This is a genomic window from Streptomyces sp. NPDC018026, assembly GCF_044327745.1.
Classification (GTDB): domain Bacteria; phylum Actinomycetota; class Actinomycetes; order Streptomycetales; family Streptomycetaceae; genus Streptomyces; species Streptomyces rubrogriseus.
The window spans coordinates 338,380-450,946 of the sequence record NZ_JBIRFY010000004.1 but is presented as its reverse complement, the minus strand read 5'-3'; the positions used below and the strand labels follow the sequence as shown (position 1 = coordinate 450,946).

At 71.1% G+C, this 112,567-nt stretch carries 104 protein-coding genes, 4 tRNA genes and 1 riboswitch (2 of these 109 running past the window's edge); of the genes, 52 read left to right on the top strand and 56 right to left on the bottom strand.

Going from position 1 to position 112,567, the window contains the following annotated elements; translation table 11 throughout:
• The 4 genes from ACH4D3_RS16125 to ACH4D3_RS16110 form a co-directional block, all read left to right on the top strand.
• Positions 1-134, top strand: the 3' portion of a protein-coding gene (locus ACH4D3_RS16125) for an ATP-binding protein (RefSeq protein ID WP_398322223.1). 301 nt of this gene lie to the left of the window's left edge; 134 of the gene's 435 nt are visible here — the last part of the coding sequence; its start codon lies off the left edge, out of view; the stop codon is at positions 132-134.
• A gap of 249 nt (positions 135-383) precedes the next feature.
• The gene (locus tag ACH4D3_RS16120; protein ID WP_398322220.1) at positions 384-1,286 is read left to right on the top strand and encodes a helix-turn-helix domain-containing protein; all 903 of its coding nucleotides are present in this window, start codon (positions 384-386) and stop codon (positions 1,284-1,286) included.
• Between the two features lie 86 nt (positions 1,287-1,372).
• Positions 1,373-1,720: a hypothetical protein gene (locus ACH4D3_RS16115; RefSeq protein WP_398322217.1), complete on the top strand. Its 348-nt coding sequence runs from the start codon at positions 1,373-1,375 to the stop codon at positions 1,718-1,720.
• Positions 1,717-1,974 carry a hypothetical protein gene (locus tag ACH4D3_RS16110; RefSeq protein ID WP_398322214.1) on the top strand — a complete coding sequence of 86 codons (258 nt, stop codon included), beginning with the start codon at positions 1,717-1,719 and terminating at the stop codon, positions 1,972-1,974. Before ACH4D3_RS16115 ends, ACH4D3_RS16110 begins: the two co-directional genes overlap by 4 nt.
• Before the next feature lie 22 nt (positions 1,975-1,996).
• On the opposite strand, the gene ACH4D3_RS16105 is transcribed toward ACH4D3_RS16110, so the two are convergent.
• Entirely contained in the window at positions 1,997-2,389 is a 393-nt protein-coding gene (locus ACH4D3_RS16105; protein ID WP_398322211.1) for a VOC family protein, read from the bottom strand.
• Positions 2,390-2,463: 74 nt separating this feature from the next.
• On the opposite strand from ACH4D3_RS16105, the gene ACH4D3_RS16100 reads away from it, so the two are divergent.
• The 3 genes from ACH4D3_RS16100 (at position 2,464) to ACH4D3_RS16090 (ending at position 5,904) form a co-directional block, all read left to right on the top strand.
• Complete coding sequence (locus tag ACH4D3_RS16100; protein ID WP_398322208.1) at positions 2,464-3,429, top strand: helix-turn-helix transcriptional regulator; 966 nt, start codon at positions 2,464-2,466, stop codon at positions 3,427-3,429.
• A gap of 64 nt (positions 3,430-3,493) precedes the next feature.
• Positions 3,494-4,441 carry a LysR substrate-binding domain-containing protein gene (locus tag ACH4D3_RS16095; RefSeq protein WP_398322205.1) on the top strand — a complete coding sequence of 316 codons (948 nt, stop codon included), beginning with the start codon at positions 3,494-3,496 and terminating at the stop codon, positions 4,439-4,441.
• Positions 4,442-4,533: 92 nt separating this feature from the next.
• Positions 4,534-5,904, top strand: coding sequence for an alpha-lytic protease prodomain-containing protein (locus ACH4D3_RS16090; protein WP_398322202.1), 1,371 nt, complete (start codon positions 4,534-4,536; stop codon positions 5,902-5,904).
• 96 nt (positions 5,905-6,000) lie between these two features.
• Here the strand turns inward: ACH4D3_RS16090 and ACH4D3_RS16085 are convergent, their stop codons facing one another.
• The 3 genes from ACH4D3_RS16085 to ACH4D3_RS16075 all read right to left on the bottom strand — a co-directional run bounded on the left by ACH4D3_RS16085 (position 6,001) and on the right by ACH4D3_RS16075 (position 9,232).
• On the bottom strand, positions 6,001-7,137 hold the full coding sequence (locus ACH4D3_RS16085; protein WP_398322199.1) for a hypothetical protein: 1,137 nt from the start codon (positions 7,135-7,137) through the stop codon (positions 6,001-6,003).
• 167 nt (positions 7,138-7,304) lie between these two features.
• Entirely contained in the window at positions 7,305-7,964 is a 660-nt protein-coding gene (locus ACH4D3_RS16080) for a response regulator transcription factor (RefSeq protein WP_308434112.1), read from the bottom strand.
• Entirely contained in the window at positions 7,937-9,232 is a 1,296-nt protein-coding gene (locus ACH4D3_RS16075; RefSeq protein ID WP_398322196.1) for a sensor histidine kinase, read from the bottom strand. Before ACH4D3_RS16075 ends, ACH4D3_RS16080 begins: the two co-directional genes overlap by 28 nt.
• Before the next feature lie 189 nt (positions 9,233-9,421).
• Here ACH4D3_RS16075 and ACH4D3_RS16070 point away from each other — a divergent pair, with 189 nt between their 5' ends.
• From ACH4D3_RS16070 to ACH4D3_RS16060, 3 genes are read left to right on the top strand one after another with little or no spacing between them, the layout of a single operon-like run.
• Positions 9,422-10,162, top strand: coding sequence for an ABC transporter ATP-binding protein (locus ACH4D3_RS16070; protein ID WP_398322193.1), 741 nt, complete (start codon positions 9,422-9,424; stop codon positions 10,160-10,162).
• Complete coding sequence (locus ACH4D3_RS16065) at positions 10,156-12,765, top strand: FtsX-like permease family protein (RefSeq protein WP_398322190.1); 2,610 nt, start codon at positions 10,156-10,158, stop codon at positions 12,763-12,765. The genes ACH4D3_RS16070 and ACH4D3_RS16065 overlap by 7 nt, the downstream gene beginning before the upstream one ends.
• 49 nt (positions 12,766-12,814) lie before the next feature.
• A complete protein-coding gene (locus ACH4D3_RS16060) occupies positions 12,815-15,712 on the top strand; it encodes an AfsR/SARP family transcriptional regulator (protein ID WP_398322187.1) in 2,898 nt (965 codons plus the stop codon).
• A gap of 39 nt (positions 15,713-15,751) precedes the next feature.
• On the opposite strand, the gene ACH4D3_RS16055 is transcribed toward ACH4D3_RS16060, so the two are convergent.
• From ACH4D3_RS16055 to ACH4D3_RS16030, 6 genes are all read right to left on the bottom strand, one after another.
• On the bottom strand, positions 15,752-17,017 hold the full coding sequence (locus ACH4D3_RS16055; protein WP_398322184.1) for a trypsin-like serine protease: 1,266 nt from the start codon (positions 17,015-17,017) through the stop codon (positions 15,752-15,754).
• A 333-nt stretch (positions 17,018-17,350) separates the two neighbouring features.
• The gene (gene tuf / locus ACH4D3_RS16050; protein WP_159329772.1) at positions 17,351-18,544 is read right to left on the bottom strand and encodes an elongation factor Tu; all 1,194 of its coding nucleotides are present in this window, start codon (positions 18,542-18,544) and stop codon (positions 17,351-17,353) included.
• Positions 18,545-18,717: 173 nt separating this feature from the next.
• Positions 18,718-20,844: an elongation factor G gene (gene fusA / locus ACH4D3_RS16045; protein ID WP_398322180.1), complete on the bottom strand. Its 2,127-nt coding sequence runs from the start codon at positions 20,842-20,844 to the stop codon at positions 18,718-18,720.
• A 39-nt stretch (positions 20,845-20,883) separates the two neighbouring features.
• A complete protein-coding gene (gene rpsG / locus ACH4D3_RS16040) occupies positions 20,884-21,354 on the bottom strand; it encodes a 30S ribosomal protein S7 (RefSeq protein ID WP_003974303.1) in 471 nt (156 codons plus the stop codon).
• A gap of 2 nt (positions 21,355-21,356) precedes the next feature.
• Positions 21,357-21,728, bottom strand: a complete 372-nt coding sequence (gene rpsL, locus ACH4D3_RS16035; RefSeq protein WP_003948652.1) for a 30S ribosomal protein S12 — start codon at positions 21,726-21,728, stop codon at positions 21,357-21,359.
• Between the two features lie 288 nt (positions 21,729-22,016).
• Complete coding sequence (locus ACH4D3_RS16030; protein ID WP_398322177.1) at positions 22,017-23,054, bottom strand: glycosyltransferase family 2 protein; 1,038 nt, start codon at positions 23,052-23,054, stop codon at positions 22,017-22,019.
• Between the two features lie 100 nt (positions 23,055-23,154).
• On the opposite strand from ACH4D3_RS16030, the gene ACH4D3_RS16025 reads away from it, so the two are divergent.
• Positions 23,155-24,450 carry a hypothetical protein gene (locus ACH4D3_RS16025; RefSeq protein WP_398322175.1) on the top strand — a complete coding sequence of 432 codons (1,296 nt, stop codon included), beginning with the start codon at positions 23,155-23,157 and terminating at the stop codon, positions 24,448-24,450.
• 16 nt (positions 24,451-24,466) lie between these two features.
• Here the strand turns inward: ACH4D3_RS16025 and ACH4D3_RS16020 are convergent, their stop codons facing one another.
• From ACH4D3_RS16020 to ACH4D3_RS15965, 12 genes are all read right to left on the bottom strand, one after another.
• Positions 24,467-25,036, bottom strand: a complete 570-nt coding sequence (locus tag ACH4D3_RS16020; RefSeq protein WP_398322173.1) for a hypothetical protein — start codon at positions 25,034-25,036, stop codon at positions 24,467-24,469.
• Positions 25,037-25,156: 120 nt separating this feature from the next.
• Positions 25,157-29,056, bottom strand: a complete 3,900-nt coding sequence (locus tag ACH4D3_RS16015) for a DNA-directed RNA polymerase subunit beta' (protein ID WP_271154286.1) — start codon at positions 29,054-29,056, stop codon at positions 25,157-25,159.
• Positions 29,057-29,153: 97 nt separating this feature from the next.
• Positions 29,154-32,639: a DNA-directed RNA polymerase subunit beta gene (rpoB, locus tag ACH4D3_RS16010; RefSeq protein ID WP_398322171.1), complete on the bottom strand. Its 3,486-nt coding sequence runs from the start codon at positions 32,637-32,639 to the stop codon at positions 29,154-29,156.
• A 589-nt stretch (positions 32,640-33,228) separates the two neighbouring features.
• On the bottom strand, positions 33,229-33,612 hold the full coding sequence (gene rplL / locus ACH4D3_RS16005; protein ID WP_003974310.1) for a 50S ribosomal protein L7/L12: 384 nt from the start codon (positions 33,610-33,612) through the stop codon (positions 33,229-33,231).
• Positions 33,613-33,729: 117 nt separating this feature from the next.
• Positions 33,730-34,260, bottom strand: a complete 531-nt coding sequence (rplJ, locus tag ACH4D3_RS16000; protein WP_003974311.1) for a 50S ribosomal protein L10 — start codon at positions 34,258-34,260, stop codon at positions 33,730-33,732.
• Positions 34,261-34,553: 293 nt separating this feature from the next.
• Positions 34,554-35,411 (bottom strand): DUF1396 domain-containing protein, encoded by an 858-nt coding sequence (locus ACH4D3_RS15995; protein ID WP_398322168.1) that lies wholly within the window; start codon positions 35,409-35,411, stop codon positions 34,554-34,556.
• Positions 35,412-35,559: 148 nt separating this feature from the next.
• Entirely contained in the window at positions 35,560-36,453 is an 894-nt protein-coding gene (locus ACH4D3_RS15990; RefSeq protein ID WP_398322165.1) for a hypothetical protein, read from the bottom strand.
• Positions 36,454-36,625: 172 nt separating this feature from the next.
• Positions 36,626-37,351, bottom strand: a complete 726-nt coding sequence (gene rplA / locus ACH4D3_RS15985) for a 50S ribosomal protein L1 (RefSeq protein ID WP_003974314.1) — start codon at positions 37,349-37,351, stop codon at positions 36,626-36,628.
• Between the two features lie 82 nt (positions 37,352-37,433).
• Positions 37,434-37,868 carry a 50S ribosomal protein L11 gene (gene rplK, locus ACH4D3_RS15980; RefSeq protein ID WP_003974315.1) on the bottom strand — a complete coding sequence of 145 codons (435 nt, stop codon included), beginning with the start codon at positions 37,866-37,868 and terminating at the stop codon, positions 37,434-37,436.
• A 207-nt stretch (positions 37,869-38,075) separates the two neighbouring features.
• Positions 38,076-38,981: a transcription termination/antitermination protein NusG gene (gene nusG, locus ACH4D3_RS15975; RefSeq protein WP_398322161.1), complete on the bottom strand. Its 906-nt coding sequence runs from the start codon at positions 38,979-38,981 to the stop codon at positions 38,076-38,078.
• Positions 38,982-39,061: 80 nt separating this feature from the next.
• Complete coding sequence (gene secE, locus ACH4D3_RS15970) at positions 39,062-39,349, bottom strand: preprotein translocase subunit SecE (protein ID WP_007443916.1); 288 nt, start codon at positions 39,347-39,349, stop codon at positions 39,062-39,064.
• A gap of 109 nt (positions 39,350-39,458) precedes the next feature.
• A tRNA-Trp gene (locus ACH4D3_RS15965) sits at positions 39,459-39,531 on the bottom strand.
• Between the two features lie 239 nt (positions 39,532-39,770).
• Here ACH4D3_RS15965 and ACH4D3_RS15960 point away from each other — a divergent pair.
• A complete protein-coding gene (locus ACH4D3_RS15960; RefSeq protein ID WP_398322157.1) occupies positions 39,771-40,997 on the top strand; it encodes a pyridoxal phosphate-dependent aminotransferase in 1,227 nt (408 codons plus the stop codon).
• A gap of 123 nt (positions 40,998-41,120) precedes the next feature.
• The gene (locus ACH4D3_RS15955; RefSeq protein ID WP_398322154.1) at positions 41,121-42,152 is read left to right on the top strand and encodes an adenosine deaminase; all 1,032 of its coding nucleotides are present in this window, start codon (positions 41,121-41,123) and stop codon (positions 42,150-42,152) included.
• Between the two features lie 415 nt (positions 42,153-42,567).
• Here the strand turns inward: ACH4D3_RS15955 and ACH4D3_RS15950 are convergent, their stop codons facing one another.
• From ACH4D3_RS15950 to ACH4D3_RS15930, 5 genes are all read right to left on the bottom strand, one after another.
• On the bottom strand, positions 42,568-43,623 hold the full coding sequence (locus ACH4D3_RS15950; RefSeq protein WP_398322151.1) for a UDP-N-acetylmuramate dehydrogenase: 1,056 nt from the start codon (positions 43,621-43,623) through the stop codon (positions 42,568-42,570).
• Positions 43,624-43,718: 95 nt separating this feature from the next.
• Positions 43,719-44,099, bottom strand: coding sequence for a DUF3291 domain-containing protein (locus ACH4D3_RS15945; protein ID WP_398322149.1), 381 nt, complete (start codon positions 44,097-44,099; stop codon positions 43,719-43,721).
• 33 nt (positions 44,100-44,132) lie between these two features.
• Positions 44,133-45,620, bottom strand: coding sequence for an MFS transporter (locus ACH4D3_RS15940; RefSeq protein WP_398322146.1), 1,488 nt, complete (start codon positions 45,618-45,620; stop codon positions 44,133-44,135).
• Positions 45,621-45,740: 120 nt separating this feature from the next.
• Complete coding sequence (locus ACH4D3_RS15935) at positions 45,741-46,319, bottom strand: TetR/AcrR family transcriptional regulator (protein ID WP_398322143.1); 579 nt, start codon at positions 46,317-46,319, stop codon at positions 45,741-45,743.
• A 65-nt stretch (positions 46,320-46,384) separates the two neighbouring features.
• On the bottom strand, positions 46,385-46,978 hold the full coding sequence (locus ACH4D3_RS15930; RefSeq protein ID WP_398322140.1) for a TetR family transcriptional regulator: 594 nt from the start codon (positions 46,976-46,978) through the stop codon (positions 46,385-46,387).
• 64 nt (positions 46,979-47,042) lie between these two features.
• Between ACH4D3_RS15930 and ACH4D3_RS15925 the strand changes: the two genes are divergently transcribed.
• On the top strand, positions 47,043-47,885 hold the full coding sequence (locus ACH4D3_RS15925) for a class I SAM-dependent methyltransferase (RefSeq protein WP_398322137.1): 843 nt from the start codon (positions 47,043-47,045) through the stop codon (positions 47,883-47,885).
• Positions 47,886-47,969: 84 nt separating this feature from the next.
• On the opposite strand, the gene ACH4D3_RS15920 is transcribed toward ACH4D3_RS15925, so the two are convergent.
• The 5 genes from ACH4D3_RS15920 to ACH4D3_RS15900 all read right to left on the bottom strand — a co-directional run bounded on the left by ACH4D3_RS15920 (position 47,970) and on the right by ACH4D3_RS15900 (position 49,399).
• Positions 47,970-48,398 carry a MaoC family dehydratase gene (locus ACH4D3_RS15920; protein ID WP_011029785.1) on the bottom strand — a complete coding sequence of 143 codons (429 nt, stop codon included), beginning with the start codon at positions 48,396-48,398 and terminating at the stop codon, positions 47,970-47,972.
• Positions 48,399-48,403: 5 nt separating this feature from the next.
• Complete coding sequence (locus tag ACH4D3_RS15915) at positions 48,404-48,856, bottom strand: MaoC family dehydratase N-terminal domain-containing protein (RefSeq protein ID WP_385348119.1); 453 nt, start codon at positions 48,854-48,856, stop codon at positions 48,404-48,406.
• 95 nt (positions 48,857-48,951) lie between these two features.
• Positions 48,952-49,116: a 50S ribosomal protein L33 gene (gene rpmG, locus ACH4D3_RS15910; protein ID WP_003948671.1), complete on the bottom strand. Its 165-nt coding sequence runs from the start codon at positions 49,114-49,116 to the stop codon at positions 48,952-48,954.
• Between the two features lie 91 nt (positions 49,117-49,207).
• Positions 49,208-49,280: transfer RNA gene (locus tag ACH4D3_RS15905), tRNA-Met, on the bottom strand.
• A 46-nt stretch (positions 49,281-49,326) separates the two neighbouring features.
• Positions 49,327-49,399, bottom strand: a tRNA-Thr gene (locus ACH4D3_RS15900).
• Between the two features lie 224 nt (positions 49,400-49,623).
• Between ACH4D3_RS15900 and ACH4D3_RS15895 the strand changes: the two genes are divergently transcribed.
• Entirely contained in the window at positions 49,624-50,928 is a 1,305-nt protein-coding gene (locus ACH4D3_RS15895; protein ID WP_398322134.1) for a hydrolase, read from the top strand.
• 150 nt (positions 50,929-51,078) lie between these two features.
• Positions 51,079-51,735, top strand: coding sequence for an SDR family oxidoreductase (locus ACH4D3_RS15890; RefSeq protein WP_398322131.1), 657 nt, complete (start codon positions 51,079-51,081; stop codon positions 51,733-51,735).
• Positions 51,736-51,741: 6 nt separating this feature from the next.
• Here the strand turns inward: ACH4D3_RS15890 and ACH4D3_RS15885 are convergent, their stop codons facing one another.
• Positions 51,742-51,960, bottom strand: coding sequence for a hypothetical protein (locus ACH4D3_RS15885; protein ID WP_398322128.1), 219 nt, complete (start codon positions 51,958-51,960; stop codon positions 51,742-51,744).
• A gap of 517 nt (positions 51,961-52,477) precedes the next feature.
• Between ACH4D3_RS15885 and ACH4D3_RS15880 the strand changes: the two genes are divergently transcribed.
• On the top strand, positions 52,478-53,347 hold the full coding sequence (locus tag ACH4D3_RS15880) for a hypothetical protein (protein WP_398322126.1): 870 nt from the start codon (positions 52,478-52,480) through the stop codon (positions 53,345-53,347).
• A gap of 706 nt (positions 53,348-54,053) precedes the next feature.
• Positions 54,054-54,842, top strand: coding sequence for a GntR family transcriptional regulator (locus ACH4D3_RS15875; protein ID WP_398322123.1), 789 nt, complete (start codon positions 54,054-54,056; stop codon positions 54,840-54,842).
• On the opposite strand, the gene ACH4D3_RS15870 is transcribed toward ACH4D3_RS15875, so the two are convergent.
• Positions 54,826-55,833, bottom strand: coding sequence for an XRE family transcriptional regulator (locus ACH4D3_RS15870; protein WP_398322746.1), 1,008 nt, complete (start codon positions 55,831-55,833; stop codon positions 54,826-54,828). The genes ACH4D3_RS15875 and ACH4D3_RS15870 overlap by 17 nt on opposite strands.
• Before the next feature lie 812 nt (positions 55,834-56,645).
• On the opposite strand from ACH4D3_RS15870, the gene ACH4D3_RS15865 reads away from it, so the two are divergent.
• The 13 genes from ACH4D3_RS15865 (at position 56,646) to ACH4D3_RS15805 (ending at position 66,787) form a co-directional block, all read left to right on the top strand.
• Positions 56,646-56,915, top strand: coding sequence for a DUF6284 family protein (locus ACH4D3_RS15865; protein ID WP_398322120.1), 270 nt, complete (start codon positions 56,646-56,648; stop codon positions 56,913-56,915).
• A complete protein-coding gene (locus tag ACH4D3_RS15860; protein ID WP_398322117.1) occupies positions 56,912-57,358 on the top strand; it encodes a Pycsar system effector family protein in 447 nt (148 codons plus the stop codon). Before ACH4D3_RS15865 ends, ACH4D3_RS15860 begins: the two co-directional genes overlap by 4 nt.
• Positions 57,355-58,215 (top strand): protein spdB, encoded by an 861-nt coding sequence (locus ACH4D3_RS15855; RefSeq protein WP_398322115.1) that lies wholly within the window; start codon positions 57,355-57,357, stop codon positions 58,213-58,215. The genes ACH4D3_RS15860 and ACH4D3_RS15855 overlap by 4 nt, the downstream gene beginning before the upstream one ends.
• Positions 58,215-58,553, top strand: a complete 339-nt coding sequence (locus tag ACH4D3_RS15850; protein WP_398322112.1) for an RRQRL motif-containing zinc-binding protein — start codon at positions 58,215-58,217, stop codon at positions 58,551-58,553. Before ACH4D3_RS15855 ends, ACH4D3_RS15850 begins: the two co-directional genes overlap by 1 nt.
• A 215-nt stretch (positions 58,554-58,768) precedes the next feature.
• Positions 58,769-59,086 carry a hypothetical protein gene (locus tag ACH4D3_RS15845; protein ID WP_398322109.1) on the top strand — a complete coding sequence of 106 codons (318 nt, stop codon included), beginning with the start codon at positions 58,769-58,771 and terminating at the stop codon, positions 59,084-59,086.
• 108 nt (positions 59,087-59,194) lie between these two features.
• Positions 59,195-61,318: an FtsK/SpoIIIE domain-containing protein gene (locus tag ACH4D3_RS15840; protein ID WP_398322106.1), complete on the top strand. Its 2,124-nt coding sequence runs from the start codon at positions 59,195-59,197 to the stop codon at positions 61,316-61,318.
• A gap of 207 nt (positions 61,319-61,525) precedes the next feature.
• On the top strand, positions 61,526-61,990 hold the full coding sequence (locus ACH4D3_RS15835; protein ID WP_398322103.1) for a hypothetical protein: 465 nt from the start codon (positions 61,526-61,528) through the stop codon (positions 61,988-61,990).
• A 16-nt stretch (positions 61,991-62,006) separates the two neighbouring features.
• Entirely contained in the window at positions 62,007-62,174 is a 168-nt protein-coding gene (locus ACH4D3_RS15830; RefSeq protein ID WP_398322100.1) for a hypothetical protein, read from the top strand.
• A 90-nt stretch (positions 62,175-62,264) separates the two neighbouring features.
• On the top strand, positions 62,265-63,167 hold the full coding sequence (locus tag ACH4D3_RS15825; protein WP_398322097.1) for a bifunctional DNA primase/polymerase: 903 nt from the start codon (positions 62,265-62,267) through the stop codon (positions 63,165-63,167).
• 86 nt (positions 63,168-63,253) lie between these two features.
• Entirely contained in the window at positions 63,254-63,592 is a 339-nt protein-coding gene (locus tag ACH4D3_RS15820; protein ID WP_398322094.1) for a hypothetical protein, read from the top strand.
• Positions 63,589-64,989: a phage/plasmid primase, P4 family gene (locus ACH4D3_RS15815; protein ID WP_398322091.1), complete on the top strand. Its 1,401-nt coding sequence runs from the start codon at positions 63,589-63,591 to the stop codon at positions 64,987-64,989. Before ACH4D3_RS15820 ends, ACH4D3_RS15815 begins: the two co-directional genes overlap by 4 nt.
• 227 nt (positions 64,990-65,216) lie before the next feature.
• Positions 65,217-65,426: a helix-turn-helix transcriptional regulator gene (locus tag ACH4D3_RS15810; RefSeq protein WP_398322088.1), complete on the top strand. Its 210-nt coding sequence runs from the start codon at positions 65,217-65,219 to the stop codon at positions 65,424-65,426.
• Complete coding sequence (locus ACH4D3_RS15805; RefSeq protein WP_398322085.1) at positions 65,423-66,787, top strand: tyrosine-type recombinase/integrase; 1,365 nt, start codon at positions 65,423-65,425, stop codon at positions 66,785-66,787. The genes ACH4D3_RS15810 and ACH4D3_RS15805 overlap by 4 nt, the downstream gene beginning before the upstream one ends.
• A 152-nt stretch (positions 66,788-66,939) precedes the next feature.
• Here ACH4D3_RS15805 and ACH4D3_RS15800 read toward each other — a convergent pair.
• Positions 66,940-67,021: transfer RNA gene (locus tag ACH4D3_RS15800), tRNA-Tyr, on the bottom strand.
• A gap of 235 nt (positions 67,022-67,256) precedes the next feature.
• Here ACH4D3_RS15800 and ACH4D3_RS15795 point away from each other — a divergent pair.
• Positions 67,257-67,745: a YajQ family cyclic di-GMP-binding protein gene (locus tag ACH4D3_RS15795; RefSeq protein WP_109034166.1), complete on the top strand. Its 489-nt coding sequence runs from the start codon at positions 67,257-67,259 to the stop codon at positions 67,743-67,745.
• Between the two features lie 107 nt (positions 67,746-67,852).
• Here the strand turns inward: ACH4D3_RS15795 and ACH4D3_RS15790 are convergent, their stop codons facing one another.
• Positions 67,853-68,119, bottom strand: a complete 267-nt coding sequence (locus ACH4D3_RS15790) for a GlsB/YeaQ/YmgE family stress response membrane protein (RefSeq protein ID WP_398322082.1) — start codon at positions 68,117-68,119, stop codon at positions 67,853-67,855.
• 139 nt (positions 68,120-68,258) lie between these two features.
• On the opposite strand from ACH4D3_RS15790, the gene ACH4D3_RS15785 reads away from it, so the two are divergent.
• A complete protein-coding gene (locus ACH4D3_RS15785) occupies positions 68,259-69,503 on the top strand; it encodes an APC family permease (protein ID WP_398322079.1) in 1,245 nt (414 codons plus the stop codon).
• Positions 69,504-69,609: 106 nt separating this feature from the next.
• On the opposite strand, the gene ACH4D3_RS15780 is transcribed toward ACH4D3_RS15785, so the two are convergent.
• From ACH4D3_RS15780 to ACH4D3_RS15720, 13 genes are all read right to left on the bottom strand, one after another.
• A complete protein-coding gene (locus tag ACH4D3_RS15780; protein ID WP_398322076.1) occupies positions 69,610-70,203 on the bottom strand; it encodes an SMI1/KNR4 family protein in 594 nt (197 codons plus the stop codon).
• 97 nt (positions 70,204-70,300) lie between these two features.
• Complete coding sequence (locus ACH4D3_RS15775; protein WP_003974337.1) at positions 70,301-70,717, bottom strand: YccF domain-containing protein; 417 nt, start codon at positions 70,715-70,717, stop codon at positions 70,301-70,303.
• Complete coding sequence (gene htpX, locus ACH4D3_RS15770) at positions 70,714-71,577, bottom strand: zinc metalloprotease HtpX (RefSeq protein ID WP_164279660.1); 864 nt, start codon at positions 71,575-71,577, stop codon at positions 70,714-70,716. The genes ACH4D3_RS15775 and htpX overlap by 4 nt, the downstream gene beginning before the upstream one ends.
• A 214-nt stretch (positions 71,578-71,791) precedes the next feature.
• Positions 71,792-73,339: an NADH-quinone oxidoreductase subunit N gene (locus ACH4D3_RS15765; RefSeq protein WP_398322072.1), complete on the bottom strand. Its 1,548-nt coding sequence runs from the start codon at positions 73,337-73,339 to the stop codon at positions 71,792-71,794.
• Positions 73,336-74,946: an NADH-quinone oxidoreductase subunit M gene (locus tag ACH4D3_RS15760; protein WP_398322069.1), complete on the bottom strand. Its 1,611-nt coding sequence runs from the start codon at positions 74,944-74,946 to the stop codon at positions 73,336-73,338. Before ACH4D3_RS15760 ends, ACH4D3_RS15765 begins: the two co-directional genes overlap by 4 nt.
• A gap of 6 nt (positions 74,947-74,952) precedes the next feature.
• Positions 74,953-76,947 (bottom strand): NADH-quinone oxidoreductase subunit L, encoded by a 1,995-nt coding sequence (locus ACH4D3_RS15755; protein ID WP_398322067.1) that lies wholly within the window; start codon positions 76,945-76,947, stop codon positions 74,953-74,955.
• Complete coding sequence (nuoK, locus tag ACH4D3_RS15750) at positions 76,944-77,336, bottom strand: NADH-quinone oxidoreductase subunit NuoK (protein WP_011029757.1); 393 nt, start codon at positions 77,334-77,336, stop codon at positions 76,944-76,946. The genes ACH4D3_RS15755 and nuoK overlap by 4 nt, the downstream gene beginning before the upstream one ends.
• The gene (locus tag ACH4D3_RS15745; RefSeq protein ID WP_398322064.1) at positions 77,336-77,944 is read right to left on the bottom strand and encodes an NADH-quinone oxidoreductase subunit J; all 609 of its coding nucleotides are present in this window, start codon (positions 77,942-77,944) and stop codon (positions 77,336-77,338) included. Before ACH4D3_RS15745 ends, nuoK begins: the two co-directional genes overlap by 1 nt.
• Complete coding sequence (locus ACH4D3_RS15740) at positions 77,941-78,519, bottom strand: NuoI/complex I 23 kDa subunit family protein (RefSeq protein WP_398322061.1); 579 nt, start codon at positions 78,517-78,519, stop codon at positions 77,941-77,943. Before ACH4D3_RS15740 ends, ACH4D3_RS15745 begins: the two co-directional genes overlap by 4 nt.
• Complete coding sequence (locus ACH4D3_RS15735; RefSeq protein ID WP_003974345.1) at positions 78,519-79,487, bottom strand: complex I subunit 1 family protein; 969 nt, start codon at positions 79,485-79,487, stop codon at positions 78,519-78,521. Before ACH4D3_RS15735 ends, ACH4D3_RS15740 begins: the two co-directional genes overlap by 1 nt.
• Positions 79,484-80,866: an NADH-quinone oxidoreductase subunit C gene (locus ACH4D3_RS15730; protein WP_398322058.1), complete on the bottom strand. Its 1,383-nt coding sequence runs from the start codon at positions 80,864-80,866 to the stop codon at positions 79,484-79,486. Before ACH4D3_RS15730 ends, ACH4D3_RS15735 begins: the two co-directional genes overlap by 4 nt.
• The gene (locus tag ACH4D3_RS15725; protein WP_398322055.1) at positions 80,863-81,525 is read right to left on the bottom strand and encodes an NADH-quinone oxidoreductase subunit B; all 663 of its coding nucleotides are present in this window, start codon (positions 81,523-81,525) and stop codon (positions 80,863-80,865) included. Before ACH4D3_RS15725 ends, ACH4D3_RS15730 begins: the two co-directional genes overlap by 4 nt.
• The gene (locus ACH4D3_RS15720) at positions 81,516-81,956 is read right to left on the bottom strand and encodes an NADH-quinone oxidoreductase subunit A (protein ID WP_059299971.1); all 441 of its coding nucleotides are present in this window, start codon (positions 81,954-81,956) and stop codon (positions 81,516-81,518) included. Before ACH4D3_RS15720 ends, ACH4D3_RS15725 begins: the two co-directional genes overlap by 10 nt.
• A gap of 195 nt (positions 81,957-82,151) precedes the next feature.
• Here ACH4D3_RS15720 and ACH4D3_RS15715 point away from each other — a divergent pair, with 195 nt between their 5' ends.
• The 7 genes from ACH4D3_RS15715 (at position 82,152) to rarD (ending at position 91,334) form a co-directional block, all read left to right on the top strand.
• Positions 82,152-83,378, top strand: coding sequence for a sensor histidine kinase (locus ACH4D3_RS15715; protein WP_398322052.1), 1,227 nt, complete (start codon positions 82,152-82,154; stop codon positions 83,376-83,378).
• A gap of 113 nt (positions 83,379-83,491) precedes the next feature.
• Positions 83,492-84,859, top strand: a complete 1,368-nt coding sequence (locus ACH4D3_RS15710) for a sensor histidine kinase (RefSeq protein WP_398322049.1) — start codon at positions 83,492-83,494, stop codon at positions 84,857-84,859.
• Between the two features lie 322 nt (positions 84,860-85,181).
• A complete protein-coding gene (locus tag ACH4D3_RS15705; protein WP_275898184.1) occupies positions 85,182-85,841 on the top strand; it encodes a response regulator transcription factor in 660 nt (219 codons plus the stop codon).
• A gap of 281 nt (positions 85,842-86,122) precedes the next feature.
• The gene (locus ACH4D3_RS15700; protein WP_398322046.1) at positions 86,123-88,060 is read left to right on the top strand and encodes a 2-oxoacid:acceptor oxidoreductase subunit alpha; all 1,938 of its coding nucleotides are present in this window, start codon (positions 86,123-86,125) and stop codon (positions 88,058-88,060) included.
• The gene (locus tag ACH4D3_RS15695) at positions 88,053-89,111 is read left to right on the top strand and encodes a 2-oxoacid:ferredoxin oxidoreductase subunit beta (RefSeq protein ID WP_398322043.1); all 1,059 of its coding nucleotides are present in this window, start codon (positions 88,053-88,055) and stop codon (positions 89,109-89,111) included. Before ACH4D3_RS15700 ends, ACH4D3_RS15695 begins: the two co-directional genes overlap by 8 nt.
• 178 nt (positions 89,112-89,289) lie before the next feature.
• A complete protein-coding gene (locus tag ACH4D3_RS15690) occupies positions 89,290-90,144 on the top strand; it encodes an SDR family oxidoreductase (protein ID WP_398322040.1) in 855 nt (284 codons plus the stop codon).
• Between the two features lie 170 nt (positions 90,145-90,314).
• Positions 90,315-91,334, top strand: a complete 1,020-nt coding sequence (rarD, locus tag ACH4D3_RS15685; RefSeq protein ID WP_398322037.1) for an EamA family transporter RarD — start codon at positions 90,315-90,317, stop codon at positions 91,332-91,334.
• Between the two features lie 23 nt (positions 91,335-91,357).
• Here rarD and ACH4D3_RS15680 read toward each other — a convergent pair whose 3' ends face one another.
• Positions 91,358-92,038: a CGNR zinc finger domain-containing protein gene (locus tag ACH4D3_RS15680; protein WP_398322034.1), complete on the bottom strand. Its 681-nt coding sequence runs from the start codon at positions 92,036-92,038 to the stop codon at positions 91,358-91,360.
• A gap of 21 nt (positions 92,039-92,059) precedes the next feature.
• On the opposite strand from ACH4D3_RS15680, the gene ACH4D3_RS15675 reads away from it, so the two are divergent.
• Together ACH4D3_RS15675 and ACH4D3_RS15670 are read left to right on the top strand one after the other, a co-directional pair.
• Positions 92,060-92,530 carry a VOC family protein gene (locus ACH4D3_RS15675; RefSeq protein ID WP_398322031.1) on the top strand — a complete coding sequence of 157 codons (471 nt, stop codon included), beginning with the start codon at positions 92,060-92,062 and terminating at the stop codon, positions 92,528-92,530.
• 187 nt (positions 92,531-92,717) lie between these two features.
• The gene (locus ACH4D3_RS15670; protein ID WP_398322028.1) at positions 92,718-93,692 is read left to right on the top strand and encodes a M28 family metallopeptidase; all 975 of its coding nucleotides are present in this window, start codon (positions 92,718-92,720) and stop codon (positions 93,690-93,692) included.
• 53 nt (positions 93,693-93,745) lie between these two features.
• Here the strand turns inward: ACH4D3_RS15670 and ACH4D3_RS15665 are convergent, their stop codons facing one another.
• Positions 93,746-95,185 (bottom strand): tetratricopeptide repeat protein, encoded by a 1,440-nt coding sequence (locus ACH4D3_RS15665; protein ID WP_398322025.1) that lies wholly within the window; start codon positions 95,183-95,185, stop codon positions 93,746-93,748.
• A gap of 248 nt (positions 95,186-95,433) precedes the next feature.
• On the opposite strand from ACH4D3_RS15665, the gene ACH4D3_RS15660 reads away from it, so the two are divergent.
• Positions 95,434-96,036 carry a flavodoxin family protein gene (locus tag ACH4D3_RS15660; RefSeq protein ID WP_398322022.1) on the top strand — a complete coding sequence of 201 codons (603 nt, stop codon included), beginning with the start codon at positions 95,434-95,436 and terminating at the stop codon, positions 96,034-96,036.
• Positions 96,037-96,047: 11 nt separating this feature from the next.
• Here ACH4D3_RS15660 and ACH4D3_RS15655 read toward each other — a convergent pair whose 3' ends face one another.
• The 4 genes from ACH4D3_RS15655 to ACH4D3_RS15640 all read right to left on the bottom strand — a co-directional run bounded on the left by ACH4D3_RS15655 (position 96,048) and on the right by ACH4D3_RS15640 (position 100,542).
• Positions 96,048-96,992, bottom strand: a complete 945-nt coding sequence (locus tag ACH4D3_RS15655) for an ABC transporter permease (protein WP_398322019.1) — start codon at positions 96,990-96,992, stop codon at positions 96,048-96,050.
• Positions 96,979-97,962, bottom strand: a complete 984-nt coding sequence (locus ACH4D3_RS15650) for an ABC transporter ATP-binding protein (protein ID WP_398322016.1) — start codon at positions 97,960-97,962, stop codon at positions 96,979-96,981. The genes ACH4D3_RS15655 and ACH4D3_RS15650 overlap by 14 nt, the downstream gene beginning before the upstream one ends.
• Before the next feature lie 53 nt (positions 97,963-98,015).
• A complete protein-coding gene (locus tag ACH4D3_RS15645) occupies positions 98,016-99,263 on the bottom strand; it encodes an outer membrane lipoprotein carrier protein LolA (protein WP_398322013.1) in 1,248 nt (415 codons plus the stop codon).
• 268 nt (positions 99,264-99,531) lie between these two features.
• Positions 99,532-100,542 (bottom strand): polyprenyl synthetase family protein, encoded by a 1,011-nt coding sequence (locus tag ACH4D3_RS15640; protein ID WP_361010018.1) that lies wholly within the window; start codon positions 100,540-100,542, stop codon positions 99,532-99,534.
• Positions 100,543-101,153: 611 nt separating this feature from the next.
• Positions 101,154-101,357, top strand: a riboswitch (cyclic di-AMP (ydaO/yuaA leader).
• 4 nt (positions 101,358-101,361) lie between these two features.
• On the opposite strand from ACH4D3_RS15640, the gene ACH4D3_RS15635 reads away from it, so the two are divergent.
• Entirely contained in the window at positions 101,362-101,853 is a 492-nt protein-coding gene (locus ACH4D3_RS15635; protein WP_398322009.1) for a transglycosylase SLT domain-containing protein, read from the top strand.
• A gap of 23 nt (positions 101,854-101,876) precedes the next feature.
• On the opposite strand, the gene ACH4D3_RS15630 is transcribed toward ACH4D3_RS15635, so the two are convergent.
• Positions 101,877-102,686 (bottom strand): HAD family hydrolase, encoded by an 810-nt coding sequence (locus ACH4D3_RS15630; RefSeq protein WP_398322006.1) that lies wholly within the window; start codon positions 102,684-102,686, stop codon positions 101,877-101,879.
• Between the two features lie 406 nt (positions 102,687-103,092).
• Here ACH4D3_RS15630 and fahA point away from each other — a divergent pair, with 406 nt between their 5' ends.
• The 8 genes from fahA to ACH4D3_RS15590 form a co-directional block, all read left to right on the top strand.
• Entirely contained in the window at positions 103,093-104,388 is a 1,296-nt protein-coding gene (fahA, locus tag ACH4D3_RS15625) for a fumarylacetoacetase (protein WP_398322003.1), read from the top strand.
• A gap of 291 nt (positions 104,389-104,679) precedes the next feature.
• Complete coding sequence (locus ACH4D3_RS15620) at positions 104,680-105,618, top strand: M56 family metallopeptidase (protein ID WP_109035760.1); 939 nt, start codon at positions 104,680-104,682, stop codon at positions 105,616-105,618.
• 189 nt (positions 105,619-105,807) lie between these two features.
• Positions 105,808-106,596 carry a GntR family transcriptional regulator gene (locus ACH4D3_RS15615; RefSeq protein ID WP_398322000.1) on the top strand — a complete coding sequence of 263 codons (789 nt, stop codon included), beginning with the start codon at positions 105,808-105,810 and terminating at the stop codon, positions 106,594-106,596.
• 41 nt (positions 106,597-106,637) lie between these two features.
• Entirely contained in the window at positions 106,638-106,865 is a 228-nt protein-coding gene (locus ACH4D3_RS15610; protein WP_030145386.1) for a ferredoxin family protein, read from the top strand.
• A gap of 14 nt (positions 106,866-106,879) precedes the next feature.
• Positions 106,880-108,256, top strand: a complete 1,377-nt coding sequence (locus ACH4D3_RS15605) for an ABC transporter substrate-binding protein (RefSeq protein WP_398321997.1) — start codon at positions 106,880-106,882, stop codon at positions 108,254-108,256.
• Complete coding sequence (locus ACH4D3_RS15600) at positions 108,253-109,152, top strand: ABC transporter permease (RefSeq protein WP_398321994.1); 900 nt, start codon at positions 108,253-108,255, stop codon at positions 109,150-109,152. The genes ACH4D3_RS15605 and ACH4D3_RS15600 overlap by 4 nt, the downstream gene beginning before the upstream one ends.
• Positions 109,130-109,954 (top strand): ABC transporter ATP-binding protein, encoded by an 825-nt coding sequence (locus ACH4D3_RS15595; RefSeq protein ID WP_398321991.1) that lies wholly within the window; start codon positions 109,130-109,132, stop codon positions 109,952-109,954. Before ACH4D3_RS15600 ends, ACH4D3_RS15595 begins: the two co-directional genes overlap by 23 nt.
• A gap of 11 nt (positions 109,955-109,965) precedes the next feature.
• Positions 109,966-112,567 carry the 5' portion of a fumarate reductase/succinate dehydrogenase flavoprotein subunit gene (locus ACH4D3_RS15590; RefSeq protein ID WP_398321988.1) on the top strand. Its footprint extends 146 nt past the window's final position, so only the first 2,602 of its 2,748 coding nucleotides appear in the window; the start codon lies at positions 109,966-109,968; its stop codon lies beyond the right edge, outside the window.

The following is a 112,567-nucleotide window of genomic DNA, read 5'->3' as shown; positions in this document are numbered from 1 at the left end:
GCGACGCCGAATCCGGCCGGGGTCTGCTGCTGGTGGAGGCGCTGGCGCACCGCTGGGGAGTGACGGAGGGCCGGTTCCCGCGCAAGACGGTCTGGGCGGAACTGCGTTGTACGCCACCGGAACCCACGTTCTGAGGTTCCGGTGCCGTCGGTGCCCTACCAAGACAAGAAACCGGGGGAAATGACCCCTACCAAGCCCCACCCCTCCCGCCCGAGATGCGTCGTCACTCGGGTGGGTGAACATCACCGGTTGAGCTGGATTTCCGGGCCCCCAACTCCCCTACTCTCAGCGCAAACAACCGAAAAGACATCGGCCCCCGCTGGGACTGGCATCCCGGTGCGAGGGCCTAACCACCTAGGAAGCAATACCCAAGGAACTTCCCGATGGATACCCAAAACACTAGCGCGCCCCCGCGCGCCCAGTCAGCCCCTGCTGACAATCCGTCCCGTACGCGTCGCCACGGCGGCGGCATCACTCACGACAACACCCGCCACACCACCCGCTTCGTGGTGATCGGCAACCACCTGGTCCAGCACACGGAGCTGTCACTCCTCGCGATCGGCCTCGGCTGCCACCTCCAGTCGCTGCCCACCGGCGCGGGCGCCGACATCAAATCGCTCGCCGCCCGCTTCCCGGAGGGCCCCACCCGCATCGCCGCCGCCCTGCGCGAACTGGAGGCCCACGGCTACCTGCGCCGCGAACGCCACCGCACGCAGACCGGCCGCATCGTCACCCGCACCGTCTCCTGCAACCAGCCGCACGCGGACCGCCGCCGCGAACCGGCCGACACGGGATGCCCACCCGCGAAGCGCACGCCCCCGCCGCCACGCCGTACGGTCCAAAAGGCGCTCCCCGCCGTACCGCAGCCGAGCAACACCGCCCCCGCCCTCCTCCAGACGGCCATAGACCTCCTCGCCACCCTGCGCCGCCACGACCCCCGGCTGCTGCTCTCCGCGACGGAGACGGCTCACCTGGTGCCAGGGGTCGCGGCCTGGCTGGAGCGCGACGTCGCCCCCGGCGCCGTACGGCACGCCCTGACCACCGGCCTCCCGGACGAGCCCCTGCGCCGCCCGGCCGCCCTCCTGGCGCACCGCCTCACCGACCGGCTGCCACCACCGCCGCCGTTCCGCACGCAGTCGGCCGCCGCCGCACCGCCGCCGCGCCACCCACTCCAGAACTGCGAGGGCTGCGACCGCGGCTTCCGCGCCCCCGACCCTGAGAGCCACTGCCGCGGCTGCCGTGAGTCCAGGTGCCCCACCCCGTCAGCCCGCTCGTCCCGACCGTGAACAGGACCCTCAGCGCCGTGTCCGCATTCTCACGCCCCTGCCGTCCCGGGCGACTAACCTGGCCAGTGCACTCCCGGGAGGACATCATGAGCACCCAGGCCGACCACGGGAACGAGCTGATTCCCCGCCCCGAACAGACCCCGGACGCACTGCGGGCCGCGCTCGTGGTCGTGGCCCCAGGCCGCCTCACGGAGATGCAGCGGTCGAAGGACGAGGCTTTCGCCAAGGCCGTCGAGTGGGAGTCCCTCAGCCCGGTGCGCAGCTGGGTCCTGGCCTGGGCGAGGGACATCGAGATCGCCCGGCGCCCCGACCTTTCAGCGCGCCAGGCCCACGCCAAGAGCAAGCTGGAGGACGAGGACCCGGCGGTGGCGCAGGAAGCACTGCGGGAGCTCAATGACGTCCTCAGCGAGGCGATGAAGGCCGTGCGCACTTGAGCTGGAGCTGGGAGTACGCCTTCGGCGCGGAGGAAGCCGCGCGCACTGTCCCCCGGGCGTTTCTGACGGGAGTGGAAGCCAAGGCCGACGAACTGGTCAGAGCGGCGGAGGCGCTCTACATACACAGCCGGGGCCACGAAGGCGCCGACGTGAAGGGCGGCGACGTCATCGTCCCCGGCGGAATGTTCACGTACCAGGTCGTTGTGCGACGTGAGCGCGTCTTCGTCGTGCAGATCGTCTACCTGGGCTTCTGAACAGAGGGGCGAGTCTCCGCCCTTACGCCACCGTAGACACACAGAACGGATGCCCCGCCGGGTCCAGCAGGACCCGCCAGCGGTCCGGGGACGGCTGGAAGTCGGGCTTCGTGGCGCCCAGGGCGAGCAGGCGGGCCTCCCCCGCGTCCAGGTCTTCGACGCCGATGTCGATGTGGGCCTGCTTCTCCTGGTCGGTGCCCGGCCAGGTGGGCGGGCGGTAGTCGGGGAGGCGGTAGAAGCCGAGGCCGGGCGCGCCGTCCTTGCCGCCGAGGAGGTAGAAGTCGTCGGTGTTGAAGGCCACGGGGAGGTCGAGGGCCTCGCCCCAGAAGCGGGCCGTCGCGGCGGGGTCGGAGCAGTCGAAGGTGACGGCCGAGTAGCGGAAAGTCGGTGCCGAGGCGTTCTGCGTTGTCGTCATGGGAGGACAGTAGGACGTGACCAGGACAGGTTCGGTCCTGGTCACGTCGGTGGATCGTGGCAGACTTCCCCACCGTGCTCAGTACTTCCGCCCGGCTGCTGCGGCTGGTCTCCCTGCTCGCCGTCCGGCCCGCCTGGACCTGCGGCGAGCTGGCCGAGCGGATGGAGGTCACGGAGCGGACCGTGCGGCGGGACGTGGCGCGGCTGCGGGAGCTGGGGTACGCCGTCGACTCCGATCCGGGACCGTGGGGCGGGTACCGACTGCGGCCGGGGACGCGTACGCCGCCGTTGATCCTGGACGACGAGGAGGCCCTCGCCGTGGCCGTCGGCCTGCGGGAGGCCGCGCTGAGCGGGGCGCTGGGCGGGGACCAGGCGGCGTTGTCGGCACTGCTGAAGCTGCGGCAGGTGCTGCCCAAGCGGCTGGGCGACCGGCTCGGGGACATGGACGCGGCGTTCGTGCAGACCCCGCGGGCCGGTGAGCCGCAGGTCGCGGCGGGGATACTGCTGGAGCTGGCGGCCGCGTGCCGGCGGGGCGAGCGGGCCCGGATGGCGTACCGGGACTGGGGAGGACGGGCCAGTGTGCGGGACGTGGACCCGTACCGGCTCGTGCACACCGGGCGGCGTTGGTACTTCGTGGCCCAGGATGTCGCGCGGGGCGAGTGGCGGACGTTCCGGGCGGACCGGGTCGAGCGGGTGCAGCCGACCGGCCGGGCCGTCGAGTTCACCGAACCGCTGCCCGATCCGGCGCTGCTCGTGTCCCGCGCGAGCGCGACCGGGCCGTACGCGCTGCTGGCCACCGTCCGCCTGCCGGTGCCCATGGAGCAGGCGCTGCGGCTGATTCCCGCCACGGTGGGGCTGCACCGGGCCGACGGGCCGGACGCCACCGTCGTCGAGGTCGGCGGGTCGAGCGCGGCGGGGCTGGCCGGGTATCTGGTGGGCCTCGGCACGCCGTTGCGCGTCCTGGCGCCGGACTCCGTACGGGAGGAGCTGCTGCGCCGGGCCCGGGAGCTGCTCGCCGCGAACGAGGAAGCAAGTACTTGAAGTTTCTTTCACAGGTCCGTACCAACCTCTTGCCCCCGCCCTCCCCGCGTCGCAAGCTCCCCTCATGGAGCTGGAGTTGCGGCATCTCAAGACGGTCCGGGCCATCGCCGACGCCGGCAGCCTCACCAGGGCGGCGACGGCTCTCGGTCTCGCGCAGCCCGCGTTGAGCGCACAGCTCAAGCGGATCGAACGGGCCCTGGGCGGCGCGCTGTTCGTGCGCGGCCGGCACGGCGTGCGGGCCACCGCGCTGGGCGAACTGGTGCTGGAGCGGAGCCGGATCGTGCTCCCGGCGGTGACCGAGCTGCAGCAGGAGGCGGCCCGGTTCGCCCGTGCGCCGCGCACGGCGGAGCGGCTGCGGATCGGCGGCACCCACGGTCCGTTACTGGGCGCCCTGCTCGACCGGCTGGCCGGTGTGGCGCCGGACGCCCGGATGACGACCTGCACCTCCTGGTCCGAGCGGGAGCTGGCCGGGCGGCTGGCCGAGGGACGGCTGGACTTCGCGCTGGCCGGGACCTGCGGCACCGCGTCGCCGCCCGCCGGCGAGGGGCTGGTGTGGCGGGAGGTCGCCGTCGACCCGGTGTTCGTCATGATGCCCGAGGGCCACCCGCTCGCCGACCGGGCCGAAGTGGACCTGGCCGAACTCGCGGACGAGGAGTGGGCCTGCGTCCCCGGCGACGGCTGCTTCGGCGACTGCTTCACCGCGTCCTGCGCCCGCGCCGGTTTCACCCCGCGCCGCATGTACGAGACGGACACCGCCTCCGTCGTGCACCTGGTGCAGGTGGGGCGGGCGGTCGGCCTGTGCCGGGCGACCTTTCCGACCACGCCCCGGGCGGTGACCCGGCCGCTCACCGACACCCCGTTGACCTGGCGGCACCTGCTCGGCTGGCACGCGGCGACGCAGCGGCAGGACACCGCCGCCGCGGTGCTCTCGCAGGCGCGCATGGCGCACGCGAGCGTGGCGGCGAACAGCGACAGCTACACGGAGTGGATGTCGGCCCACCGGGTTCCATAACACCGGGGAGAGGGACGGCTGACCTCTTATGCCGGACGGTCGCCCCTCCCTACGGTTTCGGCACCTCCCCACCGAGACCGAGGAGATCCCCCATGCCCCACCGACACCGACACCACAGAGCCATGGGTGCCGCCGTCGCCGCGACCGCGGCCCTGCTCGTGGCCGGGCTCAGCGGCTCCGCGAGCGCCGGGACGGCACCCGCCGACTCCGCCCCCACCGCGGCCGAGACGCTGCGCACCGACGCCGCGCCCCCCGCTCTCCTCAAGGCCATGCAGCGGGACCTCGGCCTCGACCGTCAGCAGGCGGAGCGCCGCCTCGTCAACGAGGCCGAGGCGGGCGCCACGGCGGGCCGGCTGCGGGCCGCGCTCGGCGGCGACTTCGCGGGCGCGTGGGTGCGCGGTGCCGAGTCCGGCACCCTGACCGTGGCGACGACCGACGCGGGCGACGTCGCCGCGATCGAGGCGCGGGGCGCCGAGGCGAAGGTGGTGCGCCACTCGCTCGCCGACCTGGACGCGGCCAAGGCCCGCCTGGACAAGGCGGCGGCCGGTCTGAACACCGCCGACGCGCCCGTCTGGTACGTCGACACGCGCACCAACACCGTCGTCGTCGAGGCGATCCGCCCGGCCGCGGCGCGTTCGCTGCTGTCGGCGGCCGGTGTCGACGGGTCCCTCGCCCGCGTGAAGAACCGCACCGAGCGGCCCCGCACCTTCTACGACCTGCGCGGCGGCGAGGCGTACTACATCAACAACAGCAGCCGCTGCTCGATCGGCTTCCCGATCACCAAGGGCACCCAGCAGGGCTTCGCCACCGCGGGCCACTGCGGCCGGGCCGGCTCCAGCACCACGGGCGCCAACCGGGTGGCCCAGGGCACCTTCCAGGGCTCGATCTTCCCGGGCCGCGACATGGCGTGGGTGGCCACCAACTCCCAGTGGACGGCGACCCCGTACGTCCTCGGCGCCGGTGGGCAGAACGTCCAGGTCACCGGTTCCACGGCTTCTCCGGTCGGCGCGTCCGTGTGCCGGTCCGGCTCGACGACCGGCTGGCACTGCGGCACCGTCACGCAGCTGAACACCAGCGTCACCTACCAGGAAGGCACCATCTCCCCGGTCACCAAGACCACGGTGTGCGCGGAGCCCGGTGACTCCGGCGGCTCCTACATCTCCGGCAGCCAGGCGCAGGGCGTCACCTCGGGCGGCTCGGGCGACTGCCGCACCGGCGGCGAGACCTTCTTCCAGCCGATCAACGCGCTGCTCCAGAACTACGGGCTCACGCTCAAGACCACCGGCGGCGACGACGGCGGTGAGGAGCCCGGCGAGCCCGGCGGCACCTGGGCGGCCGGCACCGTCTACCAGCCGGGCGACACCGTGACGTACGGCGGCGCCACCTACCGCTGCCTGCAGGGCCACCAAGCCTACGCGGGCTGGGAGCCGCCGAACGTTCCGGCGCTGTGGCAGCGAGTGTGACACCCCACTGACCCCCACAGGGGACAACGGGGGACGGGTCCGGGCGTGCGTGAGGGAGAGCGCCCGGGCCCGGTCACGTCCGCGTCCGGGTCCGCGTCAGGTACGGGTGACCTGGCCGCAGCCTCCCGAGTCGGAGCCGGTGAGGGGGCGGCTCCGGTCGTAGGGGTCGGTCAGGGGGCCGGTGGGCCGCGTGCCGTCGGGACCGTCGTCGGGGAAGCCGGGGTGCAGGTAGCCGTCGTAGACGTCGCAGTCGGTGTTGCCGTACTCGGAGAAGTACTTCTCCACCAGGAGCTTGCCCTCGGTCACCTTCCACTTCGCCGGGTCGTTCAGGGTCGTGGTGAGCACCCGGCGGATGATCGTGCGGGCGACCGGCCCGTCGGCGTCGTCGGCCCGGACCAGCGGGTAGACGAAGGTGTAGTCCGCGTTGACCTTCACCACGCCCGGTTCGCCCGCGGCGAGCGTCATGCGGCCGCGGACCTTCACGACGTCGCCGGCCAGGCGGGTCTCGTCGGGGTCGAAGCGGGTGAAGAGCCGCAGCGGGTCGTGGTCCTCGTCCGGGTCGCTCAGTGAGCGGCGCAGCTTGGGCAGCAGCTCCGGCTGCTTCGGGTCGAGGACGTCCAGCGCCTCGTCCGGCCGTTCCCCGCGCAGTACGGCGGGGTCCAGGTTGGCGGCGACCAGGAGTTCCTTGGTGCGGCGCAGCGCGAACGCCACGTCGTCCTTGCTCATGCCGGACAGCGGCTTGGCCGCCGGTACCTCGATGGCGTCGGCGCCCTCGGCCCACCGCTCGGCGGGCGAGCCGCGGAACGGGTGCTCGCGCGTGGCGCGCTCGGCCCCGGCCGCCTCCCCGGGGGCGCCGGTCGGCCGCGCCGACTCGGCCGACAGGGTCGGCGACGCGGAGGCGTCGTCCCCGCCGGGCAGCCGGTCCAGGACCAGCGAGGGCCGTACGGCGACGACGGCGAGCGCCGCCAGCGCCACCACGCCGACCACCGTGCCCACCAGGCGCCGTCGGCCGCGGCCGTCGCCCTTCGGGCTGGACTGCGGGGCACGCCAGGGCGCCGGCTCCGCCTCCTCGCGCAGCCGCCGGGTCACCATCCGCGCCCGCGCCGACGGCTCCTTGGGGGCGGAGCGGCCCCCACCGTCGGCGGCCTCCCGCAGGAACGCCTCCAACTGCTCGTCGGAGATCGAGGGGGCCGGTTCGTCGTCGGAACGGTCGGGGGGCGGGACGGAACTCACGGGCTCACTTTCCTGGTAGCGGTGCGGGGCGGCTGGTGGCGATCCATCGTGCCGCCGTGTGGAGAACAAGTGCCGCCGCGTGCAGGGTTCGTGACAAAATCCGTACACCTTCCTTCGACGTCCTTCGACGTCCTTCGGCTTCCGTCGACGGTTGATGCCGAACGGCGTCAGCCCCGCAGATACGTCAGCACTGCCAGCACCCTGCGGTGCGTCTCGGTCGCCGGGGGCAGGTCGAGCTTGGCGAGGATGCTGCCGATGTGCTTGCCCACGGCCGCCTCGGAGACGACGAGTTGACGGGCGATCGCCGCGTTGGACCGGCCCTCCGCGATCAGGGCCAGCACCTCCCGCTCGCGCGGGCTGAGCCGCTCCAGCGGGTCCCGGCGGCGGCGCAGCAACTGGCGTACCACCTCCGGGTCGACGACCGTGCCGCCGTCCGCGACCTCGGCCAGCGCGTCCACGAACTCCTCGACCTGGCCGACGCGGTCCTTGAGCAGATAGCCGACGCCGGTGCCGTCGCCGGAGTCCAGCAGCTCGGCCGCGTAGGCCCGTTGCACGTACTGGCTGAGGACTAGCACGGGCAGGGTGGGCCGCTCCTCGCGCAGCCGCACGGCCGCGTGCAGGCCCTCGTCCTGGAAGCCGGGCGGCATGCGCACGTCGGTGACGACGACGTCCGGGACGTGCTCCGTGACCGCGGCGACGAGTGCCTCCGCGTCGCCGACGGCCGCCACGACCTCGTGGCCGAAGCGGGCCAGCAGGCCGGTCAGGCCGTCCCGCAGCAGCACGCTGTCCTCGGCGAGCACTACGCGAAGCGTTCGGTCCACTCGCAAGGAATCTCCACGCTCAGCAGGGTCGGTCCGCCCGGCGGGCTGGACAGGGAGAGTCTGCCATCCAGGACCGACACCCGGTCTGCGAGTCCGGTCAGCCCGCTGCCCGCCGCGGCGTCGGCCCCGCCCCGGCCGTCGTCGCGGACGCGGAGCAGGAGCCGTCCGTCGCGGTGGCCGCCGGTCACCTCCGCGCGGTCGGCGCCGCTGTGCCTGCCGACGTTGGCGAGGGCCTCGCAGACCACGAAGTAGGCGGCGGCCTCCACCGCCCGGGGCAGCCGTCCGGGCAGTTCCAGGGCGACGTCGACGGGGACGGCGGAGCGGTCGGCGGCGTCGGCGACCGCCGCGGGCAGGCCGTAGTCGGCGAGGACCTTGGGGTGGATGCCGTGGATCAGCTCGCGCAGTTCCTCCAGGGCCCGGCCCGCCTCCCCGTGCGCCTTGGCCAGCTGGTCGGCCAGCGGACCGGGCGGCACGTCCAGGCGGGCCAGGCCGAGGGCCATCGTCAGGGCGACCAGGCGCTGCTGGGCACCGTCGTGCAGGTCGCGTTCGATACGGCGCCGCTCGGCCTCGAAGGCGTCCACCAACCGGGCCCGTGAGCGGGTGAGTTCGACGACCCTGGCCTCCGGATCGCCCTCGCCCGGGGCGCCCACGAGCACCCGGGCCAGCTCGGCCCGCACGCCCGCCGCCAGGCCCAGCGCGTAGCCGCCCAGGGCGAGGAGCAGCAGCCCGAGCGCGGCGACGCCGGACGCGGCCGGCCAGGTGGTGACCGTCCACTGCTTGAGCACCTTCGCCTCCTCGCCGCCGCCGAACACGGCCATCACCAGCGGGGTGGCGGCGAGATGGAGGGGTGCCGCCAGGGCGAGGGCGACGACCAGCGCGTCCAGCGGCCACAGGACGAGGGCGAACAGCAGCGCGTGGCCCAGCTCCCGCCAGGTCGCCCGCTCGCGCAGCCGGGTGATCAGCCAGGGCCACGGCCCGGTGGCGGGCGGCTGCCGTACCGGCCGGGCGGGGGCGGGAGCGCGGTCGACCAGGCGCAGCCGCTGCCGCTCCAGGCGGGCCAGCGGGATACCGGCGAGGGCGGTGAGCACCAGCAGCGGCAGCCCCACCAGCACCACGGTGAGCGCACCCCCGACGACGAGGGCGAGCGCGAGCCCCACCAGGGTCGCGGCGCCGGCCACCGCCCCGGTCACCAGGTAGGCGGTCGCCCGCCACGGCCAGGCGGAGAGCAGATAGCGGCGGGCGGACAAGGCCTGCCACAGGGTGCGTGAGCGCATGCGGCTCACCGTAGGACCGCGCCGGGCGGCGCGGCCATCGGCCCAGGCGGAGCAACGGAGGTAGGGCAGGCCATACCCCCGCTCTAGCCCCTGCCGCACTGCGCCGGTGCCGCCCCGCACGGTTTCGTTGGCGCACCGGGCACCCCATCGAACAGCTCGAACAGCTTGAGCATCGGGAAGTGGAGACTGATGACCAGCGACGACGCGATCCGACTGAGTTCCGTCAGCAGACGGTACGGCGCGGGCGACAGCACCGTGACCGCCCTCGACGACGTGTCCCTCGCCTTCCGCCGCGGCAGCTTCACCGCCGTCATGGGCCCCTCGGGCTCGGGCAAGTCGACCCTGCTCCAGTGCGCCGCCGGACTGGACCGGCCCACGTCGGGATCGGTGGTCGTCGGCGGCACGGAGCTGACGGGGCTGAGCGGTCGGCGGCTGACCCTGCTGCGCCGGGAACGCGTCGGCTTCGTCTTCCAGGCGTTCAACCTGCTGCCGTCGCTGACCGCCGCGCAGAACGTGGCGCTCCCCCTGAGGTTGGCCGGACGCCGCCCGCCGAGGGGCCGGGTGCGCGAGGCGCTGCGCCAGGTCGGTCTGGCCGACCGCGCCGGGCACCGGCCGACCGAGCTGTCCGGCGGCCAGCAGCAACGCGTCGCCCTGGCCCGCGCGCTGATCACCCGCCCGGAGGTGCTGTTCGCCGACGAGCCGACGGGGGCGCTGGACTCGCGCGCCGGCCGGGAGGTGCTGGCCCTGCTGCGCGCCACGGCCGACGGCGAGGGCCGGACGGTCGTCATGGTCACCCACGACCCGGTGGCCGCCTCCTACGCCGACCGCGTGCTGTTCCTCGTCGACGGCCGCGTCCACGACGAACTGACCGGCGCCGCACCGGACGCCATCGCCACCCGCATGACCCGCCTGGAGGCCGCGCCGTGCTGACCGTCGCCCTGTGCACGCTGCGCACCCGCTGGGTCGCCTTCACCGGGAGCTTCGTCGCGTTGGCGCTGGGCGTCGCGCTGCTGACCGTGACGGGACGGGCCCTGGCGGCCTCGCTGGACGCGCCCGGCCAGGCACCGCAACGCTTCGCCGCGGCGCCCGTGGTGGTCCGGGGGCAGGACACCCTGCGGGTGCCGACGCCCGCCGGTGACCGTACGGCGGAACTGGCGCGGGCTCGTCCGGTGCCGGGGCCGGTCGTGGCCCGGCTGGAGCGGCTCGGCACCGTCGTCGCGGACCGGTCCTTCCCGGTTCGCGTGAGCGGCGGGCGCGGGCCCGGCGGGCTGGTCGGCCACCCCTGGTCCACCGCCGCGTTCGCCCCGTACCGGATCGACGCCGGTCGCGTGCCCCGCGCCGCCGACGAGGTGGTCGTCACCGGTGACTGGGCCGCGCCGGGCGAGCGGGTGCGCACCGACCGGGGCACCCTGCGGGTGGTGGGGACCGCACCCGGCCTCGGCTTCGAGGACGCCGTCTTCTTCACCGACGCACGGGCTGCCGAACTCGCCCCGCTCAGTGTGCAGTTGGCGGTGGACGCGGAGGCTTCCGCCGTACGGGACGCGGTGCGGGAGGCCGTACGGGACGGGGTGCGCGAGGCCGGACGGGACGGGGTGCCGGACGGTGCGGGCGTCCGGGTGCTCACCGGCACCGAGCGGCGGTACGCGGACGCCGACCCGCACCGGGACGAGGAGGCACTGACCGCCCTCAACGCGCTGTTCGGCACGGCCGGCGGCGTCTCCGCCTTCGTGTCGGTGTTCGTCGTGTCCTCCACCTTCGCCTTCGCGGTCGCCCAGCGCCGCCGGGAGTTCGGGCTGCTGCGCACCGCGGGCGCGACGCCGGGGCAGCTGCGGCGGGCGGTGCTCGCCGAGGCCGCGGTGGTCGGCGTACTCGCCTCCGGCACGGGCTGCGTGCTGGGCGCGTACGGGGCGCCGCCGCTGACCGACCTGGTCGTCGGCGAGGGCCTGGCCCCGGCCTGGTTCACCCTGGGCGACCACACCTGGCCGTATCATCTCGCCTTCTGGACCGGGCTCCTGGTCGCCCTGTGCGGGGCGGTCGCCGCGTCCTGGCGGGCGGGGCGCACCGGCCCCGTCGAAGCGCTGCGGGAGGCGGCGGCGGACACCGGGGCGATGACCCGGGGGCGGTGGCTGTACGGGGCGGCGCTGTTGCTGACCTCGCTGGTGACGCTCGTCCTCGCCCTGGCGGACGACCCCGGGGACCTGCTGCACCGCAAGACCTACGTCACCCGGCCGATGCTGCTGATCACCGCGGCCGCGCTGCTCGCGCCGGTCGTGGTGCGCCCGCTGACGCGGCTGCTCACCCGGCTGCCGGCCCGCCTGCCGGGCGCCACGGGCCTGCTGGTCCGGGAGAACGCCGCTACCGGTGTCCGCCGCACCGCGGCCCTCGCGGCGCCCGTGCTGGTCACGGTCGCGCTCACGGGCTCCCTGCTCGGCGCCGTCGAGACGCTGGACGGGGCGAAGGCCGCCGAGACCCGGGCACGGACCACCGCGGCCTTCGTGGCCGCGGCGCCGTCCGGCGCGGGCTTCGACACGGCGGCGCTGGACCGCCTGCGCGCGGTGCCCGGGGCGCGGATCTCGCCGAGCGCGGCGGGCGACGTGTACGTCCTGGAGGACGGCGTGGCCCTCGTCCGGTCCGACGCGCGCGCCGTCGACGACCCCGGGGCCCTCGCGGCGACCGCCCGGCTCCCGGTGGCGCGGGGCCGGGTCGCCGACCTCGACGACCACTCGATCATCGTGAACGAGGAGTGGCAGGAGCACACGGTCGGCCGGAGCGTGCGGGTCTGGCTCGGGGACGGCACCGAGCGGGTGCTGCGCGTCGCCGCGGTGCTGGACACCGGCACCGGTGACAACGGCGTCTACGTCACCGCGGCCAACGCCGCCGGGGCCCCCGTCGACCGGGTGGACGTGGCGCTCGCCGACGGCGCCGACCCGGACGCGGTGGCCGCCGGGCTGCGGGCGGCGGTGGCGCCGTCCGGCGGGCGGGTGTCGAGCGGGCAGGCGTGGGCCGACGCGGCGTCCCCGGGTTCCGAGGGCGCGACGCGGACGGGCCTCCTCCTGGTCCTCGGCATCGCGCTGCTCTACACGGGGATCTCGGTGGTCAACACCGTGCTGATGGCGGCGCCCGCCCGGGTCCGCGAGCAGGCGGTCCTGCGCCTCGCCGGGGCCACCGACGGGCAGGTGCTGCGCCTGGTGGCCGCCGAGTCCCTGACGGTGGTCGCGGTCGGCGCCCTGCTGGGCCTGGCCGTCGCCGGACTCGACCTGGCCGGGATGTGGGCGGCGCTCGCCCTTCTCTCGGTGCCCGTCGCACCGGTACTGCCGTGGGCGGCCCTCGGCGCCGTCGCGGGTGTCTGCGCGGTGCTCGCGACCACCGCCTCGGTCGTCCCGGCCGCGATGGCGCTGCGCCGGCGCGGAGCACGCCGGGAGCAGCGGGGGAAGGCGGGGGGAGGTGAACACTCGGGAAACCCCGTCGGGCCATCGAGTTCCCCCCGGCGTTTCGGCATATGCGCCGAGGTACGGGGACAGGGAAAGCAGTGATCGAACGGACGGTCGCTCAAAAGTGACGCGGGAAGCGTGGGGGGAATGTGTGATCGGGGAATCACCGGAAACGGCCTCGGAGGCCGAGCGCCCCTGCCTCACCCTTCTCGGTCCGCTCCAGGTGCACGGACCCGACGGCCCGCTCCACGTGACGCCGGGACGGCAGCAGGTCATCCTCGCCGCCCTGCTCCTGCGTGCCAACCAGGTGGTGGGCACGGACCACCTGGTGGATCTCCTGTGGGGCGACACCCCGCCGAAGACGGCTCGCGCGCAGGTGCAGATCTGCGTCTCCCGGCTGCGTACGCTCCTCGGCCGGGCGGCCCACCCCGCGACGATCGCCACTCGGCCCTCCGGCTACGTCCTCACCACGGAGCCCGGCAACGTGGACGCCGTACTCTTCACCGCCCTCGTGGCCGAGGCGAGACGGCTCGGTGGGCAGGGCCGCCGGGATGAGGCGGTGGGGCGGCTGCGCACGGCCGCGGCGCTCTGGCAGGGCGACTGCCTCAGCGGCCTGGGCAACCAGCGGCTGGCCCACCGGACCCGCCACCTGGACGAGGAGCGGCTGACCGCCACGGAACTCCGCATCCAGCTGGAGCTGGACCTCGACCGGCACGAACACCTGGTCGGGGAACTGGAGATGCTGGTCGGCGAGCACCCGCTGCGGGAGAGGCTGCGGGGACAGCTGATGACGTCCCTGTACCGCTCCGGGAGACGGGCCGAGGCCCTGCGGACCTACCGCCTGGGCCGGGATCTGCTGATCCGGGAGCTGGGGCTGGAGCCCGGGGCCGAACTCAGGGAGCTGGAGGCCGCCGTCCTGGCCGACCGCCTCTCCCCCGGCGCCGCGCCGGACGTGCCCGACGTCCCCGCCGGGAGCGCCGCGGCACCCGCACCGCGACCGCCGGACACCGGCTCGGACCCCGCCGCGGACGCCGGTTCGGACCCGCCCGGACCCGGCCCCGTCGTGCCTCGCCAGCTTCCCGCGGACGTGCCCGACTTCGTGTCCGGACCCGGTCGGCCCACCCTGCTGGAAGACGTCCTGACCGGCGGCGACGGGACGGGGACGAACGGGACGGGGACGAACGCCGGGCCGGTCGTGATCACCGGGAGGCCGGGCACCGGCAAGTCGGCCACGGCCGTGCGCCTGGCCCACCGCCTGGCCGCGACGGCCTTCCCCGACGGCCAGCTCTACTGCGACCTGCGCGGCACCACCGGCTCCCCCGCGACTCCCGCCGAGGTGCTCGGCCGGTTCCTGCGGGCGCTCGGCGTTCCCGGCGGGCTGATACCCGAGTCCGCGGACGAACGCGCCGAGTTGTACCGCACGCGGATCGCCTCCCGCCGCGTCCTGGTCGTGCTGGACGACGCCGCGGGCGAGGGCCAGGTCCTGCCGCTGCTGCCCGGCAGCGGACCGTGCCGGGTCGTCGTCACGAGCCGGTCAGGGCTGACCGCGCTGCCCGGCGCGCACCGGGTCGAACTCGACGTCCTCGACGAGGACCGTGCGCTGGAACTGCTGGCCCGCGTGGTGGGCCGGCCGCGGGTGGACCGGGAACGGCCCGCGGCCGAGGCCCTCGTCCGCGCGGTGGGGCGGCTCCCCCTCGCGCTGCGCATCGTCGCCGCCCGGCTGGCTGCCCGCCCCCACTGGACGCTGGCCTCCATGGTCGACCGGCTGGCCGACGAACGGCGCCGCCTCGACGAGCTGGCCCACGGCGGACTCACCGTGCGGGGCAGCCTGTCGTCGGCGTACGACGCACTGGAGGACAAGGACCGGCGGCTGCTGCGGCTGCTCGGCATGGCCCGGACCCCCACCCTCCCCGGCTGGCTGGCCGGGGCCCTCGCCGACGACCACCGCCCGTGCCTCACCGACCTCCTCGACCCCCTGGTCGGCGCCCGTCTGCTGGACGTCGCCGGGGTCGACGGCTCGGGTGACTTCCGCTACCGGTTCCACGAGCTCACCCGCGTCTACGCCGGAGAGCTGCTCGCCGCCCGGGACGGTGCCGAGCCGCGCGGCGCGGCCCTGGCCCGGATGGGCGGCGGATGGCTGCACCTGGCGCGGGAGGCCCACCGCCGGGTGCACGGCGGCGACTTCACCGTGCTGCACGGCGACGCCCTTCGCTGGTCTCCGCCGAAGCCGTACGTGGACCGGCTGCTGACCGACCCCGTGGCCTGGCTGGACGCGGAACGCGACGCCCTGTGCGGGATGGTGGAGCACGCGGCGGACGAGGGGCTGCACGAGCTGAGCTGGGACCTGGCGGCCACCCTGGTCACCCTGTTCGAGGTGCGCGGCCACCACGACCTGTGGGAGCGCACCCACCTGCGGGCGCTGGAGGCGGTGACCCGGGCGGGCAACCTGCGCGGCACCGCGGCGGTGCGCGCCGGTCTCGGGGCGCTCCACCTGCGCCGGCGGCAGGCCGCCTCCGCCCGGAACCTCCTGGAGTCGGCGCTGGGTCTCTTCCTGGTCTGCGACGATCCCCGGGGCCGGGCCCTGTGCCGCCGGGACCTCGCGCTCCTCGCCCGGCGGGAGGGCGACTACGCCACCGCCGGGGAGCTGTACGCGCGGGCCTTGGAGGACTTCGCGGCGTGCGACGACCCGGTGGGCCGGGCGAGCGTGCTCACCGGGAGCACCCGTGTCCTGCTGCACGAGGGCCGCGAGGACGCCGCCCGGCGGCAGCTGGACGAGGCGGCGCGGATCTACACGTCGCTCGGCCACACGATCGGCCTGGCCCGGACCCTGCACCGGTCGGGCCGGCTGCTGCTGGAGCGGGGGGACGCGGAGCAGGCGCTGGCCGCCCTCACCGAGGCGCTGGAGATGTGCCGCGGTTCCGGCGACGCCGTCGGGGCCGGACACCTGCTGCACGACGTGGGCCGTGCCCTCACCGCCCTCGGCCGGACCCGTACGGTGCGGGAACACCACGAGCGGGAACCGGCGGCCCGCGGCGGATCACGCACCTGAGCGGCGCCGCCGGTCCCGTGGAGGCGAGGGACGGGCGGGTCAGTCCAGCGGCAGCGGAGCCGGGGCGGCCGGGTCCGCACCCACGACCCGGTAGTTGTCGGCGTGCGTCAGCGTGAAGCGCTCCCAGCCGGCGACGCTGTCGCTGCGGGCCCGCAGCAGGCCCTCGTCCTGCCCGGTGAAGTTGGCCTCCACCGTGACGTACTTGCCGGTGAGCTCCGACTTCAGCGCGTATCCCAGGCTCCCCTGGGGCACCAGGGTGAACATCTCCCAGCTGTAGGGGGTTTCGGTGCGGGCGCGGAGCATGCCCGTGTGGTCGCCGGTCATGTTCTTCTCGACGCTGACGTACAGGCCGTTGGCCTCGGAGCGCAGCGCCACCGTCGTCCCGCCGTCCCGGGTGTGCAGGGTGAACTGCTCCCAGCCGTACTTCGTGTCACTGCGCGCCCGCAGCTTGCCCGCCTGGTCGCCGGTGGCGTTCAGCTCGGTCGACACGTACTTGCCGTTCACGTTCGCCTTCAGGGCCCACCGGGCGACCTGGACGCCGATCCAGGAGGTGATGTCGTCCACCCGGGTGCTGACGGCGTCGGTGCTCGTGACGTTCTCGTCCGTGCCGAAGCAGCCGCCCTGTGCGGAACGGCTGCTGACCGCGACCAGCTCGGCGCCCTGGCTCGTCTCGCGCAGGACCGGCCCGCCCGCGTCACCGGCGCAGACCGCGGCGCCGTCCCGGCCGGTGATGCCGACCTCGGTGGCACCGACCGTCCCCGTGGTGAAGTCGCCCGCGTGCGGTTCCAGGGGCGCCCACGCGTCGGCCGTACGGCCGTAGCCGGTGACCCGGAGGTCCTCGCCCGCGACCGGGGCCGAGGAGGCCAGCGCGACCGGGGTGACGTTGGTGATCCGCGAGGAGAGCCTGGCCAGGACCAGGTCGCGGCCGGGGTGGGGAACGAGTTCGACGACGTCGCGCACCGCACCCGCGGTGCCGGTCAGGTCGGCACGGCCGACGGTGGCGGTGGTCGCCGACCGGGGCCCACCGGCCGGCACGTCCAGGCTCACGGCCGGATCCTCGGCGAAGCAGCTGGCCGCGGTCAGCACCCACTGCGACTCGACCAGGGTGCCCGAGCAGCCGCGGGTGCCGTCGCCGATGTCGAGGCGGGCGGTGAAGGCGTAGGCGGTCTCACCGGCCGGCGGCACGGGCGGGTCGGGGATCTCGGTGACGGGGGTCCCGCTCACCGCACTCGCGGGGGCGGCGAGCGATCCGGCGGCCAGGACGGCGGCCAGCAGGCCGAGAAGAGCAGGTCTGGTGCGTCGCATGAGTCTTCCTCGGACGGGGACCGACGGGGCCGGCCCGGCGGGTGGGCTTGGGAAACCGGCACGGTGCGGCGCGGCGCCGTCGTCCCGCCCGACACCTCGCGCGGACCACGCCGACGGCCCTGGTGCCCCATCATCGGCAGAGCACCGTCCACCGGACGATCACGGCGCCTACTCCGCGCCTTCACGGCCACCGTCCGAGAGACGGCCGAGAGACGGCCGAGAGGAGGCCGGTCCGGGCCCGCACATGACGAAAGGGCCCGTACGACCGAAGTCGTACGGGCCCTTTCAGGCATCAGCCCAGGTCAGGTCGGGCCGACCGACAAGCAGCGGAGCTTACTTGTTGATCTTGGTGACCTGGCCGGCGCCCACGGTCCGGCCACCCTCGCGGATGGCGAACTTCAGGCCCTCTTCCATGGCGACGGGCTGGATGAGCTCCACCTTCATCTCGGTGTTGTCACCCGGCATGACCATCTCGGTGCCCTCGGGGAGGGTCACGACGCCGGTCACGTCCGTCGTACGGAAGTAGAACTGCGGACGGTAGTTGTTGAAGAAGGGGGTGTGACGGCCACCCTCGTCCTTCGACAGGATGTAGGCCTGGGCCTCGAACTCGGTGTGCGGGGTGACCGAGCCCGGCTTGATGATGACCTGGCCGCGCTCGACGTCCTCGCGCTTGATGCCGCGAAGCAGCAGACCGACGTTCTCACCGGCCTGGCCCTCGTCGAGGAGCTTCCGGAACATCTCGATGCCGGTGACCGTGGTGGTGGTCTTCTCCTGCTTGATGCCGATGATGTCGACGGTCTCGTTGACCTTGAGGACACCACGCTCGATGCGGCCGGTGACGACCGTACCGCGACCGGTGATGGTGAAGACGTCCTCGATCGGCATCAGGAACGGCTTGTCGACGTCGCGCTCGGGCTCCGGGATGGCCTCGTCCACGGCCTTCATGAGCTCGAGGACCGAGTTGCCCCACTCCTTGTCGCCCTCGAGGGCCTTCAGAGCGGAGACCTTGACGACCGGAACGTCGTCGCCCGGGAACTCGTACTCGGAGAGGAGCTCACGCACCTCGAGCTCGACGAGCTCCAGGATCTCCTCGTCGTCCACCATGTCGGCCTTGTTCAGGGCGACGACGATGTACGGAACGCCGACCTGGCGGGCCAGGAGCACGTGCTCCTTGGTCTGCGGCATCGGGCCGTCGGTGGCGGCGACCACGAGGATGGCGCCGTCCATCTGCGCGGCACCCGTGATCATGTTCTTGATGTAGTCCGCGTGACCGGGGCAGTCGACGTGGGCGTAGTGACGCGCCTCGGTCTGGTACTCGACGTGCGCGATCGAGATGGTGATACCGCGCTGGCGCTCTTCGGGAGCCTTGTCGATCTGGTCGAACGCCGACGCCTCGTTGATGTCCGGGTACGCGTCGTGCAGCACCTTGGTAATGGCGGCCGTGAGGGTCGTCTTACCGTGGTCGATGTGACCGATGGTGCCGATGTTGACGTGCGGCTTAGTCCGCTCGAACTTCGCCTTCGCCACTGGGGTCCTCCTGTGGAGTGGTTCTGTACGCCTTACTCATCGGCGCCAGGTGATCTTTGCTGGAAAGCCCGGGTGCCGGGGGCATTCCGCCGGGTTCGCGGCGGAATGCCCCATGCAGGCTCCGGGGTCAAGCCTAAAGCGTGAGAACGGGGTCCGTTAAACGGAGTAGCCCGTTACTCGCCCTTGGCCTTCGCGATGATCTCCTCGGCGACGTTCCGGGGAACCTCGGCGTAGGAGTCGAACTGCATCGAGTAGCTTGCGCGACCCGACGTCTTGCTGCGGAGGTCTCCGACGTAGCCGAACATCTCCGACAGCGGCACGAGGCCCTTCACGACGCGGGCACCCATCCGCTCCTCCATGGCCTGGATCTGGCCACGGCGGGAGTTGATGTCACCGATGACGTCGCCCATGTAGTCCTCGGGCGTGGTGACCTCGACGGCCATCATCGGCTCGAGGAGCACGGGCGAAGCCTTGCGCGCGGCCTCCTTGAAGGCCTGCGAACCGGCGATCTTGAAGGCGAGCTCGGAGGAGTCGACCTCGTGGTAGCCACCGTCGATGAGCGTGACGCGGACGCCCGTCATCTCGTAGCCGGCCAGGATGCCGAACTGCATGGCCTCCTGCGCACCGGCGTCCACCGAAGGGATGTACTCCTTCGGGATGCGGCCACCGGTCACCTTGTTCACGAACTCGTACGAGGCGTCGCCGCCCTCGATCGGCTCGATCGCGATCTGCACCTTGGCGAACTGACCGGTACCACCGGTCTGCTTCTTGTGGGTGTAGTCCACGCGCTCGACGGTCTTGCGGATCGTCTCGCGGTAGGCGACCTGGGGCTTGCCGACGTTGGCCTCGACCTTGAACTCACGGCGCATGCGGTCGACCAGCACCTCGAGGTGCAGCTCGCCCATACCACCGATGATGGTCTGGCCGGTCTCCTCGTTGGTGTGGACCTGGAAGGAGGGGTCCTCCTCGGCCAGGCGCTGGATCGCGACGCCGAGCTTCTCCTGGTCGCCCTTCGACTTGGGCTCGATGGCGACCTGGATGACCGGCGCCGGGAAGTCCATGGACTCCAGGATGACCGGGCTCTTGTCGTCGGACAGCGTCTCACCGGTGGTGGTCTGCTTCAGGCCCATGACGGCGACGATGTCACCGGCGCCCACCGACTCGATCTCCTCGCGCTTGTTGGCGTGCATGCGGTAGATCTTGCCGATGCGCTCCTTGCGGCCCTTGACGGAGTTCAGCACCGCGGTGCCGGACACCAGGCGGCCGGAGTACACCCGGACGAAGGTGAGCTTGCCGAGGTGCGGGTCGCTCATGATCTTGAAGGCGAGCGCGGCGAGCGGCTCGTCCTCCGACGGCTTGCGCTTGACGACGACCTCGGGGTCCTTGACGTCGTGGCCCTCGATGGCCTCGACGTCGAGCGGGGTCGGCAGGTAGCGCACGACCGCGTCGAGCAGGGGCTGGACGCCCTTGTTCTTGAACGCGGTGCCGCAGAACACCGGGGTGACCGTGGTGTCGCTGGACTTGCCAGACGCGATGGTGATGCGACGGATGGCCGCGTACAGCTGCTCCTCGGTGGGCTCCTGGCCCTCCAGGAACAGCTCCATGACCTCTTCGTCGTTCTCCGCGACGGCCTCGACCAGCTTGCCGCGCCACTCCTCGGCGGCCTCGGTGTGCGTGGCCGGGATGTCGACGGTGTCGTACATCTCGCCCTTGGCCGCGTCGGCGGACCACACGAGCGCCTTCATGCGGACCAGGTCCACGACGCCCTGGAAGTCGGCCTCGGCGCCGATCGGGAGCTGCATGACCAGCGGCTGGGCGCCCAGGCGGTCCGAGATCATGTCCACGCAGCGGTGGAACTCGGCGCCGGTACGGTCCAGCTTGTTCACGAAGCAGATGCGGGGCACGCCGTAACGGTCGGCCTGACGCCACACCGTCTCGGACTGCGGCTCGACACCGGCGACACCGTCGAACACGGTCACGGCACCGTCGAGCACACGCAGGGAACGCTCCACCTCGACGGTGAAGTCGACGTGCCCCGGGGTGTCGATGATGTTGATCGTGTAGTCGTTGTCCTCGAGCGGCCAGTGACAGGTGGTCGCAGCAGACGTGATCGTGATGCCACGCTCCTGCTCCTGCTCCATCCAGTCCATCGTGGCGGCGCCGTCGTGGACCTCACCGATCTTGTACGAGACGCCGGTGTAGAACAGGATCCGCTCGGTGGTGGTCGTCTTGCCCGCGTCGATGTGGGCCATGATCCCGATGTTGCGGACCTTGGCCAGGTCAAGTGAAGTGGTAGCCATAAGGCTTCAGTCTTCTCTCGGTCTCGATGTGGGTAGCGACTACCAGCGGTAGTGCGCGAAGGCCTTGTTGGACTCGGCCATCTTGTGCGTGTCCTCGCGCTTCTTCACAGCGGCACCCAGGCCGTTGGAGGCGTCGAGGAGCTCGTTGAGCAGACGCTCGGTCATGGTCTTCTCGCGACGGGCGCGGGAGTAACCGACCAGCCAGCGCAGGGCGAGCGTGTTCGCACGGCCCGGCTTGACCTCGATCGGGACCTGGTAGGTCGCACCACCGACACGGCGGGACTTGACCTCGAGGGTCGGCTTGATGTTCTCGAGAGCGCGCTTCAGCGTGATGACCGGGTCGTTGCCGGTCTTCTCGCGCAGGCCCTCCATGGCGCCGTAGACGATGCGCTCGGCGGTGGAGCGCTTGCCGTTCAGCAGCACCTTGTTGATCAGGGAGGTCACCAGAGGAGAACCGTAGACCGGGTCGATGATGACCGGGCGCTTCGGGGCGGGGCCCTTACGAGGCATTCTTACTTCTCCTTCTTGGCGCCGTAGCGGCTGCGGGCCTGCTTGCGGTTCTTCACACCCTGGGTGTCAAGCGAACCGCGGATGATCTTGTAGCGAACACCCGGCAGGTCCTTCACACGGCCGCCGCGCACGAGCACGATGGAGTGCTCCTGCAGGTTGTGCCCCTCACCCGGAATGTAAGCGGTGACCTCGATCCCACTGGTCAGACGCACACGCGCGACCTTACGCAGGGCCGAGTTCGGCTTCTTCGGGGTGGTCGTGAACACACGCGTGCAGACGCCACGGCGCTGGGGCGAACCCTCGAGTGCGGGCGTCTTGTTCTTCTCGACCTTGTCCTGCCGGCCCTTCCGGACCAGCTGCTGGATCGTAGGCACTACTTCTCCGGTTTCTGTGTGCCGAATGGTGAAGCTAACCTGGAACGTCACCGACCCACGCGGTCGGGTGTGTCGAAGCCGCGAACTCCGGCCGCGAGGCGGAAGGAGACGCGAAATGCGGTGGCCACGCACGGCCCCGGTGCGGCTGTAGACACGCACGAGGGCCAGGGCACACCCCAGGCACAAGGTCTGAGCGTACCTAGCGCATTCGCTGCGGTCAAAACAAATGGGCGACACCGGCGTCCCCGCCCGGTTCATCCCGCTTCGCCCTGATCAACAGGGGCCGCCTCAGGCCCGCGGCAGTGGGACGCTCGGCGCGTCGTGGCCCGCGTCGGCGGGTGCTTCGTGGTCCGCGTCGGCGGGTGCGGGTGCCGCCGTGTCGTGGCGGACGAAATAGGTCGGCCGGTTCTGCACCGCCGTGTATATGCGCCCGACATACTCGCCGAGCAGGCCGACACAGACCAGCTGTACGGCGCCGATGAAGACGATGCCGGTGAACAGCGAGGTCCAGCCGGGCACCGTGCGCCCCAGGGCGAACGCGGTCAGCGTGTAGACCAGCAGCCCCAGGCAGACCACGAAGGCGCCGGCGCCCAGCCAGGTGGCGATGCGCAGCGGGGCCGCGGAGAAGCCGGTGACGCTGTCCACCGCCAGCCGGATCATCCGGCCCAGCGGGTACTTCGTGCGGCCCGCCGTGCGCGGCGCGCGCTCGTACGTCACCTGCCCGCTCGGGAAGCCCAGCCAGGGCACCAGCAGCCGGTACACCCGCTGCTGGTCGGGCAGGGCCTTGAGGGCGTCCACGGCGGCCCGGCTGAGCAGCCGGAAGTCGCCCGCCTGGGCCGGTACCGAGGGGCCCGCCAGGCGCCGCATCAGCCGGTAGTACACCCCCGCCGACCACCGCTTGAACCCGGAGTCGCTGCTGCGGTCGGCGCGCACGCCGTAGACGATGTCGAGGCCCTCCGCGCGGGCCAGCGCCAGCATGTCGGGGATCTTCTCCGGCGGGTCCTGGAGGTCGGCGTCCAGGCTGACCACGTAGGCGCCGCGGGCCCGGTCGAGGCCCGCCGTGAGGGCCGCCTGGTGGCCGGAGTTGCGCCGCAGCGCGACCACGCGCAGTTCCGGCCAGCCCAGCCGGAAGGCGTCCAGCAGCTCCGCCGTGCGGTCGCCGCTGCCGTCGTCGACGGCGACGACCTCGTGCGGGACGCCCAGCTCCGTGAGGACCGGACGGAGCCTGGTGACCAGCGCGGGCAGGACGTCTTCCTCGTTGAACATCGGAATGACGACCGACAGCACGAGGGGTCCGTGCTGCTCTGCGTCCCGTCCCTCGGGCACCGCGCCTCCCTCCTCATGACCTTGAGTACAGATGTGCGACTCTTGTGCGATCTTATGGCAGCAATTGACGGTTGAGGGTGGCCCGAGGGGGATGACAGCCATGGACACGGCTGCCGACGACACGGTGACGGACGGGCCGGACGGTACCGGCGAACGGCCGGCCGGCGGCGAGGGGGCGGCACGCTCCTGGCGGAGCCGGCTCCCCGCCCTCCCGCCCGGCGCCCGGCCCTACCTCGCCCCGCTGGCGCTGTACGGCATCACGAAACTCGTCGGCCTCGGGGTCTTCGCCTCCCTCCTCACCCACGCCGGTGACTTCCGGGGGAAGAACCCGCGCTTCGGCGGCGGCGCCCACTGGTGGGACGTACTGGCCACCTGGGACGGCTGGTGGTACCTCCAGGTCGCCGAGCACGGCTACAGCCCTTCCCTGGTGCGGCTCGGCGGCGACGGCCTGTTCACGGTCCAGCAGAACTCAGTCGCGTTCTTCCCGCTCTACCCGGCGCTCATCCGCATGGTCTCGGAGTCCACCGGCCTCGGCCTGTACGGCTCCGGCATCCTGGTCTCCGTCGTCTCCTCCTTCATCGCGGCGGCGGGGATCTACGCCGTGATCTCGCTGCTCGCGGGAGCGCGGGCGGGCACCGTCGCGGCCGGACTGTGGGCGGTGGCGCCGGGCGCGGGCGTCGAGTGGGCGGTGTACTCCGAGTCCCTGTTCGTCGCCATCGCCGCCTGGACCTGCTACGCCGTGATGAAGGGCCGCTGGGTGACGGCGGGCCTGCTCGCCTTCACGGCCGGCCTGAACCGGCCCACGTCCGCCGTCCTCATAGGCGCCGTGGGCCTGGCCGCCCTGGTCACGCTGGCCCGCCCCGCCTCCCGGTGCGAGCACGGCGTACGCGGCCCCGTGTACGCGATGCTCGTCGCGCCGCTCGGCCTGCTCTCCTACATCGCCTGGGTCGGCTGGAGCACCGGCGAGGCCACGGCCTACTTCACCCTCCAGCGCGAGGGCTGGGCGCACTTCTTCGACTACGGCGCCTACACCTGGGACGTGCTGCGCAACCTCGCGGTGGGCCGCGGCGACTACCCCTTCGCCTTCTCCACCCCGGACCTGCTCTCCCTACAGCTGGTCCTGGCGCTGCCCTTCCTCATCGCCCTGATGCTGCGCAAGAGGCCCCCGCTGGTCCTGGTCGCCTACACCCTGGCGACGATCGTCACGGTCCTGGGCACCCAGCAGATGTTCGGCAACACCATGCGCTACCTGCTCCCCGCCTTCCCCCTCCTCCTGGCCCCGGCCGCGGCCCTGAGCCGCCTGAAACTGCCGACCCTGGCGGTCTTCTTCACCACGGCCGCGATCGCCTCCGGCTGGTACGCCCACTACGTCATCTTCGAACTGGGCGTGCCGTAGGGAAGCCGCTGGGCGGTCAGACCAGCACCGCCCCACCGGCACAGCCGAGCACCGCGCTCGTCAGGCTCAGCGCGAGAAGGACGCTGCGGGCGCCCTCCTGCGCGGGCCCAGACGCCGGCACCGGACCACCGCGGTCCAGCCGCACCGCCCGCAGCAGCAGCGCGGCACCCCACCTGCCGAACAGCCAACGCCCGTACAGCGCACCGAGCAGACCGCCGAGCAGCACTCCTACGACCGCCATGACGATCCGGCTCCGGGAATCGTCGGCGAAGAACACGGCGGACCACAGGAAGCGGACCCCGAGGACCGCGCCCAGCACGAAGGGCACGGCGGCGGCCGGCATGGGTCCTCGGACCCCCTCCCGCCACAGGTGGGCGAGCAGCGCCAGCGCGGCGAGCGCCGCCACCCACGGCCCCGCCAGCCCGTACCCGGTGCCCTCCGGGCACGGCACGCCGACCCGCGGCCCGCAGTTCGAGGCCCGCCCGGCGAAGTCCCACAGGAACGCGGCGAAGCTGCTCGCCCCACCCCAGATGAGCAGGTTGAGGACGAGGACCGCGATTCCGGCGGCCGGCAGATTGTTCGGCACCTCTCTTTTGTCAGGCACATTCCCCCCAGGCTGCTTCGCACTCTGGCGACAGGGCACGGCACGCCGAAGGGCGGCCACCCGCTCGGGGTGACCGCCCTTCGGTCGTATCAAGCTGCCCGCTTACTGGTTGTACGGACCGTAGTCGTAGTCCTCCAGCGGAACGGCCTGGCCGGAGCCCGTGCCGAACGGCGAGTAGTCGATGTCGTCGTAGCCGACGGCCGAGTACATCGCGGCCTTGGCCTCCTCGGTCGGCTCCACCCGGATGTTGCGGTAGCGGGACAGACCCGTACCGGCCGGGATGAGCTTACCGATGATGACGTTCTCCTTGAGGCCGATGAGGCTGTCGGACTTGGCGTTGATCGCCGCGTCCGTCAGGACTCGGGTCGTCTCCTGGAAGGAGGCGGCCGACAGCCAGGATTCCGTCGCCAGCGAGGCCTTGGTGATACCCATCAGCTGCGGACGACCGGAGGCCGGGTGACCGCCCTCCTGGACCACACGACGGTTCTCGGTCTCGAACTTCGTCCGCTCGACCAGCTCGCCGGGCAGCAGCTCGGCGTCGCCGGACTCGATGATCGTCACGCGGCGCAGCATCTGCCGGATGATGATCTCGATGTGCTTGTCGTGGATCGACACGCCCTGCGAGTTGTAGACCTTCTGGACCTCGCCGACCAGGTGGACCTGGACGGCACGCTGACCCAGGATGCGCAGCACGTCGTGCGGGTTGGTGGCACCCACGGTGAGCTTCTGGCCCACCTCGACGTGGTCGCCCTCGCCCACCAGCAGACGGGCACGCTTCGAGATCGGGAACGCCGTCTCGTCGCTGCCGTCGTCGGGGGTGACGACGAGCTTCTTGGTCTTCTCGGTCTCCTCGATCCGGACGCGGCCGGAGGCCTCGGAGATCGGGGCGACACCCTTCGGGGTACGGGCCTCGAAGAGCTCGACGACACGCGGCAGACCCTGCGTGATGTCGTCACCGGCCACACCACCGGTGTGGAAGGTACGCATCGTCAGCTGGGTGCCGGGCTCACCGATGGACTGGGCGGCGATGATGCCGACCGCCTCACCGATGTCGACCAGCTTGCCGGTGGCCAGCGAGCGGCCGTAGCACATGGCGCACGTGCCGACCTGCGACTCACAGGTCAGGATCGAGCGGGTCTTGACCTCCTCGACGCCGTGGGCGACCAGGGCGTCGATCAGGACGTCACCGAGGTCGACGTTGGCCGGCGCGATCACCTTGCCGTCGATGACGACGTCCTCGGCGAGCATGCGGGCGTACACGCTGGTCTCGACGTCCTCGGCCTTGCGCAGCGTGCCGTCCGCGTCGCGCGTGGCGATCGGCAGCTTGAGGCCGCGCTCGGTGCCGCAGTCCTCCTCGCGAATGATGACGTCCTGGGAGACGTCGACCAGACGACGCGTGAGGTAACCCGAGTCGGCGGTCCGCAGCGCGGTGTCCGCCAGACCCTTACGGGCACCGTGCGTGGAGATGAAGTACTCCAGCACGGACAGGCCCTCACGGAAGGAGGCCTTGATGGGACGCGGGATCGTCTCGTTCTTCGCGTTCGACACCAGACCACGCATACCGGCGATCTGACGCATCTGCATCATGTTGCCTCGTGCACCCGAGTTCACCATCATGAAGATCGGGTTGGTCTTCGGGAAGTTGTCGTTCATCGCCTCGGCGACCTCGTTGGTCGCCTTGGTCCAGATCGCGATGAGCTCCTGCGTGCGCTCGTCCTTGGTGATCAGACCGCGCTCGTACTGCTTCTGGACCTTCTCGTCCTGCGCCTCGTAACCCTTGACGATCTCCTTCTTCGCCTCGGGAACGACGACGTCGGAGATGGCCACGGTGACGCCGGAACGGGTCGCCCAGAAGAAGCCGGCCGCCTTCAGGTTGTCGAGCGTCGCCGCCACGATGACCTTGGGGTAGCGCTCGGCGAGGTCGTTGACGATCTCGGAGAGCTGCTTCTTGCCGACCTCGTAGTCGACGAACGGGTAGTCCTCGGGCAGCAGCTCGTTGAAGAGCGCGCGGCCCAGCGTGGTGCGCAGGGTGAAGGTGTCGCCCTGCTGCCACTCCGGCTCGCCCTCCTCGCGGGCCGGGGGCTCCCAGCCGCGGGGCGGGATGGTGCCCACCGGGAAGCGGATGTCGACCTTCGACTGGAGCGACAGGTCGCCCGCGTCGAACGCCATGATCGCCTCGGCGGCGGACCCGAAGGCACGGTTCTCACCCTTGAGGTCCCGGCCCTCGCCGTCGGTGGTGAGGAAGAACAGACCGAGGACCATGTCCTGGGTCGGCATCGTCACCGGACGGCCGTCGGCCGGCTTGAGGATGTTGTTCGAGGACAGCATCAGGATGCGGGCCTCGGCCTGCGCCTCCGCGGACAGCGGCAGGTGCACGGCCATCTGGTCACCGTCGAAGTCCGCGTTGAACGCGGTGCAGACGAGCGGGTGGATCTGGATGGCCTTGCCCTCGACCAGCTGCGGCTCGAAGGCCTGGATGCCGAGGCGGTGCAGGGTGGGAGCGCGGTTCAGCAGAACCGGGTGCTCCGCGATGACCTCTTCCAGCACGTCGTACACGACCGTGCGGCCGCGCTCGACCATGCGCTTGGCGCTCTTGATGTTCTGCGCGTGGTTCAGGTCGACCAGGCGCTTCATCACGAACGGCTTGAAGAGCTCCAGCGCCATGGCCTTGGGCAGACCGCACTGGTGCAGCTTCAGCTGCGGGCCGACGACGATGACGGAACGCGCCGAGTAGTCGACTCGCTTGCCGAGCAGGTTCTGACGGAAGCGGCCCTGCTTGCCCTTGAGCATGTCGGACAGCGACTTCAGCGGACGGTTGCCGGGGCCCGTCACCGGGCGGCCGCGACGGCCGTTGTCGAAGAGTGCGTCCACGGCCTCCTGGAGCATGCGCTTCTCGTTGTTCACGATGATCTCGGGCGCGCCGAGGTCGAGAAGCCGCTTCAGGCGGTTGTTGCGGTTGATCACGCGGCGGTACAGGTCGTTCAGGTCGGAGGTCGCGAAGCGGCCACCGTCCAGCTGCACCATCGGACGCAGGTCCGGCGGGATGACCGGCACGCAGTCCAGCACCATGCCCTTGGGGCTGTTGCTGGTCTGCAGGAACGCGGAGACGACCTTGAGGCGCTTGAGCGCACGGGTCTTCTTCTGGCCCTTGCCGGTGCGGATGATCTCGCGGAGGCGCTCGGCCTCCTCGTCGAGGTCGAAGGACTCCAGGCGCTTCTGCAGCGCGGCGGCGCCCATCGAGCCGTCGAAGTAGGTGCCGAAGCGGTCGCGCAGCTCGCGGTAGAGCAGCTCGTCGCCCTCCAGGTCCTGGACCTTGAGGTTCTTGAACCGGTTCCACACCTCGTCGAGGCGGTCGATCTCGCGCTGCGCACGGTCGCGCAGCTGCTTCATCTCGCGCTCGGCACCCTCGCGCACCTTGCGGCGCACGTCGGCCTTGGCTCCCTCGGCCTCCAGCTCGGCCAGGTCGGTCTCGAGCTTCTTGGCGCGGGCCTCCAGGTCGGAGTCGCGGCGCTGCTCGATCTGCTGGCGCTCGACGGAGACGTGCGCCTCCAGCGAGGGCAGGTCGCGCGTGCGGCGCTCCTCGTCCACGAAGGTGATCATGTACGCGGCGAAGTAGATGACCTTCTCGAGGTCCTTCGGCGCCAGGTCCAGCAGGTAGCCCAGGCGCGACGGGACGCCCTTGAAGTACCAGATGTGGGTGACGGGGGCGGCCAGCTCGATGTGGCCCATCCGCTCACGGCGCACCTTGGCGCGAGTGACCTCGACGCCGCAGCGCTCACAGATGATGCCCTTGAAGCGGACGCGCTTGTACTTGCCGCAGTAGCACTCCCAGTCCCGGGTCGGACCGAAGATCTTCTCGCAGAAGAGTCCGTCCTTTTCGGGCTTGAGGGTGCGGTAGTTGATGGTCTCGGGCTTCTTGACCTCGCCGTGGCTCCACTGACGGATGTCGTCAGCGGTGGCCAGACCGATCCGGAGCTCGTCGAAGAAGTTGACGTCGAGCACTATGCGTCAATCCCTCTCAGGGTTGTAAGTCTGTGGTCTGAAACGGGGGTCGCGGGATCGGCGGGGCCTGTGGATGACAGGCCCCGCCTGACTCCCGTCAGACCTCTTCGACGCTGCTCGGCTCGCGCCGGGACAGGTCGATGCCGAGCTCCTCCGCTGCGCGGAAGACGTCCTCGTCGGTGTCACGCATCTCGATGGACATGCCGTCCGAGGACAGCACCTCCACGTTGAGGCACAGGGACTGCATCTCCTTGATGAGCACCTTGAAGGACTCGGGGATGCCGGGCTCAGGGATGTTCTCGCCCTTGACGATGGCCTCGTAGACCTTCACGCGGCCGGTCACGTCGTCGGACTTGATGGTCAGCAGCTCCTGGAGGGCGTACGCGGCGCCGTACGCCTCCAGCGCCCACACCTCCATCTCACCGAAGCGCTGGCCACCGAACTGGGCCTTACCACCCAGCGGCTGCTGGGTGATCATCGAGTACGGGCCGGTCGACCGGGCGTGCAGCTTGTCGTCGACCAGGTGGTGGAGCTTGAGGATGTACATGTAGCCGACCGAGATCGGCTCCGGGAACGGCTCACCGCTGCGGCCGTCGAACAGCCGCGCCTTGCCGGACGGGAGCACCATGCGCTCGCCGTCCCGGTTCGGGATGGTGTGCTGGAGCAGGCCGGCCAGCTCGTCCTCGCGCGCACCGTCGAAGACCGGGGTGGCGACGTTGGTGCCGGGCTCGACCTTGTCGGCGCCGATCACCTGGAGGCGCTGCGCCCACTCCTCCGCGAGGCCGGAGACGTCCCAGCCGCGGCTGGCGAGCCAGCCGAGGTGGATCTCCAGGACCTGTCCCGGGTTCATTCGGGACGGGACACCCAGCGGGTTCAGGATGATGTCGACGGGCGTGCCGTCCTCCAGGAACGGCATGTCCTCGATCGGGTTGATCTTGGAGATGACGCCCTTGTTGCCGTGCCGGCCGGCGAGCTTGTCACCGTCGGTGATCTTGCGCTTCTGCGCCACGTACACGCGCACCAGCTGGTTCACACCGGGGGGAAGCTCGTCGCCCTCCTCGCGGTCGAAGACGCGGACGCCGATGACCTTGCCGATCTCGCCGTGCGGGACCTTCAGCGAGGTGTCGCGGACCTCACGGGCCTTCTCACCGAAGATCGCGCGGAGCAGGCGCTCCTCCGGCGTCAGCTCGGTCTCGCCCTTGGGCGTGACCTTGCCGACGAGGATGTCGCCGGCGACGACCTCGGCACCGATGCGGATGATGCCGCGCTCGTCGAGGTCGGCGAGGACCTCCTCGGAGACGTTCGGGATGTCCCGGGTGATCTCCTCGGGGCCGAGCTTGGTGTCACGGGCGTCGACCTCGTGCTCCTCGATGTGGATCGAGGAGAGGACGTCGTCCTGCACGAGGCGCTGCGACAGGATGATCGCGTCCTCGTAGTTGTGACCCTCCCACGGCATGAACGCGACCAGCAGGTTCTTGCCGAGCGCCATCTCGCCGTTCTCGGTGGCCGGACCGTCGGCCAGGACCTGGCCCTCGATGATCCGGTCGCCCTCGGCGACGATGACCTTCTGGTTGACCGAGGTGCCCTGGTTGGACCGGGAGAACTTGGCCAGGCGGTACGTGATGTACGTGCCGTCGTCGTTGGTCGTGGTGATGTAGTCCGCGGAGACCTCCTGGACCACACCCGCCTTCTCGGCCTTGACCACGTCGCCGGCGTCGGCGGCGGAGCGGTACTCCATGCCGGTGCCGACGAGCGGGGACTCGCTCTTGATGAGCGGCACGGCCTGACGCATCATGTTCGCGCCCATGAGGGCACGGTTGGCGTCGTCGTGCTCCAGGAACGGGATCATCGCGGTCGCGACCGACACCATCTGGCGCGGCGAGACGTCCATGTAGTCGACGTCGTCACCGGGGACGTAGTCGACCTCTCCGCCACGGCGGCGGACCAGGACGCGGGCCTCGGAGAAGCGCATGTCGTCGTTGAGCGTGGCGTTGGCCTGCGCGATGACGAAGCGGTCCTCCTCGTCGGCGGTCAGGTAGTCCACGTCGTCCGTGACCTGGCCGTCGACGACCTTGCGGTACGGCGTCTCGATGAAGCCGAAGGGGTTGATCCGGCCGTACGAGGCGAGCGAGCCGATCAGACCGATGTTCGGGCCTTCGGGCGTCTCGATCGGGCACATGCGGCCGTAGTGCGACGGGTGCACGTCGCGGACCTCGAAGCCGGCCCGCTCACGGGAGAGACCACCCGGGCCGAGGGCGTTCAGACGACGCTTGTGCGTCAGCCCCGACAGCGGGTTGTTCTGGTCCATGAACTGGGACAGCTGGCTGGTGCCGAAGAACTCCTTGATGGAGGCGACGACCGGCCGGATGTTGATCAGGGTCTGCGGCGTGATCGCCTCGACGTCCTGGGTGGTCATGCGCTCGCGCACGACGCGCTCCATACGGGCGAGACCCGTACGGACCTGGTTCTGGATCAGCTCGCCGACGTTGCGGATGCGGCGGTTGCCGAAGTGGTCGATGTCGTCGGTCTCGACGACGATCTCCCGGCCCGACTCGCCGACCGTCTCGGTCTCACCGGCGTGCAGCTTCACCAGGTACTTGATGGTGGCGATGACGTCGTCGGTGGTGAGCACGCCGGCGTCCAGCGGCTCGTCCGCGCCGAGCTTCTTGTTCACCTTGTAGCGGCCGACCTTGGCGAGGTCGTAGCGCTTCGGGTTGAAGTAGAGGTTCTCGAGCAGCGTCTGCGCGGCCTCACGCGTGGGGGGCTCGCCCGGACGCAGCTTGCGGTAGATGTCGAGCAGCGCGTCGTCCTGGCCCTGGGTGTGGTCCTTCTCCAGGGTGGCGCGCATGGACTCGTACTCGCCGAACTCCTCGAGGATCTGCTCGGTCGTCCAACCGAGAGCCTTGAGCAGGACGGTCACGGACTGCTTGCGCTTGCGGTCGATGCGCACACCGACCATGTCGCGCTTGTCGATCTCCATCTCCAGCCAGGCACCCCGGGACGGGATGATCTTGGCGGAGAAGATGTCCTTGTCGGACGTCTTGTCGATGGAGGAGTCGAAGTAGACACCCGGCGAACGGACCAGCTGCGACACGACGACACGCTCGGTGCCGTTGATGACGAAGGTGCCCTTGTTGGTCATGAGCGGGAAGTCGCCCATGAAGACCGTCTGGGACTTGATCTCGCCGGTCTCGTTGTTGGTGAACTCGGCGGTGACGAAGAGCGGGGCCGCGTACGTGAAGTCGCGGTCCTTGCACTCGTCGATGCTGTTCTTCGGGGGCTCGAAACGGTGGTCGCGGAACGTCAGCGACATCGACCCGGAGAAGTCCTCGATCGGGGAGATCTCCTCGAAGATCTCCTCCAGACCGGACTTGGTGGGGACGTCCTGACCGGACTCCAGAGCCGACTCGACGCGAGCCTTCCAGGCGTCGTTGCCGAGCAGCCAGTCGAAGCTCTCGGTTTGCAGCGCGAGAAGGTTCGGAACCTCGAGGGGCTCCTTGATCTTTGCAAAGGAGATGCGCAGCGGGGCGGTGCTGGCAGCGTTGTTCGTATTCGCGGTCGAGGCATTGCGCGAGGCGGCCAAGAGGGGGTCCTTCCGAGGGCTCGGACTCACTACGCGCGTACCGGCCCCTCTTCCGTGCACGGAGACAGGGGGTGCCTGATGTGGCTAAAGAGCCAGGTCAGGCATGCTCTGGTCGTCAGTGCTCGGGCGAGGGCAGACCCCTGGTGACGGGCAGGGGGCAGCTAACAGGCAGCGCAAAGGGTCAGTGTAGCCACTTGGCACACTGATGTCCAGTGCGGTTCTCGGGGACCGTGTTCGCTCCTCGTTGTTCTCACCACCTGTGCGGCAAGGCCTCGCCCTCAACGCACCCAGATACTGCCCTCTTCGCCGTCGATCCATGCCTCGGATTCGGATCCTTGTGACGACGCCCTGAGAATTGCGCGCTGCGTGCGGTTCGTCAAGGCCCCCCTTGCCCAAACCGGTTGCCGCCAGGGGGCTCTCAGGGCCCCGGCGACGGCACGACGAAGATCACCCTACTCTTCACCGTCACACGTGCAAGGCGACCGCCGCCTGACCCCGGATACGCCGAAGAGCGACCACCCGGATGGATGATCGCTCTTCGGTGCTACGGCGTTACAGACCCTGACGGATCCGTGGTGCCGGTGCGGTCTTACTTGACCTCGACGGAGGCGCCGGCGCCCTTGAGGGACTCGGCGGCCTTCTCGGCGGCGTCCTTGGCGACCTTCTCGAGGACGGGCTTCGGGGCGCCGTCCACGAGGTCCTTGGCCTCCTTCAGACCCAGCGAGGTCAGCTCGCGCACGACCTTGATGACCTGGATCTTCTTGTCGCCGGCACCCGTGAGGATGACGTCGAACTCGTCCTGCTCGGCAGCGGCCTCGACCGGGGCGCCCGGGGCGGCGGGGCCGGCCACGGCGACCGCGGCGGCGGCGGTGACGTCGAACTTCTCCTCGAAGGCCTTCACGAACTCGGAGAGCTCGATGAGGGTCATCTCCTCGAACTGGGCGAGCAGGTCGTCCTGGCTGAGCTTCGCCATGATGGCGGTCCTTCCACTAATTCGGCAGGTGCCGGATGTACGGGGTGTGGCGGGCGTACGTCGGCCCGCTGCGATCCGCGCCGCGCTCAGGCGGCCCGGACCAGAAAGCGAGCCGAGTTACTCGGCACCGCCCTGCTCGTCCTGCTTGGCACGGAGCGCGTCCACGGTGCGGACGAGCTTCGAGGGAAGCGCCTGGAAGAGCTGAGCAGTCTGGGACTGCTTGCCCTTGAAGGCACCCGCCAGCTTGGAGAGCAGAACCTCGCGGGACTCGAGGTCCGCAAGCTTCTTGATCTCGTCGGCGGACATCGCCTTGCCGTCAAGGACACCGCCCTTGATGACGAGATTCGGGTTGTCCTTGGCGAAGTCGCGCAGACCCTTCGCCGACTCCACCGGGTCACCGGTGACGAAGGCGACGGCCGTCGGACCAGCGAAGAGCTGGTCGTCGAGCGTGATCCCGGCCTCGTTGGCCGCAATCTTGGTCAGCGTGTTCTTCACCACGGCGTACTGGGCGTTCTCACCGAGCGACCGGCGCAGCGTCTTGAGCTGCGCCACGGTGAGACCGCGGTACTCGGTCAGCACGGCGGCGTTGGAGCTGCGGAACTTGTCCGTCAGCTCGGCAACCGCGGCAGCCTTTTCGGGCGTCGCCATAGAGCCTCGGCCTCCTTCCGGGTGATTCGGACCGCGCGGACCCGAAGGAGGACTGGGGAAAACGAAACGCCCCGGCGCAGGCGCACGGGGCGTGGCTCGACCGTTCGTCATCCGCACGGGGCGGGGACTTCCGGGAGCTCATCCACAGTCACCTGCGCGGGTCGTCCGCAGTTCAGCGGATCCTTCGGCCACCGTGTCCTCTTTCGAACACACGGCAACGACCAGCGGTCTTTGGCTTCTGTGGAAGCGTACGTGAACGGGGCAGTGTCAAGCAAATCCGCCCCCGCGGCGCCTCAGCCCTGCTGGCTCTCCTTCATCATCTCGGCCAGGTCGGCGACCTCCCCGGCCGGCGGGGCGGTGACCTTCACGGGCTCGTTGATGCCGAGGAAGGTGATGGTCATGTCCATCGGGCCCTTGTCGGCGTCGCCGCGCATGCGGAACTGCTTGGTCTGGTCGTCGCCGTCGACCCACATGTCCATCGTGAGCTTGTCGAGGCCCATCTTCTCGTACTGCTCAAGGCTCTTCTGGCGCTTGTCCCGGGTGGCCTTGTCCTCGTCCCCGAGGGACTTCTCCAGGTCGGCGAGGGTGACCGTGCCCTTGTAGTGGGTGGTCTTCACGCCCTCGACGGTCTCGGTGCCGACCTTCTCGACGTCCTTGGCCCCGGTGAGGAAGGTGGACTCGGTCGCCGGGTTCTTGTTGGCCTGGGAGGCGCCGCCCAGCTGGTTCAGCTCGTCGCCGGCGCCCATCGCGGCCAGGTCGAACTTGATCCAGCTCTTGCCGTCCATCTCCTTGGCCGCCTCGGGGCCGCCGCCGATGTACATGGCCTTGTCGACGAGCCGGATCTCCGCGGTTCCCTCGGCCCCCTGGTCGAGCGCCGTCATCTTCATGCTCATCGCGAGCGTCGGCTTGATCTGCATCTCGGCCTCGGCCTTGACCCGGCCCTCCTCGGGGACCTTGCCGGTCATGCGGTAGTGGAGGGAGTTGATCTCCTCCGTGTTCTTCGCCGCCTTGGCGACGGCGGCCGCGGGCGTCATCGCCGGGGACTCGGAGGCCTTGTCCTCCTTGGCACAGCCCACCGCTCCGGCGGCGAGCAGCAGCGCGGCGAGTCCGGCGCCCACGGGCACGCGTACGGAAGTCGCGGAAGTCTTCATCGATATCCCCCCACGGGATTCAAGGTGCGCACTGGAGCATGAAGGGCACAGGAGGCGCACCGCCGCTCCACAGCATTCGTTTGTGACAAGGACGTGAGCGTATCCGAATCGGTTCGAACGATCTTGTGATTTCTCCGCCGGACGGGCTTCAGCTCCCCTGTGACGCCAGCAGTTCCTTGAAGTCCGCCGTGTCCGCGGCCGGCGGACGTTCGGCCCGGACCCCGACGCCGTAGTCGCTGTAGTACGCGGTCTGGGTCAGCTCCCCGGTCTCCGTACGGCCGCGCTCGACCTTCTTGACCAGCAGGTTCCGGTCGTCGACCCAGATGTCGACGGTCTGGGCGGTGGCCCCGCCCATCGTGCCGGACCAGTGCGTGGTGCGCCGTCCGCGCGTCGTCTCCTCGCCCACCCTGCGCACGTCCTCGGCCGTCAGCAGGAGCTTCACGGCCTGGTGGGGGGTGGTGTTGCGCATCTGGTCGGCGAATCCGGCGCCCGCGCCGCCGCCGAGGTCCTCCAGATCCTCGTACACGTACTTGATCCAGTGCCGGCCGCCCACCCGCTCGGCGAACTCGTCGCCCATCCTGGCGTAGTAGGCGTCGGGCAGGTACCGGGCCTCCATCGCCGTGGTGCCGAGGCGGCGCATGGTCTCGGCGGTCGTGCCGCCCGTGTAGGTGATCGTCAGGGTGCCGGTGAGGCCGTCGTCCCAGCCGAGGGCGCCCGCGGCCTCCAGGGACAGCTCGCGGCCCATCACGGTCGTGGACTCCACCCGCGCCGAACCCGCCCGTCCGGTGGCCCGCTCGACCGCCCGCAGGGCGTCCGCCGAGGGTCCGGTGAGGGCCGGGGCGCGGGAGGACGCCGGGGCGGAGGCGGACGGCGGGACCGAGCCGGTCGAGCCGGTGGAGCCGGTGGGGCTGGTGGTGCCGGTGGGGCTGGTGGAGCCGCTGGAGTCGTCGGATCCTCCGGGGCCGGTGCATGCGGTGACACACGCCAGCGCGGCCCACACCGCGACCGAGACGACCGTACGGCGTGCCGTCGTGCCCGTCATCCGCCCACCCCTTGCGCCCCGTACGGCCCCCGCGCCCCATGCTCGGTCCGTTGCCCGCACGCTAACCCAGGGCGCCGGAAAAGGGGACGGGCCAAAAGGGACGGGTCAAAAGGGACGGGCCCCGCACCTCGGAAGGTGCGGGGCCCGTGAACCGGTGGGGCGAGCTGCTCGCTCAGACCGCGGCCGGGTCCTCCTCGACGAGGAGGTTGCGGGTGCGGTTGGAGTCGAGCGGGATGCCCGGGCCCATCGTGGTGCTGAGGGCGGCCTTCTTGATGTAGCGGCCCTTGGCGGCGGACGGCTTCAGACGGAGGATCTCCTCCAGCGCCGCGCCGTAGTTCTCCACCAGCTTGGTGTCGTCGAACGACGTCTTGCCGATGATGAAGTGCAGGTTCGAGTGCTTGTCGACGCGGAACTCGATCTTGCCGCCCTTGATGTCGTTGACAGCCTTGGCGACGTCCGGGGTCACGGTGCCGGTCTTGGGGTTCGGCATGAGACCACGGGGACCGAGCACGCGGCCGAGGCGGCCGACCTTGCCCATGAGGTCCGGGGTGGCGACGACGGCGTCGAAGTCCAGACGGCCCTTCGACACCTCGTCGATCAGTTCGTCGGAGCCGACGATGTCGGCGCCCGCGGCGGTCGCGGCCTCGGCACGGTCACCGGTCGCGAAGACCAGGACCCGGGCGGTCTTACCGGTGCCGTGCGGGAGGTTCACGGTGCCACGGACCATCTGGTCGGCCTTGCGCGGGTCGACACCCAGGCGGAAGGCAACCTCGACGGTGCCGTCGAACTTGCTCGTGGAGGTCTCCTTGGCGAGACGGACGGCCTCGAGCGGGGCGTAGAGCTTGTCCCGGTCGATCTTGGCGTCCGCAGCGCGGAGAGACTTGCTGCGCTTGCTCACTACTGCTCCTGGTGGCTTCTGAGGAGTCGTGGTGCGGGCCGAGCAGGCCCTGCCACTACTGCTGTGGTTACGGGGGTGGAGGTCAGCCCTCGACCGTGACGCCCATGGAACGGGCGGTACCGGCGATGATCTTCTCCGCCTGGTCCAGGTCGTTGGCGTTGAGGTCGGGCATCTTGGTGGTGGCGATCTCACGGACCTGGTCACGCGTGATCTTCGCGACCTTGGTCTTGTGCGGCTCGCCGGAGCCCTTCTCCACGCCCGCGGCCTTGAGGATCATCTTGGCGGCCGGCGGCGTCTTGGTGATGAAGGTGAAGGAGCGGTCCTCGTAGACCGTGATCTCCACCGGGATGACCCAGCCGCGCTGCGACTCGGTCGCGGCGTTGTAGGCCTTGCAGAACTCCATGATGTTGACGCCGTGCTGACCCAGCGCGGGGCCGACCGGCGGAGCCGGGTTCGCGGCACCGGCCTGGATCTGGAGCTTGATGAGCCCCGTGACCTTCTTCTTCTTGGGAGGCATAGCTCTCCGGGTCCTTTCGATTCGGGTCCTGCCCGCGTTCGGGAGCTACCCGGACACAGGCATACCGCACAACGATAACGGGTATAGATGCGCGGCCAAAAACCGAGCAGGTCAGACGCCGCGCGAGCGGGCGCCTGACCTGGTCGGAAGCAGTACGTCCAGAGGTCCAGAGGTCCAAAGGAGTGCGGACGGAGTACCGGTGGGGTACTAGTTCTTCTGGATCTGGTCGAAGCTCAGCTCGACCGGGGTCTCGCGGCCGAAGATCTCGACGAGGCCCTTGACCTTCTTCGAGTCGGCGTTGATCTCGTTGATCGTGGCCTGGAGGGTGGCGAAGGGGCCGTCGGTGACGGTGACCGAGTCGCCGACCTCGAAGTCCAGCACCTGGACCTCGACCTTGCGCTGCGGCGCCGGCTTGCCCTCGGCCTCGGCGGCCTCGCGGGCGGCCTTCTCCTCGGCCTCCGGGGCGAGCATCTTGACGATCTCGTCCAGCGTCAGCGGGTACGGGTCGTAGGCGTTGCCGACGAAGCCGGTGACGCCGGGGGTGTTGCGGACGACGCCCCAGGACTCGTTGGTGAGGTCCATGCGCACCAGGACGTAACCGGGGAGCTTGTTCTGCCGGATCGTCTTGCGGTCGCCGTTCTTGATCTGGACGACCTCTTCCTGCGGCACCTCGGCCTGGAAGATGTAGTCCTCGACGTTGAGCGAGACGGCGCGCTGCTCGAGGTTGGTCTTCACGCGGTTCTCGTAACCGGCGTAGGTGTGGATGACGTACCACTCGCCGGGGAGGACGCGCAGCTCCTGGCGGAGCTTCTCGATCGGGTCGAGCTCGGGCTCCTCGGCCTCGGGGGCCTCGGGCTCCTCCTCGGACTCCTCGGCTTCCGCCGCGTCGGCGTCGGCGTTGGCTTCGGCTTCGGCCTCGGTGGCCTCTGCTTCGGTGGCCTCGGCGGTCTCGTCCGCCGCGTCCTCGTCCGTCTCCGCGACGACCGTGTCGTCGGCAGCCTCGGCCTCGGCGGAGGCCTCGGTGTCCTCGTTGTCGGCGCCCTCGACGGTGCCGAGCTCGTCCTCGACGGACTCGACCGGCTCGATGGCGTCGTTCACGTTCGGGTCAGACACTGTGGCTGCTTCTTCCTGGATACATAGGGGTGGAACACGCGAAAGGGGCGCCGGGTACCTCGGCGCCCTTCGCTCTCGACTCAGCCGAAGACGTACTTGGCGGCGTGAGAGAAGCCATAGTCAATCAGAGTCACCAGGCCGATCATGATGACCACGAAGATGATCACCACGGTGGTGTACGTCGTCAGCTGGTTGCGGCTGGGCCAGACGACCTTGCGCAGCTCCGCGACGATCTGGCGGTAGAAGAGCGCGAGCCGCTTCAGCGGGCCCTTCTTGCCTCGCTTGCCGCCCTTGCGGGACTTCTTCTTGGAGTCCGGCGCCTCGTCCTGGGCATCAGGCATGTCGATGGAGCCCACGGCGTCCGTCACTCGTCCTCACCTGATTCCGGGTCGTGGCCGTGCCGCGCCCGGTTGGAGCCGCACGGCGGTGCATTGCTGTACGTACATGCGCACACAATCCTGGCGATGGTGTGTCTAGCAGGGCCGGAGGGACTTGAACCCCCAACCGCTGGTTTTGGAGACCAGTGCTCTACCAATTGAGCTACGACCCTTTGTTCGTCCCCCAACGTACCGCATTCGCCCGGATGCTTGGTGTACACCGAGTGATCGCGGACCGCTGAAGGCCAACGAGGTGAGAGTGTACGTGCTCACGGGCCGGGCGTCGAACAGAAAGCGTGTCCGGACTGATGTTCAGGCCGGGGACCGGACTGGCGTTCAGGTCCTGGACCGGTCCGGTTCAGTCCGTGAAACCCCTGTGCTCGTGAGGTTTCCGGTCTGGAACGATGGGGTCATGAGCGCTGCAACCCCTCCCACCGAGCGCCGGGTCTCCGCCCGAGTCGGCGCGATCTCCGAGTCCGCGACCCTCGCCGTGGACGCCAAGGCCAAGGCCCTCAAGGCCGCCGGACGTCCCGTGATCGGCTTCGGCGCGGGTGAGCCCGACTTCCCGACGCCGGACTACATCGTCGAGGCCGCCGTCGAGGCGTGCAAGAACCCGAAGTTCCACCGCTACACGCCGGCCGGCGGGCTGCCCGAGCTGAAGGCCGCCATCGCCGCGAAGACGCTGCGCGACTCCGGCTACGAGGTCGACCCGTCGCAGATCCTCATCACCAACGGCGGCAAGCAGGCCATCTACGAGGCGTTCGCCGCGATCCTCGACCCGGGCGACGAGGTCATCGTCCCGGCGCCGTACTGGACGACGTACCCGGAGTCGATCCGGCTGGCCGGCGGTGTGCCCGTCGAGGTCGTCGCCGACGAGACGACCGGCTACCGGGTGACGGTGGAGCAGCTGGAGGCCGCGCGCACCGAGACGACCAAGGTCGTCCTGTTCGTGTCGCCGTCGAACCCGACGGGAGCGGTGTACAGCGAGGCCGAGACCGAGGCGATCGGCACCTGGGCCGTCGAGCACGGACTGTGGGTGCTGACCGACGAGATCTACGAGCACCTGGTGTACGGCGACGCCGTGTCCGTGTCCCTGCCGGCGCTGCTGCCCGAGCTGCGCGACAAGTGCATCGTGGTCAACGGCGTGGCGAAGACGTACGCGATGACCGGCTGGCGGGTCGGGTGGGTCATCGGCCCGAAGGACGTCGTCAAGGCCGCGACCAACCTCCAGTCGCACGCCACGTCCAACGTGGCCAACGTGTCCCAGGCGGCGGCGCTGGCCGCGGTCTCCGGCGACCTGGACGCCGTGGCGACGATGCGGGAGGCCTTCGACCGGCGCCGCCAGACCATCGTGCGGATGCTCAACGAGATCGACGGCGTGCTGTGCCCGGAGCCCGAGGGCGCGTTCTACGCCTACCCGTCGGTGAAGGCGCTGCTCGGCAAGGAGATCCGCGGCAAGCGTCCGCAGGACTCGGTCGAGCTGGCCGCGCTCATCCTGGAGGAGGCCGAGGTCGCGGTGGTGCCGGGTGAGGCGTTCGGCACGCCGGGGTACCTGCGGCTGTCGTACGCGCTCGGGGACGAGGACCTCGTCGAGGGCGTGAGCCGGATCCAGAAGCTGCTGGCGGAGGCGCGGGACTGACCGTCCTTCCGCCCGCGGGGCCGCACCGGAACGTTCCGGTGCGGCCCTGTTTGTTTGTGCGAGCAAGACCACGTACGGGGAAAGTGCTGTCCGGCCGGGCGTGTCGTGCGGCAGGATCACGGAATGGAGCGTGTACGTGATGTCTCTGAACTGCCCAAGGCCCATCTCCACCTGCACTTCACCGGGTCGATGCGGCCCGGCACCCTGCTGGAACTGGCCGACAAGCACGGGGTACGGCTGCCCGAAACGCTGACCGAGGCCCTCGGTCGCGGGGAGTCGCCGAAGCTGCGGGCCACGGACGAGCGGGGCTGGTTCCGCTTCCAGCGGCTGTACGACGCGGCGCGGTCGTGCCTGCAGACGCCGGAGGACATCCAGCGGCTGGTGCGGGAGGCCGCGGAGGAGGACCTGCGGGACGGGTCGGGGTGGCTGGAGATCCAGGTCGATCCGACGTCGTACGCGCCGCGGCTGGGCGGGCTGATTCCGGCGCTGGAGATCATCCTGGACGCGGTGGAGACGACCGTGCGGGACACCGGGATCGGGATGCGGGTGCTGGTCGCCGCGAACCGGATGAAGCATCCGCTGGACGCGCGGACGCTGGCGCGGCTGGCGGTGCGGTACGCGGAGCGGGGCGTGGTGGGCTTCGGGCTGTCGAACGACGAGCGGCGCGGGATGGCGCGGGACTTCGACCGGGCGTTCGCGATCGCGCGGGACGGGGGGCTGCTGAGCGCGCCGCACGGGGGTGAGCTGACCGGTCCGGCGTCGGTGCGGGACTGTCTGGACGACCTGGAGGCGGACCGGATCGGGCACGGTGTGCGGGCGGCGGAGGATCCCCGGCTGCTGAAGCGGCTGGCGGACCGGCAGGTGACGTGCGAGGTGTGCCCGGCGTCGAACGTCGCGCTGGGCGTGTACGAGAAGCCGGAGGACGTGCCGCTGCGGAGGCTGTTCGAGGCGGGGGTGCCGATGGCGCTGGGCGCGGACGATCCGCTGCTGTTCGGGTCTCGGCTGGCCGCCCAGTACGAGATCGCGCGCGAGCACCACGGGTTCACGGACGCGGAGCTGGCGGAGCTGGCGCGCCAGTCGGTGCGGGGGTCGGCGGCGCCGGAGGAGGTGAAGGGGAAGCTGTTGGCGGGGGTGGACGACTGGCTTGCGGCGTAGGCGGTGAGCTGCGGCGGGTCCGGTGGGGGTGCGCGTGGCGCGATATCTCCGGTGGGTGGGTCGGGGCCGCGCCGGGGGGTGTCCGTCCTCGGAACGGCGCGAAATCGGTCACTTGAAGAGGCTCGGGGCGTTGACGCGCCAACCGCTGCGGGCGGACACCCCCCGACCCGGCCCCTTCTCGCCGTACGCGCCTGCGGCCCGCCACCGACACCGCGCCCACCTCCTCGCCATACGCGGCTCCCCCGCCGCCTCGCCCCTGCCGCCGCTGCGGGCAGTCGTGCCGCTGGGGCGGCACGGGTGGGCGCAGCGGCACCCCGCAACGCCGGGCCGCGTCCCCCTCGCGCCCGCACCCACCCCGGGCACCGGGTGCGACGCCGGGCCGCGCGACCCACCGGCGGCACGTGGACGCCGGTTGCTACAGGGCTACGCCCACCGTCACCGGTTCGTTGACCAGCGTGACGCCGAAGGCCTCGTGGACCCTGGCGACCACCTCACGGGCCAGCGCGAGCAGATCCTCGGTCGTCGCCTCGCCCCGGTTGGTGAGCGCGAGAGTGTGCTTGGTGGAGATGCGCGCGGGACCCGTGCCGTACCCCTTGGTGAAGCCCGCCTTGTCGATCAGCCAGGCCGCGGAGGTCTTGACGCGCCCCTCCCCGGCCGGGAAGGCGGGCGGCTCCACGTCGGCACCTAGGCGCCCGGCGACGCGGGAGCGGAACGCGGCGAACTCGTCGTCCGTGAGGATCGGGTTGGTGAAGAACGACCCGGCCGACCACGTGTCGTGGTCCTCGGGGTCCAGCACCATGCCCTTCCCGGCACGCAGCTTCAGCACCGTCTCCCGGGCGGCCCCCAGCGGCACCCGGTCGCCCGCCTCGACACCGAGGGCGCGGGCCGTCTCGGCGTAACGGAGGGGCGCGGAGAGCCCGTCGGCGTTCTCCAGCTCGAAGCGGACACGCAGGACCACGTACCGCTCGGGCTCGGCCTTGAAGCGGCTGTGGCGGTAGGAGAAGGCGCAGTCCGCGTTGGAGAGGGCGACCGTCTCGCGGTTCCGGCGGTCGTACGCCGTGACCTCGGTGATCGTGGCGGACACCTCCTGGCCGTACGCGCCGACGTTCTGGATCGGGGTCGCGCCCGCCGAGCCGGGGATGCCGGCCAGGCACTCGACGCCCGCCAGGCCCGCCTCGACGGTGCGGGCGACCGCGTCGGTCCAGATCTCGCCGGCCGCCAGCTCCAGCGTCGTGCCGTCGAGGCGGAAGCCGCGCGTGGCGATGTGCAGGGCGGTGCCGTCGAAGCCCTTGTCGCCGATGACCAGGTTGGATCCGCCGCCGACGAGCAGCAGCGGGGTCCCGGTGTCGTCGGCCTCGCGGACGGCGGCGATCACCTCGGCGTCGGTGGTGGCCGTGAGCAGCCGGGTGGCGGGCCCGCCCAGGCGGAAGGTGGTCAGCGGGGCGAGGGGGGCGTCGTGGAGTTCCTGCACGCGCTCAAGACTACGAGACGGCACCGACAGCCCCGGATCGCAGGAAGGGGAACCCGGCGACGCCCCGCCCGGTCGGAGCGTCGCCGGGTGCGTTCTCACGTCAGGCGCCTGCGCACCTCCGACCAGCCGACCGGGAGCTCGTCGCTCGACGCCGGCCAGGAGGCGAACTTCGAGTCCCGCATCTGCGCCGACAGCCCGCGGGAGGTCGGTGCGTGGGTGCCGGAGCGGGCGAAGGCCTTGAGGGCCTCGGGCGACTCCCAGGCGGAGAGCGTCCAGAAGGTCCGCTTGAAGGGTTCCGCCTTCAGGGAGGCGCCGTACGCACCGGGGGCGCGCCCGACCTGCCGCCACACGCCCGGCGTGCGCGCCAGGAACTTCAGCGCTCCCCACAGGGTGCGGGTCTCGAATCGGGACGCGAAGACGTGGACCTCGGTGGCGCGCGGAGGCTCGTTCGGCACGGTCCAGGGAAGGGTGGGCATGTCGTACTCCTCTCGTGGTGCTGTGACGTGCGGTCAGTGCTGGGGCGTCGGTGCCGTCGTGGCGAGGGTCGGTTCGGTCGCCGGTTCGGTCTTCGGTGCGGTCGTGGGGCCCTGGCCGCCGGTGCGGCGGCGGGACGGGATCGCCAGGGCCGCCAGGCCGCCGAGGGCCACCACCGCGGCGCCCACGGCGATCGCGGGCCGCAGTCCGTCCACGAAGGTCTGCGGGGAGTCGTAGCCGCCCTGTGCCGCGAAGATGGACGACATGACGGCGATGCCGAGCGCGCCGCCCACCTCGCGCAGTGCGTTGTTGGCGCCAGATGCGATGCCCTGCTCCTTCGCGGCGACGCTGGACATCACCAGGGCGGAGGCGGGGGCGAAGTAGAGGGCCATGCCGACTCCGCTGATGATCAGACCGGGCAGTTGGACCGCGTAGGAGGCGTCGGCCGTGATCACGGAGGCCAGGTAGCCGAGGCCGGCCGCCTGGAGGAAGAGTCCGGTCGCGACGACCGGGCGGCCTCCGATCCGGTCCGAGAGGAGGCCGGCAATCGGCGCGACCAGCATCGGCATGCCGGTCCAGGGCAGCATGCGCAGGCCCGCCTCGGTGGGCGAGTAGCCGAGCACACCCTGCATGTACTGGCTCAGGAGGAAGATCGAGCCGAACATCCCCAGGAACATCAGCAGGCTCGCCGCGTTGACTCCGGCGAAGGCGCGGGAGCGGAACAGCCGCATGGGGAGCATGGGGTTCCTGGCACGGGTGCTGTAGAGGACGAAGCCGACGAGCAGCGCGGCCCCGGCGAACAGGGCGGTCAGCACCACGGAGCCGGTCCAGCCGTCGACGGGTCCGCGGACCAGGCCGTAGACGATGCCGAAGAGTCCGCCGCTGGCGAGCAGCGTGCCGGGTATGTCGAGCGGGGCGCCGGTGCCGTGCGACTCGGCGAGGCGGAGGCGGGCGAGGGGCAGCAGGGCCAGCCCCAGCGGGACGTTCAGCCAGAAGATCCACTGCCAGGAGATGTGCTCGGTGAGGCTGCCGCCGACCAGGGGTCCGGAGGCCACGGCGAGGCCGTTGACGGCGCCCCAGATGCCGTACGCCATCCCGCGGCGTTCGGCGGGTACCGCGGCCGTGAGCAGGGTCAGCGTCAGCGGCATCATGATCGCCGCGCCGACGCCCTGCACCGCACGGGCGGCGATGAGCGAGTCGATGCCGGGTGCCATGGCCGCGGCGGCGGACGCCCCGGTGAAGACGGTGAGGCCGACCAGGAAGAGCCTGCGGCGGCCGAAGCGGTCGCCGAGGGCCGCGCCGGACATGAGGAGGACGGCGAAGGTGAGCGTGTAGGCGCTCACGGTCCATTCCAGGTCGTGCAGCGCGCCGCCCAGGTCCTCGCGGATGGAGGGCAGGGCGGTGGTGACGACCAGGTTGTCCAGGGCCGCCATGAAGCCGGCGACGCTGGTGATGACGAGGGCCCAGACGGCTCCCCCGCCGCGGGTGTTCCGACGTGCTCCTTGTGCTCCTTGCTGTGACATCTCTCCCCCAGAGGGTGTTCACTTGCCGTGGATTTGATTAGTAATTGATGACTAACTTCGGCGGGCATGCGTACGCGGTCGTCGGTCGTCACTTCGTGCGTGTTCGGATGGCGCCCGTTCCTACGCGTCCGCGTCCGGGCTGCTCGGCTTGGCCTGCCCGGACTCGTAGATGCCGCCGTAGACGCGGTGGCCCGGCGGGAAACCCATTCCGACCAGGGTGTTGATCAGCATGCCGTAGGCCAGGAAGGTCGTCGTCTCGCCGATGTCCGCGCCCAGCGGCAGGTGCACGGTGTCCCAGATCTCCAGCCAGCCCTTGCGCACCATCTCGCCGAACTCGTGATCCCCGGCCGCCTCGGCGGCGGCGACGGTCACGTACACCTGCAACTGCATCTGGAGCTTCTCGGGATGGTCCGCGATCAGCTGCGAGTAGGCCTGGGCCATGGCGTGCAGGGCCTCTTCACCCTGCCGGCCCTCGGACGCCTTCTCGAAGACCTCGCGAGTGTCCCGCAGGCAGCGCTCCGCCACCGCGAGGAAGATCGCCTTCTTCCCCGGGAAGAGGCGGAAGAGGTACGGCTGGGAGACCCCCACGCGCTTGGCGATGGTCTCCGTGGACGTGCCGTGATAGCCACCCCGGGCGAATTCGCTCGTCGCCGCGCGGATGACGCTCTCGCGCCGCTCCTCTGCGCTCATCCTGACCATGGAAGTAAGTTAGTACTCAATCACTAACTTCGTCAAGGGTGATGCGCGCGGCGGGCGGTGCCGCGTCAGCGCAGGACGCCGGCGAGCACCGTGTCGACCAGCTTGCCGACGGCCGCCGCGGCAGGCGGGCGGCCGGGGTCGCGGTCGGCGAACAGGAGATGCCCCCCGCCTACGAGGGAGAGGGTGAGCGAGTCGATGTCGGCGTCGGCCGAGATGCGGCCCCTCGCGCGCTCCTCGGACAGATAGGCGGAGACCGCGGCCTTGACCTGGGCGAGGATCGCGATGCCGCCACCGGGCACGGCCTGCCGCAGCCGTGCGCGCAGCTCGTCCCGGAAGGTGATGAGCGGAATGATCGCCACGGGGACCGGCCCGAACAGGGCGGTCAGCGCGCCGGTGAGGTTGTCCGCCACGGCGCCGGAGCCCACCGCCTCCCGCAGCGCCAGTGCCTGCGTGTCGAGTTGTGCGGCCCGGTCGAGCACGAGTTCGACGAGGAAGGCGTCGAAGTCCGCGAAGTGCCGGTGCAGGACGCCTTTGGCGCAGCCTGCCTCGTCCGTGACGGCCCGGCTGGTCAGCCCGTTCGGGCCGTCCCGCAGAAGCACGCGTTCGGCGGCGTCGAACAACTGCCGCCTCGCGTCGCGAAGGTGCACTCCGGTCGGCACTCGCGGATCCCCTCTCGCTTGCTCACTCATTGGCTTGTGGGCGCTCGCCCACTAAAGTGAACGCATGCCCACTCTATCCTCTTCGGAGCATCCCGAGCAGCCCGAGCGCCCCGAGCCGACACCGCCGCACCAGGCACGGGAGACGGCCGAGTCCTTCGGCACCGACGCGCAGCGCTACGACCGGGCCCGACCGCCCTACCCCGACGACCTGGTGACGCGCGTCGTCGCGGGGAGCCCGGGCCCCGACGTCCTCGACGTCGGCTGCGGCACGGGCATCGCGGCCCGCCAGTTCCAGGCCGCCGGCTGCGCCGTACTCGGGGTCGAACCGGACGCGCGGATGGCCGCCTTCGCCCGGGACCGCGGACTGCCGGTCGAGGTGGCGGCCTTCGAGGCCTGGGAGCCCGCCGGCCGGGCCTTCGACGCGGTGATCGCCGCCCAGTCGTGGCACTGGGTGGACCCGGCCGCCGGTGCCGTGAAGGCGGCCCAGGTGCTGCGCCCGGACGGGCGTCTGGCGATCTTCGGGCACGTGTTCGAGCCACCGGCCGAGGTGGCCGAGCCGTTCGCGGCCGCCTACCGTCGGGCGGCACCCGAATCGCCGTTCAGCGATCAGCCGGCGCGCCGTCCGCTGGAGATGTACCTGGCGGGGTACGCGCAGATCGCCGACCGGATCCGGGAGTCCGGGCGGTTCCACGAACCGGAGCAGTGGCGGTTCGACTGGGAGCGGTCGTACACGCGCGACCAGTGGCTGGAGCTGCTCCCCACCACCGGCGGCCTCACCCGGCTCCACCCCGGTCAACTGGCCGGAATACTGGACGCGGTCGGCCGCGCGGTCGACGCGCTGGGCGGCCGCTTCACGATGCGGTACACGACGCTGGCGACCACGGCGGTACGCGCCGGCACCCGCTGACCCGCTCCCCCCTGGACTGGACTGGACTGGGCCGGTCTGAGCCGGTCCTGCCAGGGGGTCGGCGGTGGGGGCGGGAGCCGCCCGTCAGCCCAGTCGTACGACCGCGCGGGACATGCCGAGGACCTTCTGGCCGGCGCTGGTGGCCGTGAGGTCGACGCGGACGGTGTTGTCGTCGAGCTTGGCCGCCACCTTGCCGCTGACCTCGATCACGGCACCCCGGTCGTCGTTCGGGACGACGACGGGCCTGGTGAAGCGGACGCCGTACTCCACGACCGCGCCGGGGTCGCCGGTCCAGTCGGTGACCACGCGGATCGCCTCGGCCATGGTGAACATGCCGTGCGCGATGACGTCCGGCAGGCCCACCTCCTTGGCGAACCGCTCGTTCCAGTGGATCGGGTTGAAGTCGCCGGAGGCGCCCGCGTACCGCACGAGCGTGGCGCGGTCCACGGGGAAGCTCTGCGCGGGCAGTTCGGTGCCCACCTCGACGTCGCTGTATGCGATCTTCGACTGCATCGCGCTCACGCCTCCCCGGCCGCGCGGGCCACGAGCTTGGTCCAGGCGGTCACGACGTGCTCGCCGGCCTCGTCGTGGACCTCGCCGCGGATGTCCAGGATGTCGTTGCCGGCCATCGACTTGATCGCCTCGATGGTCGAGGTGACCGTGAGCCGGTCACCGGCCCGGACCGGGCGGGCGTAGGCGAACTTCTGGTCGCCGTGCACCACACGGCTGTAGTCCAGCCCGAGCTGCGGGTCCTCGATGACCTGACCGGCCGCCTTGAACGTGATCGAGAACACGAAGGTCGGCGGGGCGATCACATCCGGATGACCGAGCGCCTTCGCGGCCTCCGCGTCGGTGTACGCCGGGTTGGCGTCCCCCACCGCCTCCGCGAACTCGCGGATCTTCTCCCGGCCCACCTCGTAGGGCGCGGTGGGCGGATAACTCCGCCCCACGAACGACTGGTCGAGCGCCATGGGCTGGCAACCTCCTGCTGCTGCTCGTCATGCCTGGGACAACGACACGAGGCCGCCCCCAAACCTCGGGGACGGCCTCGTGTACGAGCCTGTTTCTATCGCGTTTCGCGGTGCGCGGTGTGCGCGTTGCAACGCGGGCAGTGCTTCTTCATCTCCAGTCGGTCCGGGTTGTTACGCCGGTTCTTCTTGGTGATGTAGTTCCGCTCCTTGCACTCCACGCAGGCCAGCGTGATCTTCGGGCGGACGTCGGTGGCAGCCACGTGAGTGCACTCCTTGACGAACGGATTGATGGTATTAACGCAAGAAAGAGTAGCCGATTGAAGGACCGACCCCGCAATCGGCTACTGAGAGTAGCGGTGACCGGACTTGAACCGGTGACACAGCGATTATGAGCCGCTTGCTCTACCGACTGAGCTACACCGCTGTGATGCGATCGGGCCCCGCCTCGCGACGGGAACCTCTCACACCAGAGCCCCAAAACGGAATCGAACCGTTGACCTTCTCCTTACCATGGAGACGCTCTGCCGACTGAGCTATTGGGGCGAGCGATGAAGACATTACACGGTCGCCCGCCGTTCGCCCAAATCCGTTTCGCCGACCCTGCCCCGTCCCGTCCCGACCGCACAGCGGGGCCGCCCGAGCGTGCGGACGGCACCGGTACGACTATTGCGCTCCTCCGCGCCACGGGCTGATCACCGTCCTAGGCTCGACTCACTCTGCGTGATCTTGCGTCCCCCACTGCGCAGCCCCGAGCCCAGAGGAGCGCGATGCCCGACAGCCAGCCGCAGCCGCCCCACTCGCCCTCCCCCTCGGACCCCGCCGGCCGCGGCTCGCTCCTGCTCTCCGGGGCGCGGCTCACCGACGGCCGGACCGTGGACGTACGGCTCCACGGCGGACGCATCGAGGCGGTCGGCACGGCCGGCAGCCTGGCCCCGGGCCGCGCGTCCCGCCCCGGCGGCCACCTGGACCTGGGCGGCTACCTGCTCCTGCCCGCCCCGGCCGACCCCCACGTCCACGCCGACACAGCGCTCACGGCCGACGTCCCCGGCCCCGTCTCCTACGACGCCGAGGACGTCCAGCGCCGGGCCACCGAGGCCGCCCTGCTCCAACTGGGCCACGGCGCCACCGCGCTGCGGGCGCACGTGCGGGTGGGCGACGTCGCGGGCCTGGGTGCGCTGACCGCCGTACTGCGGACCCGGCGCTCGCTGCGCGGCCTCGCCGAACTGAGCGCGGTGGCGATGCCGAGGGTGCTGACCGGGGTGGCCGGTGCCGACGGGCTGGCGATGCTGCGGGACGCGGTCAAGATGGGCGCGGACGTGGTGGGCGGGTGTCCGGACCTGGACCCCGATCCGGCGGGGTACGTGGAGACGGTCCTGGAGGTCGCCGCCGAGCACGGCTGCCCGGTCGACCTGCACACCGACGCCGCCGACCCGGCGCGGCTGGCCCGGCTGGCGGCCACGGCGGGCGGGTTGCGCCCCGGAGTGGCCATCGGTCCCTGCGACGGCCTGGGGCGGCTGCCGGCCGAGGCGGCCGCCCGGGCCGCGGACCAGCTCGCGGCGGCCGGTGTGACGGTGGTCTGCCTGCCGCAGGGCGCCTGCGGGGCGGTGGACCAGCCCGACGGCACGGCTCCGGTACGGCTGCTGCGGGCGGCCGGGGTGCGGGTCGCCGCCGGGAGCGGCGCGCTGCGGGACGTGTCCAACCCGGTCGGGCGCGGCGACCCCCTGGAGGCGGCGTACCTGCTGGCCTCGCGGCACGGGCTGCGCCCCGAGGAGGCGTACGACGCGGTGAGCGCGGCTGCACGGTCGGCCCTCGGCCTGCCGGAGGTGCGGGTGGAGGCGGGCTTCCCGGCCGAACTGGTCGCCGTACGCGGGGACCGGCTGGCGGGCGCGCTGTCGCTGGCGTACAGCCGGATCGTCGTGCACCGAGGGCGCGTGGTGGCGCGGACCAGCGCGGTACGGGAGTACGGCGACGCGAACACCCCGTCCGACCTGGGACTGCCTCGGCAAGGGCGTGCGGGGCGGGGGCGGCGCGAGGGGCGGGGCGGACCCGGCCGGGGTGGGGACATGGGCTGAGCCTGGCCGGGCGGAGGGTGGTCGCCGGGGGGGTGCTGGCCGGTGCGGAGGGCTGAGGGCTGAGGGCCGAGGGCTGATGGCTCCGGCTCCGGCCCCGGGGTGGCCGAAGTCGTGGGGCGCGGGCGGTCGTCGGGGCGTACGGTCGGAGACATGCGCATTGTCATCGCTGGTGGTCATGGTCAGATCGCGCTGCGGCTGGAGCGGTTGCTCGCCGCGCGCGGTGACGAGGTGGCGGGCATCGTCCGCAAGGCCGAGCAGGCCGACGATCTGCGTGCGGCGGGCGCCGAACCGGTCGTGCTTGACCTGGAGTCGGCCTCGGTCGAGGAGGTGGCGGAGCGGCTGCGGGGCGCGGATGCGGCGGTCTTCGCGGCGGGGGCGGGGCCCGGGAGCGGGGCGGCCCGCAAGGACACGGTGGACAAGGCCGCGGCGGTGAGCTTCGCGGACGCGGCGGTCCGGGCGGGCGTACGGCGCTTCCTGATCGTGTCGTCCATGGGCGCCGACCCCTCGCACCAGGGGGACGAGATCTTCGACGTCTACCTGCGCGCCAAGGGCGAGGCCGACGCGTACGTCAGCTCGCTGGACGCCTTGGACTGGACGATCCTGCGTCCCGGCGCCCTGACGGACGACGCGGGCACGGGCCTGGTGCGTCTGGAGGCGCACACCGGCCGCGGCCCCGTTCCGCGCGACGACGTCGCCGCGGTCCTGGCCGAACTGGTCGACACCCCGGCCACGAACGGCCTGACCCTGGAGCTGATCAGCGGCTCGGCGCCCGTGTCGGTGGCGGTGAAGTCGGTGGCCGGGAACTGAGGGCGACTAGAAGAGGGGCAGCTGTCCGGGGAAGTCGGGGACGACGTACCCGTCCAAGGACGGCTGCACCGCGCCGGGTTGCGCCGACCGGCGCGATCCCGGACAGGACACCAGCTCACCGCTCCCCCGCGCACCGGGGGGATCGTGGCGCGCGTACCGCCCCGCGACGACGGCGATCTCACGACGGCACTCCGGGCAGGTTCTGCGACGGGAGGACGAGGCCATGCCACCAGTCTGCCCGCCCGGCCGACACCATGAGCCGCACCCACGGCGCTTCGTACTGACAACGACGAAAGGGTCTGTGATCAGCATTGCTGCTGTTCACAGACCCTTTCGGTCGTGTGGCGGCGCCAGGATTCGAACCTGGGAAGGCTGAGCCGGCAGATTTACAGTCCCCACAAGGTCACGCCGAGATTCAAGCTCTGACCTGCTCAAACGACCCCACACCCGCTGCCAGCTCCTAAAGTCGTCCGCGTGTCGTCCGCAGTGGGGCATGTCGATCAAGGACGCGTGGTGATCTGGACCGATCAGAGCGGAGCACACCTCAGCTCTTCCGCTAGTGAGAACGACGACGCATCGTCGACGCCGGTGGTTTGACCTTCTAGCTCATCGCTGTGCCCACCAAGCGATAGCATCGTTTCTCTAGTTCGCGCATCGCGAGGGGGGCTTCGTGGGGGCAAGCCGCATCAGGACGGTTTCGTTTTACGAGATCGTGCGGGCAAAGGACGACTACAATCCGCGTATGGAGCAGGTGCCTTGGCAGCACGCCTTGGAGGAACTGTCTTCCAAGCAGTGGGGACAACGCCTTCTCATCACGCCTGACGGTGATCAATTTATCGGCGAGGCGAAATTCTACTCAGACGCTTTGCACTTGCTCGTCGGCCGGATTGGATCGGGCGAGCTACACGCACTCGACTTCGACCATGGCCACATCGAAGACCTCCGCCTTGAGGGAAATAAAGGTTTCATCGATCTCACAACGGTATGTTTCCTCGACCATGGCAATATCATTGGCATCATGGGAGGCAGTCAAGCAGCACCCCGCTCGACAGCAATCCAACACTGGATGAATGCATCCGGAATGGCGGCTGAAGACATCGCTCTTTGGCCCGTCATCAGTCAGGATGTATGGACTAAGCTGCAAAATGCCAGCGCGGTGCATAACTTCGAGTTCACCTTCCGCCCAAATCCAGCTTTCATGCCACCCAGCGGCGCTTCCCTGTTCGGGTTCAGACAGACTAGCGATCGCTACCCCGACCATCGCATCACCTGCAAATTCGAGGTCCCGAAACGCGGGCCCGTGACCTCTCGCTCCAGAGGACAAAGACGACTGCAGGATGACGCAATGCAGTTCATGTCGGAGCTTGGTTACATGCTCGGCCCAAACGGAATTGAGCGCGCGCGTGCGCAAGTGACACTTCCTACGGGCGACGGCTTCACAAAAGACGAGGATTTGGACTTCCTCAAGCATCATGTGACGGCAAAGAAGCGTGTAGAGGTACGGAGCGCTGACGACTCGCGCCCTCGGTACACGGCGGCAGTGGACGCCATCCTCGAAGCAGCCAGAGAGCACGCCAACGACCTCAGGGCCGCTGTCAGTGGCCAGGACTAGAGTGGCAAGCCTCGGCCTAGGGGGGTAGCCACGTGACAGCCTTTGGCGTCTTCATGCAACGAATCCGCGATCTGTGGGGCATACGTCCAGCAGTCGACTGGATCACAGCCGTGATGCTAGTCGGAGGCCACCTACTCTACTGCCACCTAACTGAATCGGATCCGCTACTCGCCCCCATCCCGGAGGACCGCCGTAAAGACATCTATACGACGGTAGCGTCAGCGTCTGCTTTGATCGGCGGATTCGGAACAGCAGCTATCAGCCAGTACGCCACAGCCAACGGAAGGAGAATGATTGAGCTTCGACGCCGTTTTGGAGTGAGCCTGCGACGAAATTGGTCAAGCATCCTTTCCGCAATGTTGCTTGTTACAGCCGTGTGTCTAGCAGCCTTGATGATTGACACCAGTAAGAAACCTGGCGCCACCGGCTGGGCGATCGAATTCGCACTTATCTTGGCTGTACTCCGTTCAGTGCGCCTTCTTTGGCTCTTCGGCATGCTAATCGATGTGGCAGATCAGGACGTGACAGAGCCTCGCCGATCTCCAGCCGTGGCAATTCCTCGGTCAGCGAGCTCAAACCCGGGTAGACAAGACCCACCCGGGAGGAGCTGACCTACGTCTGCATGAGACAGAGACCCACGTCCCGAAGTTCACCGCATCAGGGATACGCTGGTACGCACCACCTGAGAACGGAGAGTGCTCCGCGAATGGGACCGAAGACGACCAAGGTTTACGAGACGCTTCGGGAGCGGCTCGCGTCCGGCAAGTACACCCCCGGCGACAAGCTGCCGTCGGAGCGCACGCTGGTCGAAGAACTCGGCATCGGCCGAACGGCACTGCGACAGGTACTCGCCCGTCTCGTCAGCGAGGGAGCGTTGGAGGTACGGGGACGGAGCTCGTACCGGGTGCCGGGTGCAGTGAGTGTCGAGCGACCGGAGGGCGTGCAGCCCTGGCGCATCCACGGTGAACGCGATCTGTACGACAACCGTTGGGTGAAGCTTCAACTCTGGGACGTGGAACCGCCCGGCATGAAGTCCTTCGAACATCACGTGGTGAGGTTGCAGCACGTGGCCGTGACCGCTGTCCTTGACGACCAAGATCGCGTCCTCATGATGTGGCGGTACCGCTTCGTCCCCCAACAGTTCGGTTGGGAGCTGCCCGGCGGCATCGTCGACGCTGGCGAGGAACCAGCGGACACGGCACTGCGGGAAGTAGTCGAAGAGACCGGCTGGCGCCCGAAGGCGCTGGAACACGTCGTGAGCTATCAACCCATGGTCGGCATGGTCGACTCGCCTCACGATATCTTCGTAGGCCACGGAGCAGAGCGAGTCGGCGAACCGACCGACCTGGAGGAAGCGGGCCACATCGAGTGGGTTCCTCTCGCCGACGTCCCGGGGCTCATGGCCCGCGGGGAGCTCATGGGGTCCGGCACCCTCGTAGCTCTGCTGCACATCCTGGCCAACCGGCGCGCGCAGGGGATTACAGCCGCGCGCTGAGCATGTCGACCCGACGGCGCTGCCGCACCGAACCGGTGCGGCTCGCCAGTAGCCGGGCCTGCCTCAGGTGGGTGTGGGCGTCGTCGTACTCGGCTCGCGTCAGATGCGCGTGCGCCAAGTCGGTGTGCAGCCCGGCACGCGCCCGGACGAACGACGGGTCCATGTCTCCCAGCGCTCCGTACAGGCTCGTGACCGCGTCGCCGTCACCGAGCAGGGCCAGCACGTTTCCATGCCACCGGGCGAGATGGGTGCCGTTCAAAAAGATGCTCAGCATGTCGGGGTCCCGGTCGTCCGGTCCCGGCGGGATGCTGGCCAGGGCAGCATCAAGCGCGTGACGAGCGTCGTCCGGCATGCCGGCGTAAGCGCACATCTCCGCCTCTGCGGCGTACAACCACGCCCGCAGCCTGGCCGACCCGGACTGGCCGACGGTACGCCGCGCGTCGCGGACCAGGTCGACGCCCAGCGCGGGCCGACCAGCCTCACAAAGCACGTACGCCTGTTCCGCCATGGCGTGGGCGAGATACATCGGAGCCTCAGCGTCGCGCGCTGCTCGCTTGGCAAGTTCGTAGTGCCGCCAAGCCCGCTCGACCGCTCCTGAGTCGATAGCCTGCCACGCTGCGAGGGTCGACGCTCCTGCGAGGGCGAGCGCCACGGGGCGACGTGCGGCAGGCAGTACGGCGAAGTTGAGTGCGTCTTCCAGGGCTGCAAGGTGACCTGACATTTGGTCGACGAGTCCTGCCGCACCTCTCTGCCTGTCCATGGTGCGAAGTAACTCAGTTTGGTCGTTGAATGCCTGGACCATGGACTCACCGACGCTGTCGGCCGCATCGATTCGGCTGAGTAGTTCGTCGTAGCCGTCGACGAACGCCGGCACCAACGCCGGCGCGGCGCCTCTCAACTCTCCGTCCGTGACGCCGAGGAGCTGTCGCAGAATGCCCGCGTAACGGTCCGAGAGCGTGCGCTTTCCGTTCTCCCACTCTGACACGTACACCCGCAGGCTGGCAGTCGAGGCAACGTCCGTGATGTTCCGTCGGGCGTACTGCTCAATCTCGCGAACCAGTCGCTCCTGAGACCAGCCGCGCGCCGTCCGCGCGCTTCGAAGTCCTGCGCTCACAGGTCACCGCCCGGCAGTAGAGGCCCTCACTGACTCTCCCAGCATGCCGCACGTCGCCGCAGGTCAACAGGGGTTAACAGGACGGGAGTTAAGCGCTGTTGGCTACCGGCGCCCCTGGCCTGGGCGGTCTCCTGGAGGGGCACCGCAGGAAGGGAACGCCACTCGAAATGGCGAACCACCTTGACTCTGGTGCGCACCAGATGCAACCTGTTGGTGCGCACCAGATTTGGAATCACTTCCGGTTCACGGTGTGCACGCAACGGGTGCCGCGCTTTCGGGCGTGGCGCCAAGGGGCCCGGGATAGAGCGGGCCGAGGGCGCACCCGACCCTTGTCATTCGGGAGGGCTTAGACCGAAAGGTCACGTCTCCATACGCCTGAAACGAGAGCTCGTGTTCTCGAAGGAGACCTGTTCGCATCAGCTTCCACACAAGGGGTTCCGATGCGTCAACGACATCTTTAGGCGTCGCCGGTACGGACCGGACGGCGGCGCCCCTGGTCAATTCGGTCCGTTCTGTTCGCGGCGCTGCTGCCGCGGCCGGCTGCCTCTCCCGCCCGTCCGTCCCACGCACTGCGTGAAGGCGTACGGGCGGGGGCGCAGGGAGCCGGAACCGACTCCAACGGCAGCGGCTCCCGGGGTGCCACCCGGGAGCCGCAGTGGGCCGTTCCACGCTGAGAGGAACACGACCCAATGAATCACATCGTCACTGTTCAGGACGCTGTTACCGCGTTCGCCGACTTCATGGAGCCGACAGACGCGGAGCTGGACGCGATCGAGCAGGAGTCGCCCGTGATCCTCGCGGGCGTCGACCTGGTCGACGCGCAGATCATCGCTCTCGACCACGTGCCGAACGAGATGGACAACCGGCGCATCCGCCGGGCCCGGCACCGGGTGCTGGCGGCCCGCCGGGAGCTGGCCAACCGCACGGCCGGTGCGAGCCTTCCCGGGGGTGCTGCGTGAGCGCCGCCGAAAGGAACCTGACCGCCGCACACGCGGAGGTCAAGGCGGAGATCACGCGAACGGACACCAAGACGGCGCTGCTGCTGGCGTTCGTCGGCGCGGTACTCGCCGGTACGTGGACGGTCGCCCGTGACCTGCCGCTGACCGCGCCCGCTGCCGTCGTGGGCAGTGCGGGGCTGGCGCTGCTGGTCGGTGCAGCCGGTCTGCTACTGCGGTCGGTGCGCCCGAACCTGAGCGGCCGACACGGCTTCCCTCTGTGGGCCACGCTCACCGCCGATGAGATCGGCGACGCCGTCGCCCGGGACCTGGCCGCCGACATCGCCGGACTGTCCCGGCTCGCGGTCGCCAAGTTCACGTGCCTGCGCCGCGCGGTCGACCTCACCCTGACCGGCGGCGCCCTGCTCATCCTCGCCGCCCTGCTCACCGCCGGGGGTGCCCAGTGAGCGCGAAGACGGTGCTGCCGGCCGTGGCGATGACGGCCGTGTCCATGGTGCTGACCCTGGCCGTGGTCGTGATGTGGCTGGGCACCGCGGTGCCGTGGCCGGTCGCCGTGGTCGTCGGTCTGGGCATCGACGGGGGATGGCTGGCCACCCTCGCCTACGAACGCCGGCTCGCGGCGCAGGGCGACCACAACCGCACCGTGACCGCGGTCGGCTGGTCCTTCGGCCTCATCGCCGCCGGTGTCCTGGTCGCCCACGCCCTCACCGCCGAACACTCCGCGGGAGCGTGGCTGGCCGTGGCGTGGCTGCCGATCGCGGCGAAGGCGCTGTGGCTGGTCCACTCAATGTGGGAGCGGACCGCGCTCACCCCGAACGCGCTGGACGCCATCCGCGGCATCCAGCAGGAAGCCCGGGACGAGGCGGCCGTGGCCCGGGCCCGGCTGCGGGCGGAAGCGTCCACCGAGGAAACGCGGCTGACGGCCGTGACGGCCGCCGGCGCCCGCGTCGCACACGTCCAGGCGAAGACCGCGCAGACGCTCTCTTCCGCCTGGGCGACGCTGGAATCTGCACGGCAGGGCGAGGAGACCGGCAGGGCGCTGACCAGCGTGACGAGCCCCGTCACACCCGGCGTCACAGCCCGCTGGGAACTCCCGGTGTGGGGACCGAGCGAACCCACCGGCACGCCCGCTCTGGAAGCCGCGCCCGCCCTCACCGACGGCACGCTTGACGTTCTGGTCGACGAGATCCGTCACAGCCAGACCCCGCCCCTGTCGTACCGCGAGATGGCCGCCCGCTTCCGCGCGGCTGGCCACTCCGCATCCGAAGTCCGCCTGCGCGCCGCCTGGAAGCGTGTCGCCTGATGGCCGCACTGCCGGTCTACCGGTGGCGCCTAGCCCCGGACGGTTACGCCACCCGCCGGCAGTTGCGCGCACAAGGGCTCAGGCCCGGCGGTCAGGAGGTGGCCGCAACCCTGGAACGGCCGCGCCGCCGTCGGGGGCCGCTGGTCGCCCACCTGTACCGCGTCGACCTCGCCAAGCCCGTGCGTCCGATGACACCGGGCCGGTGGGCCGCCCTCGCGGCGGCGAACCGGGCCCGCCGTATCTGCCCGCAGTGCCGCCGTGATGCCGGATACGTCATCCCCGCCTCGCTCGGCACGTGCGTGACCTGCGCCTACCCCGGCGAAGCAGCCGCCGCCTGATCACCACAGGTTGTCCAAAATCCGCGCCACGGCTTCCAAGAAGCGGTACCGGCGGCGGTGCTGCTTGCTGCAATACCGCCGCCTGCGCCATCTGCTGCGTGGCTGCTGCACCGGCACGTGACACCACCTGCACGGCCGCGTACGGACCACGGATTCCCCACCCATGCCGCACACCGTAACGCCTGCCTCTCCGACTCTCTGAGGAGTGTCTGACCATGCGTAACGCCGACATCCGCCGCCTGGACCGCGAGATCCTGGCGACACAGAAGAAGCTCGACGCGGTCCGCCGGGGCGAGTGGTGGCCGCTGAACGGCAGCGAGCGCCGGGCCATGGCCCGCTCGCTGGCCGCCGGCGGCTACAAGGTCGCCCGGGGCCGCAGCGCGGGCCGCGAGGAACAGCGCATGGACGCTACCGGCAACAGCGCCGAGATCCGGCTGAGCGCGGAACTGACCGCCCTGCACGGCGAGCGTCAGCGCCTCATGACCGAGGCCGCCCGCGACAAGGCCGCCAAGAAGTCGTCCGGCTGGCTCTGACCAGCCCGTTTCCCGCGCCGGGGTGACCGGGACTTTCCACGGACACGGCCACCCCGGCGCTCTCCTTCACTCCCGCCCCTCGAAGGGGCAGTCAGGAGCAGTTCCAGCATGTCTGAGAACGTCGTTCACCTCCACAAGGCCACCGACCCCCCGACCGCCGACACCGCCCCGACCGTGCTCACGGTCGTGCCCGACCCGGCTCCGGCGGCGCCCGTGCCGCTGTGGGTCCGCTCCGGCCGCGCGGTCAAGTCGGCCGTCACGCACGAGTCGACCCGGGCCACGGTCCGCGCGGCGGCCCGGCACGGGCTCTACACCTTCAACGGCGGGCGGATCGTGGCCCGTCGGGCGTGGGACGGCCGTACCGGGGCCCGATACGAGCGGATGATCCGGGCGGCGGAAGCGGCGGGGAACCTGGAGGCGGCCGAGGAGTGGGAGGAGCGGTTGCAGCGCTTCCGCGCCGCCCGCCACCACCGCCGCATGGACCTCCTGCACTCCCCGGTCGACGCCGCCAAGGGCGTCGCCGTGGGCGCCGGGATGAGCATCGGTGTCCTGGTCGCCCTCGGCGTCGTCATGGCCATCAGCACCGGCCACGCCGGGGACGTCATCACGCCGTTGTCGGCCACGGTCGACTTCATCGCCCTGCTGATCCGCATCGTCCAGGTGGTGTGGGGTCCGGCCCTGTCGATCGGCCCGTTCCTCGCCCTGCTCGCCCTGTGGTCGGTGGGCCGCAAGCAGCACGCCGCCCCCAACTGGGCACTCCCGGCGAACGTGAGGTCGGGCGAGGGGGAGCCGATCACCCCGTCCATCGTGGTCAAGGCCCTGCGCGACCTCGGCGTGCCCGCCCTGGCCCGCGCCATCAAGGAGATGGGCGACGCCGGCGCCTCCATGCTCGGCCCGATCCGCATCGCCGGATGCGGTGTCGAGGTCGACGTGACCCTTCCCTCTGGGGTGGCCACGAACGAGGTGCAGGGCAAGCGGCGCAAGCTCGCCGAGAACCTGACCCGGCACGAACACGAGGTGTTCATCACCATCCCCCAGGCCGCGCGGACGGTGCGGCTGTGGGTCGCCGACTCCGGCGCCCTGGACGAGCCGATCGGCCCGTCCCCGCTGGCCACGGACGACACGATGACCGCCGACTACACCAAGGGCAAGGCGCCGTGGGGTCAGGATCTGCGCGGGGACGCCGCCGCCCTGTCCCTCTACCAGCGCCACCTTCTCATCACCGGGTTGTCGAACCAGGGCAAGACGGCCGCGCTGCGGGCGCTGGCCCTGTGGGCGTGCCTGGACCGCCGGGTGGAATTCCGGGTCGCCGACCTCAAGGGCGCCGGCGACTGGGCCATGTTCGACGGCCTCGCCACGGTCCTGATTCAGGGTCCGGCCGATGAGCAGGTGATCGAGGCCACCGAGATGGTCGAGGGCCTGGTCGAGGAGATGAACCGCCGCATCGAGATCCGCCGCCGCGACCCCGGCGCGGTCTTCGCCCCGCTGATCGGCATCGTGGACGAAGCACAGGTGGCGTTCATGTGCCCCGTCAAGGACGAAGACGGCCGCCCCTACGGCGGCTCCAAGGCCATCTCCCGCTACTTCATGGCCGTCCGCAAGGTCCACAACCAGGGCCGCGTGGTCGACGTGCTGCTGTGGGAGGGCACGCAGGACCCCACCGACCAGAACCTTCCCAAGCTGGTCCGCGAGGGCGCCCACACCCGCGCCTCCCTCGCCCTGGGCACCGAGTCGCAGGCCCGCATGGCGCTGGGGGACAAGGCCGTGGACGGCGGCGCCGCCCCGCACCTGCTGCGCCAGGGCTTGGACAAGGGAACGCTCGTGGTCGCCTCGGACGGGATCGAGATCCCCGCCGGGCAGGCGTCCATCACCGTGCGCACGCACTACATCAACGACGAACAGGCCACCGCCATCACCGACCGGGCCAAGGCCCTGCGCGACGGCGTCACCACCTTGCACGCCATCGACCGGGGCGAGGAGCGTGACCCGCTCGCCGACATCGCCACCGTGCTGGGCAACGACACCCGGGTGCGCACGCAGGAGGTCATCTCCCGGCTCGCCGCGCTCAACGCGGACGCCTACGCCGGGTGGTCGTTCATCGACCTCAAGCGTGTTCTCGACGCTGCCGGTGCGGAGCCCTACAAGTCCGACGGCCGCATGGTCGTCGGCCGCGACCGCGTCGCCCGCGCCCTCGCCGACCGCGACAACGAGGGTTCCGCTTCCGCTGAATGACGGCAGGGAGCCGACCCCCGACGGGTCAGGGAGGCAGGGAGAACTCCCTGACCGCCTCCCTGACCCGCCTACCTGGCCATGACCTGCACGAATGATCGTCCAGGGAGCCAGGGAGGCACGCAGGTCACACCCCTGAAACACCCCTCCAGACGGCACCTCGAAGGGGGTGCCGCTGCCTCCCTGGCCCTCGGCCGGAAGGGATTCCGCATGTACCCCGAACAGGCCCTGCACGTTCCCGCACAGCGGGCCGTCGAAGTCCACCAGCCCACCCCCTACCCGCCCGCCGTTCCCGTGTCGGCGCCCCTCGTACCGGTCCAGCCGAACGCCGTTCCGGCCGTGGCGAGCATCGTCCTGCCGGACGGCCGCGTCGTCACCGGCTACGCCATCAACCCCGCCCAGCCCGAGTCGGTCGCCGTCAAACCGGCCGTCTCCCGCACGGCCGTGAACGTCGCCCTCGGGGGTGCCGGGTTCCTCGCGGTGTGCGGCGGGCTGCTCCTGCTCACCTCGTTCATCGCCGCCCTCACCGCCTTCATCACGCAACTCATCATCCTGGCCGCCGTGATCTTCGGCGGGTGGATCGCCGTACAGATCTTCAGCACGCGCGGTCACCGGGGCGGCACCACCGTGAACATCCGCAGGGCCACGTTCAAGCGCAACCACTTCCACGGCTGACCAGGAGGAACCCCGCGTGTCCGACGATGACCCGTACTGCGACGACTGCGCCGCCTACGGCTGCCCCGGTCACGAGATCTGCGACCGGTGCTCGGGCGACATCTGCACCGAGTGCGGCGGCTGCGACTGCCCCGACTCATCCTGCCCCGGCTACGTCGCCCACTACACCGGCACCGACCTCTAGCTACGCCAAGGGCGGCCCCCCTCATCTCGCCAAAGATCACGGAGCCGCCCTTGCCAGCCAGCACCACCAAGGGAACTGGAGACCTCCAGCATGACCCATGACCCTCGATCCGCGCTGCTGTCCGCAGCACTGGACGCCGCCGCACGCGGCTGGCACGTCTTCCCCCTGCGCCCCGGCACCAAGCGGCCCGCCCTGCACGGCGAGACCGCCTGCCCCGGCGACGGCCCGTGCGCGCGCGGGCATCTGAAGTGGGAGGACCGGGCGACGACCGACCCGGACCGCATCCGTGCCGCCTGGTCGCGGGCGCCGTACAACGTCGGTGTGGCGACGGGCCCGTCCGGGCTGGTCGTCATCGACCTGGACGTGCCCAAGGACAACAGCAATGGGGACGCGCCTTGCGGCGCGGCGACCTTCGCGGCGCTCTGCGAGCGCGCCGGCCACGCCGTCCCCGACACCTACCGCACCCGGACTGCGAGCGGCGGACAGCACCTGTACTTCGCCGCCCCGTCCGGGTTGCGGCTGGCCAACACCGCGGGAACCGTGGCTGTTTCGGTCGACACCCGCGCGTGGGGTGGCTACGTCGTCGCCGCGGGCAGCGCCCTGCCCACCGGAACCTACGAGGCGCTGTGCGCCCCGGAGACGGCCGCACTGCCCGGATGGCTGCTGAGCATCCTGCAACCCGCCCCCGCCCGCCCGGCGGGCCCGTTGCGGCTTCCTGCGGTGAACGGGAGCCGGGCGGCCGTCGCCGCGCTGAACGCCGAATGCGCGAACGTGACCGCAGCACCGGAAGGACTGCGTAACGCCACGCTGAACCGCAGCGCGTTCAAGGTGGGGCGGTTCGTCGCGTGGGGCGACCTCCCCCGCCAGGTGGCAGAGGACGCCTTCCAAGCGGCAGGCGAGGCCGTGGGACTCACCGCTGCCGAGTGCACCACCACCATCCGCAGCGCCCTGGACAGCTCCCTGCGCACCGCCCAACCCCGGGAGGCGGCATGAGCATCCCCGGCCGCCCCCGCTTGGAAGGCCAACCGACACCACCCACCGACCCGCACGCCGCCCGACCGGGCCCCGCACGGGCAGCCGTGGGCGAGCCGAAAGGCGCCGCCCGCAAGGGCGTCGTCACTGCCCTTCGCTCGAACCGGTTCCAGGCCCGGGACGTGCGCCCGGACGCCGACCCGACTCCGGACCGGCCCGGCATCCGCGTCTACGCCCCGCCCGTCTACCGGCACCACTACGACGGCGCCCGCTGGTCCACCCGCCACGGCGCCACCCCGACCGCCGCCTACGCCTGCCCCTGCGGCGAAACCCGCACCGCCACCGGCGCGGACGCGGTGGCCGCGCTGGTCACCGAGTACGCCGCACACCAGCACTTCTGCACCGGCACGCCTACTGCACCTTCGGAAGGGAGGGCCGCCGCATGATGGACACCCGCACCCCGGAGCAAGGCGAGGAACTGCCGCCGCCGTCCAACCCCCTGGCCGTCGCCCGCCGACTCCTGCCCGACTGGCAGACCGAGGACGGGCAACTCGTGTGCAGGCGCTGGCGTGCCTCGTGGATGCGCTGGAACGGCTCCTGCTGGCGTGAGATGGACGACGCCCAGATCCGCGCCGCCATGTACACGCGCCTTGAGCACGCCGTGTTCCAGGCACCGGGCAAGGACGGCCAGCCCGAACAACGCGACTGGGCGCCGACCAAGCAGAAGATCGGCAACCTGCTCGACGCCCTCGGGGCCATCACCCTCCTGCCCACCGACACCGACGCCCCCGCCTGGATCGACGACCACGGCGACACCGGGCAGGACCACGGCCCCATCGTCGCCTGCGAAAACGGGCTGCTGCGCATCCGCGACCGGGCGCTGCTGCCGCACGGCCCCGGGTTCTTCAACCTGGTCTCCGTGCCGTTCGCCTACGACCCGGACGCCACCGCCCCCACCTGGGAACGGTTCCTCGCGCAGATCTGGCCGGATGCCCCGGACGCCATCGCCGCTCTTCAGGAATGGTTCGGCTACGTCCTATCCGGACGCACCGACCAGCAGAAGATCCTTCTCGTCGTCGGCCCGTCCCGGTCCGGCAAGGGCACCATCGCCCGGGTGCTGAAGATGCTGGTCGGCAAGGAGAATCTTGCCGGGCCGACCTTGGCAGGTCTCGGTACCAACTTCGGCCTGTCCACGCTGGTCGGCAAGCCGCTCGCGGTCATCTCCGACGCCCGCCTGTCCGGCAATGACAACAGTCAGGTCGTGGAGCGGCTGCTCACCATCTCCGGTGAGGACACGATCGACATCGACCGCAAATACCGGCAGCCCTGGACCGGCAAGCTCCCGACTCGGCTGATGATCCTTTCCAACGAGCTGCCGCACTTCGGAGACTCTTCCGGAGTCATCGCCCGTCGCTTCGTCCTGCTCAACATGACCGTCTCGTGGCTGGGCAAGGAAGACCCCACCCTCACGGACAAGCTCATCGCGGAGATGCCCGGCATCATCAACTGGGCTCTCGACGGGCTGGCCCGTCTGGAAGCCACGGGCCGGATTACGGAACCTGTATCCAGTCGCGAGGCAGTCACGACCATGCAGGACACCGCCTCGCCCACGTCCGCCTTCCTGCGAGAGCGTTGCGCCGTCGGTCCGGCTTGCACCGTACCCGTGGACAACCTATGGGCTGCCTGGCGGGAGTGGGCCGAGGACAACGGCGTCCGCGCCGGCAACAAGCAAGTCTTCGGTCGCAACCTGCTCTCCGTCGTCCCCCAGCTCAACCGCACCCGGCCACGTGCCCCCTCGGGCGAGCGGATCGCCACGTACCACGGCATTGCTCTCGCCGGTTGAGCGCACATTCTGCCGGGTCGCGGCCCATCGCGACCCAACCTTTCTGAGCTGGGGTCTTTCCCCAGCCTCGTCTCATCGCATCGTGGCCCACACCGTCCAGAGGTGGGCCACGGTGAGCCTCACAGAGACGCCACAAAGCAGCAGGTCACAGACTTGGGCCGCGATGGGTCGCGACCCACAGCAATGTGCCGCGAACTGTTCCGCCCCTCAGGCATGGAGATCCCCAGATGACCACGCTTGCCCGTCGCCACCGCGCTCCCAAAGACGAGTTGATCCCTCTGCCGGACGTTCTAGAAGAACTCGGCATCAGCCGCCCGACTTGGTACCGCTGGCGTAACCGCGGTTTCGCTCCCGAGGCACGCCGTACGCCGTCCGGCCGCATCTGCGTACGCCGCAGCGTCCTGGACGCCTTCAAAGACGAGTTGGAGGCCGCGTGACCGAGTGGAGCTACACCGTCAAGTTCTGGGCCATCCGTAAGCGCAACTACCGGAAGCCGTACCAACTGCGATGGATGGTGGGCACTCGCGAACACGCGGAATCCTTCCTCACGCAAGGGCTGGCCGACAGCCGCCGCTCGGAACTCATGATGGCGGCCCGAAAGGGCGAGCCTTTCGACGTGGAGAGCGGCCTCCCGAAGTCCATGGTCGACCAGAACCGAGATATCCCCTGGTACGACCATGCGCGCAATTACATCGCGATGAAGTGGGATGACTCCCCCGGCAACACCCGGCGGACGTTGGCCGAAGCCATGGCGACCGTGACACCTGCGTTCGTGAAGGACACCAAGGGCATGCCCGACGCCCGGACCGTTCGAAGCGCTCTGTACGGGTGGGCGTTCAACAAGAACCGGTGGGAGGAAGAGCCGCCGGCCGAGGTGGCGCAGGTCCTAACCTGGTTCCAGCGAAAGTCGCTGCCCACGTCGGCCCTCACGGACCGGCTGTTGGTGAGAGCCGCGCTCAGGGCCTTGTCCAAGCGGCTGGACGGTAAGACGGCTGCCCCGGGGACCATCAGCCGCAAGCGTGCGATCTTGTACAACTCCCTTGAGTTCGCGGTCGATGCCGAGTTACTGACGGACAACCCATTGGACCGCGTCAAGTGGAAGGCACCCGAACAGGTCACGGAGGAAGTGGACCCGGCATGTGTCCCGAATCCGGCGCAGGCCGCCAAGCTACTGACTGCCGTGCGTGACCAGAGCAAGCGGGGGCGTCGCCTCACCGCATTCTTTGGCTGCATGTACTACGCCGCCGCACGGCCCGCGGAAGTGATCGGCCTACGGGTCACGGACTGCGATCTGCCCCGGCGAGGATGGGGCGTGCTCCGGCTCCATGAGACACGCCCTCGTTCCGGCACCGCGTGGACGGATAGCGGCGAGGCTCACGAGAAGCGAGGCTTGAAGCACCGTCCCCGGAAAGCCGTGCGACCCGTGCCGATTCCGCCAGAACTGGTTGCGTTGCTGCGGTGGCACCTCACCGCCTACGGCACGGCCCCGGACGGCCGTGTCTTCCAGACGCTGAGAGGTGGACTCGTACAGGACACCGGATACGGGGAGGTCTGGGCGGAAGCGCGCTCTCGCGCCCTGACTCCGGCCGAGCTGCAATCGGCATTGGCCAAGCGTCCTTATGACCTTCGTCACGCGGCAGTGTCGACCTGGCTCAGCTCGGGTGTGGAACCGCAACTCGTGGCTGAGCGGGCCGGCCATAGCGTCGCTGTGCTGTTTCGCGTCTACGCCAAGTTCCTCAAAGACGGCGACGACGCAGCCAACGCGAAGATCTCCGCACGGCTGGGACGGAGCCTCTAACGGGGCGAGAGCCCGTCCGCGCTCCGTCCGTGAGGCGCGAGACGGAGCGTTCGAACGCGAGACAGGGTGAGACACCCGGCCCTTCGGGAAGATGCGCGAAGAAGAGCCCGTGACCTGCTGAAACAGCAGGTCACGGGCTCTTCTTTCCCGTGTGGCGGCGCCAGGATTCGAACCTGGGAAGGCTGAGCCGGCAGATTTACAGTCTGCTCCCTTTGGCCGCTCGGGCACACCGCCGGGGTTTGCTGCCCGTCGAACCGCTCTTCGGCGGCGCTCCGTGGCAACGACGTAAACAATACCTGATGCGGAGGGGTGCTTCGCCACCCGATTGATCGCCGCTCGGATCGCGGCGGGTGGCTAGGCTTGTCCGGATGCGGCCGAGGACCCCGCGGGGCCCGGCGGCCGCCGACGTATGCCGGTACGGACCCGATACGCGGCCCGACACGCACCCAGATACAAGGAGCCACAGGACATGGCCGACTCCAGTTTCGACATCGTCTCGAAGGTCGAGCGGCAGGAGGTCGACAACGCCCTCAACCAGGCCGCCAAGGAGATCTCGCAGCGCTACGACTTCAAGGGCGTGGGCGCCTCGATCTCGTGGTCCGGGGAGAAGATCCTCATGGAGGCCAACTCCGAGGACCGGGTGAGCGCGGTCCTCGACGTCTTCCAGTCCAAGCTGATCAAGCGCGGCATCTCGCTCAAGGCTCTGGACGCGGGCGAGCCCCAGCTCTCCGGCAAGGAGTACAAGATCTTCGCGTCGATCGAGGAGGGCATTTCCCAGGAGAACGCGAAGAAGGTGGCCAAGCTCATCCGCGACGAGGGCCCCAAGGGCGTGAAGGCCCAGGTGCAGGGCGAGGAGCTGCGGGTCTCCTCGAAGAGCCGGGACGATCTGCAGACCGTGATCTCTCTGCTGAAGGGCCAGGACTTCGACTTCGCGCTGCAGTTCGTCAACTACCGGTGAGCTGCCGAGCGGGCGACGCGGTGGCTCGGCGGCGCGCAGGCCTTCGTTGACGGAAAAGGGTGGGCACCCCGGCGGTGTCCACCCTTTCTCGTCCGGCCCGCGCGCTTTCAGTCGCGCGAGTTGCCGAACAGGAGCCGGTAGGCGACCAGGAGCGCCAGCGAACCGCCGATCGCCGCCGCCCAGGTGGCGCCGTCGTAGAAGTCCTTGCTGATCGGGTGGTCCAGCCAGCGGGCCGATATCCAGCCGCCGAGGAAGGCGCCCGCGATGCCGATGAGGGTGGTGCCGATGAGCCCTCCGGGGTCGCGGCCCGGCAGCAGGAACTTGGCGATGGCTCCGGCCAGCAGTCCGAGGATGATCCAGCTGATGACGGTCATGCCGTGACCCTGCCCTTTCTTCCTGCGCCCACACTGTGCCAGTGCTGCGGGCCCGTTCCTCCGCGGTGTTCATGTCCTCTTGGTGGAGAGGACGTTCCGACCGCGCCGGGTGGTTGCGCTGATCAGTAGGGTGCGACCCATGACACCTGCGGGTTCCGGTCTGCGTCGCACTCTCGGCCTGGGCGACGCCGTCGTCGTCGGACTCGGTTCCATGATCGGCGCCGGGATCTTCGCCGCCCTGGCACCGGCGGCCGGTGCCGCCGGCTCCGGTCTGCTCCTCGCCCTCGCCGGGGCAGCCGTCGTCGCCTACTGCAACGCCCTGTCGTCGGCCCGGCTGGCCGCCCGCTATCCGGCCTCGGGCGGCACCTACGTCTACGGGCGTGAACGGCTCGGGGAGTTCTGGGGCTATCTCGCGGGCTGGTCCTTCATCGTCGGGAAGACGGCCTCCTGTGCTGCGATGGCGCTCACTGTGGGCGCGTACGTCTGGCCGGAGCAGGCGCACACCGTGGCGGTCGCCGCCGTGGTGGCGCTGACCGCGGTGAACTACGGCGGCATCCAGAAGTCCGCCTGGCTGACGCGGGTGATCGTGGCGGTGGTTCTCGCTGTCCTCGCTTCCGTGGTGGCGGTGTGTCTCGGGTCCGGGCGGTCCGACGCCGGTCGGCTGGACATCGGCATGTCGGGCGGGGCGGGCGGGGTCCTGCAGGCGGCCGGTCTGCTGTTCTTCGCGTTCGCGGGATATGCGCGCATCGCGACCCTCGGTGAGGAGGTGCGGGATCCGCGGCGCACCATTCCGCGCGCGATTCCTCTGGCGCTGGGCCTCACCCTGGCGGTGTACGGGTGTGTCGCGGTGGCTGTCCTTTCCGTGCTGGGTCCGGCCGGTCTGGGGCAGGCGACGGCGCCCCTGGCCGACGCGGTGCGGGCGGCCGGTGTGCCGGAGCTGGTGCCGGTCGTGCGGGCGGGCGCTGCCGTGGCCGCGCTGGGCTCGCTGCTGGCGCTGATCCTGGGCGTTTCCCGGACGACGCTGGCCATGGCCAGGGACCGTCATCTGCCCCAGGCGCTGGCCGCGGTGCACCCGCGTTTCCAGGTGCCGCACCGGGCCGAACTGGCCGTGGGCGCGGTGGTCGCGGTCCTGGCGGCGACGGTGGACGTGCGTGGGGCGATCGGCTTCTCCTCCTTCGGTGTGCTGGCGTACTACGCGGTGGCCAACGCGTCGGCCTGGACGCTCGACCCGTCACGGCTGTCGCGGGTCGTACCGGCGTCGGGGCTGATCGGGTGCGTGGTGCTCGCGTTCTCGCTTCCTGCGGTGTCGGTCGTCGTGGGAGTGGGTGTGCTGGCGGTGGGTGTGGTGGCGTACGGGGTGCGGGGGCAGCAGACCTCGCGGTGAAGGGCGACTGGTGCCGCGGGGGCCGCGCGTCGGGGACCCGTCCGCGACGGCCGAGTGTCGGCACCTCGGGGTAGGTCCTGACGGGCGGGGCTCGGCCGGCCTCCGCTCAGGAGGCCTGTGCGGGCGACGGGCCGGTCGGGACGGGCCGTCTTCCGGTGCGCAGGGGGAGGGCGGCCCACGGGGTCGGTTCCGGGCCCTCGTGGGCCTCCTCGTACCAGCCCGTGCCCTCGATCCAGGTGCGCAACCAGTCGTCGAGGCTCGGCGCGTCGACGTACCAGGCGTGGTCGACGTCGCCCGCGTTGGGCTCGAAGAGGAGGACGGTGGCCTGCGGGGAGCGGCAGTCGACGCACGCGTACATCGCGCAGCCCCAGTGGGATATGGGCAGGACGCCCTCGGGCCAGGGCCAGTCCGGCTCCTTCGCAGCACTGTCCCGGTAGGCCAGGTACTGGGCCACGGCGGCGGGCTCGCCCGAGGGCGCGTTGTCGAGCAGCGGCAACAGGCCGTACACCGGGCCGAATCCGCCGTCTCCTATGCGCAGGTACAGCTCGGCGAGCAGTGCGGGGAGAGGAAAGCCCAGGGCGGCCTCGGCGCGGGCCCGCGCCTCCCCGTCCACGGGCTCGGGCAGGGAACCCCAGCCCCACGGTCGGGTGCTCCGCGCCTTGGCGGCCACCCTTTCCAGCAACTGCTCGCTCTCGGTCATGGATTCATGATGCGGGCCGCCACTGACATCCGGGCGGGCCTGTGGACAACCCGGAAGTTGTGGACAACGAGGGCCGCGAGGGCCCACGAAGGCCCCCTTACCAACCGGTCCGCTGCGTCGCTGCCGCGGCCGTGAACGGCTGGTCCGTGCGCACGATCTCGCGGCCCAGCGGGAGCAGGGAGACGGGGATCAGCTTGAAGTTGGCGATGCCGAGCGGGATGCCGATGATCGTGACGCACAGCGCGATGCCGGTGACGATGTGACCGAGGGCCAGCCACCAGCCGGCGAGGACGAGCCACAGCACGTTTCCGATGCAGGAGGGTGCTCCGGCGCCGCGCCGCTCGACCGTCGTGTACCCGAAGGGCCACAACGCGTAGACGCCGATGCGGAAGGCCGCTATGCCGAAGGGGATGCCGATGATCGTGATGCAGAGGAGCGCGCCCGCGAGCAGGTAGCCGAGGAACAGCCAGAAGCCGCTGAGCACGAGCCAAATGACGTTGAGGATGGTCTTCACTGCTGACGACCTGCCATCTTTTCGAGTCGGGCGATTCGCTCCGCCATGGGCGGATGGGTCGAGAACATCTTCGAGAGCCCCTGTCCCGGGCGGAAGGGGTTGGCGATCATCATGTGGCTGGCGGTCTCGAGCCGGGGCTCGGGTGGCAGCGGAAGCTGCTTGGTGCCGAGTTCCAGCTTCCGCAGGGCACCCGCGAGGGCGAGCGGGTCGCCGGTCAGCTGGGCGCCGGAGGCGTCGGCCTCGTACTCCCGGGAGCGGCTGATCGCCAGTTGGATGACCGTGGCGGCGAGCGGTCCGAGCAGCATGATGAGGAGCATGCCCAGCAGACCGGGTCCGTCATCGTCGTTGGACCGTCCTACGGGGATCAGCCAGGCGAAGTTGACCAGGAACATGATGACCGAGGCCAGGGCGCCGGCGACGGAGGAGATCAGGATGTCGCGGTTGTAGACGTGGCTCAGTTCGTGCCCGATGACGCCGCGCAGTTCGCGCTCGTCCAGCAGGCGCATGATGCCCTCGGTGCAGCACACGGCCGCGTTGCGCGGGTTGCGGCCGGTCGCGAAGGCGTTCGGGGCGTCCGTCGGCGAGATGTACAGGCGGGGCATCGGCTGCCGGGCCTGGGTGGAGAGCTCGCGGACCATGCGGTACAGCGCCGGGGCCTCGAACTCGCTGACCGGGCGCGCGCGCATGGCGCGCAGGGCGAGTTTGTCGCTGTTCCAGTACGCGTACGCGTTGGTGCCCAGGGCGACGAGGACGGCGACGACGAGCCCCGCTCGGCCGAAGAAGCTGCCGATGACGATGATGAGCGCGGACAGTCCCCCGAGGAGTACTGCGGTCCTGAGCCCGTTGTGCCGGCGGTGCACGGTACGCCCTCCAAGTCGTGCAGCAGGGGAACCCTTTGCTTGCTGGTCTCGCTCGCTGTGGTTGCTTCCCGGTCTCCGATGCCACCGGTGCCGTGGTGACACGTCCAGTGGACCCTTCTGTACTGGTCAACGCCAGGCGAGGGCCGCCAGTTCCCTGGTGCCCGGCGCGGGGCGTGTGGTCCGTACGGGTGACGGGCGTGGCGGGCGGCTGCGTTCAGAAGAGCCCGGTGTCGGCGAAGCGCAGGATCAGCTGGGGTGCTCCGGAGAGGGCGACGGCGAGGACCGCCGTCACGGTGATCGCGGCGGTGAGGGGGGCAGGGGCGCGGTGACCGGCCGTCGCGTCCTCGGGGGTCCGGAACAGGAGCGCCGTCCATTGGAGGTAGTAGAAGAGCGCGATCACGACGTTGACGGCCATGACGACGGCCAGCCAGCCGAGTCCGGCGTCGACGGCCGCGGAGAAGACCGTGACCTTGGCGAAGAGGCCGATGATGCCGGGCGGCAGTCCGGCGAGGCAGAGCAGGAAGAAGGCCAGGAGCAGGGCGGTGAGGGGGTTGGACGCGTACAGGCCGCGGTAGTCCGCCACGCGGTTCAGGGCCTTGGTGCGGCCGACGAGCGCGGCCACCGCGAAGGCGCCCAGGTTCACCGCGGCGTACATGAGCGCGTAGGCGACGGTGGAGCCGACGGAGTGTTCGGGGTCGTCGGAGTACGCGGCGGCGGCGATCGGCACCAGGAGGTAGCCGGCCTGGCCGACGGACGACCAGGCGAGCAGGCGTACCGCGCTGTACGCGCGCGTGGCCTGCTGCCGGAGGGCGCCGACGTTGCCGACCGTCATGGTGAGTGCGGCCAGTGCCGCGAGGGCGGGGCCCCAGACGTCGGCGTAGGACGGCAGGGCGACGACCGTGACCAGGATGAGGCCGGAGAAGCCGACCGCCTTGCCGATCACGGACAGGTAGGCGGCGATCGGCAGGGGGGCGCCCACGTAGGTGTCGGGCACCCAGAAGTGGAAGGGGACGGCGGCCGTCTTGAAGGCGAAGCCGACGAGGGTGAGGACGACGCCGGTCTGGGCGAGGGTGGTGAACTGCCCGTCGACGTGCTGGATGCGGTCCGCCACCTGGGTGAGGTAGAGGGTGCCGGTGGTGGCGTAGACGAAGCTGATGCCCATGAGGCTGACCGCGGTCGCGGTGACCGAGGACAGGAAGAACTTCAGGGCCGCTTCGGAGGACCTGCGGTCGCCCTGCCGGAGACCGACGAGGGCGAAGGCGGGCAGGGAGGCGACCTCCAGGGCGACGATCAGCGTGGCGAGGTCGCGGGAGGCGGGCAGAAGAGCGGCGCCGGCCGCGGAGGAGAGCAGCAGGAACCAGAACTCGCCCTCGGGCAGTCTCCGGTCGGCGTCCTTGACCGCGGTGACGGACAGCAGGGCGGTCAGCAGGGCACCGCCGAGGACGAGGAACTGGATGGCGAGGGTGAAGGTGTCCGCGGTGTAGCTGCACACGCCGGGCTCGCCGGCCTGGCAGAACGTCGAGCGGTCGTCGTTCACCAGCGGCAGCAGCATGAGGGCGGCGGCAGCGAGTCCGGCGACCGAGATCCAGCCGAGCAGCGGCTTGCGGGCGTCCTTGACGAACAGGTCGGTGACGAGGACGACGAGCCCCACGACCGCCGTGATGGTGGGCGGCGCGATGGCGAGCCAGTCGACCGACTGCACGAGGTTCTGGGCCAGCGGCTGTGCCAGGGGCTCCGCGAGAGGCTGGGCCGGGGAGCTCATCGGGTGCCTCCTGAGAGGAGCTGCTGCACGGCCGGGTCGGTCAGCCCGAGGAGGGTCCTGGGCCACAGTCCGGCGACGACGGTGAGGGCGACGAGCGGCGTCCAGGCGGCGAACTCGTAGGTGCGCACGTCGGCGAACTTCGGCTGCGGGGCCTCCTGCGGTACGGCGCCCATGCAGACGCGGCGGACCACGATCAGCATGTACGCGGCGGTCAGCAGGGTGCCGAAGGCGGCGATGGCCATGAAGGTGAGGAAGGCGGGGCGGCTGAGGTCGTCGTGCGGGTCGAAGGCACCGAACAGGGCCAGCATCTCGCCCCAGAACCCGGCCAGGCCGGGCAGCCCGAGCGAGGCGACCGCGGCGAAGGCGAGCAGTCCGCCGAGGCGAGGCGCCTTGCCGTACAGGGCGTGGCCGGACTCCTCGGCAAGGGCGTCGAGGTCGGTCGTTCCGGTCCGGTCCTTGAGCGCGCCGACCACGAAGAAGAGCAGGCCGGTGATGAGGCCGTGGGCGATGTTGGCGAAGAGGGCGCCGTTGACGCCGGTCGGGGTCATGGTCGCGACGCCGAGCAGGACGAAGCCCATGTGGCCGACGGAGGAGTAGGCGATGAGGCGTTTGAGGTCGCCCTTCGCACCCCTTCTGGCGAGGGCCAGGCAGGCCAGGGAGCCGTAGATGATGCCGACGACGGCGAAGGCGGCGAGGTAGGGCGCGAAGACGCGGAAGCCCTCCGGTGCGGCCGGGAGCAGGATGCGGATGAAACCGTACGTGCCCATCTTCAGCAGGACGCCGGCCAGCAGGACCGAGCCGACGGTCGGCGCGGCGGTGTGGGCGTCGGGCAGCCAGCTGTGCAGCGGCCACATCGGAGTCTTCACCGCGAGCCCGAGCCCGATCGCCAGAACGGCGATGACCTGCACGGATGTGGTCAGCGACCGGCCGTTGTCAGTGGCGAGTGCCACCATGTCGAATGTGCCCGCCGTGATTCCGATCAGGAGCAGGCCGAGCAGCATGACGACGGAGCCGAGGAGCGTGAAGAGGATGAATTTCCAGGCGGCCCCGGCCCGTCCCTCGCCGCCCCAGCGGGCGATGAGGAAGTACATCGGGATGAGGACCATCTCGAAGGCGAGGAAGAAGAGGATCAGGTCGAGGACGGCGAAGGTCGCGAGGGTACCTGACTCCAGAACGAGAAGCAGCGCGACGAACGCCTTCGGGCTCGGGCCCTGGCCCGGGCCCCGCGGTGCCAGCCGCTCGTGTCGCTGCTTGAAGTACGAGTAGAGCGCGCAGAGGAAGGTCAGCAGCGCGGTCAGGACCAGCAGGGGGAGGGAGATGCCGTCGATGCCGAGGTGGATGCGTACGTCGAGTGCGGGGATCCAGCTGATGTCCGTGCTGGCCTGCATCTTCGACGGATGGTCGTGGTCGAAGCCGAGCACGAGGACGACCGCCGCGAGGAGGACAGCGCCGGTGACGGTGACACCGTGTCGCAGCACGGCCTGCTCGGGTGACTTCCCCTTCAGTCCGGGCGGCGCCGGCAGGAGGGCGGCGACGGCACCGAGGAGCGGGCCGACGACGAGGAACGCGAGAAGGACCTGCATCACGGACTCGTTGATATCGATCACGTCTGCTCACGCTCCCGCGGCGACGAGGACGGCGGCGACCGCGAGGACGACGGTGCCGGCGAGCAGCGCGCTCACATAGGTCTGCACATTGCCGGTCTGGGCACGTCGTACGGCGGCCCCGAGCAGGCGGGGCAGGGCGCCCGCCGCGTGTACGTAGGTGTCGACGACCTCGCGGTCGAGGAACCGGACGAGGCGTGCGCCTGCCTGGACCGGGCGGACGAAGAGGGTCGCGTACACCGCGTCCAGGTGGAAGCCCGCGGCCGCGTGCCGGTGCACCGGGCCCAGCAGGAGCCGTCCCGGATCCGACGGGTCGGGCGCGGAGGCCAGGTCTCCGTAGGCGGCCCGGTGGGCGGCGATCGCCTCGGCCTCCACCAGGCCGGCGTCGCCCTCGGGGTGGGCCGCGACGGCGCCCAGCGGGGTGCGGTCGGCCAGCGCCGTGGTGTGCCGCCAGGCGGCGTAGGTGACGATGCCGCCGACCAGGGCCACGCCCGTGCCGAGCACGGAGGTGGTCAGGGTCGGGGTGAGGTCCTGGCCGTCGAACCAGTCGGGCAGCAGGCGGAAGGCGAGTCCGCCCAGTGCGAGTGAGGGGAGGGCGAGCACCCAGAGCACGGCGTTCATGACCAGCGGCTGCCTGCCGTGGTCGGGAGCTTCGGCACCCCGGCCGCGGAAGGCCAGCAGCCACAGGCGGGTCGCGTAGGCAGCGGTGAGCAGGGCCGCGATCAGACCGGCGACCAGCACGGTCCAGCCAGCGGCGCCGGGCGCGTGCTCGGTGTGGCCGGTGGCGACGTGCTCCGCGGCACCGAGGACGGACTCCTTGGAGAAGAAGCCGCTGAAGGGCGGGATCGCGGCGAGCGCGAGCAGGGCCACGGTCATCGTCCAGTAGGCGTCCGGGACGCGGTCGCGCAGGCCCCGCATCCGGGACATGGCGGCCAGCGAGTTGGTGCCGGCAGCGTGGATGATCACGCCGGCGGCGAGGAACAGGAGCGCCTTGAAGGCGCCGTGCGAGAGGAGGTGGAAGACGGCGGCACCCCGGTCGCCCGTGGCCAGGGCGCCGGTCATGTAGCCGAGCTGTCCGATCGTCGAGTAGGCGAGGACGCGCTTGATGTCGTCCTGGGCCAGGGCGGCGAGCGCGGATCCGACCATCGTGACGGCGGCCATGACGGCGAGGACGACCATCGCGGCCCGCGAGGCCTCGAAGAGCGGAAGGAGCCGGGCGACGAAGTACACACCGGCGGCGACCATCGTCGCGGCGTGGATCAGCGCGGAGACGGGCGTTGGGCCCGCCATCGCGTCGGGAAGCCAGGTGTGCAGCGGGAACTGCGCCGACTTTCCCGCGACACCGGCCAGGAGCAGCAGCGCGATCAGCGTCGGGTGGTCGAGCGAGCCGCTCGCGACCGCTCCGAGGATCTTGGTGATGCGGAAGGAGCCCGCCTCGGTGGCCAGCGCCAGCAGACCGATCAGGAAGGGGACGTCGCCGAGCTTGGTGACCAGGAAGGCCTTGAGGGAGGCGGCGCGCGCCTCCGGGGTCTCCCAGTAGTGGCCGACCAGGAAGTACGAGCAGATGCCCATGACTTCCCAGCCGACCAGCAGCACCATCAGGTCGCCGGAGTAGACGACGAGGAACATGGCGGAGGTGAACAGGGAGACGAGAGCGGCGTACGAGGCGTAGCGCGGGTCGTCGCGCAGGTATCCCGTGGAGTAGATCTGCACGCAGGTGGCGACGGTGCCGACCAGGACGGCGACGAGGGCGGCGAAGCCGTCGATGTGCAGGGCGAGTTCGACGGGGACCGAACCGGTGGGCGTCAGCTCGGTGACCGCGTCGAGGGCCCGGCCACCGCCCTGGCGCGCCGCGACGAGAGCGGCGAGGACGAGGGCCGCCAGCGTCGGCAGGACGGCGAGGGGGCGTACGAAACCGGGGGCCGACCGACCCAGGAGGAGACCGGCGACTGCCCCGAGGAAGGGAAGGAGGGGGACGAGTACGGCGAGGGTGGTCGTGGTCACGCGGTGGCCTCAGCCTTCTCGGCGGCCGTCCCGGTCGCGGGGGTGTCGGTGTCGGGGCCGTCCGGCTCGTGGCCCTCGGCGGTGTCGCGGAGCTTGTCGATGTCCGAGGTGCCGCGGTTGCGGTGGACGGCGAGGACGATCGCCAGGCCTATGCCGATCTCGGCGGCCGCGATGGCGATCGTGAACAGGGTCAGGGCCTGGCCGGAGTGCAGGGTCTCCTCCGCGGCCCTGCTGAGCCAGACGTCGAAGGCGACCAGGTTGAGGTTGACGGCGTTGAGCATCAGCTCGACCGACATCAGGACCAGGATCGCGTTGCGGCGGGCGAGGACGCCGTAGAGGCCCGTGCAGAAGAGGAGGGCGGAGAGGACGGCGGGATAGGCGAGGTGCATCAGCGGGCACCGCCCGTCCGGGATGTTCCGGGCCGGGAGGTTCCGGGCCGGGACGCTTCGTCGGCGCGGGTCGCCTTGGCCTTGCGGGACAGGACGATGGCGCCGACCAGGGCGGCGAGGAGAAGCACGGAGAGCGCTTCAAAGGGGAGGACCCAGTTCTGGAACAGGCTCGCCCCTGTGACGGCGGTGGAGCCCGCGGCCGGGCCGTCCAGGTCGATCCAGGTGGTGCGGAAGGCGTCGACGACGACCCACACCAGGGCCGCAGCGGAGGCCACGGCCACGGTGAGGGCGGCCCAGCGGTTGCCGGAGTCGGCGTCCGGCGACCGGCCGATGGGCGCCCGGGTGAGCATCAGCCCGAACAGGATGAGGACCACCACGGCACCGACGTAGATGAGGACCTGGACCCAGGCGATGAACTCCGCGGTGAGCAGCAGGTATTCGACGGCGAGTCCGCCCAGGGCCACCACCAGCCACAGGGCCGCGTGGACGAGCCGGTGGGTGGTCACGGTGACGACGGCGGCCGCGAAGGTGACCAGGCCGACGAGGAGGAAGGCGATCTCCACGCCGGTCGGGGACAGGAAGCCGTGGGATGCGGCGGCGAGCGTCATGTCCGGTCCTCCTGCCCGGGCTGGTCCGGCTGCCCGGGCTGGTCCGGCTGCTGCTGCGCGGCCAGCTTGTCGGCGGCCTTGCGGGCGGCGGCGAGTTCCTTGGGCTCCTCCGCGCCGGGGTCTAGGGCGGGCGGGGCCGGCACGGTCCACATCCACTCGCGGAGCTTGTCGCGCTCGTGGGTGAGGTCGCGGATGTCGGTCTCGGCGTACTCGAACTCCGGGGACCAGAACAGGGCGTCGAAAGGACAGACCTCGATGCAGATGCCGCAGTACATGCACAGGGCGAAGTCGATGGCGAAGCGGTCGAGGACGTTGCGGCTGCGGTCGCGTCCGCCGGGGGTGGCCGCGGGGACCGTCTCCTTGTGGGAGTCGATGTAGATGCACCAGTCGGGGCACTCGCGGGCGCACAGCATGCAGACCGTGCAGTTCTCCTCGAACAGGCCGATCACGCCGCGGGTACGGGGCGGCAGTTCGGGCTGGGCGTCCGGGTACTGCTCGGTGACGGTCTTGCGCGTCATCGTGCGGAGCGTGACGGTCAGGCCCTTGGCGAGGCCGCTGCCGGGGACGGGGGCCATTACGCGATCACCACCTTGACGATGCCGGTGAGGGCGATCTGGGCGAGGGAGAGGGGGACGAGGAGCGTCCAGGACAGTTTCTGGAGCTGGTCCTCGCGCAGGCGCGGGTAGGTCACGCGGAGCCAGATCACGACGAAGGCGAGGACGGCCGCCTTGAGCAGGGTCCACACCCAGCCGAGTCCGTCGGCGCCCCAGGGGCCGTGCCAGCCGCCCAGGAAGAGGACGGTGGTCAGACCGCACAGGACGACGATTCCGGCGTACTCGGCGAGGAGGAACAGGGCGAAGCGCAGGCCGGTGTACTCGGTGTAGGCACCGAAGATGATCTCCGAGTCGGCGACCGGCATGTCGAACGGGGGCCGCTGCAGTTCGGCGAGCCCCGCGACGAAGAAGACGATCGCGCCGACGATCTGCCAGGGCAGCCACCACCACTCGAAGGCGTCGAGGATGCCGACGAGGGAGACCGTGCCGGCCGCCATGGCGACGGAGGCCGCGGTCAGCAGCATCGGGAGTTCGTACGCGAGGAGTTGGGCGGCGGTGCGCAGGCCGCCGAGGAGGGAGAACTTGTTGGCCGATGACCAGCCCGCCATGAGCGAGCCGAGGACGCCCACGCCCATGACGGCGAGGACGAAGAAGACGCCCGCGTCGACGACCTGACCGACCGCGCCCTCTCCGGGCCCGACCGGGATGGCCAGGAGGACCAGAAGGTACGGCAGCAGGGCCACCGCCGGAGCGAGCTGGAAGATGCGGCGGTCCGCGTCGGCGGGGACCACGTCCTCCTTCTGCGCGAACTTCACGCCGTCCGCGACGAGCTGGGCCCAGCCGTGGAAACCCCCCGCGTACATCGGGCCCAGGCGACCCTGCATGTGGGCCATCACCTTGTGCTCGGTCTGGCCGACTATCAGGGGGAACGCGAGGAAGACGACGAAGACGACCAGAAGGCGCAGGGTGACGTCGAGCGCGTCGTTCACTGCCGGCCTCCCGGGGGGTTGGGTGGGTTCGGAGGGTTACCGGGGGCTTCGGTGCCGCCCGGGGTGTCGGACTCCGCTTCCGGTGACTCGGTGGACGCCTCCGGCTCCTCCGACTCCTCCGCCGCCTCCGGCTCCCCCGCCGCCTCCGGCTCCCCCGCCCCGTCGGGCTCGTCGAACGCCGGGCGGGCGTGGTGCCACGGGGCGTCCGGGCTGCGCGGTGTCGAGGGCGCCGGCTTCGGGGCCGGTTCCTCCGCGGGCGAGGAGCCGGTGCCGTCGCCGCCCCGGGGGGCGCTGCCGGAACCCGCGTCGTCCGGCTCCCCGGCGGCGGAGGCCTCCCGCTGGCTCGCCGAGCCCTGTGACGCACTCCGGCTGCGACGGGGGCCGCCGGCGCCGGGTGACCGTCCGGTCGGCAGGGCACCGGTGTCGGTGACGTCCCCCTGCCCAGCAGCCGTGTCGGCGGTGGGCCCGTCCGTCGGACCGGCCGCCCGCTGGGAGGCGGAGCCCTGGCTCGCACTGCGCGACCGCCGCGGCGCCGGTCCGGTCGCCGGTGCGGCCGCCGGTGCGGCCGTCGGTGCGGCCGTCGGTGCCGTCGTCGGTTCGCCGGCCGGGGAGGTCTGGCCGGCCGAGCCTTCGGCCGCCGTGCGGGAGCGGCGCGGCGCGGCCGGAGTCTCGGTGCCGGGAGCCGTCTGGCCGACGGAGCCCTCGGCGGCCGTACGGGTCCGGCGGGCCGGGCGTTCGCCTGCCCCGCGGACCGGTCGCTCTCCCGCCGCTCGCCCCGCACCGCGTGCCGGGCGGGCCGGAGCGGGCGGCAGCTGGCCCTTCAGCGGGCCCCACTCGTTGGGGTCGGGGACGCCCGGCGGCAGCATCTGGCGGCGACGGGGGCCGCCGTGATCGGACTCGCCCGGCTCCTTGGCCCCGGGCCAGGCCTTGGCGACGCGTGCGGCGAGGACGAAGTCCTTACGCAGCGGGTGGCCCTCGAAGCCCTCCGGAAGGAGCAGGTGGTCCAGCGCGGGATGGTCCTCGAAGGCGACACCGAACATCTCGTGGGTCTCGCGCTCGTGCCAGGCCGCGCCCGCGTACACCCCGACGGCGGTGGGCAGAGCCGGGGCGTCGTGCGGGACGGTCGTGCGCAGCAGCAGCCTGCGTACCGGCCCCAGCGCCGCGACGTGCGCGGCGACGCGAAACCCGGTGCCCGGTTCGTCGACCGCGCTCAGCCAGTCGAAGTACGTACAGCCCAGCCGGTCACGCGCCGTCTCCAGGGCGGTGATCCATGAGGCGGGCGGCACGTCGACGGTCAGGAGGGCGTACGACTCCTCCGCCGTGGCGCCCGTGCCGAAGAGCTCCTCGACGCCGGCGGGCAGCCAGCCGACCGCCGTCATCGGCCTCGCCCCGCATCCGAGCCTGAGCCCTGGTCTGCGTCCGCGTCCGTGTCCGCGTCCGTGTCCGTGTCCGGCGGTCGTACAAGCCCGCTCCGCAGCGCCGCCGTCGACGGCCGGGGCGAGACGCCGTACCGCTCCCCCAGGGACTCTCGCGCGATCTTCTCCTGGAGCTTGAGGATCCCCTGGAGCAGCGCCTCGGGACGCGGTGGGCAGCCGGGAACGTAGACGTCGACGGGGATGATCTGGTCGACGCCCTTCGTCACGGAGTAGGAGTCCCAGTAGGGGCCGCCGCAGTTGGAGCAGGCGCCGAAGGAGATGACGTACTTCGGCTCGGGCATCTGCTCGTACAGGCGCTTGACGGCCGGTGCCATCTTGTCGGTCACCGTGCCCGAGACGACCATCAGGTCGGCCTGGCGGGGACCGGGCGCGAACGGGATGACACCGAGCCGGATGAAGTCGTGGCGGGCCATCGACGCGGCGATGAACTCGATCGCGCAGCAGGCGAGGCCGAAGTTGAACACCCAGAGCGAGTAGCGGCGGCCCCAGTTCAGGACGACCTTCATCGGCTCCGGGGCGAGGCGGGCGAGGGTGCCCAGCCTCTTGGGCTCGGGGAGCGGCACGGGTGCGGGGTCGGCGGGTGCGCCGGGGTTCACGTCCACGACAGGACGCCCTTCTTGTATGCGTACAACAGACCCACGGCCAGGAATCCGAGGAAGATGAACATCTCCACGAGGGTCGTGGCCCCGTAACCAGGGTCGGCGAAGACCGTCGCCCAGGGGAAGAGGAAGATCGAGTCGACCGCGAAGATGACGTAGAGGAACGCGTAGACGTAGTAGCGGACCTGGGTGTGCGCCCAGCCCTCTCCGACGGGGTCGACACCGCACTCGTACGTGAGCAGTTTCTCGGGCGTCGGGACCACCGGTCGCAGCAGCCGCCCGGCACCGAAGGCCACGGCGACGAAGAGCACCCCCACGACGGCGAGCAGGCCGACGACCGAGTAGGACTGGAAGTAGTCCGCGGCGAGCCCGACGGTCGCATCGGCGGTGGTCACGGCGCCGGCGGTCGCGTCGCCGACGGTCGGTTCCGGCACGTGCGCCCCTCGCTCCCTGTCGTGAACCTCGTGAACGCTGCTGTTCGACGATCCGTACGCACGGGAGTCTAGAGCCTGATAAAGAGACGGTAAGCAGCCCGTCGCCCCTCGAGACGCGGGGGTGGGGTTTTCCTCAGTGCATCCCGGCGGTCCACCTCATGGCGCGGCGCCGCGCCGCACGGCACGCTGACGTGTATGACCGAACGCCTCTCGACATCCAGCCTCGCCGGGACCACCGGCGCAGCGGCCGGCGACCGCCTGCCGCCGGCCCGTTTCGTCTACGACCGGCACACCTGGAAAGAGATCGCCCACCTGCTGGCGAATTTCCCGGCGGCGCTGATCGGCTTCACCTACGTGGTGACGATGCTGTTCGTCGGCATCGGACTGACGGTCACGGTGATCGGGCTCCCGCTGCTGGCGGCCGGCCTGCTGGGCGCGCGGCAGCTGGGCAAGCTGGAGCGGGCGCGGGCCCGGGCGCTGCTCGGGGTGCGGGTGGACGAGCCGAGCCCGCTGCCGTTGCGGAGCGGGCGCGGCTTCTTCGCACAGTTGTGGATGTCCTTGAAGGACCCGGTGGGCTGGCGCACGGTCCTGTACGAGTTCATCCGGTTCCCCTGGAGCGCCGCCACGTTCATCGTCACCCTGACGTCGTTGTTCGTGCTGTGGCCCGTGCTGCCGTTCATCGCGCGGGGCCTGGCCAACGCCGACCGGGCAATGGTGCGGGCGCTGCTGTCCCCGTCCGACGAGCTGGAGCGGCGGATCGCCGAGCTGGAGTCGGACCGCGGGGTCGTGGTCGACACGGCCGCCGCCGACCTGCGGCGCATCGAGCGCGACCTGCACGACGGGGCACAGGCCCGCCTGGTCAACCTCGCCATGGGTCTCGGCCTGGCCAAGGAGAAGCTCCTGGAGGACCCCGACGCGGCGGCGGCCATGGTCGACGAGGCGCACGGCGAGGTGAAGCTGGCCCTGCAGGAGCTGCGGGATCTCGCTCGCGGCATCCATCCGGCCGTCCTGACCGACCGCGGCCTGGACGCGGCGCTCTCCTCGGTCGCCTCCCGCTGCACCGTGCCGGTCAAGGTGACCGCCGACCTGGCGGAACGCCCCGCGGCCGCCATCGAGGGCATCGCCTACTTCACCGTCTCGGAGCTGCTCCAGAACGTCAGCAAGCACAGTGGGGCGAGTTCGGCCTCCGTGGAGGTGTGGCGGTCGTCCGACCGGCTGCTCATACAGGTGGAGGACAACGGCCGCGGCGGCGCGCGCCTCGACGGTGGTACGGGGATGAAGGGCCTCGCCGACCGGTTGTCCGCCGTCGACGGTCTCTTCGTCGTCCATTCGCCGGAGGGTGGCCCGACCACGATCACGGCCGAGCTGCCCTGGCGGGACCGTATGGAAGCCAACGCGGCCGGCTCGCGCCCCAGGGGGTAGGGAAAACCCCACTCCGCAGACGCCGACGGGCTCCATGGGCCGTGGCGCCGCGGTCGAGGAGGGTGGAGTTACGACAGCACAGCCGTAGCGCGACGAGGAGAGGGACGGCACCGATGGCCACGGAATACGGACAGGGTTACGGGCTCGGGAGCGGGTCCGGCTTCCCCGGGCACACCGGTGAGCGGCGCCACCGGCTGCCGGCGGGGCTGCGGGCACCGTTCGAGGCGCGCAGCTGGCGGGAGTTCGGCTATGTCCTGGTGGGCCTGCCGGTCGGCATCCTGCTCTTCACGTACGCCGTGACCATGGTGTCGCTGGGGGCGGGCCTGCTGGTGACGTTCCTGGGGGTGCCGGTGCTGGCGGCCGCCCTCGCCGGGTGCAGGGGCTTCGGGGCGATGGAGCGGGCGCGGGCCCGTGCCCTGCTGGGCCTGCGGGTCTCCGAGCCGGAGCCGCTGCGGCTGAAGAAGCAGGGCGCGATGGGCTGGATGGGCGCCGTGCTCAAGAGCGGCGCCTCCTGGCGGAGCCTGCTGTACGCGGTGCTGCAGTTCCCGTGGTCGGTGTTCTCGTTCGTCGTCGCCGTGAACGTCTGGGCGTTCGGGTGGGCGATGCTGACGTACCCGCTGTGGTTCTGGGTGTTCCCGGTGTACGCGGGCCAGGACGGGCTCCAGCTGTACGGCGACGAGACGCACCGGGTCTACCTGGACAACCCCTTCGAGATCGCCGTGACCGCGCTGGTCGGTCTGTTGTTCACGCTGGCGACGCCGTGGCTGGTGCGGGCGCTGACGACGGTGGACCGGCTCATGGTGCACGGGCTGCTCGGACCGTCCCGGCTGGCGACGCGGGTCGTGGAGCTGGAGTCGGACCGGGGGGTCGTGGTCGACACGGCCGCCGCCGACCTGCGGCGCATCGAGCGCGACCTGCACGACGGGGCACAGGCCCGCCTGGTCAACCTCGCCATGGACCTGGGCCTGGCCAAGGAGAAGCTGAAGGAGGACCCCCGGGCCGCGGCCGTCATGGTGGACGAGGCGCACGGTGAAGTGAAGACGGCGCTCCAGGAGCTGCGGGACCTGGCCCGGGGCATCCATCCCGCGGTCCTGACCGACCGCGGTCTGGACGCGGCGCTCTCCTCGGTCGCCTCGCGCTGCACCGTGCCGGTGCGGGTGGAGGTCGACCTGGCGGAGCGGCCGGCCTCGGCGATCGAGGGCATCGCCTACTTCACCGTCTCGGAGCTGCTCCAGAACATCAGCAAGCACGCGCGGGCCACGTCGGCCGCCGTGGAGGTCTGGCGGGTGGAGAACCGGCTGATGCTCCAGGTCGTGGACAACGGCGTGGGCGGCGCCGACGCGTCGGCCGGGTCCGGGCTGGCCGGTCTGGCGGAGCGGCTGGACGCGGTGGACGGGATCCTCGTGGTGGACTCGCCGGCCGGAGGCCCGACACGGATCACGGCGGAGCTGCCCTGGCGGAACGAGCCGGTCACCGGCTGACCGGCACAGCGGCGGCGGCCCGGCGCCGTGCCGGGGAACGGGCCGTCGAGAACCGGCCGTCGAGTGGCCGAACCCGGACTGCAGCCGGACCGACAGCCGGACGACTGCCGACGGACTGCTGGACGGGCTGCCGGACGACTGCCGGACCGATAACGGGATCGATACCCGGGACTTCTCGCTCTCTTCCCGTTGCCCTGGGGCATCCGGCCTCCGAAGCTGGGATGCTGGACCTGTCGCACGGACGGTTCGTGTACGCGGCGCGTGCCGCGCGGGCCGTGAGGTGCACGGGGCTGTGGGGGGACCGAGGATCGTGGAGGACAGGGTGCGGGTGGTCATCGCCGAGGATTCAGTGCTGCTCCGAGAGGGGCTGACCCGGTTGCTGACCGACCGCGGGCACGAGGTCGTGGCCGGTGTCGGCGACGGTGAGGCACTGGTCAAGACCATCACCGAGCTGGACGCGCAGGGCGAGCTGCCGGACGTCGTGGTGGCGGACGTACGGATGCCGCCCACGCACACCGACGAGGGGGTGCGGGCCTCGGTACGGCTGCGCAAGGCGCATCCCGGTCTCGGCGTGCTGGTGCTGTCCCAGTACGTGGAGGAGCGCTACGCGACGGAGTTGCTGGCCGGTTCCAGTCGGGGCGTGGGCTATCTGCTCAAGGACCGGGTGGCCGAGGTGCGGGAGTTCGTGGACGCGGTGGTGCGGGTGGCGCAGGGCGGTACGGCGCTGGACCCGGAGGTGGTCGCGCAGCTGCTCGGACGCAGCCGCAAGCAGGACGTCCTCGCCGGGCTCACCCCGCGTGAGCGGGAGGTGCTGGGGCTCATGGCCGAGGGACGGACGAACTCGGCGATCGCCCGGCAGCTCGTCGTGAGCGACGGGGCCGTCGAGAAGCACGTCAGCAACATCTTCATGAAGCTGGGGCTGTCCCCCAGCGACGGCGATCACCGCAGGGTGCTCGCGGTGCTGACCTATCTCAATTCCTGACATCGGCGGCCCACGCCTCGGAAACACCGGCCCGTAACACCGGCCCGTCCGGCGAGGCGAACGCTCATCCGGACGAATGAGAAACCGGAGGACGGGCGGCGTGCGTCCTCACCGGTGCCGGGCGGGAAAACCTTGGGATTCCCGGGCTGTGGGCCATCTCGAAGTCGGGTCCATCATGCGAATGTCCACCGGAAGTCATGACGCACGGACGTAGGGTTGATCCTGGGACGGTCGGTGGGAGACCAGTCCCCGGACAGCCGTCCCGAGGGAGGTCCAGTTAAGTGACCAGCCAGGTCAGCAGCCCAGCGGAGCAGGCCGACGGAACCGACGAGACCGTCGTGGGAGCACAGCGCAAACCGGTGGCGGCGAAGGACGTCCGCCGACTGGACCGGGTGATCATCAGGTTCGCGGGGGACTCCGGCGACGGGATGCAGCTCACCGGCGACCGTTTCACCTCGGAAACGGCGTCGTTCGGCAATGACCTGTCGACGCTGCCGAACTTCCCGGCCGAGATCCGGGCACCCGCCGGCACCCTGCCGGGCGTCTCGTCCTTCCAGCTGCACTTCGCCGACCACGACATCCTCACCCCGGGCGATGCCCCCAACGTGCTGGTGGCGATGAACCCGGCCGCGTTGAAGGCGAACGTGGGCGACCTGCCGCGCGGCGCGGAGATCATCGTCAACACGGACGAGTTCACCAGGCGGGCGATGCAGAAGGTCGGCTACGACACCTCTCCGCTGGAGGACGGTTCCCTCGACGGCTACCACCTGCATCCGGTGCCGTTGACCACGCTGACCGTCCAGGCGCTGGGCGAGTTCGACCTCAGCCGCAAGGAGGCCGAGCGCAGCAAGAACATGTTCGCGCTCGGACTGCTGTCGTGGATGTATCACCGGCCCACGGAGGGCACGGAGAAGTTCCTGAAGTCGAAGTTCGCGAAGCGGCCGGAGATTGCCGCGGCGAACATCGCGGCCTACCGGGCGGGCTGGAATTTCGGTGAGACCACCGAGGACTTCGCGGTCTCCTACGAGGTGGCGCCGGCGGCGACGGCGTTCCCGCCCGGCACCTACCGCAACATTTCCGGGAACCTGGCCCTGGCCTACGGTCTGATCGCCGCGTCCCGGCAGGCGGACCTGCCGCTCTTCCTGGGCTCGTACCCGATCACCCCGGCGTCCGACATCCTGCACGAGCTGAGCCGCCACAAGAACTTCGGTGTGCGCACTTTCCAGGCGGAGGACGAGATCGCCGGGATCGGCGCGGCGCTGGGTGCGGCCTTCGGCGGTTCGCTGGCGGTGACGACGACGAGCGGTCCGGGGGTGGCGCTGAAGTCGGAGACGATCGGGCTCGCGGTGAGTCTGGAGCTGCCGCTGGTGGTGGTGGACATCCAGCGTGGTGGCCCCTCCACCGGTCTGCCGACCAAGACGGAGCAGGCCGACCTGCTGCAGGCGATGTACGGGCGCAACGGCGAGGCACCGGTCCCGGTCCTCGCCCCGTGCACTGCGGCCGACTGCTTCGACGCCGCCCTGGAGGCCGCCCGCATCGCGCTGACGTACCGCACTCCGGTCTTCCTGCTCTCCGACGGCTATCTCGCCAACGGCTCCGAACCGTGGCGGATTCCCGAGCCGGACGAACTGCCGGACCTGACGGTGCGCTTCGCGCAGGGCCCCAACCACACCCTGGACGACGGCAGTGAGGTGTTCTGGCCCTACAAGCGGGACCCGCAGACCCTGGCCCGCCCCTGGGCGGTGCCGGGCACACCGGGCCTGGAGCACCGGATCGGCGGCATCGAGAAGCAGGACGGCACCGGGAACATCTCCTACGACCCGGCCAACCACGACTTCATGGTCCGCACCCGGCAGGCCAAGATCGACGGTATCGACGTCCCCGACCTGGAGGTCGACGACCCGGACGGCGCGCGGACGCTGGTTGTGGGCTGGGGCTCGACGTACGGGCCCATCACCGCCGCCGTGCGTCGGCTGCGCGGTGCCGGGGAACAGATCGCCCAGGCCCACCTGCGCCACCTCAACCCCTTCCCGCCCAACCTGGGCGCGGTGCTGAAGCGGTACGACAAGGTGGTGGTCCCGGAGATGAACCTCGGTCAGCTCGCCAGCCTGATCCGGGCGAAGTACCTGGTCGACGCCCAGTCGTACAACCAGGTCAACGGCATGCCGTTCAAGGCGGAACAGCTCGCCACGGTCCTGAAGGAGGCCATCGATGGCTGACGCCACCGCACTGCTCCCGCTCGTCCCCAAGGCCGAGGGCAAGCAGTCCATGAAGGACTTCAAGTCCGACCAGGAAGTGCGCTGGTGTCCCGGCTGCGGCGACTACGCGATCCTCGCCGCCGTGCAGGGCTTCATGCCCCAGCTCGGACTGGCGAAGGAGAACATCGTCTTCGTCTCCGGCATCGGCTGCTCCTCCCGCTTCCCGTACTACATGAACACCTACGGGATGCACTCCATCCACGGCCGCGCCCCCGCCATCGCCACCGGCCTCGCCTCCTCCCGGCGCGACCTGTCGGTCTGGGTCGTCACCGGCGACGGCGACGCCCTCTCCATCGGCGGCAACCACCTCATCCACGCGCTGCGCCGCAACGTCAACCTCAAGATCCTGCTGTTCAACAACCGGATCTACGGCCTGACCAAGGGCCAGTACTCGCCCACCTCCGAGGTCGGCAAGATCACCAAGTCGACCCCGATGGGCTCCCTGGACGCGCCCTTCAACCCGGTCTCCCTCGCCCTCGGCGCGGAGGCGACCTTCGTCGCGCGGACCGTCGACTCGGACCGCAAGCACCTCACCGAGGTACTGCGCCAGGCCGCCGAGCACCCGGGCACGGCCCTGATCGAGATCTACCAGAACTGCAACATCTTCAACGACGGCGCCTTCGACGCCCTCAAGGACAAGCAGCAGGCCGAGGAAGCGGTGATCCGCCTGGAACACGGGCAGCCGATCCGCTTCGGCACCGACAACGCCAAGGGCGTCGTACGGGATCCGCGCACCGGTGATCTGGAGATCGTCACCGTCACCGCGGACAACGAGGCTCACATCCTGGTCCACGACGCCCACGCCGCGTCCCCGACCACGGCCTTCGCACTCTCCCGCCTCGCCGACCCGGACACGCTGCACCACACCCCGATCGGCGTCCTGCGCTCGGTCGAGCGGCCGGTCTACGACACCCTCATGTCCGAGCAGCTCGACACCGCCGTCGAGAGAGACGGCAAGGGCGACCTCGCCGCGCTGCTGGCCGGCAACGACACCTGGACGGTCGTCGGCTGACGAGCCAGCCGCCTCACGGCACACCAGAACGGCACACCAGAAGGGCCCGGACGACTTCCGTCCGGGCCCTTCCTGATTACCTACAGGTAAGTACCTTACTTCAAAGTAGGCACTTTCCAATGGTTAGCGCAGCTTCTAGGGTTAGTGACAACGCACCCCCACAAGGAGCACTGAAACCATGAGCATCGTCGTCACCGGAGCCACCGGACGCCTCGGCCGCCACGTCGTGCGGCAGCTGCTGGAGAAGGTGCCGGCCGACCAGGTCACCGCGGTCGTCCGGAACCGCGACAAGGCCGCCGACCTCGCCGGTCTCGGGGTACGGCTCGCGGTCGCCGACTACAACTCCCCCGAGACCTTCGACACCCTGTTCGCGACCGGCGACCGGGTCCTGTTGATCTCCGGCAACGAGTTCGCCAAGGGCCGCGTACGGCAGCACACGGTCGTGATCGAGGCGGCGAAGAAGGCCGGCGTCGCCCTGCTCGCCTACACCAGCGCCCCCAGCAGCCTCACGGCCGCACTCGCCGACGACCACCGCGCCACCGAGGAGGTGCTGGTCGGCTCGGGCGTGCCGTACACGCTGCTGCGCAACGGCTGGTACCACGAGAACTACACCGAGCAGCTCGCCCCGGTCCTGGAGCACGGCGCCGTCGTCCAGGCGGCCGGCGAGGGCCGGATCTCCGCCGCCTCCCGCGCCGACTACGCGGCCGCCGCGGTCGCCGTACTGACCGGCGAGGGCCACGAGAACACCGCGTACGAGCTGGGCGGCGACGAGGCCTGGAGCTTCGCCGAGTACGCCGCCGAGCTGAGCCGGCAGACGGGCAGGGAGATCGCCTACAACCCCGTCTCCGTCGAGGACTACGCCGCCTTCCTCACCCGGGCCGGGGTGCCCGAGCCGATGCCCGGCATCCTCGCGGGCGTGGAGGCCGGCATCGAGAAGGGCGAGCTGGTCGTCTCCACCGGTGACCTGTCCCGGCTGGCCGGCCGCCCGACGACACCGCTCGCCGAGGCCGTCGCCGTCGCGCTCAAGGGCTGACCTCCACCCTCCCCGGACCCCGGCCTCGCCCTGCCCCACCCCGCCTCGCCTCGCCCCGCCTGTCATGACCGTATTCCGATACGGGCATGACACGCGGCCGGGTGCGGCGCTACCTTCGTCCTGGCATGCCTCCCCGTCCCCGGCATGCCGTGTGCGAGAAGGAGGTGCCCGTGGCCGGGTCGTCCAGGAGTGATCAGCGAGTAGGCCTGCTGAACGGCTTCGCGGCGTACGGGATGTGGGGGCTCGTCCCGCTGTTCTGGCCGCTGCTCAAGCCCGCCGGGGCCGGGGAGATCCTCGCCCACCGGATGGTGTGGTCGCTCGCCTTCGTCGCCGTCGCCCTGCTCTTCGTACGGCGCTGGGCCTGGGCCGGTGAGCTGCTGCGACAGCCGCGCAGGCTCGCCCTGGTCACGGTGGCCGCCGCGGTCATCACCGTCAACTGGGGTGTCTACATCTGGGCCGTGAACAGCGGCCATGTCGTCGAGGCCTCGCTCGGGTACTTCATCAACCCGCTGGTCACCATCGCCATGGGTGTGCTGCTGCTCAAGGAGCGGCTGCGGCCCGCGCAGTGGGCGGCGGTCGGCACCGGCTTCGCGGCCGTGCTCGTGCTCGCCGTCGGCTACGGCCAGCCGCCGTGGATCTCGCTCTGCCTCGCCTTCTCCTTCGCCACGTACGGCCTCGTGAAGAAGAAGGTCAACCTCGGTGGTGTCGAGTCGCTGGCCGCCGAGACGGCGATCCAGTTCCTGCCGGCGCTCGGCTACCTGCTGTGGCTGGGCGCGCAGGGCGAGTCGACCTTCACCACGGAGGGCGCCGGACACTCTGCCCTGCTCGCCGCGACCGGCGTCGTCACGGCGATCCCGCTGGTCTGCTTCGGCGCGGCGGCGATCCGCGTTCCGCTGTCCACGCTGGGGCTGCTGCAGTACCTGGCACCGGTCTTCCAGTTCCTGCTCGGCGTCCTCTACTTCGGCGAGGCCATGCCGCCCGAGCGCTGGGCCGGCTTCGGGCTGGTCTGGCTGGCGCTGACGCTGCTCACCTGGGACGCCCTGCGCACGGCCCGCCGGACCGCACGGGCGCTGAGGGAACAACTGGACCGGGCGGGCGCGGGCGTACCGCCGCTCAAGGGTCCCGCCGCCGCGCGGGAGCCGGGGGTCGTGGCCTCCGGGACTCCGGCGGCGGGGGCCGGGAAGCCGTAACGGCCCCTTCGTACGCTCCCGGGTCAGCGCGTGCCGGGTGCCCGCCGGGCGCGGTGCGCGCGGACCTTCTCCCGGTTTCCGCAGTGCTCCATCGCGCACCAGCGGCGGCGACCGGGCCGTGAGGTGTCGACGAACAGCAGGAAGCAGTTGTGGGCACCGCACTCACGGATGCGGTCCGCGTACGGGCCGGTGAACAGCTCGATCGCGTCGCGCGCGACCGTCGACAGCAGGCGGGACCCCGTGGCGCCCGGCGCCCAGCCGCGCGTGCCGTCCGGTTCGAGGCGGGTGACGAGCGGGGGTTCGGCCGCGGCGGCGTTGACGGCCTCCAGCTGGTCTCGCCGCAGCGGCCGTCCGTGGGCGCGGTCGGCGGCGAGGAGGAAGAGGGCGTCGCGCAGGGCCCTGGTCCGCGCCACGTCCGCCCGGTCCACGGACAGGTCCAGCCCGTCCGCCAGCCGGCTGCGCCCGGCCCAGCTCATCAGGTCGGCGGGCTCGTGCAGCACCTCCCAGCGCGCGAAGGCGCCCGGCCCTCCCGTCGTCAGCAGTTCGAGGCAGAGCGCACCCGGGTCGAAGCGGTACGACCTGCCCTCGTGCGACACCAGTGTCAGCCCGGGGGGACGGTCCGCGGCCGCCTTCGACCGTCGCGGAGATTTCGGCGGTTCCGGCGGTTCGGGCGGTTCCGGCGCTTCCTCTACCCGCTCGCTCATGCAACCAGTATAAGTGGTTACATGACATCGACCTCAAGGCCCGCTCCCCTGCACATCAAGATCGTCATCGACGCCGCCGCCCCGCACGCGCAGGCGGACTTCTGGGCCTCGGCCCTCCACTACGAGGTGGAGGACAACAGCGCGCTCATCGAGAAACTGCTGGGCTTCGGGGCGGTGCCGGCGGAGCTGACCGTCGAGTCCCACGGGCGCCGCGCCTGGCGGGATCTGGCCGCCGTGCGCCACCCGGACGACCCCTTCCAGGAGGAGAGCGGCACCGGGCTGGGACGCCGACTGCTGTTCCAGCGCGTACCGGAGGCCAAGACCGTCAAGAACCGGGTCCACCTCGACGTGCACGCGCCGGACGGCGGGCGCGAGGAGGAGGTCGCCCGGCTCCGGGCGCTGGGAGCGAGCGTGCAGCGGCAGGTGAAGGAGCCGGGCGGGGAGTGGGTGGTGATGACGGACCCCGAGGGGAACGAGTTCTGCGTTCACTAGGACCGACAGGGCGGGCCAAACCCGGGGCCTGACGTGCCAGGGCGCGACCAGGGGGCTTCCGTTATGTGTGATGCCGTGGCCGGATAGCGGTCTTGACGGGCGGTCAGTCACGCCCGCACCATCCAGGCACCCCATTCACTGCGGGGTCCCCTCCCCAGGGACCTCCTAGGACTTCGGAGCCCCCCACATGAAGCTCCTCCATTCCGGGCGCGCGCTGACGGCCGGAGCCGTCGCCGCCGCCACGCTGATGGCCGGCGGTTCCGCCGCCGGTGCGGCGTCCGCGCCCGAACACCCCGCCGCCCCCACCGGCGCTACCACTGCCGCTGCCGCGCCCGACATACCTATAGCCAACGTCAAGGCTCATCTGACGCAGCTGCAGTCGATCGCCACGGCGAACGGCGGCAACCGCGCTCACGGCCGCGCCGGCTACCAGGCCTCCCTCGACTACGTGAAGGCCAAGCTGGACGCCGCCGGTTTCACCACCCGCGTCCAGCAGTTCAGCGCCTCGGGCCGCACCGGGTACAACCTGACAGCCGACTGGCCCGGCGGCGACGCCGATCAGATTGTCATGGCCGGGTCACATCTGGACAGTGTGGCCTCCGGGCCCGGCATCAACGACAACGGCTCCGGCTCCTCGGCCGTCCTGGAGACCGCCCTCGCCGTCGCCCGGTCCGGCTACCAGCCGGCAAAGCACCTGCGCTTCGCCTGGTGGGGCGCGGAGGAGCTGGGACTCGTCGGCTCCCGCCACTACGTCAACAGCCTCGGCTCCGCGGAACGCGCGAAGATCAGCGGCTACTTGAACTTCGACATGATCGGCTCGCCCAACCCCGGATACTTCGTCTACGACGACGATCCCACGATCGAGAAGACGTTCAAGGACTACTTCTCCGGTATCGGGATCTCCACGGAGATCGAGACCGAGGGCGACGGACGGTCCGACCACGCACCCTTCAAGAACGCGGGCGTCCCCGTGGGCGGCCTCTTCAGCGGCGCGGACTACCGCAAGACGTCCGCGCAGGCGGCCAAGTGGGGTGGCACCGTGGGCCAGCCCTTCGACCGCTGCTACCACTCGTCCTGCGACACGACCGCCAACATCGACGACACGGCCCTGGACCGCAACAGCGACGCCATCGCCTACGCGGTCTGGGAACTGTCGCAGTAGGCGTGTCGCAGTAGGGCGAGCGTCCCCGCGCGGACACCGACCGGCCGACGACGTCAGCCGGCCTGGGCGCGGGCGCGTTCGGCGAGGCGGCCCATGCGGGTGCGGGCGGACTCCAGTTGCTCGGCGTCCTCGGCGGCCGGGCCGTCCTCGGCGGCGAGTTCGGACCACAGGCCGACCAGGTCGTTCCCCAGTTCCAGGCCCCGTGCGGGGTCGCGTACGGCACGCCAGGCGGTGGCGGCGCTCTGGACGTTGCCGTACGCGGCCTCGGCGTCGCCCGAGCGCCGGTGTATCCGGGCCAGGTCGAGGGAGAGCTGGAAGGCACGGCCCGGGTCGCCGGACAAGTAGGCGATGTACGCGGTGAGTTCACGGAGCCGGAGCACCTCCGCGTGCTCCGGCCCGAGCGTGTCCGAGGCCTCCGTCAGCGTCTGCTCGGCGAGCCGCGCCGCGGCCTCCGTACGTCCCTCCTTGACGGCCTCATTGATACGGGCCGTCGGCTCCGCGAGCAGGGCCGGGGTGGTGGCGTCGCCGGGAACGGTGAGCGGCGCGTCCCCGAGCACGGCCTCGGCCACGGCGTCGAAGCCGCGGGCCGGGGTGGGCTTGGGATCGGGGTCGGAATACGGGTCGGGGACCGACTTGGGAGCGGGGGCGGGGGCGGGCGTGGCGGCGGGAGCGGGCGCGGCTTCCGGCTCAGGCATCGACTCAGGAGTCGACCCGGGAACCGGCTCATGAACCGGCCCAGGAACCGGCTCGGGTGCCGAGGTCGGCTCCGGTACGGCGAAGGGGCCGAACGCCGGTCGCGGCGCCGCGTCTCGCGCGGCACCGGCCGTGGACGCACCGTCCATGCGGGGCGGCGGCCCGAACGCACCCGTCGGCGGCGCCACCGTGCCGGGCGGCGTCGCCCGGGCCGGCTCCGGCAGGGCGCGCAGCGTGAAGGTCGGCGCGGAGGCGCTGCCGGACCGCTCCCGCTCCGTCCCGGGCACCGCCGGCAGCGGGAACGTCGGCATGCCGTCCCGGGCCGGTGCCACCGCGCGCAGGACGTGCGTGGGCCCGTCGTGCCGTGCGGGCGCCTCGACGGGGGACTCGGCGGGGGACTCGTCGGGGGATTCGACGGGGGACTCGGCAGGGGATTCGACGGTGGACTTCACGGCAGCCTCCTCGTGCGCCCCCTCCGGTGCCGTCGGCACCGGGTCCGCGGCGAGGTGGCTCGAGCCGTCCGGGTCGACCCGGAGGGGGACGGAGTAGCCGATGCGCCGGTCGTGGATCGTGGCGAGGACGGGACGGCCGGCGGCGAGGGCGAGGCGGTGGAGGCGGTTCAGGACGGCGTTCTGGATCTCCTCGCCGGGGGCCGCGACGACCCGCGAACCGTCGACCGAGGCACCGCGTGCGCCCCGGTCGCCGTCCGGCACGTGGACGTCGATCGGCGTCGTCGCGGGACCGGGCGAGCCCTCGGCGCGCTCGTGTTCCCGCTGCTTGTCGCGGCCGAGTCGAGACATCGTTCCCCCACTCATCGGCGGCTTCCGTCGGCGGTTTCCGTTCCCTGCCGTCCAGAGCCTGTCATGCCTGTCGTGCACCTGCTTCGAGTCTCTCCGCTCGCTCCCGATTCTCACGTCACCGGGGTGTCACAGGCTCGTTCCAGGAGGTCACGCCGCGCGATGACCGCTCCCCCATGGACAGGCAGATGCGCATGCATATAATGCATGCGCAGGTTACCGTCTGTCGCCGATCGACCCTGGGGGTCCTCATGACGCGCCGCTTCCTCTTCCTGCCGGGCAGTACCCGCCCCGACGGCAACACCGAGCTGCTCGCCCGTCGCGCCGCAGACCAACTGCCCGCGGACGTCGAGCAGCGCTGGATCGACCTCGCCCGGCACCCCCTGCCGGAGTTCGAGGACCTGCGGCACGACAGCGACCACACGCGCCCCACGGAGGGCAACGCGCGCCTGCTGCTCGACGCCACCCTCGCCGCCACGGACATCGTGATCGCCTCGCCGCTGTACTGGTACACGCTGTCCACACCGGTCAAGCGCTACCTCGACCACTGGTCCGGCTGGCTGCGCACCCCCGGCCTCGACTTCAAGGCGACCCTGGCCGGCCGCACCCTGTGGGGCGTCACCGCGCTCGCCCACGAGGAGCGGGAGGTCGCCGACCCGCTGATCGGAGCCCTGAGCAACTCGGCCGCGTACATGGGCATGCGCTTCGGCGGGGTGCTGCTGGGCAACGGCAGCAAGCCCGGTGACGTCCTGCGGGACACGGAGGCGCTGGCCCGCGCCAAGACCTTCTTCGCGCGGGAGGCGCCGTTCGCGCGGTTCCCGTACGAGCAGGCGGGCGCCGTGACGGCGCCATGACCGGGTCCCGACTACGCGGTGATGTCCTTCGTCGTGAACCGGGCCCAGGCCGCCGAGCCGAAGACCGCCGCGTAGAGGGCCTGGAGGCCGAGGTTCTTCACCAGGTCGTCCCAGTAGACCGGTTCACGCATCACGTCGGCGAAGGAGAGCCAGTAGTGCGAGAAGAAGTACGGCTGGAGGGCGTCGAGCTGGGGGATCTGGTCGAGGATCTGGACGGTGATCAGCAGGCCGACCGTGGTGGCCATCGCCGCGATGCCGCTGCCCGTCAGGGTGGAGACGAACAGGCCGAGAGCCGCGATACCGACGAGTGAGGCGGCCACGACCAGGGCGATCAGCAGCGCCCGGCCCAGCCCCTCGGCATAGGTGATCCGGGTCCCGGAGACGGTGATCAGGTCTCCGGCCGGGAACAGCAGCGCGCCGACCGCCAGCGCCGAGACCGCGACCACCAGGGTGGCGGCGAGGCAGAAGGCGATCACCGTCGCGTACTTGGTGAGCAGCAGCCGGGAGCGGCCGGCCGGGGCGACCAGGAGGTAGCGGAGCGTGCCCGCGTTCGACTCGCCCGCGATCGCGTCGCCCGCGACGACGCCGATGGCCATCGGCAGGAAGAACGGGAGGGTCGCGGCCAGCGCGGTGAAGACCAGGAAGAGCCCGTTGTTGCTGATCTGCGAGATGAACGCCGGTCCCTCGCCACCGCCGCCACCGCCACTGAGCGAGGACCCGTCGCTCGTCTCGATCTTCACCGCGATGCCGACCAGGACCGGCACGGTGGCGAGCACGGCCAGCAGGGCGAGGGTGCGCCAGCGCCGGAAGGTGGTCAGCAGTTCACTGCGGAACAGTCCGAGGGACCACAGCGGACTCGGGGTCCGTGCGGCACCTGGGCCCGGGTGCGTACCCGGGCGCTGCGCACCGCCGGCGGACTCCCCCACCGGCTCGTCCCGCACATCAGCCCGCGACATCGAAGCCCTCCCCGGTCAGCGCCACGAACGCGTCCTCCAACGAGGCCCGTTCCACCACGAAGCCGCGGACCCGGACGCGGGCCGCGACCAGCGCCGCGTTCACCTCGGCGAGGTCGCGCTCCGGTGGCTCCGCCGTCACCCGGTCCCCGTCGACGACCACGTCCGCGGCCCCCTGCTCCTTCAGCACCCGGGCGGCGTCGCCCGGGTCCGGCGTGGTCACCACCAGCCGGCCACGTGCCCCGGCCGCCAGGTCGGCGACCGGGCCCTGGGTGATCAGCCGTCCCTGTGCCATCACGGCGGCGTGGGTGCACACCTGCTCGATCTCGTCCAGCAGGTGGGAGGAGAGGAAGACGGTGGTGCCGTCGGAGGCCAGTTCGCGTACGAGGGTGCGGATCTCGCGCATGCCCTGGGGGTCGAGTCCGTTGGTCGGCTCGTCCAGGACGAGCAGTCGGCGCGGCTGGAGCAGCGCCGCGGCGAGACCCAGCCGCTGCTTCATGCCGAGCGAGTACGCCTTCGCCTTCTTGCCGCCGGCGGCCGCGAGGCCCACCCGGTCCAGCGCCGCGGCGACGCGCTCGCGCCGGGTGCGCGGGTCGGCGGTCGGGTCGGCGGCGTCGTAGCGCAGCAGGTTGTCGCGCCCGGAGAGGAAGCCGTACAGGGCCGGGCCCTCGATGAGGGCGCCGACCCGGGGCAGTACGGTGCGGGCCGCGCGCGGCATGGGCCGGCCGAGGACCCGGGCGCTGCCCGAGGTGGGTTCGATCAGCCCCATCAGCATGCGGATGGAGGTGGTCTTGCCGGAGCCGTTGGGCCCGAGGAAGCCGAAGACACTGCCCGCCGGGACGGTCAGGTCCAGACCGTCGACGGCGAGTTGTCCGCCGCGGTAGCGCTTGGTGAGCGCGCGGGTGGCGATGACGGCGTCATCCGCGATCTCCTGGTCCGGGCGCTCCGGCTCCGTGGCGGACGCTTCGGCCATCGGCTCCCTCTTCTCGTCCTCTTCGCCGTACGGGTGGTGATGCCGCGCGGGTCCTACTTCGCGGCGTCGGCCGCCTTCACCAGCGCGTCCTTGGTGACCGCACCGGCGTAGACCTTGCCGTCGTCCGTGATCAGGGCGTTGACCAGACGGGTCTTGAAGACCGTGCCCGAGCCGAAGTCGCCCTTGACCTGGTCGCCGAAGGAGCCCAGGAAGCCGCCGAGGCCGGCGAGGTCACTGCCCGGGGAGCCCGTGGGCAGACCGCCCTGGGCGCCGGTGTCGAAGGTGGCGATCGAGTTCCAGCCCTCGCCGATGACCTTGAGGCCGTCCATCCCCTTGGCGAGGTCGCCCTCGGTCCCGCGCCCGTGCTCCGGGGCCTTGGCCCGCTCGCCGGCCTCGTCGGCCTCGGTGACCTTGGCCCCCTCGGGCGGCGTGAAGTCGAACGTCGACGCGTCCGGCTTGGCGAAGCTGACCTTGGTGAAGCCCACGTCCACGACGGCGGCGCCGCCGCTCGCCGGGGTCAGGGTGAACTTCAGCGGTGTCCCGGTCTCGGCGTCCACGGCCACGGTGATCGCACCGACCGTCGAGCCGTCCTGCTTGGGCTCGACGACCAGGCGGTAGGCGTCCCGGCCGGCCACCTGCGCGGTGCCGCCGACGGTCACGGACGTGGTGTCGTCCACCGCCTTGAGCGCCTGGTCGGCGAAGTCCTTCGGGGTGGCCGGCACGTCCTTGCCCGGCACGCCCTTCTCCGGCCGCTCGGCGCGGTCGGCGGCGGTGGAGTGGTAGACCTCGTTGGACCGGCTGTCGTAGCCCCAGACGTCCTTGCCGTTGTGGATCAGGCTGTACTCGGCGGCGTTCTCCAGCAGGGACAGCTTCTGCCGGTCCGGGCCGTCGGCCGCGACGCGCAGCGTGTGGCTGCCGGACACCAGCTCGGTGAGCTTGGCCGAGGGGTCGGCGGCGGAGCCCTCGTCGTCCCCGCCGGAACCCGGACCTCCGGACATTCCGGACATCAGGCCGCTCTCCAGCCCGCCGAGGTCCGGCAGACCCAGGTCGGTGTTGATGCGCACCGTGCCGGACAGCTGCTGGACGTCCGACTTGGCGATCTTCTCGATGAGCTGCTCCGCCGTGACCTTCGGCAGGTCGGGGTCGCCGGAGTCGGCGAGCGCGGGGACGAGCCCGATCGTCGCGGCCGCCACTCCCATCACCGCGACCGGGACGACGTACCGCGCGGCCTTGCGCCGTCCGGCCCGCAGCTCCTCGCCCTCCCCGGCGGTCGTGTTGTCGTCGGAATCGATCGGTGCCATGTGTGCCCTACCTCCGTCGTCGGCGGCGGCTGTCTCACGACCTCGCACTCGTTCACCCGTGAGCCGCCATTCTCACCCGAATCGGTGAGGATTGGTGTTTTTCCGTGGTGTCCATCTGACCAAATCCCCGGCGCACAGGCGTCAGACCGCGGGCTCAACTCCGCCTACTCCTGCGGGATGACACTCAGGGGTACCGGCTCCCCCGCCCCGTAGGGGCCGGCGGGGACCACGAGGCGGCGACGGACCGCGGGCGGCGGTCCGGCGGCGGTCAGCCGGCCCGGTGGACCACGGCGTCGCACAGCTCCACCAGCGCGGCCTTCGCGTCGCACTCCCGCAGCGGGGCCAGCGCCGCCCGGGCCTCCTCCGCGTACCGGACGGTGTCCCGGCGGGCCTGCTCCAGCGCGGGGTGGGCGCGCAGCAGGCGCAGCGCCTCGGCGTGCCGCGCGTCGTCGCTCAGGTCGGAGTCGAGCAGCTCGCACAGCGCGATGTCCTCGGCGAGACCCAGCCGGGCCGCCCGCTCGCGCAGCCGCAGTACGGGCAGGGTGGGGATGCCCTCGCGCAGGTCCGTGCCGGGCGTCTTGCCGGACTCGTCGGAGTCGGAGGCGATGTCCAGGACGTCGTCCGCGAGCTGGAAGGCGACGCCGAGCCGCTCGCCGTACTGGGTGAGGACGTCCACCACCGTCTCGTCGGCGCCGGACATCATCGCGCCGAACCGGCACGAGACCGCCACCAGGGAGCCCGTCTTGCCGCCCAGCACGTCCAGGTAGTGGTCGACCGGGTCGCGGCCGTCCTGCGGGCCGGCCGTCTCCAGGATCTGACCGGTGACCAGCCGTTCGAAGGCGAGGGCCTGGACCCGGACCGCCTCGGGGCCGAGGTCGGCGAGGATCTGGGAGGCGCGGGCGAACAGGAAGTCACCGGTGAGGACCGCGACCGAGTTGTCCCAGCGGGTGTTCGCACTGGGCACCCCGCGCCGCACGGCGGCCTCGTCCATCACGTCGTCGTGGTAGAGCGTGGCGAGGTGGGTCAGCTCCACGACCACGGCCGAGGGCACGATCCCGGGGGCGTAGGGGTCTCCGAACTGGGCCGAGAGCATCACCAGCAGCGGCCGGAACCGTTTCCCGCCGGCCCGCACCAGGTGCTGGGCGGCCTCCGTGATGAACGGCACCTCGCTTTTGGTTGCCTCAAGCAACCCTTCCTCGACAGCAACCAATCCGGCCTGGACATCGGCTTCCAGAGCCTGGTCCCGCACGCTCAGCCCGAACGGCCCGACGACGGTCACGAGGGGTCTCCTGTCTGCTGGTGTCTACTGGCGATTACCTGGTTTGTCGATAGGTCGCTGCCACCACTCAAGTCAGCGTATCCGGTCACGTTTCGATCACCGCTAGCGCCCACCGTTACAGGCTGGTCGGTATCGGATCATGAACGGTATGTTTTTGATCAGGTGATATGAGCAGATTTTGATTGATATCGCCAGAGGGGACGAGCCGGAGCCGGAGGGCGAACGGGCCGGAGCAGCCACCGAAGATCCCATCACTCCTCCCAACGGCCCGCACTTCGAGAACGTCACCCGATCGACACGCCCACCCCTCCCCCGCTGCCCGCGTCCTCCCGCTCGACACCCGAAGCCGTCCCCACCCGCGGCCGGTTGGCTCCCAGTTGGGGTTAATGCCCCATTTGCCGTGCTTGTTGAAGTCAGTGAGTTGGCTCACTCCGCGCAACCCACAGGCAACCCCGGCGGAACCTGTGCCCTCCCTTTGCCCCGCAAGCCAGTTGGGGATTGGCAGCAGCAAAGGATCAAGAGCCTCAAACGCCTCAGACCAAGGTCAACAGGCATGTTGGGTGATTCCTGCACTTGTTCCGGACATGTGCTCTCGCATACGTTCCCGGCCTGTCGGGTGGACGCCGAATCCTGCCACCGCCCGTCGCACAGTCATCCACCCAACAAACTCGCCGGCAGGAGCGGGGGACCCAGGTAAGTCGCCGCACCGGTCACCACCGGAGCGGCTCGGGGTGAAGCCGTACCCGTCAGGGCACGGCCGGGCACCTCCCCGCCCGAACCCGACAGCTCACCTCGTAGGCGTAAGGAGAGGGACACCGCATGTCTGCCAACGGTCAGAACCGACCCGCCCGCACCAGCCGCCTCGCCCGCAAGCTCGCCGTGGCCGGCACCGGTGCCGCGGTGCTCGCGCTGCCGCTCATCGGCGCCACCACCGCTTCCGCGGCCACCCCGGCCGCCGCCACGACCGCCACCACGGCGGCCACGGCCTACCCGGACAACCTCGACGGCTGGATCCGCGAGTCGCTCGACATCATGGCCCAGCACGGCATCCCCGGGACCTACGAGGGCATTCACCGCAACATCATGCGTGAGTCCTCCGGCAACCCGCTCGCCATCAACAACTGGGACATCAACGCCATCAACGGCACCCCGTCCAAGGGTCTGCTCCAGGTGATCGACCCGACCTTCCAGGCTTACCACGTCGAGGGCACCTCCTGGGACCCGTACGACCCGGTCGCCAACATCACCGCCGCCTGCAACTACGCGGCCGACCGCTACGGCTCGATGGACAACGTCTTCAGCGCCTACTGAGCCGTACACCGCCTGAACCTCGCCTAAGAGGTACCGAAGATCCGCTCGAGGACGACGGCCACGCCGTCGTCCTCGTTCGTCGTGGTGACCTCGTCGGCCACCGCCTTGAGTTCGGGGTGGGCGCCGGCCATGGCGACACCGTGGGCCGCCCACTGGAACATCGGGATGTCGTTGGGCATGTCCCCGAAGGCGATCGTCCGCCGCCGCTCCAGACCCAGGTGCTCGGCGGCCAGCGCCAGACCGGTGGCCTTGGTGATGCCGCAGGGCTGGAGCTCCACCGTGCCGGGCCCCGACATGGTGACCGTCGCGAGGGAGCCGACCACCGCGCGAGCCGTCGCCGCCAGTTCGTCGTCGGTCAGGTCGGGGTGGCGCAGCAGCACCTTGCTGATCGGCGTGGACCACAGCTGGGCACGCCGCTCGACACGCACCGCGGGCAGCGTCGGGTGGGGCATCAGGTAGCCCGGCTCGATGAGCGTCAGCCCGTCGACGCCGTCCTGGTCCACGGCCGCGTGCACCTGGCCCACCTCGGCCTCGATCTTGCCGAGCGCGGTCTCGGCCAGCTCCCGGTCCAGGGTGACCGACCACAGCATCCGGTGCGCGCCGGCGTCGTACACCTGCGCGCCCTGTCCGCACACCGCGAGCCCCGTGCAGCCGAGCCGGTCGAGCAGGGAGCGCACCCGGGGTGCCGGCCGCCCCGTCACCACCAGGTGCCGCGCACCGGCCCCGGCGACCCGCGCCAGCGCGGCCAGCGACCGGTCGGAGACGGTGTCGTCGCCTCGGAGCAGCGTGCCGTCCAGGTCGGTGGCGACGAGTGAATACGCGGTGCGGTCCATGATCAGAGAATACGGACACCGCACCCGTCCGACTCACCCGTGACCGCTTCCGAACGAGGGCGTAGCGAGTGCGCTCGAACCCGCACGGCGTTGCAAGACGACGCCCGATGATGTCCGATGATGTCCGAAACCTGACACATCATCGGCTAAAGCCGATTCAAGGCCTGTGCACCGGGTTGGCAGCGGCAGGGCACACCACCTGCCCTCCGGGCGCTCCCGGCGGCGTCTTCCGTCTCCGAACCCGGACCGGGCGCCGCCGCCTTCGGCGGTACTGCCCAAGAGCGGCACGTCACCCGTAACGTGTGGCCGACCGCGTGTGTCACGTGACGCACCCCGATCACGTGACACAACGGCACACACGGCGCGCACGGCGCACATGGCGAGCACGAAAGCGAGGCAGCACCCGATGCCCCCCTTCGATGTCCCCGAGGGCGACCCCTTCGGCCCGCACAACCTTCCGTACGGCGTGTTCTCGATCCCCGGCTCGGCCGACCGGGCGGACCGGACGGTGGGTGTCCGGCTGGGCGACCACGTCCTCGACGCGGGGGCGGCGGCCCACGCGCTCGGCTCGCCGTACGCGGCCCTCCTCGCGCAGCCCACCCTCAACCCGCTGCTGGCGGCCGGGCGCACGACGTGGTCGGACGTGCGGCGCGCGCTGACGGCTTGGGTGACCGTCCCCTCCCACCGCGAGGCCCTGGAGCCCTTCTTCCACCCGCTGTCGTCGGTGACCCTGCACCTGCCCTTCGAGGTCGCCGACTACGTCGACTTCTACGCCTCCGAGAACCACGCCCGCAACGTCGGCCAGATCTTCCGCCCCGAGGCCGCCGACTCCCTCACCCCGAACTGGAAGCACCTCCCGATCGGCTACCACGGCCGCTCCGGCACGGTCGTCGTCTCGGGCACGGACGTCGTGCGCCCGTCGGGGCAGCGCAAGGCCCCGGCCGACGCCGCACCCGTCTTCGGCCCGTCCGTCCGGCTCGACATCGAGGCGGAGGTCGGCTTCGTGGTGGGCGTGCCGTCCGAACTGGGCAGTCCGGTCGCGCTCGGCGACTTCCGCGAGCACGTCTTCGGGCTCTGCCTGCTCAACGACTGGTCCGCGCGGGACGTCCAGGCCTGGGAGTACGTCCCCCTCGGTCCGTTCCTCGGCAAGTCCTTCACCACCTCGGTGGCGGCGTGGATCACTCCGCTGGACGCGCTGGAGGAGGCCCGGGTGGCGCCGCCCGAGCGCACGCACGAGCTGCTGCCCTACCTGGACGACACGGACACCGGCCAGGACGACCCCGGCGGCTACGACCTGCGGATCTCCGTCGCCGTCAACGGCCACGTCGTCTCCGAGCCGCCGTTCTCCACCATGTACTGGACGGCCGCCCAGCAGTTGGCCCACATGACGGTCAACGGAGCCTCGCTGCGCACCGGCGACCTCTACGGCTCGGGCACGGTGAGCGGGCCCACCGAGCGGGAGCGCGGGTCGCTGCTCGAACTGACCTGGAACGGCCGCGAGCCGCTGGAACTCCCCGACGGCAAGCGGACGTTCCTGGAGGACGGCGACGTGGTGACCCTGTCGGCCTGGGCCCCTGGACCGGACGGTGTCCGGGTGGGGCTGGGAGAGGTGACCGGGCGAGTGGTCGGCCGGGGGGCCGGGCAGGGCGGCGGGCAGGGCGGCGGGCAGGGGGGCGGGCAGGGGGGCGGGCAGGGCGCCTGACGGTACGCGCGACGCTGCGCCCGACGCCGTGGCCGACGTGGTGGCCGACGTGGTGGCCGACGTGGTGGCCGACGGAATGCGGGGCCGGTACGCCCAAGGACCCTGTGCCCAAAGCTCCTGCGCCCAAGGACCGTACGCCCAGGTTCCGGAATCGGTGTCCGCCGACACCTGACTCACACCGCCCGGCCCCGTCATACTGGCGTCGGGCGGTGTGCGCGCACGGCCCGGCGCAGCACCACCCCTGTACAGCCAGAGCCGCCCATCCTTCGACCAGGATCCGGAGCCAGTGGCATGACCGTCTGCCTGCTCCTGCTGTTCGTCGTCGCCGTGACCGCCGCGGTGCCGGTGCCCCGCGCGCTGACCCGTTCCGCGTGGCCGGAGCGGGATCCCGTGGTCGGGCTGTGGGTGTGGCAGTGCCTGGTCGCGACGGTGCTGCTGTGCTGCCTGACGGCACTCGCCCTCGGCGCCACCGCCGTCTTCGGGACCGTCCGCGCCCAGCTCTTCGCACCGGCGCCGCCCGCGGTGACCGCCGCGTACAACCTCTCGGCCGGCCCGGTCTGGGCGGCCGCCCTCACCCTGCTGCTGGCGGCCGGGGCCGCCTGGACGACCGCGATGCTGGCCCGCGAGCTGGTCGAGGCCCGCCGTCGGCGCGCCCGGTCCCGCGCCCACCTGCGCGAGCGCGCCCCCGACCTGCCCGCCGGACTCCCGGCCGCCCGTGGTCCGCTGCTGGTCCTGGAGGACGAGTACCCGGACGCCTGGTGGATGCCCGGCAGCCCGCCCCAGCTGATCGTCACCACCGGTGCCCTGCACCGCCTCACCGACCATCAGCTGGACGCCGTCCTCACCCACGAGCGCGGCCACGCCCGGGCCCGCCACGACTGGCTGCTGCACCTGTCGACCGCCCTGGCCACCGGTTTCCCGAGCGTGCCGCTCTTCGCCCACTTCTGCGACCAGACCCACCGGCTGGTCGAGCTCTCGGCCGACGACACCGCCTCCCGCCGCTGCGGCCACCTGACCACCGCGCTGGCCCTGATCGAGTTGAACCAGCACCGCGGCGTCCTCTCCTGCGCCTCCAGCCACCGCCTCCTCGGCGAACGCGTCGACCGCCTCCTGGAACCCCGCCCCCGCCTGCCCCGCCGCCACCGGGCCCTGACCACGGCAACGGCTGCCCTGGTCCCGCTCATCCCCCTCCTCATCACCTTCGCCCCTGGCCTGACAGCCCTGGCCTAGCCGCCCCAACCTCCCACCCCGCCCCCACCACCACGGCCACGCCGACCCCGCGCGATCCGGCACACCCCGGTGGCAGAACTGCCCCACCTCCAACGAAAACCCCAGCTCACCCCGGCCATCGACGGGGCCCCGAGTGGCGCAACATTCCAGCAACACCACTAATCCGACCGGATAGGTATGGTTCCAGCCATGCCGCCCACCGACCGCATCCGAGACCACGCCGGCCAGGGCGCGACCACCGTCGCCGCCCACCGCACGCGGCGCCGGCTGCGCGCCGACCGGGCCCGTCAACTCGCCGACCTGCTCCGCCGCCAGCTCCTCGACGACGCCTTCCCCGACGGCACCCTCCCCCACGAGGACACCCTCGCCGCCGACTACGACACCACCCGCAACACCGTCCGCCAGGCGCTCGACCTACTGCGTGCCGAAGGCCTGGTGGTCCGGCAGCCCGGCATCGGCACGGTGGTCGTGGCCCGCAAGTACGCCCACGGGCTGGACCGTCTGATGGGCCTCGCCGAGACCCTGCACGAACACGGCCGCGTCACCAACGAGGTCCGCACCACGGTCCCCGTCCCGGCCCCCGCCCCGGTCGCCGAACGCCTCCGCGTCCCACCCGGCGCCGACGTCCTCTACATCGAGCGCCTGCGCCGCCTGAACGGCGTCCCCCTCTCCCTTGACCTCACCTACCTCCCCCTCGACATCGGCACCGCCCTGCTCGGCGCCGACCTGGAGAACACCGACGTCTTCCGGCTCCTGGAATCCGTCACCGGCCGGCCCCTCGGCCACGCCGAGATCACCCTGGAGGCCGTCACCGCCGACGCGCACTCCGCCGCCGTGCTGGAGGCCCCGCGCGGCACGGCCGTCCTCATGCTGGAACGGCTCACCCATCTCGCCGACGGCCGCCCCGTCGACCTGGAGTTCGTCCGCTTCCGCGGTGACCGCATCGCGATGAGCGGCCTGCTGCACCGTTCCCTGTAATCCCCCTCACCCCCTTTCGCGCACCCTCCCTGGAGACAGCCATGCCTTTGGCGCCCCAGCGGGCCGACGTGCCCGTGACCATCGACGAGTCGAAGTGCATCGAAGGCTGCACGCTCTGCGTGGACATGTGCCCGCTGGACTCCCTCGCCATCGACGAGCGCAACGGCAAGGCGTACATGCACGTCGACGAGTGCTGGTACTGCGGCCCGTGCGCCGCCCGCTGCCCCACCGGGGCGGTCACGGTCAACATGCCCTACCTGCTCCGGTGAGAGGCCGACTCCCCATGAAACCGAAACGCACCACGCTCCCCCTGCCCGCCCTTCCCGCCACCGCTGCTTCCGTGGCCCTGCTCCTCTCCGTCACCGCCTGCGGCGGCGACGCCTCCGCCGACGGGGACGGCGCCACGGTCACCGTGACCGTCGGCTACCAGTCGAGGACGATCAACACGGTCACCGCCGGCACCCTGCTGCGCTCCCTCGGCTACTTCGAGAAGCAGCTCAACTCCCTCGGCGACGGCATCACCTACAAGGTCGACTGGCAGGACTACGCGACCGGTGCGCCCATCACCGCCCAGATGACCGCCGGGAAGATCGACATCGGCTCGATGGGCGACTTCCCCCTGCTCATCAACGCGGCCCGCGGCAAGCAGCTCGGCAAGCCCACCCGCCTGGTCTCGGTCACCGGCTACAACCTCCGCGGCGGCCTCAACACCATCGTCGTCGCACCCGGTTCCTCCCTCGCCTCCCTGAAGGACCTCAAGGGCAAGAAGGTCTCCACGAGCGTCGGCTCGGCGGCCGACGGCACCCTCGTACGCGCCCTGCAACGCGCCGGTCTCGACCCCGCCGAGGACATCGAGAAGCTCAACCAGCAGCCCGCGGTGGGCGCTTCGGCCCTGGACTCGGGGAGCGCGGACGCCCTGTCGCAGTTCGTCGCCTGGCCCGGCCTGCTCGCCCACCAGGGCAAGGCGAAGGCGCTGTACGACGGAGCGCGGCTGAACCTGCCCACGTTCCACGGCGTCACCGCCGCCGAGGACTTCGCGAAGCAGCGTCCCGCCGTGCTGGAGGCCTTCTTGAAGGCTCAGACCCAGGCGACGGACTACCTGGACGCACACCCCGTGGCCGCCGCCGAGAAGGTCGCGAAGGCCACCGGTCTGCCCGCGGAGACCGTCTACCTCTACAACGGCGCCCAGGGCATCGCCACCTTCGACCCGGCGATCAAGCCGCAGCTCGTCGCGGCCCTCAAGAAGGACGTCTCGATCCTCAAGGACGCGAAGCTCACCGGCGACGTGGACGTGGACGCCTTCGTCGACGACCAGTACGTGAAGAAGGCGCTCGGCCCGGCCGGGTACGCCGAGCGTCTCGCCTCCGCACCCCCGGAACCGGCCGGCGAGGTCTGGCCCAAGGGTGCGCGGAAGACCCTGGCCTTCTCCTCCCCCACGGCGCTGCTGCGGCACGTGGCCGGACATCGCGAGGAGGTCCGCGCCGCGTACGTCCCCGACACCACCACCGGCACCCTCTGGTTCGCCGACCGGGCGGTGTGGGTGGCCGACGGCGGCGACCTGCTGCCCTTCGTCACACCGGAGACCGCACAGGCGTATGTCGCAGGGCACGGCGGGGCGCGCGTCGTGCCGTACGCCGAGGCACTGGAGCGGGCATCGTGAACCGCTCCGTCCGATACGCACTGCGGATCGCCTCGCTCGCGCTGGCCCTGGGCCTGTGGCAGCTGCTGACCAGCCAGGACATCGACCTGTGGCTGCGCTTCTCGCAGTTCCCGACCGTCACCGACGTGGCCCGCACCTTCGCCGACCGGCTGGCGGGGCCCGACTACTGGACGGACCTCACCGACAGCCTGACCCGCATCCTCACCGGCTTCCTGCTCGCCGCCGTCCTGGGCGTGGCCACCGGTGTGCTCGTGGCCCGCTCGCGGCTGGCCGAGGACCTGCTCGGCCCGGTCCTGGAGGTGATCCGGCCCATACCCGCCATCGCCCTCGTCCCGGTGGCGATCCTCCTGTTCCCCTCCAACGAGCAGGGCATCGTCTTCATCACCTGCACCGCCGCCTTCTTCCCCGTGCTGGTCTCCACCCGGCACGCGGTACGCGCGCTGACGCCCGTGTGGGAGGAAGCGGTCCGCACCATGGGCGGCGGCCGGTGGCGGGTCCTCGGCTCGGTGGTCCTGCCGGGCGCCCTGCCCGGTGTCTTCGGCGGCCTGTCGGTCGGCATCGGCGTCTCGTGGATCTGTGTGATCTCCGCCGAGATGATCTCCGGTCAGTACGGCGTGGGGTACCGCACCTGGCAGGACTACACGGTCGTCGATTACCCGGGCGTCTTCGTCGGCATGGTCACCATCGGCGTACTCGGCTGGCTGACGTCCACGGCCGTGGAACTGCTGGGCCGCCGCCTGACCCACTGGCTGCCACGCACGGCACAGGGTCCCGCCGCCCGCCCGAAGACCGCGCGGTCCGGGGCGGCGCAACCGCCCGCCGCCCCCTCCGCCGTACGCAAGCACACCCGCGCCCGTCCCGAGGAGGCACGCGATGAGCACCTCGTCCGAGACTGAGACCTCGACCGAGACCGCTACTGCGGCCGAGACTGCAACCGCGGCCGCGAGCGAAACCGGGGTGTCTCCCCGCGGCACCCGGCTCACGCTGCGCGGAGCCACCCTCGGCCGCCCGGACGCCGTCGCGGTGAGCGGTGTGGACGTCGACGTCTCCCCCGGCGAGATCCTCACCGTGGTCGGGCCCTCGGGCTGCGGCAAGTCGACGCTGCTGCGCACGCTGGCCGGCCTGCTGCCGCCGCTGGCCGGCACGGCGGAACAGGACGGGCGCCCGATCGACGGCCCGGGTGCGGACCGCGCACTGGTCTTCCAGGAGGACGCCCTCCTGCCCTGGCGCACCCTGCGCGCCAACGTCGAACTCCCGCTCGCCGTCCAGGGCCTGCCCCGCACCGAACGCCGGGGCCAGGCGGCGGCCTGGCTGGAACGGGTCGGACTCGCCTCCCAGGCCCGGCACTTGCCGCATCGCGTCTCCGGTGGGCAGCGCCAGCGCGCCCAGTTGGCCCGCGCGCTGGCCGGACGCCCCCGTGCCGTCCTGATGGACGAGCCCTTCGGCGCCCTCGACGCCCAGACCCGCGCCGGCATGCAGGACCTGCTGGTGGAGGTGCTGCACGGCACCGGAGCCACCGTCGTCTTCGTCACCCACGACGTGGACGAGGCCCTGTACCTCGGCGACCGTGTCGCCCTGCTCGGCACCGGCCGCCCGACCGACGTGCGCGACGTGCCCCGCCCCCGGGACCGCACCGCGCACGACGACCCGGCCCGCACGGCGCTGCGGCGCGACGTCCTGACATCCCTCGGCACCTGAAAGGCCCCCTGGTGGAGATCCCCGCCCTCACCGACGCCGAAGAACTCTCCTGCGACGTCCTCGTCGTCGGCGGCGGCACCGCCGGCACCATGGCCGCGCTGACCGCCGCCGAGCACGGCGCGAACGTACTGCTGCTGGAGAAGGCCCACGTCCGCCACTCCGGGGCCCTCGCCATGGGCATGGACGGCGTCAACAACGCCGTCGTCCCCGGCCGCGCCGAACCCGACGACTACGTCGCCGAGATCACCCGCGCCAACGACGGCATCGTCGACCAGTCCACCGTCCGCCAGACCGCCACCCGCGGCTTCGCCATGGTCCAGCGGCTGGAGTCGTACGGGGTGAAGTTCGAGAAGGACGAGCACGGCGACTACGCGGTCCGCCAGGTGCACCGGTCCGGCTCCTACGTGCTGCCGATGCCCGAGGGCAAGGACGTCAAGAAGGTCCTCTACCGGCAACTGCGGCGGCGCGAGATGCGCGAGCGCATCCGCATCGAGAACCGCGTGATGCCGGTGCGGATCCTGACGGCGGAGGGACGGGCGGTGGGCGCGGCCGGCTTCAACACCCGCACCGGGCGGTTCGTGACCGTCCGCGCGGGTGCCGTGGTCCTCGCCACCGGCGCCGCCGGCCGGCTCGGTCTGCCCGCCTCCGGCTACCTCTACGGCACCTACGAGAACCCCACCAACGCCGGTGACGGCTACTCCATGGCCTACCACGCCGGTGCCGAACTCACCGGCATCGAGTGCTTCCAGATCAACCCGCTGATCAAGGACTACAACGGCCCGGCGTGCGCCTATGTCGCCAACCCCTTCGGCGGCTACCAGGTCAACCGGCACGGCGAGCGCTTCGTCGACTCCGACTACTGGTCGGGCCAGATGATGGCCGAGTTCGCCGCGGAGGTCGCCAGCGACCGGGGGCCGGTGTACCTGAAGCTCAGCCACCTCCCCGAGGAGTCGGTCTCCGCCCTGGAGTCCATCCTGCACTCCACCGAGCGGCCGACGCGCGGCACATTCCACGCGGGCCGCGGGCACGACTACCGCACCCACGACGTCGAGATGCACATCTCCGAGATCGGGCTGTGCGGCGGCCACTCCGCCTCGGGCGTCCGCGTCGACGACCACGCGCGCACCACCGTCCCCCGCCTCTACGCCGCCGGTGACCTGGCCTGCGTGCCGCACAACTACATGATCGGCGCGTTCGTCTTCGGCGATCTGGCGGGCGCGGACGCCGCCCAGTACACGGCCTACGCGGGTGAACTGCCGCCGGAACAGCTGCGCGAGGCGCACGAGCTGGTCTACCGCCCGCTGCGCAACCCCGACGGACCGCCGCAACCCCAGGTCGAGTACAAGCTGCGGCGCTTCGTCAACGACTACGTGGCGCCGCCGAAGTCCGGTGCCCGGCTGTCGCTCGCCCTGGAGTCCTTCGAGCGGATGCGCACGGACATCGCGGCGATGGGCGCCCGCACCCCGCACGAGCTGATGCGCTGCGCCGAGGTCACCTTCATCCGCGACTGCGCGGAGATGGCCGCCCGGTCCTCCCTTGCCCGCACGGAATCCCGCTGGGGCCTGTACCACGAGCGCGTCGACATCCCCGAGCGCGACGACGCGTCCTGGTTCCACCACCTCGATCTGCACAAGTCCCCCTCCGGTGCCATGGAGTTCACGGCACGTCCCGTGGCTCCCTACCTGGTTCCCGTCGACGAGTTCACGCCGGTCGGCGGCCCCTCCCGGCACCTCGGCGAGGTGCACCCGGAGCAGGTGGCGACGGCCGGGGACCGCGATGCCGCGCCCCTCGCCACCGGGGCCCGCCCCACGGCCACCCCGCCCCCCGCGCCCACCATGCCCCCCGCGGTCACCACGGCCGCCGAACCCGGTGCCGCCGGATCCCCCAGGCTGCTGGAACTGCTCGCCCTGGCCGAGAACGAGCCCGGCCTCTCCGCCCTCCGTCCGTACCTGTCCGACCCCGCACCGGGCGTCCGGCGCACGGCGGTCACCGTGCTCACCGAGACCGTCCCGGCCGGTACCGGCCCGGCGCTGGCCGCCGCCCTGTCCGATCCCGACGCCGAGGTGCGCGCCGCCGCGGCCGCCTCCCTGCGTGAACTGGCCGAGACGCTGACGCCCGAACCCGCCCTGGGCGAGCCCCTCGCCGCGGCCCTGGCCCGCACCGACCCCGTCGTCCGCGCCACCGCCCTCGACCTGCTGCGCATCCTGCGGCTGGGCCACGCCGACACGTTCGCCGCCGCTCTGCGCGACCCCGACGCCCTGGTGCGCATCGAAGCGGTGCGCGGGCTGGTCTCGCTGGACGCCGCCGAGTCGCTCTCCCCGGCCGCCGACGATCCGTCCCGCGAGGTGCGGGTCGCGGTCGCCAAGGCGCTGGGGACGCTGCGGGCGGCCCCCCGCACCGGCAGCCCCCTCGACCGGCTCACCGAGGACCCCGACGCCCTGGTCCGTGGCGCCGCCCTCGCGGCCCTGGCGGACACGGGCTGCCCCGCCCCCCTGGCGGCCCGTGCGGTCACCGCGCTGTCCGACCCCGCCTGGCAGGTACGGGCGGGCGCGGCCACCGCGCTGTCCGCGGCCGGTTCCGACCGCGCGGTCCCCGTCCTCGCCAAGGCCCTCG

What these genes read in the sequence shown, in the direction of transcription:
- ACH4D3_RS15780 (WP_398322076.1), bottom strand. Translation starts at nt 70,203, where the DNA reads ATGACCGAGAGCGAGCAGTTGCTGGAAAGGGTGGCCGCCAAGGCGCGG.
- ACH4D3_RS15850 (WP_398322112.1), top strand. Translation starts at nt 58,215, where the DNA reads ATGGCCGCACTGCCGGTCTACCGGTGGCGCCTAGCCCCGGACGGTTAC.
- ACH4D3_RS15605 (WP_398321997.1), top strand. Translation starts at nt 106,880, where the DNA reads ATGAAACCGAAACGCACCACGCTCCCCCTGCCCGCCCTTCCCGCCACC.
- rpsG (WP_003974303.1), bottom strand. Translation starts at nt 21,354, where the DNA reads ATGCCTCGTAAGGGCCCCGCCCCGAAGCGCCCGGTCATCATCGACCCG.
- ACH4D3_RS16105 (WP_398322211.1), bottom strand. Translation starts at nt 2,389, where the DNA reads ATGACGACAACGCAGAACGCCTCGGCACCGACTTTCCGCTACTCGGCC.
- ACH4D3_RS16075 (WP_398322196.1), bottom strand. Translation starts at nt 9,232, where the DNA reads ATGCGCTCACGCACCCTGTGGCAGGCCTTGTCCGCCCGCCGCTATCTG.
- nuoK (WP_011029757.1), bottom strand. Translation starts at nt 77,336, where the DNA reads ATGCACCTCGCCTATCCCGCCGTCCTCTCCGCCCTCCTCTTCTGCACG.
- ACH4D3_RS15785 (WP_398322079.1), top strand. Translation starts at nt 68,259, where the DNA reads ATGACACCTGCGGGTTCCGGTCTGCGTCGCACTCTCGGCCTGGGCGAC.
- ACH4D3_RS15885 (WP_398322128.1), bottom strand. Translation starts at nt 51,960, where the DNA reads ATGGCCTCGTCCTCCCGTCGCAGAACCTGCCCGGAGTGCCGTCGTGAG.
- ACH4D3_RS15695 (WP_398322043.1), top strand. Translation starts at nt 88,053, where the DNA reads ATGGCTGACGCCACCGCACTGCTCCCGCTCGTCCCCAAGGCCGAGGGC.
- fahA (WP_398322003.1), top strand. Translation starts at nt 103,093, where the DNA reads ATGCCCCCCTTCGATGTCCCCGAGGGCGACCCCTTCGGCCCGCACAAC.
- ACH4D3_RS15815 (WP_398322091.1), top strand. Translation starts at nt 63,589, where the DNA reads ATGATGGACACCCGCACCCCGGAGCAAGGCGAGGAACTGCCGCCGCCG.
- ACH4D3_RS15920 (WP_011029785.1), bottom strand. Translation starts at nt 48,398, where the DNA reads ATGCAGTCGAAGATCGCATACAGCGACGTCGAGGTGGGCACCGAACTG.
- ACH4D3_RS15635 (WP_398322009.1), top strand. Translation starts at nt 101,362, where the DNA reads ATGTCTGCCAACGGTCAGAACCGACCCGCCCGCACCAGCCGCCTCGCC.
- ACH4D3_RS15880 (WP_398322126.1), top strand. Translation starts at nt 52,478, where the DNA reads ATGGAGCAGGTGCCTTGGCAGCACGCCTTGGAGGAACTGTCTTCCAAG.
- ACH4D3_RS15875 (WP_398322123.1), top strand. Translation starts at nt 54,054, where the DNA reads ATGGGACCGAAGACGACCAAGGTTTACGAGACGCTTCGGGAGCGGCTC.
- ACH4D3_RS15730 (WP_398322058.1), bottom strand. Translation starts at nt 80,866, where the DNA reads ATGACGGCGGTCGGCTGGCTGCCCGCCGGCGTCGAGGAGCTCTTCGGC.
- ACH4D3_RS15650 (WP_398322016.1), bottom strand. Translation starts at nt 97,962, where the DNA reads ATGGCCGAAGCGTCCGCCACGGAGCCGGAGCGCCCGGACCAGGAGATC.
- ACH4D3_RS15615 (WP_398322000.1), top strand. Translation starts at nt 105,808, where the DNA reads ATGCCGCCCACCGACCGCATCCGAGACCACGCCGGCCAGGGCGCGACC.
- ACH4D3_RS15895 (WP_398322134.1), top strand. Translation starts at nt 49,624, where the DNA reads ATGCCCGACAGCCAGCCGCAGCCGCCCCACTCGCCCTCCCCCTCGGAC.
- ACH4D3_RS15915 (WP_385348119.1), bottom strand. Translation starts at nt 48,856, where the DNA reads ATGGCGCTCGACCAGTCGTTCGTGGGGCGGAGTTATCCGCCCACCGCG.
- ACH4D3_RS16115 (WP_398322217.1), top strand. Translation starts at nt 1,373, where the DNA reads ATGAGCACCCAGGCCGACCACGGGAACGAGCTGATTCCCCGCCCCGAA.
- ACH4D3_RS15960 (WP_398322157.1), top strand. Translation starts at nt 39,771, where the DNA reads ATGAGCGCTGCAACCCCTCCCACCGAGCGCCGGGTCTCCGCCCGAGTC.
- ACH4D3_RS15925 (WP_398322137.1), top strand. Translation starts at nt 47,043, where the DNA reads ATGCCCACTCTATCCTCTTCGGAGCATCCCGAGCAGCCCGAGCGCCCC.
- ACH4D3_RS15675 (WP_398322031.1), top strand. Translation starts at nt 92,060, where the DNA reads ATGACATCGACCTCAAGGCCCGCTCCCCTGCACATCAAGATCGTCATC.
- ACH4D3_RS15835 (WP_398322103.1), top strand. Translation starts at nt 61,526, where the DNA reads ATGTACCCCGAACAGGCCCTGCACGTTCCCGCACAGCGGGCCGTCGAA.
- ACH4D3_RS15740 (WP_398322061.1), bottom strand. Translation starts at nt 78,519, where the DNA reads ATGGCCCCCGTCCCCGGCAGCGGCCTCGCCAAGGGCCTGACCGTCACG.
- ACH4D3_RS16055 (WP_398322184.1), bottom strand. Translation starts at nt 17,017, where the DNA reads ATGCGACGCACCAGACCTGCTCTTCTCGGCCTGCTGGCCGCCGTCCTG.
- ACH4D3_RS16095 (WP_398322205.1), top strand. Translation starts at nt 3,494, where the DNA reads ATGGAGCTGGAGTTGCGGCATCTCAAGACGGTCCGGGCCATCGCCGAC.
- ACH4D3_RS15595 (WP_398321991.1), top strand. Translation starts at nt 109,130, where the DNA reads ATGAGCACCTCGTCCGAGACTGAGACCTCGACCGAGACCGCTACTGCG.
- ACH4D3_RS15715 (WP_398322052.1), top strand. Translation starts at nt 82,152, where the DNA reads ATGACCGAACGCCTCTCGACATCCAGCCTCGCCGGGACCACCGGCGCA.
- ACH4D3_RS15890 (WP_398322131.1), top strand. Translation starts at nt 51,079, where the DNA reads ATGCGCATTGTCATCGCTGGTGGTCATGGTCAGATCGCGCTGCGGCTG.
- ACH4D3_RS15670 (WP_398322028.1), top strand. Translation starts at nt 92,718, where the DNA reads ATGAAGCTCCTCCATTCCGGGCGCGCGCTGACGGCCGGAGCCGTCGCC.
- ACH4D3_RS15665 (WP_398322025.1), bottom strand. Translation starts at nt 95,185, where the DNA reads ATGTCTCGACTCGGCCGCGACAAGCAGCGGGAACACGAGCGCGCCGAG.
- ACH4D3_RS15655 (WP_398322019.1), bottom strand. Translation starts at nt 96,992, where the DNA reads ATGTCGCGGGCTGATGTGCGGGACGAGCCGGTGGGGGAGTCCGCCGGC.
- ACH4D3_RS15845 (WP_398322109.1), top strand. Translation starts at nt 58,769, where the DNA reads ATGCGTAACGCCGACATCCGCCGCCTGGACCGCGAGATCCTGGCGACA.
- ACH4D3_RS15795 (WP_109034166.1), top strand. Translation starts at nt 67,257, where the DNA reads ATGGCCGACTCCAGTTTCGACATCGTCTCGAAGGTCGAGCGGCAGGAG.
- ACH4D3_RS15645 (WP_398322013.1), bottom strand. Translation starts at nt 99,263, where the DNA reads ATGGCACCGATCGATTCCGACGACAACACGACCGCCGGGGAGGGCGAG.
- ACH4D3_RS15825 (WP_398322097.1), top strand. Translation starts at nt 62,265, where the DNA reads ATGACCCATGACCCTCGATCCGCGCTGCTGTCCGCAGCACTGGACGCC.
- ACH4D3_RS15660 (WP_398322022.1), top strand. Translation starts at nt 95,434, where the DNA reads ATGACGCGCCGCTTCCTCTTCCTGCCGGGCAGTACCCGCCCCGACGGC.
- ACH4D3_RS15995 (WP_398322168.1), bottom strand. Translation starts at nt 35,411, where the DNA reads ATGAAGACTTCCGCGACTTCCGTACGCGTGCCCGTGGGCGCCGGACTC.
- ACH4D3_RS15865 (WP_398322120.1), top strand. Translation starts at nt 56,646, where the DNA reads ATGAATCACATCGTCACTGTTCAGGACGCTGTTACCGCGTTCGCCGAC.
- ACH4D3_RS15840 (WP_398322106.1), top strand. Translation starts at nt 59,195, where the DNA reads ATGTCTGAGAACGTCGTTCACCTCCACAAGGCCACCGACCCCCCGACC.
- rplK (WP_003974315.1), bottom strand. Translation starts at nt 37,868, where the DNA reads ATGCCTCCCAAGAAGAAGAAGGTCACGGGGCTCATCAAGCTCCAGATC.
- ACH4D3_RS15955 (WP_398322154.1), top strand. Translation starts at nt 41,121, where the DNA reads ATGGAGCGTGTACGTGATGTCTCTGAACTGCCCAAGGCCCATCTCCAC.
- ACH4D3_RS15945 (WP_398322149.1), bottom strand. Translation starts at nt 44,099, where the DNA reads ATGCCCACCCTTCCCTGGACCGTGCCGAACGAGCCTCCGCGCGCCACC.
- rplL (WP_003974310.1), bottom strand. Translation starts at nt 33,612, where the DNA reads ATGGCGAAGCTCAGCCAGGACGACCTGCTCGCCCAGTTCGAGGAGATG.
- ACH4D3_RS15765 (WP_398322072.1), bottom strand. Translation starts at nt 73,339, where the DNA reads ATGAGCTCCCCGGCCCAGCCTCTCGCGGAGCCCCTGGCACAGCCGCTG.
- ACH4D3_RS15610 (WP_030145386.1), top strand. Translation starts at nt 106,638, where the DNA reads ATGCCTTTGGCGCCCCAGCGGGCCGACGTGCCCGTGACCATCGACGAG.
- ACH4D3_RS15680 (WP_398322034.1), bottom strand. Translation starts at nt 92,038, where the DNA reads ATGAGCGAGCGGGTAGAGGAAGCGCCGGAACCGCCCGAACCGCCGGAA.
- ACH4D3_RS15745 (WP_398322064.1), bottom strand. Translation starts at nt 77,944, where the DNA reads ATGACGCTCGCCGCCGCATCCCACGGCTTCCTGTCCCCGACCGGCGTG.
- ACH4D3_RS15935 (WP_398322143.1), bottom strand. Translation starts at nt 46,319, where the DNA reads ATGGTCAGGATGAGCGCAGAGGAGCGGCGCGAGAGCGTCATCCGCGCG.
- fusA (WP_398322180.1), bottom strand. Translation starts at nt 20,844, where the DNA reads ATGGCTACCACTTCACTTGACCTGGCCAAGGTCCGCAACATCGGGATC.
- ACH4D3_RS15620 (WP_109035760.1), top strand. Translation starts at nt 104,680, where the DNA reads ATGACCGTCTGCCTGCTCCTGCTGTTCGTCGTCGCCGTGACCGCCGCG.
- ACH4D3_RS16025 (WP_398322175.1), top strand. Translation starts at nt 23,155, where the DNA reads ATGGACACGGCTGCCGACGACACGGTGACGGACGGGCCGGACGGTACC.
- ACH4D3_RS16090 (WP_398322202.1), top strand. Translation starts at nt 4,534, where the DNA reads ATGCCCCACCGACACCGACACCACAGAGCCATGGGTGCCGCCGTCGCC.
- rplJ (WP_003974311.1), bottom strand. Translation starts at nt 34,260, where the DNA reads ATGGCGACGCCCGAAAAGGCTGCCGCGGTTGCCGAGCTGACGGACAAG.
- ACH4D3_RS15940 (WP_398322146.1), bottom strand. Translation starts at nt 45,620, where the DNA reads ATGTCACAGCAAGGAGCACAAGGAGCACGTCGGAACACCCGCGGCGGG.
- ACH4D3_RS16120 (WP_398322220.1), top strand. Translation starts at nt 384, where the DNA reads ATGGATACCCAAAACACTAGCGCGCCCCCGCGCGCCCAGTCAGCCCCT.
- ACH4D3_RS16070 (WP_398322193.1), top strand. Translation starts at nt 9,422, where the DNA reads ATGACCAGCGACGACGCGATCCGACTGAGTTCCGTCAGCAGACGGTAC.
- ACH4D3_RS15990 (WP_398322165.1), bottom strand. Translation starts at nt 36,453, where the DNA reads ATGACGGGCACGACGGCACGCCGTACGGTCGTCTCGGTCGCGGTGTGG.
- ACH4D3_RS15690 (WP_398322040.1), top strand. Translation starts at nt 89,290, where the DNA reads ATGAGCATCGTCGTCACCGGAGCCACCGGACGCCTCGGCCGCCACGTC.
- ACH4D3_RS15790 (WP_398322082.1), bottom strand. Translation starts at nt 68,119, where the DNA reads ATGACCGTCATCAGCTGGATCATCCTCGGACTGCTGGCCGGAGCCATC.
- ACH4D3_RS15710 (WP_398322049.1), top strand. Translation starts at nt 83,492, where the DNA reads ATGGCCACGGAATACGGACAGGGTTACGGGCTCGGGAGCGGGTCCGGC.
- ACH4D3_RS15630 (WP_398322006.1), bottom strand. Translation starts at nt 102,686, where the DNA reads ATGGACCGCACCGCGTATTCACTCGTCGCCACCGACCTGGACGGCACG.
- ACH4D3_RS15810 (WP_398322088.1), top strand. Translation starts at nt 65,217, where the DNA reads ATGACCACGCTTGCCCGTCGCCACCGCGCTCCCAAAGACGAGTTGATC.